The organism is Pseudoalteromonas sp. DSM 26666 (assembly GCF_900116475.1).
GTDB classification, from domain to species: domain Bacteria; phylum Pseudomonadota; class Gammaproteobacteria; order Enterobacterales; family Alteromonadaceae; genus Pseudoalteromonas; species Pseudoalteromonas tetraodonis.
In genome coordinates, this window is the sequence record NZ_FPAR01000003.1 from 57,672 (window position 1) to 173,014 (window position 115,343).

Annotated in this window: 99 protein-coding genes and 1 tRNA gene (2 of these 100 cut by a window edge); 62 read left to right on the forward strand and 38 right to left on the reverse strand. The window is 40.5% G+C overall.

Annotated elements, in window-relative coordinates:
- The 6 genes from pstA to BM380_RS06505 all read left to right on the forward strand — a co-directional run.
- Window positions 1-522: the final stretch of a phosphate ABC transporter permease PstA gene (pstA, locus tag BM380_RS06480; RefSeq protein ID WP_090493639.1), read on the forward strand. The gene continues 1,128 nt to the left of window position 1, outside the view; the window shows 522 of its 1,650 coding nt (coding positions 1,129-1,650); its start codon lies beyond the left edge, outside the window; the stop codon is at window positions 520-522.
- A 19-nt stretch (window positions 523-541) separates the two neighbouring features.
- On the forward strand, window positions 542-1,369 hold the full coding sequence (gene pstB, locus BM380_RS06485; RefSeq protein ID WP_008114812.1) for a phosphate ABC transporter ATP-binding protein PstB: 828 nt from the start codon (window positions 542-544) through the stop codon (window positions 1,367-1,369).
- A gap of 44 nt (window positions 1,370-1,413) precedes the next feature.
- Window positions 1,414-2,115, forward strand: coding sequence for a phosphate signaling complex protein PhoU (phoU, locus tag BM380_RS06490; protein ID WP_008114815.1), 702 nt, complete (start codon window positions 1,414-1,416; stop codon window positions 2,113-2,115).
- A 150-nt stretch (window positions 2,116-2,265) separates the two neighbouring features.
- Window positions 2,266-2,940 carry a TIGR00153 family protein gene (locus BM380_RS06495; protein WP_008114817.1) on the forward strand — a complete coding sequence of 225 codons (675 nt, stop codon included), beginning with the start codon at window positions 2,266-2,268 and terminating at the stop codon, window positions 2,938-2,940.
- A gap of 39 nt (window positions 2,941-2,979) precedes the next feature.
- The gene (locus BM380_RS06500) at window positions 2,980-4,248 is read left to right on the forward strand and encodes an inorganic phosphate transporter (protein WP_008114819.1); all 1,269 of its coding nucleotides are present in this window, start codon (window positions 2,980-2,982) and stop codon (window positions 4,246-4,248) included.
- A gap of 81 nt (window positions 4,249-4,329) precedes the next feature.
- Entirely contained in the window at window positions 4,330-5,247 is a 918-nt protein-coding gene (locus BM380_RS06505) for a hydrogen peroxide-inducible genes activator (RefSeq protein ID WP_013465992.1), read from the forward strand.
- Between the two features lie 47 nt (window positions 5,248-5,294).
- Here BM380_RS06505 and BM380_RS06510 read toward each other — a convergent pair whose 3' ends face one another.
- Window positions 5,295-5,498, reverse strand: a complete 204-nt coding sequence (locus tag BM380_RS06510; RefSeq protein ID WP_090493641.1) for a hypothetical protein — start codon at window positions 5,496-5,498, stop codon at window positions 5,295-5,297.
- 187 nt (window positions 5,499-5,685) lie between these two features.
- Complete coding sequence (locus BM380_RS06515; protein WP_090493643.1) at window positions 5,686-8,217, reverse strand: EAL domain-containing protein; 2,532 nt, start codon at window positions 8,215-8,217, stop codon at window positions 5,686-5,688.
- 242 nt (window positions 8,218-8,459) lie between these two features.
- Between BM380_RS06515 and queA the strand changes: the two genes are divergently transcribed.
- The 6 genes from queA to BM380_RS06545 all read left to right on the forward strand — a co-directional run bounded on the left by queA (window position 8,460) and on the right by BM380_RS06545 (window position 15,877).
- Complete coding sequence (queA, locus tag BM380_RS06520) at window positions 8,460-9,491, forward strand: tRNA preQ1(34) S-adenosylmethionine ribosyltransferase-isomerase QueA (RefSeq protein WP_028835574.1); 1,032 nt, start codon at window positions 8,460-8,462, stop codon at window positions 9,489-9,491.
- A 138-nt stretch (window positions 9,492-9,629) separates the two neighbouring features.
- Window positions 9,630-10,757: a tRNA guanosine(34) transglycosylase Tgt gene (tgt, locus tag BM380_RS06525; protein ID WP_028835575.1), complete on the forward strand. Its 1,128-nt coding sequence runs from the start codon at window positions 9,630-9,632 to the stop codon at window positions 10,755-10,757.
- Window positions 10,758-10,783: 26 nt separating this feature from the next.
- Complete coding sequence (yajC, locus tag BM380_RS06530) at window positions 10,784-11,119, forward strand: preprotein translocase subunit YajC (RefSeq protein WP_010391747.1); 336 nt, start codon at window positions 10,784-10,786, stop codon at window positions 11,117-11,119.
- Window positions 11,120-11,138: 19 nt separating this feature from the next.
- A complete protein-coding gene (gene secD / locus BM380_RS06535; RefSeq protein ID WP_013465988.1) occupies window positions 11,139-12,998 on the forward strand; it encodes a protein translocase subunit SecD in 1,860 nt (619 codons plus the stop codon).
- Window positions 12,999-13,007: 9 nt separating this feature from the next.
- Window positions 13,008-13,955: a protein translocase subunit SecF gene (gene secF, locus BM380_RS06540; RefSeq protein WP_013465987.1), complete on the forward strand. Its 948-nt coding sequence runs from the start codon at window positions 13,008-13,010 to the stop codon at window positions 13,953-13,955.
- A 134-nt stretch (window positions 13,956-14,089) separates the two neighbouring features.
- Window positions 14,090-15,877 (forward strand): GGDEF domain-containing protein, encoded by a 1,788-nt coding sequence (locus tag BM380_RS06545; RefSeq protein ID WP_033103724.1) that lies wholly within the window; start codon window positions 14,090-14,092, stop codon window positions 15,875-15,877.
- A 50-nt stretch (window positions 15,878-15,927) separates the two neighbouring features.
- On the opposite strand, the gene suhB is transcribed toward BM380_RS06545, so the two are convergent.
- Complete coding sequence (suhB, locus tag BM380_RS06550; protein WP_010391751.1) at window positions 15,928-16,731, reverse strand: inositol-1-monophosphatase; 804 nt, start codon at window positions 16,729-16,731, stop codon at window positions 15,928-15,930.
- A gap of 236 nt (window positions 16,732-16,967) precedes the next feature.
- Between suhB and BM380_RS06555 the strand changes: the two genes are divergently transcribed.
- Window positions 16,968-17,384, forward strand: coding sequence for a VOC family protein (locus BM380_RS06555; protein WP_090493645.1), 417 nt, complete (start codon window positions 16,968-16,970; stop codon window positions 17,382-17,384).
- A gap of 46 nt (window positions 17,385-17,430) precedes the next feature.
- Here BM380_RS06555 and BM380_RS06560 read toward each other — a convergent pair whose 3' ends face one another.
- Complete coding sequence (locus BM380_RS06560) at window positions 17,431-18,096, reverse strand: LiaF domain-containing protein (protein ID WP_064664126.1); 666 nt, start codon at window positions 18,094-18,096, stop codon at window positions 17,431-17,433.
- 313 nt (window positions 18,097-18,409) lie between these two features.
- Between BM380_RS06560 and BM380_RS06565 the strand changes: the two genes are divergently transcribed.
- The 11 genes from BM380_RS06565 to BM380_RS06615 all read left to right on the forward strand — a co-directional run bounded on the left by BM380_RS06565 (window position 18,410) and on the right by BM380_RS06615 (window position 33,045).
- The gene (locus tag BM380_RS06565; RefSeq protein WP_033103722.1) at window positions 18,410-18,979 is read left to right on the forward strand and encodes a BON domain-containing protein; all 570 of its coding nucleotides are present in this window, start codon (window positions 18,410-18,412) and stop codon (window positions 18,977-18,979) included.
- Between the two features lie 64 nt (window positions 18,980-19,043).
- Window positions 19,044-19,202, forward strand: coding sequence for a YqaE/Pmp3 family membrane protein (locus tag BM380_RS06570; protein WP_008466367.1), 159 nt, complete (start codon window positions 19,044-19,046; stop codon window positions 19,200-19,202).
- Between the two features lie 277 nt (window positions 19,203-19,479).
- Window positions 19,480-19,556, forward strand: a tRNA-Ile gene (locus tag BM380_RS06575).
- 600 nt (window positions 19,557-20,156) lie between these two features.
- Window positions 20,157-20,336: a methylation-associated defense system helix-turn-helix domain-containing protein MAD1 gene (locus BM380_RS06580; RefSeq protein WP_090493647.1), complete on the forward strand. Its 180-nt coding sequence runs from the start codon at window positions 20,157-20,159 to the stop codon at window positions 20,334-20,336.
- A gap of 74 nt (window positions 20,337-20,410) precedes the next feature.
- Window positions 20,411-23,080: an N-6 DNA methylase gene (locus BM380_RS06585; RefSeq protein WP_090493649.1), complete on the forward strand. Its 2,670-nt coding sequence runs from the start codon at window positions 20,411-20,413 to the stop codon at window positions 23,078-23,080.
- Window positions 23,073-24,335: a restriction endonuclease subunit S gene (locus BM380_RS06590; protein WP_090493650.1), complete on the forward strand. Its 1,263-nt coding sequence runs from the start codon at window positions 23,073-23,075 to the stop codon at window positions 24,333-24,335. Before BM380_RS06585 ends, BM380_RS06590 begins: the two co-directional genes overlap by 8 nt.
- Window positions 24,336-24,395: 60 nt before the next feature.
- Complete coding sequence (locus BM380_RS06595) at window positions 24,396-28,370, forward strand: type I restriction endonuclease subunit R (RefSeq protein WP_090493651.1); 3,975 nt, start codon at window positions 24,396-24,398, stop codon at window positions 28,368-28,370.
- Complete coding sequence (locus BM380_RS06600) at window positions 28,342-29,052, forward strand: M48 family metallopeptidase (RefSeq protein ID WP_217644049.1); 711 nt, start codon at window positions 28,342-28,344, stop codon at window positions 29,050-29,052. The genes BM380_RS06595 and BM380_RS06600 overlap by 29 nt, the downstream gene beginning before the upstream one ends.
- An 818-nt stretch (window positions 29,053-29,870) precedes the next feature.
- Window positions 29,871-30,731, forward strand: a complete 861-nt coding sequence (locus BM380_RS06605; protein ID WP_090493653.1) for a phage integrase N-terminal domain-containing protein — start codon at window positions 29,871-29,873, stop codon at window positions 30,729-30,731.
- Between the two features lie 484 nt (window positions 30,732-31,215).
- Entirely contained in the window at window positions 31,216-31,398 is a 183-nt protein-coding gene (locus BM380_RS06610) for a hypothetical protein (RefSeq protein WP_090493655.1), read from the forward strand.
- 51 nt (window positions 31,399-31,449) lie between these two features.
- A complete protein-coding gene (locus BM380_RS06615; protein ID WP_090493657.1) occupies window positions 31,450-33,045 on the forward strand; it encodes an anti-phage dCTP deaminase in 1,596 nt (531 codons plus the stop codon).
- 1 nt (window position 33,046) lies between these two features.
- On the opposite strand, the gene BM380_RS06620 is transcribed toward BM380_RS06615, so the two are convergent.
- Window positions 33,047-33,331 (reverse strand): helix-turn-helix domain-containing protein, encoded by a 285-nt coding sequence (locus BM380_RS06620; RefSeq protein ID WP_090493659.1) that lies wholly within the window; start codon window positions 33,329-33,331, stop codon window positions 33,047-33,049.
- Between the two features lie 112 nt (window positions 33,332-33,443).
- Between BM380_RS06620 and BM380_RS06625 the strand changes: the two genes are divergently transcribed.
- The 7 genes from BM380_RS06625 to BM380_RS06650 all read left to right on the forward strand — a co-directional run bounded on the left by BM380_RS06625 (window position 33,444) and on the right by BM380_RS06650 (window position 38,905).
- A complete protein-coding gene (locus BM380_RS06625) occupies window positions 33,444-33,653 on the forward strand; it encodes a hypothetical protein (RefSeq protein ID WP_090493660.1) in 210 nt (69 codons plus the stop codon).
- 55 nt (window positions 33,654-33,708) lie between these two features.
- Complete coding sequence (locus BM380_RS06630) at window positions 33,709-34,086, forward strand: hypothetical protein (protein ID WP_090493662.1); 378 nt, start codon at window positions 33,709-33,711, stop codon at window positions 34,084-34,086.
- Window positions 34,087-34,758: 672 nt separating this feature from the next.
- Window positions 34,759-34,986 carry a helix-turn-helix transcriptional regulator gene (locus BM380_RS06635; RefSeq protein WP_090493663.1) on the forward strand — a complete coding sequence of 76 codons (228 nt, stop codon included), beginning with the start codon at window positions 34,759-34,761 and terminating at the stop codon, window positions 34,984-34,986.
- Window positions 34,986-35,852, forward strand: a complete 867-nt coding sequence (locus BM380_RS06640; protein ID WP_090493665.1) for a hypothetical protein — start codon at window positions 34,986-34,988, stop codon at window positions 35,850-35,852. Before BM380_RS06635 ends, BM380_RS06640 begins: the two co-directional genes overlap by 1 nt.
- 241 nt (window positions 35,853-36,093) lie before the next feature.
- Window positions 36,094-36,438, forward strand: coding sequence for a hypothetical protein (locus BM380_RS06645; RefSeq protein WP_090493667.1), 345 nt, complete (start codon window positions 36,094-36,096; stop codon window positions 36,436-36,438).
- A gap of 222 nt (window positions 36,439-36,660) precedes the next feature.
- Entirely contained in the window at window positions 36,661-36,825 is a 165-nt protein-coding gene (locus tag BM380_RS18310; RefSeq protein ID WP_171034671.1) for a hypothetical protein, read from the forward strand.
- A gap of 55 nt (window positions 36,826-36,880) precedes the next feature.
- Entirely contained in the window at window positions 36,881-38,905 is a 2,025-nt protein-coding gene (locus tag BM380_RS06650) for a C39 family peptidase (RefSeq protein ID WP_090493669.1), read from the forward strand.
- A gap of 52 nt (window positions 38,906-38,957) precedes the next feature.
- Here the strand turns inward: BM380_RS06650 and BM380_RS06655 are convergent, their stop codons facing one another.
- On the reverse strand, window positions 38,958-40,274 hold the full coding sequence (locus tag BM380_RS06655) for a tyrosine-type recombinase/integrase (protein WP_090493671.1): 1,317 nt from the start codon (window positions 40,272-40,274) through the stop codon (window positions 38,958-38,960).
- 470 nt (window positions 40,275-40,744) lie between these two features.
- Between BM380_RS06655 and BM380_RS06660 the strand changes: the two genes are divergently transcribed.
- Window positions 40,745-42,622, forward strand: coding sequence for a methyl-accepting chemotaxis protein (locus tag BM380_RS06660; protein WP_090493672.1), 1,878 nt, complete (start codon window positions 40,745-40,747; stop codon window positions 42,620-42,622).
- An 86-nt stretch (window positions 42,623-42,708) separates the two neighbouring features.
- On the opposite strand, the gene BM380_RS06665 is transcribed toward BM380_RS06660, so the two are convergent.
- Window positions 42,709-43,038, reverse strand: a complete 330-nt coding sequence (locus BM380_RS06665; protein WP_013465979.1) for a 5-carboxymethyl-2-hydroxymuconate Delta-isomerase — start codon at window positions 43,036-43,038, stop codon at window positions 42,709-42,711.
- A gap of 162 nt (window positions 43,039-43,200) precedes the next feature.
- A complete protein-coding gene (locus tag BM380_RS06670) occupies window positions 43,201-45,321 on the reverse strand; it encodes a winged helix-turn-helix domain-containing protein (protein WP_090493674.1) in 2,121 nt (706 codons plus the stop codon).
- A gap of 315 nt (window positions 45,322-45,636) precedes the next feature.
- Between BM380_RS06670 and BM380_RS06675 the strand changes: the two genes are divergently transcribed.
- The 7 genes from BM380_RS06675 to BM380_RS06705 all read left to right on the forward strand — a co-directional run bounded on the left by BM380_RS06675 (window position 45,637) and on the right by BM380_RS06705 (window position 53,880).
- A complete protein-coding gene (locus BM380_RS06675; RefSeq protein WP_090493676.1) occupies window positions 45,637-48,657 on the forward strand; it encodes a TonB-dependent receptor domain-containing protein in 3,021 nt (1,006 codons plus the stop codon).
- A 185-nt stretch (window positions 48,658-48,842) separates the two neighbouring features.
- The gene (locus BM380_RS06680; protein WP_013465976.1) at window positions 48,843-49,313 is read left to right on the forward strand and encodes a CreA family protein; all 471 of its coding nucleotides are present in this window, start codon (window positions 48,843-48,845) and stop codon (window positions 49,311-49,313) included.
- Between the two features lie 3 nt (window positions 49,314-49,316).
- Window positions 49,317-50,099 carry a hypothetical protein gene (locus BM380_RS06685; protein WP_090493678.1) on the forward strand — a complete coding sequence of 261 codons (783 nt, stop codon included), beginning with the start codon at window positions 49,317-49,319 and terminating at the stop codon, window positions 50,097-50,099.
- A 2-nt stretch (window positions 50,100-50,101) separates the two neighbouring features.
- Window positions 50,102-50,728, forward strand: a complete 627-nt coding sequence (locus BM380_RS06690; protein WP_028835584.1) for a LysE family translocator — start codon at window positions 50,102-50,104, stop codon at window positions 50,726-50,728.
- A gap of 61 nt (window positions 50,729-50,789) precedes the next feature.
- Window positions 50,790-51,284, forward strand: a complete 495-nt coding sequence (locus tag BM380_RS06695; protein WP_090493680.1) for a gamma-glutamylcyclotransferase family protein — start codon at window positions 50,790-50,792, stop codon at window positions 51,282-51,284.
- 27 nt (window positions 51,285-51,311) lie between these two features.
- Window positions 51,312-52,853 carry a serine hydrolase gene (locus BM380_RS06700; RefSeq protein ID WP_090493682.1) on the forward strand — a complete coding sequence of 514 codons (1,542 nt, stop codon included), beginning with the start codon at window positions 51,312-51,314 and terminating at the stop codon, window positions 52,851-52,853.
- A 103-nt stretch (window positions 52,854-52,956) separates the two neighbouring features.
- Window positions 52,957-53,880, forward strand: coding sequence for a histone deacetylase family protein (locus BM380_RS06705; protein WP_024601706.1), 924 nt, complete (start codon window positions 52,957-52,959; stop codon window positions 53,878-53,880).
- Here the strand turns inward: BM380_RS06705 and BM380_RS06710 are convergent.
- Window positions 53,860-54,159, reverse strand: coding sequence for a DUF4144 family protein (locus BM380_RS06710; protein WP_090493684.1), 300 nt, complete (start codon window positions 54,157-54,159; stop codon window positions 53,860-53,862). The two genes, BM380_RS06705 and BM380_RS06710, sit on opposite strands and share 21 nt — an antisense overlap.
- Window positions 54,160-54,236: 77 nt before the next feature.
- Between BM380_RS06710 and BM380_RS06715 the strand changes: the two genes are divergently transcribed.
- Window positions 54,237-56,765 (forward strand): EAL domain-containing protein, encoded by a 2,529-nt coding sequence (locus BM380_RS06715; RefSeq protein ID WP_175527452.1) that lies wholly within the window; start codon window positions 54,237-54,239, stop codon window positions 56,763-56,765.
- Here the strand turns inward: BM380_RS06715 and BM380_RS06720 are convergent.
- The 13 genes from BM380_RS06720 to rsmD all read right to left on the reverse strand — a co-directional run bounded on the left by BM380_RS06720 (window position 56,738) and on the right by rsmD (window position 72,196).
- Window positions 56,738-57,553, reverse strand: coding sequence for a DUF2797 domain-containing protein (locus BM380_RS06720; RefSeq protein WP_028835589.1), 816 nt, complete (start codon window positions 57,551-57,553; stop codon window positions 56,738-56,740). The two genes, BM380_RS06715 and BM380_RS06720, sit on opposite strands and share 28 nt — an antisense overlap.
- 21 nt (window positions 57,554-57,574) lie before the next feature.
- Entirely contained in the window at window positions 57,575-60,115 is a 2,541-nt protein-coding gene (locus BM380_RS06725) for an EAL domain-containing protein (protein ID WP_090493690.1), read from the reverse strand.
- A 96-nt stretch (window positions 60,116-60,211) separates the two neighbouring features.
- Complete coding sequence (gene purD, locus BM380_RS06730; protein ID WP_090493692.1) at window positions 60,212-61,498, reverse strand: phosphoribosylamine--glycine ligase; 1,287 nt, start codon at window positions 61,496-61,498, stop codon at window positions 60,212-60,214.
- Between the two features lie 14 nt (window positions 61,499-61,512).
- Window positions 61,513-62,331, reverse strand: coding sequence for a class I SAM-dependent methyltransferase (locus BM380_RS06735; protein ID WP_013465965.1), 819 nt, complete (start codon window positions 62,329-62,331; stop codon window positions 61,513-61,515).
- Window positions 62,332-62,440: 109 nt separating this feature from the next.
- The gene (purH, locus tag BM380_RS06740; protein WP_036956702.1) at window positions 62,441-64,027 is read right to left on the reverse strand and encodes a bifunctional phosphoribosylaminoimidazolecarboxamide formyltransferase/IMP cyclohydrolase; all 1,587 of its coding nucleotides are present in this window, start codon (window positions 64,025-64,027) and stop codon (window positions 62,441-62,443) included.
- A 332-nt stretch (window positions 64,028-64,359) separates the two neighbouring features.
- Complete coding sequence (fis, locus tag BM380_RS06745; protein WP_002957804.1) at window positions 64,360-64,650, reverse strand: DNA-binding transcriptional regulator Fis; 291 nt, start codon at window positions 64,648-64,650, stop codon at window positions 64,360-64,362.
- Window positions 64,651-64,669: 19 nt separating this feature from the next.
- Entirely contained in the window at window positions 64,670-65,641 is a 972-nt protein-coding gene (dusB, locus tag BM380_RS06750) for a tRNA dihydrouridine synthase DusB (protein WP_024601713.1), read from the reverse strand.
- A 282-nt stretch (window positions 65,642-65,923) separates the two neighbouring features.
- Entirely contained in the window at window positions 65,924-66,805 is an 882-nt protein-coding gene (gene prmA, locus BM380_RS06755) for a 50S ribosomal protein L11 methyltransferase (protein WP_008114871.1), read from the reverse strand.
- A gap of 71 nt (window positions 66,806-66,876) precedes the next feature.
- On the reverse strand, window positions 66,877-68,721 hold the full coding sequence (gene rpoD, locus BM380_RS06760) for an RNA polymerase sigma factor RpoD (RefSeq protein WP_028835594.1): 1,845 nt from the start codon (window positions 68,719-68,721) through the stop codon (window positions 66,877-66,879).
- A 124-nt stretch (window positions 68,722-68,845) separates the two neighbouring features.
- Window positions 68,846-70,597: a DNA primase gene (gene dnaG / locus BM380_RS06765; protein ID WP_028835595.1), complete on the reverse strand. Its 1,752-nt coding sequence runs from the start codon at window positions 70,595-70,597 to the stop codon at window positions 68,846-68,848.
- Between the two features lie 166 nt (window positions 70,598-70,763).
- Window positions 70,764-71,210: a GatB/YqeY domain-containing protein gene (locus tag BM380_RS06770; protein ID WP_090493694.1), complete on the reverse strand. Its 447-nt coding sequence runs from the start codon at window positions 71,208-71,210 to the stop codon at window positions 70,764-70,766.
- A gap of 19 nt (window positions 71,211-71,229) precedes the next feature.
- Complete coding sequence (gene rpsU / locus BM380_RS06775; RefSeq protein WP_002957797.1) at window positions 71,230-71,445, reverse strand: 30S ribosomal protein S21; 216 nt, start codon at window positions 71,443-71,445, stop codon at window positions 71,230-71,232.
- 145 nt (window positions 71,446-71,590) lie between these two features.
- Window positions 71,591-72,196 carry a 16S rRNA (guanine(966)-N(2))-methyltransferase RsmD gene (rsmD, locus tag BM380_RS06780; protein WP_013465959.1) on the reverse strand — a complete coding sequence of 202 codons (606 nt, stop codon included), beginning with the start codon at window positions 72,194-72,196 and terminating at the stop codon, window positions 71,591-71,593.
- Window positions 72,197-72,400: 204 nt separating this feature from the next.
- Between rsmD and ftsY the strand changes: the two genes are divergently transcribed.
- The 5 genes from ftsY (at window position 72,401) to BM380_RS06805 (ending at window position 79,342) form a co-directional block, all read left to right on the forward strand.
- Window positions 72,401-74,284 carry a signal recognition particle-docking protein FtsY gene (gene ftsY, locus BM380_RS06785; RefSeq protein WP_090493696.1) on the forward strand — a complete coding sequence of 628 codons (1,884 nt, stop codon included), beginning with the start codon at window positions 72,401-72,403 and terminating at the stop codon, window positions 74,282-74,284.
- An 86-nt stretch (window positions 74,285-74,370) separates the two neighbouring features.
- Entirely contained in the window at window positions 74,371-75,048 is a 678-nt protein-coding gene (ftsE, locus tag BM380_RS06790) for a cell division ATP-binding protein FtsE (RefSeq protein ID WP_013465956.1), read from the forward strand.
- Window positions 75,045-76,031 (forward strand): permease-like cell division protein FtsX, encoded by a 987-nt coding sequence (ftsX, locus tag BM380_RS06795; protein ID WP_013465955.1) that lies wholly within the window; start codon window positions 75,045-75,047, stop codon window positions 76,029-76,031. Before ftsE ends, ftsX begins: the two co-directional genes overlap by 4 nt.
- 242 nt (window positions 76,032-76,273) lie before the next feature.
- On the forward strand, window positions 76,274-77,137 hold the full coding sequence (gene rpoH / locus BM380_RS06800) for an RNA polymerase sigma factor RpoH (protein WP_013465954.1): 864 nt from the start codon (window positions 76,274-76,276) through the stop codon (window positions 77,135-77,137).
- 327 nt (window positions 77,138-77,464) lie between these two features.
- Window positions 77,465-79,342, forward strand: coding sequence for a methyl-accepting chemotaxis protein (locus BM380_RS06805; RefSeq protein WP_090493698.1), 1,878 nt, complete (start codon window positions 77,465-77,467; stop codon window positions 79,340-79,342).
- A gap of 58 nt (window positions 79,343-79,400) precedes the next feature.
- Here BM380_RS06805 and BM380_RS06810 read toward each other — a convergent pair whose 3' ends face one another.
- The 4 genes from BM380_RS06810 to gpmM form a co-directional block, all read right to left on the reverse strand.
- Complete coding sequence (locus BM380_RS06810; RefSeq protein ID WP_090493923.1) at window positions 79,401-80,153, reverse strand: divergent polysaccharide deacetylase family protein; 753 nt, start codon at window positions 80,151-80,153, stop codon at window positions 79,401-79,403.
- A 67-nt stretch (window positions 80,154-80,220) separates the two neighbouring features.
- Window positions 80,221-81,486, reverse strand: coding sequence for a S41 family peptidase (locus tag BM380_RS06815; RefSeq protein ID WP_090493701.1), 1,266 nt, complete (start codon window positions 81,484-81,486; stop codon window positions 80,221-80,223).
- Between the two features lie 33 nt (window positions 81,487-81,519).
- Window positions 81,520-82,659 carry a murein hydrolase activator EnvC family protein gene (locus BM380_RS06820; protein WP_058155283.1) on the reverse strand — a complete coding sequence of 380 codons (1,140 nt, stop codon included), beginning with the start codon at window positions 82,657-82,659 and terminating at the stop codon, window positions 81,520-81,522.
- A gap of 3 nt (window positions 82,660-82,662) precedes the next feature.
- Entirely contained in the window at window positions 82,663-84,207 is a 1,545-nt protein-coding gene (gene gpmM / locus BM380_RS06825; RefSeq protein ID WP_090493703.1) for a 2,3-bisphosphoglycerate-independent phosphoglycerate mutase, read from the reverse strand.
- 468 nt (window positions 84,208-84,675) lie between these two features.
- Between gpmM and BM380_RS06830 the strand changes: the two genes are divergently transcribed.
- From BM380_RS06830 to gpsA, 4 genes are read left to right on the forward strand one after another with little or no spacing between them, the layout of a single operon-like run.
- Window positions 84,676-85,107 carry a rhodanese-like domain-containing protein gene (locus BM380_RS06830; protein WP_090493704.1) on the forward strand — a complete coding sequence of 144 codons (432 nt, stop codon included), beginning with the start codon at window positions 84,676-84,678 and terminating at the stop codon, window positions 85,105-85,107.
- A gap of 32 nt (window positions 85,108-85,139) precedes the next feature.
- Window positions 85,140-85,397, forward strand: coding sequence for a glutaredoxin 3 (gene grxC, locus BM380_RS06835; protein WP_016899746.1), 258 nt, complete (start codon window positions 85,140-85,142; stop codon window positions 85,395-85,397).
- Window positions 85,398-85,435: 38 nt separating this feature from the next.
- A complete protein-coding gene (gene secB, locus BM380_RS06840) occupies window positions 85,436-85,924 on the forward strand; it encodes a protein-export chaperone SecB (RefSeq protein ID WP_013465945.1) in 489 nt (162 codons plus the stop codon).
- A gap of 3 nt (window positions 85,925-85,927) precedes the next feature.
- Complete coding sequence (gene gpsA / locus BM380_RS06845) at window positions 85,928-86,935, forward strand: NAD(P)H-dependent glycerol-3-phosphate dehydrogenase (RefSeq protein ID WP_013465944.1); 1,008 nt, start codon at window positions 85,928-85,930, stop codon at window positions 86,933-86,935.
- A 66-nt stretch (window positions 86,936-87,001) separates the two neighbouring features.
- Here gpsA and trmL read toward each other — a convergent pair whose 3' ends face one another.
- Complete coding sequence (trmL, locus tag BM380_RS06850; RefSeq protein ID WP_013465943.1) at window positions 87,002-87,466, reverse strand: tRNA (uridine(34)/cytosine(34)/5-carboxymethylaminomethyluridine(34)-2'-O)-methyltransferase TrmL; 465 nt, start codon at window positions 87,464-87,466, stop codon at window positions 87,002-87,004.
- Window positions 87,467-87,623: 157 nt separating this feature from the next.
- Between trmL and BM380_RS06855 the strand changes: the two genes are divergently transcribed.
- The gene (locus BM380_RS06855) at window positions 87,624-88,454 is read left to right on the forward strand and encodes a cation diffusion facilitator family transporter (protein ID WP_076916062.1); all 831 of its coding nucleotides are present in this window, start codon (window positions 87,624-87,626) and stop codon (window positions 88,452-88,454) included.
- On the opposite strand, the gene BM380_RS06860 is transcribed toward BM380_RS06855, so the two are convergent.
- From BM380_RS06860 to BM380_RS06870, 3 genes are read right to left on the reverse strand one after another with little or no spacing between them, the layout of a single operon-like run.
- Window positions 88,451-89,395: an alpha/beta fold hydrolase gene (locus tag BM380_RS06860; protein WP_008114910.1), complete on the reverse strand. Its 945-nt coding sequence runs from the start codon at window positions 89,393-89,395 to the stop codon at window positions 88,451-88,453. The genes BM380_RS06855 and BM380_RS06860 overlap by 4 nt on opposite strands.
- Window positions 89,385-90,812: an ATP-binding protein gene (locus BM380_RS06865; RefSeq protein WP_033103688.1), complete on the reverse strand. Its 1,428-nt coding sequence runs from the start codon at window positions 90,810-90,812 to the stop codon at window positions 89,385-89,387. Before BM380_RS06865 ends, BM380_RS06860 begins: the two co-directional genes overlap by 11 nt.
- Window positions 90,790-91,479, reverse strand: coding sequence for a response regulator (locus BM380_RS06870; RefSeq protein WP_090493706.1), 690 nt, complete (start codon window positions 91,477-91,479; stop codon window positions 90,790-90,792). Before BM380_RS06870 ends, BM380_RS06865 begins: the two co-directional genes overlap by 23 nt.
- Window positions 91,480-91,646: 167 nt before the next feature.
- On the opposite strand from BM380_RS06870, the gene BM380_RS06875 reads away from it, so the two are divergent.
- Window positions 91,647-92,135, forward strand: coding sequence for a Spy/CpxP family protein refolding chaperone (locus BM380_RS06875; RefSeq protein WP_016899751.1), 489 nt, complete (start codon window positions 91,647-91,649; stop codon window positions 92,133-92,135).
- Window positions 92,136-92,194: 59 nt separating this feature from the next.
- Here BM380_RS06875 and yacG read toward each other — a convergent pair whose 3' ends face one another.
- From yacG to nadC, 8 genes are all read right to left on the reverse strand, one after another.
- Window positions 92,195-92,425, reverse strand: coding sequence for a DNA gyrase inhibitor YacG (yacG, locus tag BM380_RS06880; protein ID WP_008114915.1), 231 nt, complete (start codon window positions 92,423-92,425; stop codon window positions 92,195-92,197).
- Between the two features lie 64 nt (window positions 92,426-92,489).
- Complete coding sequence (gene pilB, locus BM380_RS06885) at window positions 92,490-94,166, reverse strand: type IV-A pilus assembly ATPase PilB (protein WP_064664023.1); 1,677 nt, start codon at window positions 94,164-94,166, stop codon at window positions 92,490-92,492.
- Between the two features lie 135 nt (window positions 94,167-94,301).
- Entirely contained in the window at window positions 94,302-94,931 is a 630-nt protein-coding gene (gene coaE, locus BM380_RS06890; RefSeq protein WP_090493708.1) for a dephospho-CoA kinase, read from the reverse strand.
- 2 nt (window positions 94,932-94,933) lie between these two features.
- A complete protein-coding gene (locus BM380_RS06895; RefSeq protein ID WP_090493710.1) occupies window positions 94,934-95,845 on the reverse strand; it encodes a prepilin peptidase in 912 nt (303 codons plus the stop codon).
- A 224-nt stretch (window positions 95,846-96,069) separates the two neighbouring features.
- Window positions 96,070-97,299 (reverse strand): type II secretion system F family protein, encoded by a 1,230-nt coding sequence (locus BM380_RS06900; protein WP_090493713.1) that lies wholly within the window; start codon window positions 97,297-97,299, stop codon window positions 96,070-96,072.
- Window positions 97,300-97,387: 88 nt separating this feature from the next.
- A complete protein-coding gene (locus BM380_RS06905) occupies window positions 97,388-98,731 on the reverse strand; it encodes an O-antigen ligase family protein (RefSeq protein WP_090493715.1) in 1,344 nt (447 codons plus the stop codon).
- A 62-nt stretch (window positions 98,732-98,793) separates the two neighbouring features.
- Window positions 98,794-99,210: a pilin gene (locus BM380_RS06910; protein WP_090493717.1), complete on the reverse strand. Its 417-nt coding sequence runs from the start codon at window positions 99,208-99,210 to the stop codon at window positions 98,794-98,796.
- A gap of 513 nt (window positions 99,211-99,723) precedes the next feature.
- Window positions 99,724-100,569: a carboxylating nicotinate-nucleotide diphosphorylase gene (nadC, locus tag BM380_RS06915; RefSeq protein WP_090493719.1), complete on the reverse strand. Its 846-nt coding sequence runs from the start codon at window positions 100,567-100,569 to the stop codon at window positions 99,724-99,726.
- A gap of 191 nt (window positions 100,570-100,760) precedes the next feature.
- Here nadC and ampD point away from each other — a divergent pair, with 191 nt between their 5' ends.
- The 11 genes from ampD to BM380_RS06975 all read left to right on the forward strand — a co-directional run.
- On the forward strand, window positions 100,761-101,306 hold the full coding sequence (gene ampD / locus BM380_RS06920; protein ID WP_090493721.1) for a 1,6-anhydro-N-acetylmuramyl-L-alanine amidase AmpD: 546 nt from the start codon (window positions 100,761-100,763) through the stop codon (window positions 101,304-101,306).
- Window positions 101,307-101,327: 21 nt separating this feature from the next.
- On the forward strand, window positions 101,328-102,179 hold the full coding sequence (gene ampE / locus BM380_RS06925) for a beta-lactamase regulator AmpE (RefSeq protein WP_090493723.1): 852 nt from the start codon (window positions 101,328-101,330) through the stop codon (window positions 102,177-102,179).
- A gap of 538 nt (window positions 102,180-102,717) precedes the next feature.
- Window positions 102,718-103,467 (forward strand): pyruvate dehydrogenase complex transcriptional repressor PdhR, encoded by a 750-nt coding sequence (gene pdhR, locus BM380_RS06935; RefSeq protein ID WP_008114937.1) that lies wholly within the window; start codon window positions 102,718-102,720, stop codon window positions 103,465-103,467.
- 84 nt (window positions 103,468-103,551) lie between these two features.
- A complete protein-coding gene (aceE, locus tag BM380_RS06940) occupies window positions 103,552-106,218 on the forward strand; it encodes a pyruvate dehydrogenase (acetyl-transferring), homodimeric type (RefSeq protein ID WP_090493725.1) in 2,667 nt (888 codons plus the stop codon).
- A 10-nt stretch (window positions 106,219-106,228) separates the two neighbouring features.
- Entirely contained in the window at window positions 106,229-108,154 is a 1,926-nt protein-coding gene (gene aceF / locus BM380_RS06945; protein ID WP_090493727.1) for a pyruvate dehydrogenase complex dihydrolipoyllysine-residue acetyltransferase, read from the forward strand.
- A 163-nt stretch (window positions 108,155-108,317) separates the two neighbouring features.
- Window positions 108,318-109,745, forward strand: a complete 1,428-nt coding sequence (gene lpdA, locus BM380_RS06950) for a dihydrolipoyl dehydrogenase (RefSeq protein WP_013465928.1) — start codon at window positions 108,318-108,320, stop codon at window positions 109,743-109,745.
- Window positions 109,746-110,051: 306 nt separating this feature from the next.
- Window positions 110,052-110,738 carry a tRNA-uridine aminocarboxypropyltransferase gene (locus tag BM380_RS06955; protein WP_036956682.1) on the forward strand — a complete coding sequence of 229 codons (687 nt, stop codon included), beginning with the start codon at window positions 110,052-110,054 and terminating at the stop codon, window positions 110,736-110,738.
- A gap of 842 nt (window positions 110,739-111,580) precedes the next feature.
- On the forward strand, window positions 111,581-112,585 hold the full coding sequence (locus BM380_RS06960) for a Fe(3+) ABC transporter substrate-binding protein (RefSeq protein WP_090493730.1): 1,005 nt from the start codon (window positions 111,581-111,583) through the stop codon (window positions 112,583-112,585).
- Window positions 112,585-114,216, forward strand: coding sequence for an ABC transporter permease (locus BM380_RS06965; RefSeq protein ID WP_090493732.1), 1,632 nt, complete (start codon window positions 112,585-112,587; stop codon window positions 114,214-114,216). Before BM380_RS06960 ends, BM380_RS06965 begins: the two co-directional genes overlap by 1 nt.
- Window positions 114,217-115,269: an ABC transporter ATP-binding protein gene (locus BM380_RS06970; protein WP_090493735.1), complete on the forward strand. Its 1,053-nt coding sequence runs from the start codon at window positions 114,217-114,219 to the stop codon at window positions 115,267-115,269.
- A gap of 39 nt (window positions 115,270-115,308) precedes the next feature.
- Window positions 115,309-115,343 carry the 5' end (the start) of a Dyp-type peroxidase gene (locus tag BM380_RS06975; RefSeq protein ID WP_013465923.1) on the forward strand. The gene runs 865 nt beyond the window's last position, so the window shows 35 of its 900 coding nt (coding positions 1-35); its start codon is at window positions 115,309-115,311; the stop codon falls past the right edge of the window.

A 115,343-nucleotide genomic window follows, 5' to 3' on the forward strand; every position in this document is an offset into this window, starting at 1 on the left:
GAGTCATCGCCTACGCCTGTATTTGGTACACCCGGTGTGATGTGGTCGGCACTCACCTTAGCTATATTAACTCTGCCTGTGGTAATTGTGTCAACCGAGGAAGGTTTATCTCGTATTCCAAGCACAGTACGTGATGGTTCATTAGCACTGGGCGCGACTAAGGTAGAAACGTTATGGCGAATCATTATTCCTATGGCCAGCCCTGCTATTATGACGGGGTTAATTTTAGCGGTTGCTCGTGCTGCGGGTGAAGTTGCACCGCTTATGCTGGTGGGTGTGGTAAAAATGGCACCAACGTTGCCGCTTGATGGTAACTTCCCTTACATACACTTAGATAGAAAGTTCATGCACTTAGGTTTTCATATTTACGATGTTGGCTTTCAAAGCCCTAACGTTGAAGCGGCGCGTCCGCTGGTATATGCAACGGCCTTTTTGTTAGTGTCGGTTATTATTACCCTTAACATCACCGCCATTGGTATACGCAACCATTTACGTGAAAAATTCAGATCGCTTGAGCATTAATTTAGTATAGGTAACAAACATGATTACAGTCGCTCCAAAAGTAAACCAAGCAAAGCCAAGCTTGAAGTTAGATTTAAATAATTTAACAGACGAACAAAAAGCGCTAGAAATTAAAGATCTCGACCTTTACTACGGTGATAAACAAGCACTGAGTAAAGTAAATATGAACATTCCGAAAGGCCAAGTAACGGCATTTATCGGTCCGTCGGGTTGTGGTAAGTCAACTTTGCTGCGTTGTATTAACCGTATGAATGACTTGGTTGATATTTGTCGCATAGAAGGCGAAATAATGCTGCACGGGCAAAATATTTACGACAAAAGCGTAGATGTTGCTGCGCTTCGTCGTAATGTTGGCATGGTGTTTCAGCGTCCAAACCCGTTTCCTAAATCAATCTACGAGAATGTGGTTTACGGTCTTCGCCTGCAAGGGATCAAAGAAAAGCGTAAGCTTGATGAAGTGGTCGAACAATCATTGCGTGGTGCGGCTCTTTGGGATGAAGTAAAAGACAGACTTCACGATAGCGCATTTGGTTTATCGGGCGGTCAGCAGCAGCGTTTAGTTATTGCTCGCTCAATTGCGATAGAACCAGAAGTATTATTACTTGATGAACCAACATCAGCACTCGATCCGATTTCAACTTTAGTGATTGAAGAACTAATTAATGATTTAAAGAATAAATTTACTGTGGTTATTGTTACTCATAACATGCAACAAGCAGCGCGGGTATCTGATCAAACCGCGTTTATGTATATGGGTGAGCTCATTGAGTATTCAGATACCAATACGTTATTTACCACACCAACGAAGAAAAAAACTGAAGATTATATTACCGGACGCTACGGCTAGTCGGGTTAAAACGCTAAAACAATGAATTATTAAAGAAGGTCATTATGGAACACAACATTAATAAACATATTTCTGGTCGTTTTAACCAAGAGTTAGAAGATGTGCGAAACCATGTACTGAGTATGGGTGGTTTGGTTGAGCAACAACTTAATAGCGCGCTTGATGCAGTTAGCAAAAACGATGCGGTATTGGCACAAAAAGTACGTGAAAACGACTACAAAGTTAATGCAATGGAAGTCAGTATTGATGAAGATTGCACCCGTATTATTGCTAAGCGCCAACCGGCAGCCAGTGATTTACGTTTAGTAATTGCAATAGCAAAAACCATTGCTGATTTAGAGCGAATTGGTGATGAAGCTAAGCGAATTGCTAAAGTTGCACTAGACTCATTTACTAAGGATCAACAAGATTTATTAGTAAATATTGAAAATATGGGTCGCCAAGTATCTAAAATGCTGCATGACGTTTTAGATGCATTTGCACGTATGGATGTGCAACGTGCATTTGAAGTGCATAAAGAGGATGCTAAAGTAGATAGAGAGTATGAAGCTATCACCCGTCAAATAATGACGTACATGATGGAAGATCCGCGCTCAATTCCAAAAATCATGGATTTAGTATGGTCTGTTCGCTCATTAGAGCGTATCGGTGATCGTTGTCAAAACATCGCTGAATATGTCATTTATTTTGTAAACGGTAAAGATATTCGTCATACATCTCAAGAAGATATTGAAAAATCACTGTAGTGATACGAATAACTAGAAAATAAGAAAGGCAGTAATACACTGCCTTTTTTATTTTTTGTAAATAATTGAATGAGAAAAAGCGTTCACAATCTAGCTTAATGCTGTAAAATTCACGCTGAACAGCATATTGAATTGATTAAAGGGTCAGTTATGCCAACAAATTTTTTAGGTGTTTTTGCAAAATCACCTATAAAACCAATAGAAGAACACATCAGAAAAGCGCATCAAGCAAGCGAAAGTTTGATACCTTTTTTTAATCATGTTTTTAAAGAAGAATGGCAACAAGCTGAAGAGCTACGTTTAACTATTCGTAATTTAGAACGTGAAGCCGATGAAATGAAAAGAACTATACGCTTACAACTACCTGGCGGATTATTCATGCCGGTAGAGCGTACAGACCTTCTCGAATTAGTAACCCAACAAGACAAAATTGCTAATAAGGCAAAAGACATTGCTGGGCGTGTAATTGGTCGTGAGATGATCATACCAAAAGAGATTCAAGAAGACTTTTTGGCGTATGTAACTCGTTGTGTTGATGCAACAAAACAAGCATCTAAAGCGATTAATGAATTAGAAGAATTGTTAGAAACGGGCTTTAAAGGCAGAGAAGTTACTCTGGTTGAAAAAATGCTCGTAGAATTGGATGCCATAGAACAAGACACGGATGAAATGCAAATTAGAATACGCCGCCAACTACGTAAAGTAGAAAGTGAGCTAAATCCAGTAGATGTAATGTTTTTATACAAAATCATTGAATGGGTTGGCGAGCTTGCAGATATTGCAGAGCGCGTAGGATCACGTCTTGAGCTGATGTTAGCTCGTTAATTTAAAATCAGTTCAAACACGAAAGATTAAGGTTACACAATGGATATCATTGCATCTTACGGCACGGTATTAATTTTAATTGCCGCAGCAGTCGGCTTTTTTATGGCTTATGGTATTGGCGCAAATGACGTTGCCAACGCGATGGGTACATCAGTAGGTTCAAAAGCACTTACCATTAAACAAGCGATTTTTATCGCGATGATTTTTGAGTTTGCAGGTGCTTATTTAGCCGGTGGTGAAGTAACATCAACAATTCGTAAAGGGATTATTGATGCGGCCCCATTTGCCGACATTCCTGAATTGATGATTTTAGGTATGATCGCCTCTTTATTTGCCGCGGGCAGTTGGTTATTAATGGCCTCGTTTTTAGGCTGGCCGGTATCGACGACTCATTCAATCATTGGCGCTATTATTGGCTTTGCTCTGGTTGCAGTAGGCACAGAGGCTATTCAATGGGGTAAGGTTGCCGGTATCGTAGGTAGCTGGATTGTAACGCCGGCGATATCAGGTTTTATAGCGTACTTAATATTTATGAGTGCGCAAAAGCTGATATTTGATACAGACGCTCCACTTAAAAATGCCAAGCGCTTTGTACCAATATACATGGGTTTAGCTGGCTTTATTATGGCACTTGTGACCATTAAAAAAGGCTTAAAGCACATTGGTATTAATTTAGGTACCTTTGAAGGTTTTGCTATTTCTATAGGTATAGCGGTACTAGTTGCTGTTATTGGTAAAATTGCGATTTCTCGTTTAAATATCGATCCTAAAGCGGATAGAGAAATGCAGTTTAACAATGTAGAAAAAGTGTTTGCAGTACTTATGGTGCTAACAGCCTGTTGTATGGCATTTGCTCATGGTTCTAATGATGTTGCTAATGCAATTGGACCACTAGCTGCAGTTGTAAACATTGTTGAAAATAATGGTGAAATCGCGAAGAAAGCGGCTATTGCTTGGTGGATATTACCACTGGGTGGTTTAGGTATTGTTGCCGGTCTTGCTATTTTAGGCAAAAAAGTAATTAAAACCATTGGTGAAGGAATTACACATTTAACACCAAGCCGTGGTTTTGCTGCTGAATTAGCCGCTGCATCTACCGTTGTTATTGCATCGGGCACAGGCTTACCTATCTCAACCACACAAACCCTAGTGGGTGCCGTGTTGGGTGTAGGTATGGCACGTGGTATTGCCGCACTTAATATGGGTGTAATAAGAAATATTGTAGTTTCTTGGGTAATTACATTGCCAGTTGGTGCTGCCCTTGCTATTGTTATTTTCTACGTACTAAGAACCGCTTTTGGGGTTTAATAAAAAGTACTTAAAAGACTTTTAGCTTGAAAAGATCTCAACGCCCTTGGTGTTGGGGTCTTTTTATTTGTGGAAAGAAAAATGACCAATCTCCCTAGTATAAAGCAGCTACAGTATTTATTAGCTGTGCATCAGCATCAACATTTTGGCCGCGCAGCAAGTGCCTGCTTTATTGGCCAGTCAACGCTGAGCACCGCAATTCAAAACTTAGAAGAGACCTTAGGGTGTCAGCTTATAGAACGAGAAAATCGCAGTCTTATGTTTACCACCATTGGTGAAGAGGTTGTTGAGCGTTCAAGAAAAATCATTAACGACACTATTAGCTTAAAAGAGCTTACTAAAAGCTTTTTAACGCCGCTTAGCGGCACATTAACGGTAGGTGTTATTCCCACGATTGCGAGCTTTATTGCAGCGCCTCTTTATCACTTTTGTCAGCAAACGTTTGCTGACTTAGAGTTAGTTTTAGTGGAGGATACCAGCGACAAGCTACTTGATAAGTTAGAGCATGGGCAAATTGACTTGGCACTATTAGCGCTGCCCTACGAAACCGATAAATTTCATACTCAAGTACTTGCACAAGATCATTTTAGCTTAGTGCACCATAAAGACTACACACCAGCTAAAGGCATTGAAGACTTCAATTTACTACCAGAAGCGAGTGTATTTTTACTTGAGCGAGAGCACTGTATGACAGGGCATGCGCTCAGTGCGTGCCATTTAAACCGCTCTAGCTGTATAAATCCCTTTGAGGCAGCTAGCTTACATACTTTATTGAGTATGGTTGAGTATAAACTTGGCGTGACTTTTTTACCGCAAATGGCGATTAACGCGGGTATTTTAGAAAACAAAAACATGCTTGCTACGCCATCACAAGGTGATGCCTATCGTGATATTGGTGTACTGTGGCGCAAAACAACGGGGCGGATTCGTGACTTTAAATTGTTTAGCCAACAGTTAGAGGTCTTTTTGAAAAAGCAGTGCAGTGTTGATTTTAAGTAACGTAAAAAAAAGCGTATTAGAGATAATACGCTCAATAACACAGGGAATTAAAGTGGCTGCTTGTGCTGGCCATTGTAGCTCTCTAGAGGCGGTAAAAACAATAAGTAAACCCACACAACAACATTGAAGTAAGGCACCAGTCCAAGCACTGTAAAGGTTTTTACAGGGTAGCCTTTAATCTGAGCATACTTGTAACATTGAAGCGCAATAGCAAAGTGTATAAACAATAATAACGTGATTAGTTGCGTCATAAACATCCTCCTTATGACCAAATGTCCATCTTTAAGAGTATAGACATCTAGACGATAAGAAATAAAGATGTCATGTAAAATCAAGGTAATCACTTAATTTTCATGACATTGTGCTGCCGATAAGCAAAGTATAGGTTAGATGGGCAATTTTGGTAGTAATAAATTGCTTAAATTTGTTTATTAATGTTTATAGTGATGTGAGGGTATCTTGATAAAAAATAGGGTTGTTCTTTATTTTTTCTAATTCAATCAGTACCTTGTTGATAGGGACAGGGCGAGCAATAAAATAGCCTTGCCCGTAGTCTACGCCTATTTCTTTGAGTGCAAAAAATACTTCAGCGGTTTCCACATATTCAGCCACAGAGCGCTTATCTAGTGACCGACTGATGTCGTTTATAGCTTTTACTAGCGCTAAATCAATGGAGTCGTTAAGCATATCGCGGACAAATGAGCCGTCAATTTTCACATGTTGGGCTGGTAATTGTTTAAGATAATTAAAGGTACTAAATCCGGTACCAAAGTCATCAATCGAAAAGTGGCAGCCTAAATTATTTAACCGTTCAATCATTTTACGAGTGGCAGCCAAATTATTAATGCTAGCCGATTCGGTTATTTCAAAAATAATTTTTGACGGAGGCACTTGATATTTTTCGAGGCTCGACTCTATTAACGGCAGTAAACGCTCATCTAAAAATGATTGTGCCGATAAATTTATTGCAACCTGAAGAAGCTCTGGGTGCGCAGCAACACTCGCAATACTGTTACGAATAACACATTGATCCATTAAAAAGGTGTCGTTAAGCATTTCCAATGAGGGAATAAATTGATTTGGGTAAATAAGTTCGTCGTCGAGCTTTAATCTCAGTAGTACTTCAAAGTAAGCAACCTGATTAGTTTTAAAATCCCAAATGGGTTGATAATGAAGTTCTATACTGTCTTGTTGTAGAGCTTGGCGTACACCATGACCCCATTCTAAGCCCGTTTGCAGCGCATTGTTTTCACCATCTTGTTTTGAATAACAATGTACTAAGTTACGGCCTAAATTTTTAGCAATATATAACGCAATATCTGATTGCTTTAAACATTCATTAGGGTCGCAGTTATCAGCAGTAATTTGTGTTAAGCCAATAGAGCAGCTAATTGAATACACTTGATCTTCTGACTTAAATTGATTGCCCTCAATGGCACTACAAATCCCCTCTGCGATTAAATGTGCATCTAATAAATTGGTGTTTTTAAGGATCACCGCAAACTCATCGCCACCCACACGGCAGATCAGGTGCTCATTACTAATATTGGCAATAAACAGTTGTGCCACTTCTTTTAAAACAATATCGCCTTGTTGGTGGCCTTTACTGTCGTTGATTATTTTAAAGTGATCAAGATCGATATAAATAAGCGCATGCTCAATATTTGCATAGGTATTTTCGCTTTGGCAAATATAGTTAAGTTGTTGGTCGAAGTAATAACGATTATGTAGGCCGGTTAACGTGTCATGCAATGCTAAATGGCGTAATTGAAGCTCAGCTTGCTTACGCTCATGAATATTATCGAGTGTGGCGGTAATGGTCGCGTTATTACTGCTATTTTTTATTAGCTGGAGGCGGCATTCAACCCACACCGAATTGCCGTTTTTTTGTTGCAGTTTAACTTCTATTTTTTGTTTATTTGCGCCACCTTGTAAAATGTCATCAATAGTGGATTGTAATGACTGTTTATACTCTTTGGTACAAAATGCAGTTAATGGCTGTTTCAAGGTCGATTTAACCCCAAAACCACTCAAAGACTCCCATGCAGGGTTTATAAAGCGAATATTGCCTTGCTGGTCTAGCTCAAGCACCACGGTATTTAGGTGCAATAAAATACGTTGATGTGCTGAAAACAGGTCGCGATACTTTACTTCACTAATACTTAGCTGCTGTACCTTATTAGCAAACTCAGCATAGCTGACCATAAAGTCTTCACGACGAGCTGCGTGGTCACAGACTTTATTTAAAAATGAGGGGTCGTAAGGGGCGCGAATAAAGTCGGTAACGCCTGAAAGTAATAACTGCTCGGCGTAATCGGCATCGTTTTTGTCAATAATAGTAACAATGGCTTGCTGAGGGTTATGCTGCAGAATTTTTTCGACTAATTGATTTGAGCTTTCTGCTTGTGCCGCTGTGGCATCCAGTAGCACGATAGCAAAAGGCTGCTGATTATAAGCACTTAGCGCCGCTTTCTCAGTTGTAACATGGGTAATAGCAAAGTTTAGCTTTAATTGTTCACTCATATCATTTGCCCTGCTGGCAAAGGGTTCTAATAACAACAGGTTTAAGCGACTACTTTTTTCTAAATGGCTCGACAACACATTTGCGAGTATTTGCGGCAGAATATCTTGGCGCTCAAAAGGCAGTACCGCATCTATGCCATAGCTACGTGCGGTAGTTTCGGCGATTCGCTCACAATAAATCGGCGGAATTAGCAAAATAGGCGTGTTTTTAGGCGTGTTTAGTAATCCAGAGCGGATCATACGGGAAAACCGCCAACCATCAATTTTACCTACATCTAAGCCGGTTATGATTATATTTACGCTTTGATTTTTTAATATTTTTAGGGCGTCTTGGCTGTCTGATGCTTCAATGAACTCAAACACATTAAGCCTCTCTAACGTGGCACGAATAGTCTGGCGCTCATCATTACTTGCATTCAATATTAGCAATTTAAGCTGTTTTGCCACGTAGGTACCACTCCGAGAGATGCAGATCATAAAACAGTAAGAGTAATGATATTTAGCGATAAGAACAAGCGTATTTAACCGCTATTTTAAATGTAGTTCATTGGTGGCTAATTAGGGAGAATATAGGGGATATCTTGAGCTTCATTAGTAATAGAAATTAGGGAGAATATAGGGGTTATCTTGAGCTTCATTAGTAATAGTAATACACTTGGCGCGATTTTAAATGATGTGGAATTCTAACAATGCGCGTAGCTGATTTTAGCTTTGACTTACCTGATGAATTAATTGCTCGTTTTCCTAAAGCAGATAGAACGAGTAGCCGTTTATTGAGCCTAAACGGGCCAACTGGTGAGATTGAGCATAAAATATTTAGTGACATACTTGAACTTGTAAACGAAAACGATTTACTGGTTTTTAATAATACCAAGGTTATACCTGCGCGTATGTTTGGTCAAAAAGAGTCTGGTGGTAAAGTTGAGGTACTCGTTGAACGCGTATTAGACGAACACCGCGTACTTGCGCATATTCGTGCGAGTAAATCCCCAAAGCCAGGTAATGTACTCATTTTAGAGGACAAAGCAAAAGCTATTATGGTGGCACGCCATGATACCTTATTTGAGCTTGAGTTTGACCGCAGTGAAAATGTGCTCGACATTTTAAATGATGTGGGCCACATGCCGCTTCCTCCTTATATTGACCGCCCAGATAACGAAGCCGACCGTGAGCGTTACCAAACGGTATATGGCGAAAAGCCAGGCGCTGTTGCTGCACCTACGGCAGGTCTTCATTTTGACGATAAACTCATGGCTGCGCTCAAAGATAAAGGCGTGCAAATGGCGTTTGTAACCTTGCACGTTGGTGCTGGCACCTTTCAGCCTGTAAGAGTTGAGAGTGTTGATGAGCACATCATGCACTCTGAATATATTGAAGTGCCACAAGATGTGGTTGATGCGGTTGCAAGCACCAAAGCCAAAGGCGGGCGAGTAATTGCTATAGGTACAACTTCAGTACGCTCACTTGAGTCTGCAGCAAAAATACATGGCGGCAAGCTAGATACTTACTTTGGCGATACCGATATCTTTATTTTTCCGGGTTATCAATTTAACGTTGTTGATGCCATGGTAACTAACTTCCATTTACCCGAATCAACTCTGATCATGTTAGTTAGTGCCTTTGCAGGGCAAGACAACATTATGGGCGCTTACAATACGGCGATTGAACAACAGTATCGCTTTTTTAGCTATGGCGATGCGATGTTTTTGACCCGTAAATAATTTACAGCGTCATCGGTTTTTATTTACTCCTAGGTATAGTGAATTTCTCACTGCTAATAGTAATAGGGTGGTAAAAAGGGTAGAATCGAGCGGTTAAATTATAGCTTGTTGGACTGTTTTTCCGACACAGAGGATATTATGAAATTTGAATTAGACTGCACTGATGGTAAAGCGCGCCGCGGCCGCTTGATTTTTGACCGAGGTGTAATAGAAACACCGGCGTTTATGCCTGTAGGTACTTACGGCACGGTTAAGGGTATGACACCTGATGAAGTAAAAGCAACGGGTGCACAAATTTGTTTGGGCAATACATTTCACTTAATGTTGCGCCCTGGTACTGAAATCATTAAACAGCATGGTGATTTACACGACTTTATGAATTGGGACTTCCCAATTTTAACTGATTCAGGCGGTTTCCAAGTATTTAGCCTTGGTGCAATGCGTAAAATCACTGAAGAAGGCGTGATGTTCCAATCGCCTGTAAATGGTGACCAAATTATGATGTCGCCAGAAAAATCAATGGAAGTGCAGCGTGATCTTGGCTCAGATATCGTGATGATATTTGACGAATGTACGCCATATCCTGCCACCGAAAAAGAAGCCAAAGACTCTATGGAGCTTTCTCTTCGTTGGGCTAAGCGTTCAAAAGAAGGGCATGGCGACAACCCATCAGCATTGTTTGGTATTATTCAAGGCGGTATGTATCCTGAGCTTCGTGCACAATCACAAGCGGGCCTTGAAGAGATTGGTTTTGATGGTTATGCACTCGGTGGTTTATCGGTGGGTGAGCCTAAACATGAAATGATTAATATTCTTGATCATTGTGCTTATAAAATGCCAGAAAACAAACCGCGTTACCTAATGGGTGTTGGCAAGCCAGAAGACTTAGTTGAATCGGTTCGCCGTGGTATAGATATGTTTGACTGTGTAATGCCAACGCGCAATGCACGTAACGGTCACTTATTTATTACTACTGGCATCATAAAAATCCGTAACGCAGTGCATAAAACAGATACTGGCCCACTTGATCCAGAGTGTGATTGCCATACCTGTAAGAATTATTCGCGTGCTTATTTGCATCATTTAGACAAATGTAACGAAATTCTTGGCGCACGACTAAACACTATCCATAACTTACGATACTATCAACGTGTTATGGAAGGTTTGCGTAATGCTATTAGCGAAGGTCAACTAGAGACATTTGTACACGATTTTTACGCTCGCCGAGGCCAAGAAGTGCCAGAGCTAGCTGATACAACAAATTAAAATTTAAAAATTAAAGAGGAAGTATTATGAGTTTATTTATTTCAAACGCACATGCAAGCGCTGGCGCACCTGCAGCAGGCGGCGGTATGGAAATGCTAATTATGTTAGCGATTTTTGGTTTGGTTTTTTACTTTTTAATTTACCGCCCGCAAGCAAAGCGCGTAAAAGAGCATAAAAGCTTAATGAGCGCGATGGCAAAAGGCGATGAAGTGCTAACCCAAGGTGGTTTAGTGGGTAAAATCGTAAAAATTGCTGAAGATAAAGACTTCATCGTGATCTCATTAAATGAGCAAGCAGAAGTAACTGTACAAAAATCAGCAGTATCTGCTGTACTGCCTAAAGGCACAATGAAGTCGCTATAAAAATAATAAGGACGGCCCCGTGTTAAACAAGTTTCCAATTTGGAAGTATTTACTTGTTTTAGCTGTGTTAGCCATTGGCCTTTTATATGCTTCACCAAACTTGTATGGCCGCGATCCGGCCATACAAGTTTCTGGCGCTAAAGGCACCGATGTCGACCTCAGTGTTGTAGACAAAGTAAACGCAATCCTCAAAAAAGATAACGTCAGCGCTAAATCGACGAAACTCGAAGACGGGCAAATTCTTGTTCGTTTTAAAAACGTTGAAGACCAACTAAAAGCGCAAGACTTATTGCGTAACTCACTTAGTGACGATTATATCTCAGCGATTAATATGGCACCGGCACAACCGGCTTGGTTAAAGTCGCTTGGCGGTAATCCTATGAAGTTAGGCCTAGATTTAAGTGGTGGTGTACATTTCACCATGGAAATCGATATGGTCACTGCGGTTGATAATCAGCTTGAGCAAATGGAGCAAGATTTTCGTAGCGACCTGCGCGAAGAAAAACTACGTTATCGTAGTGTGCGCCGTGTAGCAGGCTCAGAGCGTATGCGTGTAGAAATGCGTAACGAAGAAGACAAAGAAGCCGCAGAGCGCTTTTTAGAAAGCCGTTACCCATTAAACGTTTACATTGATGATAGCAGTAACGATAACGCATTCTTTGCCACTATGAGTGAGCTAAAGCTAAAAGAAATTCGTGACTATGCCATCAAGCAAAACGAAACGATTATTCGTAACCGTATCAACCAAATTGGCGTTGCAGAGCCAAACGTACAGCGCCAAGGTGCTGAACGTATTATTGTGCAATTACCAGGGATTCAAGATACCGCTCGGGCTAAAGAGATTTTAGGTGCTACGGCCACGCTTGAGTTTCGTGAAGTTGACGAAAATGCTGACATAAGCGCCGCTGCTCAAGGTCGTATCCCACCGGGTACTGAAATGATCATGAGCCGTGATGGTTATCCTGTGGTACTAAAAAAGCGCATTATTCTTGAAGGTAGCCATATTACTGGCGCGCAGTCAGGTGCAGATGAGTACCAGCGTCCACAAGTAAGCATTAAACTCGATAGTAAAGGTGGGGCAAAAATGAATGCCTTCACCAAACGTGCTATTGGTAAACGTATGGCTACCGTATTTATTGAGTACAAGCCATCGGGTAAAAAAGATAGCGAAGGTAAAGCACTGCCACCGATTAAAGTGGAAGAAGTGATTAACGTAGCAACCATTCAAGCGCGTCTTGACCGTTCATTCCGTATTACTGGTATTGATAACCCCGCTGAAGCACATAACTTAAGTTTACTACTTCGCGCGGGTGCACTGGTTGCGCCTATTCAAATAGTAGAAGAACGTACGGTTGGGCCAAGCCTAGGTCAAGAAAACATTGAAGCAGGTATGACCGCTGTAGCCTTAGGTTTTGCGTTTGTACTGGCCTTTATGCTTATTTACTACAAAGGTTTTGGTCTTGTTGCGAATATCGCACTGGCTGCCAACTTAGTACTTATTATTGGTGTAATGTCGTTAATTCCAGGTGCAACGCTTACCCTGCCGGGTATCGCAGGTATTGTACTAACCGTGGGTATGGCTGTTGATGCGAACGTACTTATATTTGAGCGTATTCGTGAAGAGCTCGCTGATGGCCGCAGCCCTCAACAAGCGGTTCATTTTGGTTACGATAGTGCCTTTAGTACTATTTTTGATGCCAATATCACCACATTAATTGCGGCGATTATCTTGTTTGCTGTTGGTACCGGTCCTGTTGCAGGCTTTGCGGTAACCCTAGCAATTGGTATTTTAACCTCTATGTTTACAGCAATTGTAGGTACCCGTGCGGTGATCAACCTATTTATTGGTGGTAAACGTGTTGATAAACTTTCAATTTAAGGAGCAGACATGCAAATTTTAAGATTGGGCGGAAAAACCCTTCGTTTCATGTCTCTTCGAAAAGTGGCAATGGGCTTTTCTACGTTATTAATCATAGCGTCGCTGGCGTCACTTTTTGTTAAAGGCTTAAATTTCGGTTTAGATTTTACCGGCGGTACAGCAGTTGAGGTAGGTTTTTCACAACCTGCCGATCTGAAAAAAGTACGTAATGTACTGGCTGAAAACGACTTTGCTGATGCATCGGTACAGCTTTTTGGCTCAAGCCAAGAAATACTGGTCCGTTTAGCCCCTCGCGGTGATGATGTAAAAGCAGAAGTAATTGGTAACCAAGTAATTGCTGCCCTTAAACAAGCTGATGATAGCGTAGTAATGCGCCGTATTGAGTTTGTAGGCCCAAGCGTAGGTGAAGACTTAAAAGAGCAGGGTGGCCTTGCCATGTTAACTGCGCTTATATGTATCTTAATTTACGTAGCATTTCGCTTTGAATGGCGCTTTGCTGTGGGTGCGGTGGGGGCACTATTACACGATGTAATCATTACGATTGGTTTATTCTCGGTGCTTGGTTTAGAGTTTGACCTAACTATTTTGGCTGCAATACTCGCCGTGATAGGTTACTCACTAAACGATACCATTGTTGTATCAGACCGTATCCGTGAAAACTTCCGTAAAGTACGTATTGACGACACCATTGAAATTATTGACCTGTCACTTACGCAAACACTTAATCGTACTTTAGTTACATCAATTACCACTATTTTAGTATTGATTGCACTCTTTGTATGGGGCGGCCAAACTATTCATGGCTTTGCTACCGCACTATTATTTGGTGTATTTATTGGTACTTATTCTTCAGTTTACGTTGCCAGCTCGGTGGCTATTGCCATGGGCGTAAGTAAAGAAGATTTAATACCAGAGGTGATTGAAAAAGAAGGTGCCGATTTAGACTCAATGCCTTAATTGAGATTAAATTATCCTTTTTAAAAAAAACCGCTCCTTGTGAGCGGTTTTTTATTGCTTAGCGTGTAAGACATATAATTGTCATACGAGCTTGATATTTTATCACTCTTATTTAATTTTGATCAGAGCTAGTAGTGACTGAGCAACGTAAAGCCTTAGAGTCAATTTTACAACAAGGGGCAATAACAACCTTGTTTCAACCTATTTTTGATATAACTAAGCAATCTATTATTGGGTATGAAGCGCTGAGTCGAGGCCCTAAAAATAGCCCATTAGCGATGCCAAATAAGCTATTCGAAACGGCTCATAAATATCAATTGATCTCAGAGCTTGAGCTTTTATGCCGTTCTCGCGCCATAGAAAACTTTGTAAAACTAAATCTACAAGGGAAGTTATTTTTAAATGTCAGCCCAAAAATTCTACTCGATCCGAGCCACCCTAAAGGCGAAACCTTACATTTAATTGAACAGTTTGGTCTTGCGGCTAATCGTGTGGTGATTGAAGTCACCGAACAAGAAAAAGTAGATGATGGCTTTTTACTGTTAAAAACCATTGCTCATTATCGAGAGCTAGGCTTCACTATTGCTATTGACGATCTTGGTGCAGGTTATTCCGGTCTAAAGCAATGGTCGCAGTTATGCCCAGATATTGTAAAAATTGATCGTTACTTTATTGATCATTGCGATCAAAGCGAAGTTAAAAAAGAATTTCTAAAATCAATTGTGGTGTTAGCGCGGGCAACAAATACAGCGGTGATTGCTGAGGGAATTGAGCGTACTGAAGAACTCGATTTAGTTAAAAGTATAGGCATAAGTCATGTTCAGGGATTTTTGTTAGAAAGGCCCAGCCAACAACCAAGCTATGACTATAACTGTAAGCAGTTACAAGCATTTACATCGACTCAAGCAGGTTCAAAGTTTGAACAATCAATGGCTATCGGGGTGCTTGCTGTTGCTCAGCCTGCCATTAGCAGTCACACGCGTTGTAAAGAAGCTCATGCGCTTTTTGAGCAAGACAAGCGCATAATTAGCTTACCCGTTTTAAATAGCAATCAGCAGCCAATAGGGCTGTTACACAAAGATCAGCTAACAGAAGTGTTTGCCGCGCCATACGGGCATGCACTTTATGATAAATGTGAAGTCACTGAGTTAATGGATAAACAGCCTTTGGTGGTTGATGAAAATCAAATGCTTGATATTGTCTCTCAGCAAATAACAGAGCAAGACTTTGATATTCGTCGCCATATTGTTATCACAAGTAATAATAAATATTTAGGTTTGGCACCGCTCAGGGACATATTAAAGCACATTACCGCTGAAAAAATCCGCCACGCCCAACATGCTAACCCTCTAACCATGTTACCGGGTAATGTGGCAATTAGTGAAGTAATAGAGCAGCGTCTGCAACATAAACAGCCATTTTCACTAGCTTATATCGATTTAAATCATTTTAAACAATTTAACGATCTGTATGGTTATGCCAGTGGGGACAGCGTGATAAAACTTCTGGCCGATGTGACTGTAAAAGCGTGTGCGCACAGCGCTAACTTTGTCGGGCATATTGGTGGCGATGACTTTATGGTGGTGTTTGAAAAAAAAGATGCGGTGGAGGTTTGTAATACCATTATCACGCAATTTGAATTGCAGTCACGCGTATTTTTTACGCCAGAGCATATTGCTGGAAAAGGGTATTGGGCAACTAATCGAGAGGGCGAAAAGCAGTTTGTACCTCTACTTACATTATCGATAGGTTTAGTTGAGCCGGATCTGCAGCAGTGTAAAAATAGCCATCAAGTAGCGGCATTAGCCACAGATGCTAAAAAAGAAGCAAAACGTTATCGTCACAGCTACTTATTTATTTGTAATCGAAGAAGGCCTGCACCCGCTGTTGTGCGTTTATCCAATAGTAAAAAAAGTGGCTAACAAAAAGCAAAAAAGGAGCCTCGGCTCCTTTTTTTAGTGCGGTATTACGATTAACGTAATAACGACTCAGATAATACTGGGCGCATTTCACGAACAATCGCTTGTGTTAGCTTAGGTGCACCACAAATAACGTTACCGCTCACGTTGTAGTTATTACCGCCAGCAAAATCAACAACCATGCCGCCAGCTTCTTTAACTAATAGCTCGCCTGCTGCTGTATCCCACGGTTTTAAACCAATTTCAAAGAAACCATCAACACGACCCGCTGCAACATACGCCATATCAAGTGCTGCAGAGCCTGCACGACGAATATCAGCGGTATGTACGAATAATGCTTTAAACGCTTCAGAATAGGCATCTAAGTGGTGTTTTTGTTTGAAAGGGAAACCTGTTGCAAGAACAGAACCGGCAAGTTCAACCGTTTTAGATACACGTAAACGTTTGCTGTTTAACTGTGCGCCTTGACCACGAGAAGCGGTGAAAAGTTCGCCTCGAATTGGATCGTAAATTACGGCTTGGTCTAAACGACCTTTAACTTTAAGTGCAATTGATACTGCGAAATGAGGGATACCCTTGATGAAGTTAGTTGTGCCATCAAGTGGGTCAACAATCCATTGGTAATCAGCATCCTTACCTTTGTGTTCGCCTAACTCTTCACCAACGATGCAGTGATCAGGGTAAGAACGTAAAATAGTGTCACGAATTACGGCTTCGGCTTCTTTATCAATGTTCGTAACTAAATCATTAGTGCCTTTTTGTTGCACTTCAACTTTTGATAAGTCTTCACTTGCACGAAGAATAAGCTTGCCTGCGTTACGCGCAGCGCGAACCGCAATGTTTAACATTGGATGCATGGTATTACCTTTGGGTTGTAAAAGAACGTTTATATATTTAAGCCGGCGTATTTTAGCGGTTTTTGCCATAAAGTAAACCATAAAGCCTAAATACTTGTGAGTGTTTTTTGTACAGGCATGATCTTTCAATATATTTATCGGAATAAAAACAGACAATAAATTTGTAAATTAGCGCTTTACCTAAAGTTAACTTGAGGTTTTATGATGTTCTATATTCAATTAATAGGAAGAAAGTTATGAAATTAGAACACGTAAATTTAGTTGTTAGTGACATAAACGCCATGCTTAAGTTTTACCAAGCAGCGTTTCCCTATTGGTCAATTAGAAGTGAGGGGGAAGGAACTTGGTATGGTAAAGCAAGGCGCTGGGTACATTTTGGTGATAACGATCAATATATTGCTATAAGCGATCACGGTGAAGGGAAAAACCGCGACCTATCAGGACATCAAATTGGTTTGGCACACTTTGCCTATGTAACCAATAACTTAAATGCAGTAATAGCGCGCCTAAAACATGCGGGCTTTGCAATAAGTAAAGAAGGTGCTGTAAATCCATTTAGAAAAAACATTTATTATATTGACCCTGCAGGGTTTGAAGTTGAGTTTGTAGAGTACATGAGTGATGTACCTAGTGAGCGAAATAACGACTTATAATATGAATGAAGCCAACGATTATGGCTTCATTCAATGTTTAGCATATTTAATAATGTTTACCATTTATGCCAAGTTGAGTTTTTAGATCATTTGCAAAGCTAATAAATTTTTCTTTAATAGTGCGCTTAACTTTAACTTCCACAGAGCCTAAAACAGTTTTTCCTTCAATGTGAATCGTTGGCCCTTGGCGCTTATTAAGTGACACTGTTTTATTTTCAAAACTGCCTAAAATACAAAACATTTTAGAAACTACATTAACGTGCTCTGGTACATATATTTCTTCGCTGCCAAAGTAACAATTAACGTGAATAGTGACATGTTGGTGGGTAAAAATAGCATCCGTAAAATCAAGATTGATTGACCCCATGTAGTTTTCTATATAAATGTTTTGAGGAACTACCCATTGGCCGCTTCGTTCACTTGAACCAAGAATGCTTCTTAATGTAAGTGGCTCTTCATCAGTCTCATGCTGCGCGCTATAATTAGGTGCAAACTGAGAGTGCTTTTGCGCCTTATATTGCTGGTCAGTATTTAAGGTTAAATCTTCAACGAGATCCATAAGTGCTTTATTGTCACTCGCTGCCATCGCGTCGTCTAAGCGCCTTTCAAATGCTTCAACAGAAATAACACCATGGCTGTAATTATAAATGAGCTGATCAATCACTTGCTCACGAACTTGCTCAATAGGGCGGTCTTCAATCTTAACAGACATTTAAATTATCCTTTTATGGTTGCTAGTTATTTCAAAGCAAGCCTTATACCAAATATTAAATTGTTTAAATTCAGTGGTTTATGATTTTGGGTTTTTGATTCTTTATTATATTAACGACAGATTAACCAAATATACAATTATTTAGTAAGTTTCGCTATTCGAGAAACTTTTACGCAATAGTCTGTAAATGTTTACTTAGTAGGTTTAAGCCAATATCTACTATTTTAAATTAAGCTATTGAAATTAAAGGTTAAAAAATGTTGGCCCGATGCTCGCATTAGCTTAAGTGTCTTTAATCAAAAGGAGAACGATTATGAAAACATTTAATAAGTCTATGATTGCAGCCCTAGTATTAGGAACAACCGCAATGGGCGCTCAGGCAAGCAGTTGGGAAAACGAAAGCAAAGATGCTTGGATTGATGGGAAAGCAGAAACAGTATTGCTTATGAACACCAATCTAAATAACTTTGATATCAACACGGACGTAAAAAACGGCAAGGTAATGCTAACAGGTAAAGTAAACAGCGAAGTAGATAAAGAGCTTGCTGAAGAACTCGTGCTAAGCCTAGATGGTGTAACTGACGTTGAAAACAGTCTAACTGTGGTAAAAAACACCGACATGAAGAAGCATGATTCTAAAATGATGGGTAACGACACTGAAAGTGATTTAACCGATGCTAAAATCACTACAGTGATCACAACACGTTACTTATTTGATTCTGAAGTAGGTGGTACAGACATTGATGTTGATACCGATAATGGTGTGGTAACTCTTAAAGGTACAGTTGAGTCTGATGCTGAAAAGCAATTAGCGATGGAAATTGCTAAAAACGCTGAAGATGTTCGCAAGGTAGTTGATGAATTAACTGTTATTGCAGAATAATACACTATACTAAAGCCCAGCCCTGCTGGGCTTTTTGCTTTGCTAACATTATAAGGATTAAATTATGGATATCATTAGAATTATTTTTTCTATTTTATTACCACCACTGGGTGTGTTTTTACAGGTAGGACTAGGGATGCATTTTTGGTTAAATATTTTGCTAACTTTGCTCGGCTATTTCCCAGGATTAATTCATGCGATTTATATTATCGCCAAAAAATAATGTAGCAGCATAGCAGGACATTTAATACTGAGTTGCTAAGTGCTCCCAAAGGTATGTGTATTAGTTACTCAGGCTGCTATTAATAAATGGACTTGTTTTACAAAACTCATCACTAACAAAACCTCAAAGCCTACTATTTGAGCAGTTAGCCCCTTGATTGCTAAAATAAAGCTTTTTGCTAGTGACAAGCCCCTAAAAACTTTTTATACTGCAACCCGCTTTAGTCGCTCTGTGGCTAAACGCTTCAAAAATTAACTGCTTACAGTTATACAGAGATGGCCCCTTAGCTCAGTTGGTTAGAGCACACGACTCATAATCGTTAGGTCCCCAGTTCAAGTCTGGGAGGGGCCACCACTTTTACACGCTTTCCAAGTAAATACCTACTAACAGAAATTACCTGTGCTACCTCTGTGCTACTTTTTAGTATAGCAACTTTTTTTATTAACTATCTAATACAACCTCATTTCATCATCAGGGGGACTCTATAAAGAACTACATAGGACTCTATTTAGATGAAATCAACAAGCTTTCCGTTAACAAAGCTTTAGTAATAGTTCTAAGAGTTATTATACTTGCTTACAATTACGCAATAAGAGTGGTACGTTCAATCGGTTTTACCGATCTTGCTATATCAACAAATTCTGCTTTTTTAGCCCTGTTTATAAAGCTCATCGATTTCATATAAACTCCTTTCGCTATTAGGTTGATAAGCTTTAGGCGCTTGCTGCCTAAAGGCACGCCATACCTCATGGCCAACATGGACTACGCAGAGAAAAGCCAGTCAAGCTAGAAATCTCCCGAAGGGTTGCGAAGCAAGGGGGCCCCGCTTGCGGGGTTCCGATTTATGGCTTTACAGGATTTGAACGAAGTGGTTTAAGGTTATTTAACCATTGTCTACCCCTCAATTTTCCCATATTCTCTCATTCATATACTTATATAGGTAACCGTATTGAAATGTCAGACCAAATTTTGACCTTGAAAGAAGTAGCTGCTTATTTAAAGTTGGCCGAAAAAACGGCTTATCGCTTGGCTAGTGAAGGCCAATTACCTGGCTTTAAGGTCGGTGGTTCGTGGCGTTTTAAGCGTGGGGATATAGAAGTTTGGATTGAAGAGAAAAAGAAACGAAATACTTAACTTTTTATACATCGATCCCTTTTTACCTGATAACAAAAGCTTGCTTGGGCATACCGAGCGGCAACGGAAATTTTATGCAAAAACTAACTCTAGCAAAGCTATCTAATAAACTATTTAAAGCCTGTGACATCCTAAGAGGAAAAATGGATGCCTCTGAGTATAAGGAATACATTTTCGGGATCCTGTTCCTTAAACGTATGTCTGACCAATTCCACAAAGACTATCAAGCCAAATACAGCAAGCTAAAGGAAGAAGGGCATGACGATGATGATATTGAACCTCTGCTAGAGGACGAAGAGCAGTTTGATTTTTATGTTCCAGAAAGAGCTCGTTGGGAAAATATTAAACACATTAAAGAAAATGTTGGATCTGGCTTAAAGAAGGCACTTGAAGAATTAGAAGAGCGGAATACTGCAAAAGGTTTAGAGGGGGTTCTAAAACATATCAATTTCAACAAACAAGCGGGTAAGAAGCCAATTCCTGATGCCCGCTTAGTTGAATTTATTGAACACTTTAACGAAATTCCTTTGTCGAACGATGACTTCGAGTTTCCAGACCTACTTGGTGCAGCTTATGAGTACCTGATTAAATATTTCGCCGATAGCGCAGGTAAAAAAGGTGGTGAGTTCTATACACCAGCTGAAGTTGTTCGTTTATTAGTTGAAATACTTGAACCTCAAGAGGGTATGGAGATCTATGACCCAACTTGTGGTTCTGGCGGTATGCTCATCCAAAGCCGTAATTACGTCGAGGAAACTGGGGGTAACGTCAAAAACATCCACCTGTTCGGCCAAGAAGACAATGGTGGTACTTGGTCTATCTGTAAGATGAATATGATCTTACATGGTTCAGGTGGTGCAGATATTGAAAATGGAGATACGTTAGCAAATCCTCTTCACAGAACGAAAGACGGTGAGCTTCGCTCATTTGACCGTGTGATTGCGAACCCTCCGTTCTCTCAAAATTACAAAAAAGCGGAAATGAAATTTAAAGACCGCTTTAGCACCTTTATGCCTGAATCTGGCAAGAAAGCTGACTTGATGTTTGTGCAGCATATGGTGGCAACCCTCAAAGCGAACGGTAAAGCTGCCGTGGTGATGCCTCATGGCGTATTGTTCCGTGGTGCAGAAGAGCGTACATGCCGCGCAGATTTTATCGAGCGAGGCATTCTGGAAGCGGTGATAGGCCTACCACAAGGTTTGTTCTATGGTACGGGCATTCCTGCCTGTGTGTTGGTGTTGAACAAGGCTGGGCGTGAAAACCGTGATTTAGTGCTGTTTATTAATGCTGACCGTGAATATCGGGAAGGCAAAAACCAAAACAGCCTGCGCCCTGAAGATATTGAAAAAATCACCAGCGTCTATAAAGCGTTGCTGGAAGATGATAAGCACCTTGGTGTTGAAAAATATGCGCGTTTGGTTCACAAAGACGAACTGGCGCGTGAAGACTACAACTTCAATATTCGCCGCTATGTAGATAACAGCCCTGCACCTGAGCCTCAAAACGTTAAAGCACACTTAAACGGTGGTATTCCAACCCAGGAAATTGATTCGCTACAAAGCACTTGGATTGATTACCCAGGCTTGAAAGAAAGCCTGTTTATTCCACATTATAACGACGAATTTCAAGATTTTGCCGATGAGTTTGAAGCGTTGCCATCACTCAAACCGCATATTGAGAACTTCCCAGCAGTACTGAAAAAACATGCGGATTTCCAAGCCGCGTTGGATGATTGGAAAGAGGACTTCGCGGGGTTTGAAGCTCTGGGCGATCAAAAGCTGGGTGATAAAGGAGTATTTGCACTGCGCCGCGAATCCCTGAATACCATTGAAAAGCACCTAATGCCTATCAATCTTTTGAACCAATATAAGGTACGTGGTGCGTTGGCGGATTGGTTTAAAACCTTGGAAGCGGATTTTAAATCTGTTGCTGCGAGCGGTTGGAATGCCGAGCTCATTCCCGATGAAGTGCTATTCGCCAGCCAGTGCGCAGATGTGGTGGAAGAGCTGGAGACTAAACAGGCGCGTATCAGCGAGCTGCAAGCCTTTGTTGATGCAGCCGATGAAGAAGACTACGAACCTACCGATGAAAACCCTGCGCTGGCGTCTAAGTATGTTAAACAGCTTAAAGACGATCTGAAAGAACACAAAGTGACGATCAAAACTAGTCTGGCAGTGCTGAAAGCCCAAATAAAAGATGCGTTTATACAGCTGAAAAACAGTGCTGAACTTCCCAAAGGTACCAAGCAAGGGGATTTTGCAAAAGGACTGACGGGCAAAGACCTAAATTTTGCTGTTCATAGCGAAATACTTACACTCGCTGATGAACTCGGCGTTCAGTTAGATAACTTTGAACTGATTCAAGAGCACGCGCGACGAGGCACTCAAGCTGTGGCTGAAGCAACTGCAATTGAAACCAAGTTGGCAGCACACAAAGAGTTGGAGGATGAGCTAAAGCAACTGAGCGCTGAAATCAAGGAAACAGAAAAACGCCGTGATGAGCTGCTTGAGATAGCACGTAATGATATTACAGATGAAGAGGCTAAAGTGCTGATTCTAGAACGATTCAAAACTGCGCTGGATCGCCAATACCAAAGCTATGTGCGTGCATTGTTGCTTGACCGTATCGCTGCAGTCGAGAACCTACACCGCAAATACCAAGTTACTGCCAAAAGCATCATTGCCAAGCGAGAGCAGGAAGCGAACAAGTTGGCTGGCTTTATGAAGGAGCTGGGCTATGAGTGATTGGTATGAAACCCGTTTAGGTGACATTGCCGATATTTGTATTGGAGGAACGCCCTCTCGTGCGGAAGCTAGTTATTGGGCTTCAACGGGAGAGGAGGGCTTTCCATGGGTATCTATATCTGATTTGAAAAGCAGAATTGTTTCTAACACCGCAGAGTCTATAACTGCTCTGGGAGCAAGAAATTCGAATGTAAAATTAGTTCCTTGTGGGACTATCATGATGAGCTTCAAGCTTTCTTTAGGTCGTATTGCGTTTGCTGGACGAGATATCTACACAAATGAAGCAATCGCTAGCTTTGAAGTGGATACAGATAAAATTGATAAAACGTTTTTGTTCTATCAGCTTCCAGAAGTTGTAAAGCTAGCTATCACTGATACAGCTATTAAAGGAGCGACTCTGAATAAAGCCAAGCTCAATGAGCTTGTAATTCCACATCCAGAGTTAGTTGTTCAAAGGAAAATTGCTGAAATATTGTCAACCATCGACAACCAAATCGACGCCACTCAAGCCCTTATAGATAAATACACTGCTATCAAACAAGGCATGATGGCAGATTTGTTTAGCCGAGGTATCGACCCAGAAACCAAAGCCCTTCGCCCAACGTTTGAAGAAGCGCCGGAGCTTTATCATGAGACGACGCTGGGAATGTTACCTAAGGGGTGGAATGTTAGCGACCTTGGCTCGATATCCCTGAGAGTCACAGATGGTTCACATCAGGCAATATATACCGTTGAGAATGGTGATATTCCATTCTTGTTTGTTTCTTGTGTCCGAGGGGGCAAGATTCTGTGGGACAAGTGCTCGTATATTTCTAAAGAAGACTATCACTTAATATCGAAAGGCAGAGAGCCAAGAAAAGGAGATATTTTGTATACCGCAGTAGGCTCCTATGGACACGCTGCTTTAGTTTCGAAAGATAGTGAATTCTCTTTTCAACGGCACATAGCGTATATCAAGCCGAATAATCAATTTATTGATAGCGGCTTTTTATGTGAATTTCTTAACTCGGAACAGACCAAATCATGGGCAGATAGGGTTGCTCTCGGCAATGCGCAAAAGACTGTAACGTTAGGGGAACTATCAAAGTTTCCGGTTGTGGTGCCAGAAAAAATTGAGCAAGAGAAAATAGTGGGCAGCTTACAGGCGGTTAATGAGGCTCTGGAGTCTGAATATGTAGATTTAAGTAAGCTTCAGCAGACGAAGCGAGGCCTGATGCAAGACCTTTTAACAGGCAAAGTCCACGTATCTGTATAACAAAAAATAAAAAATGGCAGCAGGTAAACGCCTGCCTGCCAGTTACAAGGATAGCAAACAATGTCAGAGTACCAATTGGTTGAAAAGCCCCTGCTAAACCAGCTTAAAAACATGGGTTGGGATGCGACGGATTTAGGGCAAGGTGTACCTACCGATCCAACTACCAGCTTTCGCAGTTCTTTTCGTGAAGTCATTTTAAAAGACATTTTTAAAACCGCAGTGCATCGCATCAACACTACCGATGGAGGTAAACCATGGCTGACGGATAGCCAACTAGATGTATTACTGGACAATGTCACCGACTTTGGTACTCAGAAATTGCTGGCGGCCAATGAGGAGTTTATTGACCGTCTGCACAAGTGGCAGATTGACCATAACGAGTTGACTGGCGAAGAAGACCCTGTTGTTAAGCTGATTGATTTTGAGAACTGGGAAAATAACACCTTTACAGCTATCAATCAGTTCCGAGTTGATACCCCTGGATTGGGCAAGGAGCATATTCGTCCTGATATTGTATTGTTCATTAATGGCTTGCCGCTGGTAGTGATTGAAAGCAAATTATACTCTCAGCACTGTAGTGATCCAATGGCCGCAGGTATAGATCAACTGCGCCGTTATGCAGACTTACGCGAACCGGAACACAGTAAATATAGAGAAGGTGAGCCAGCTCTATTTTTTACTAATCAGTTGATGATCAGTACCCACGGTGATGATTGTAAAGTGGGCACCATTACCTCAAATGATGATTACTATTTTAACTGGAAAACCATCTACCCAGATACAGAGCCCTATATAGCACCGGAAATCGGCATCCACCGCAGTCAAGAACGGCTAGTTCAAGGCATGCTTCACCCTCAAAGATTGCTTGATATCACCCGTTGTTTTACCCTGTTTATGGATACCGACAGCGGCCCGCGTGTAAAGGTGATTTGCCGATACCAACAATTTCGCGCGGTTCAAAAAATCATTGAGCGTATGGAGCAGGGCGAAACGGGGATTCAGCGCTCAGGCGTGGTTTGGCACACCCAGGGAAGCGGGAAAAGCCTGACCATGGTGTTTTTGGTACGTAAGCTTCGTCGCCATCCAGAGCTGAAAAGTTACAAGGTTTTGATGGTTAACGATCGGAGTGACCTTGAAGAACAACTGACCAATACCGCAGCGTTAATAGGCGATACTGTGGTGGAGATCAAGAGTACTAAAGACGTAAGGGAGAAACTGGCTAACGACACTTCAAATACCAATATGGTAATGCTGCATAAGTTTCGCGAGCAAGACAGCAGCTTCCTACCGGAATCCGTGCGTAAGCTGTTATTTAAGAATCTCGCAAAAGCAAAAGAAGCTGGCGATGTTGAGCGTATTGAAGAGCTGGAAGCAGACTTTGACGCTGAAATTGTCATGCATCGCCCTTTTGGCGTGATAAATAGCACTGAAAAAGTACTTATCTTGGTCGATGAAGCCCACCGAACCCAGCGCGGCGGAAAAGATCGAGCAAGTCTTTCGGACAACCTGTTTGATGCTTTTCCCAAATCAACCCGAGTGGCATTCACGGGAACACCGCTTATTGCTGAGCACCACACTTATCCAACCTGGAAGCGTTTTGGCGTAAGCCAAGAAAAGGCATATATCGATAAATATAAACTTCAGGATGCCGTTGATGATGGCGCTACTTTAAAAATCCTCTACGAAGGTAAAACCGCTGACAGTGCGATATACGATAAATCGGGGTTTGATACTAAATTTGAAGATCTCTTTGCAGACAGAACGGAAGAAGAGCTAAGAGAGATCCGCAAAAAATACGGTGCGGAAGGAGATCTTCTTGAAGCAGAAAAGCGCATTGAGGAAATAGCTGAGGATTTAGTAAAGCACTACATAAGGCAGATTTTGCCAGCAGGCTTTAAAGCCCAGGTGGTGTGCTCTTCCAAGCAAGCGGCTATTCATTATCAAACCTACATTGAAAAAGCGTTGGCGAAAGAAATCGAGCGATATAAAAAGCAGCCAGAGCAATGTATTGATAAAGCCTGGCTTGAACGCCTCGAATTTTTGAAAACGGCGGTAGTGATATCAAGTGATGATACCAATGAAGCTGCGTCTTTCACTTATGCCAGAAAGCAAGCCAAAAAGCTAAAAGCAGTCGAGAGTTTCAAGAAGAAGTTTGATCACAGTAAACCCAATACGGGCGTTGCTTTTCTAATTGTCTGCGACATGCTGCTGACGGGTTTCGATGCGCCAATTGAGCAGGTGATGTACCTCGATAAAAAGTTGAAGGAACATAACTTATTGCAGACCATTGCCCGCGTGAACCGTACTGCGAAGGAGAAAAAACGCGGCTATATTGTCGACTATATAGGGCTTGCTAATCATCTTAGAGAAGCGCTGTTGATGTACTCACAGGATGACCAAGACGATATTTTGGAAAGCTTGCAAAACATAAATAGTGAAGTACCGGTTTTAGAAAGTCGTTATCGCCGATTGCTTCAGTTGTTTAATGAACTCAAGGTTCACAACATCGAAGCATTTGTGAATCAGAAGCTAAGTGTGGATGAACATTATCAAGTTCAGCTTCAGGCTATTGCTGTTTTAGAAGACCCTCGCCAGCGTGACAGCTTCAACGTGTTTTTGAAGAAGTTTCTTCAGAGCATGGACATCATCATGCCGAACTCATTGGCTGACCCTTACAAAACGCCTATGTACCAATTTGTGCATATCCAGGCGAAAGCGCGCCAACGTTATCAAGATAGTAGTATGAGTTTTCATGGCGTAGGTGAGAAAATTCGCAGCCTAGTTAGTGAACATCTCATTAGCTTAGGGATCAACCCCAAAGTCGATCCTGTTGACCTATTTAGTCCTGAGTTTATGAATAACGTCGGGAAGGAAAAAAGTAAACGCGCTAAAGCCAGTGACATGGAGCACGCGATTCGAAAGCATTGCAAAGTTAATGCTGAAGATGATCCTGCGTTTTACAAGCAAATGAGTGAAAAGCTCGAAGAGGTTATCAAAAAGCACTCAGGAAACTGGGACAAGATGATCACTGAGTTAAGCGCCCTTCGCGAACAAATTAGCGTAGGTCGTGGACCAAACGCTAGAGTGGTTGATCCATTTTTTGACTTGATCACCAGTATTGCTTTCCCCGATGGTCAGCAGGTTAAGCACATCGATAAAGTGAGGGCATCTGCTGACGCCGTTATGGAGGAACTAGGAGAGCATATTGGGAGTTTGGACTTCTGGGAGCGTGAAGATCTGGTATCTCAATTGCGAGGAAGAATAAAAAAGCATTTTATTCTAAGTAAAGTCCCAGAGCTTAAAGATGCAAGAGAGCAACTTACTATTGAAGTAGTAGCGCTAGCGCGTAGGCGGGAAAAACTACTTCTATCTGATCATGAATTGACTATCAGAATTGAGAGACTTATAGAATCCATTAAAGATTTCAATTTTACAGGTACTACAGAAGATGATCGCAGGATACTGGATATGCTGAAATATTCAGTTTGTGGTAGTGAGCTTTATTTAGCGAGTGAGATTGAGCAGTATGAGCAGTTCATTCGGGTAGCTTCTGTGACGGTAAGAACAGACATTGATGTTCCAAATGCGCCAGCAGCACTATCATCGGAGAGCACGATGTCTTATGAAGTGAAAACCGAATATGACCTAATGTCATCGCTCTCTCAGAATGCGCTTTCAGATATTGTTTCAGCTCTCCAAGAAGAGTTAAGAGTTGAAGGGCTTGAGACAACGCTTATTGCCTTAAAGCAGACCAGAAGAGGTAGCCAAGATTTTGACGTTGTAGCGTTTATTCAAATGGCTGCACTAACCGGCATAATTGGCAATGTTGCTACTTATATTGCCGTAGCTGCATTTAAAAAGCTCTTTAAAAAAATCTCAGAGCTTCCATTAATGCTTTCAGGAACTATGGAAGTGCACAGAGCAGAAAGTGAACGAATTGAACCAACGTTCGGTATTTATAGTGTTGTGTCTGAGGAAGAGTTAGAAAAAGCAATAAAAGAGCGCGATGCGTCAAGAAGTAAGAAGCTTCATTAATATGAAGTATAAAGATATCAAATTCAGCTTGAAGCAAAGTAAGCGAAAAACCACCAGTATTTTCATTGAAAGAGATGGCTGCGTTACTGTATTAGCGCCAGAGACTTATAGCCTGACAAAAATAGAGGGGATTCTTGAAGAAAAACGTAGCTGGATTTATCGAAACTTAGCTGAGTGGGAGGACCTTAATCGTACTAAAATTGAGCGAGAATTTGTAAGTGGTGAAGGCTTTCCGTATTTAGGATGCAATTATCGATTGAAATTAGTGGATGAGCAGCAAGAGAGTCTGTTATTGAAAAGTGGATGCTTTTTAATGAGAAGAGACAAGTCTCAATATGGTGCTGACTTATTTAAGGACTTCTATAAGAAGAAAGGTGTGGAACGTCTGCGTAATCGTGTAGTGTATTTTGCACCTAAGTTGGGTGTAAAGTACGGAGCGATCCGAGTTCTGGAACTTCAACACCGGTGGGCGTCATGTACGCCTGTTGGAGATTTGAATTTTCATTGGAAATGCATGATGGCCCCCTTAGCAGTTATTGATTACATTGTTGTGCATGAGTTAGCTCATCTTAGACATCCAAATCATAGCCCCGCATTTTGGAATGAGGTAGACAAGGTACTTCCCAATTATTCTAAACACGTTTCTTGGCTGCGACATAATGGTGCGGGAATGGACTTGTAGGTTTAATTTCAATTTTTTAAAAGCAGCACACACCAATTCTTAAGAAAAACAGCCCAATATAATGGGCTGCGCGTGTAGGAACTACACGACTATCCTCGAAGACTACAGACGATAAATCCTAACGTCTGGTGGATTACACGCCTCCAGGGTCGTACCCTGATGCACCATAGCTCTGTTTCATGCACCCAGGTGTGGGCCGTTACTATCGATAACGAATCGCGGTGTGCGCTGCCAATTACAAAGATAAACCACTTTCAAAAATAATGTCTGGAAAAACCCTGGTAAGATTGCCGGGGTTTTATTTGAAGGCGGATTGGCTACTAGTCGTACCTACTCGAAGAGGTAGGGACGACTCACAGAGTCGCCTATCTCAAGGCCTTTGCTCATGATGCCTTGAGACCTATTATCAAACCGCAAAATCGAAAGGCCAGAAGAGGGAATGGCATCCACTTGAAGAAATAGCTACTTGCAATCTAAGATCAATATGCTACTTTAAATATGAACTAGCTCAATTTGAGCAAACAAGAAAACGGGCGTTTTCCAACTGCCCTCGACACGTCAAGAGGAGCTACATCCGTAGCTGTCAGGCTCAACAGAGCCAGATTAATAACTACCAAAACCACTATAGTCTGCGCCTTGAATCAACAGACTCAGCGCCGCTTTGCTTGTTTGCTTTTGATCAGCCAGCCCATGTGTCTTATGACAACTTTTTTAGTTATGCACTAACTAAGTGGCTTTAAAACTTACCTTTATTGGCTTACGCCCCCTGATCTTCGGTTTTGGTTTTCTATCTTCCACTTAAATTTTGAGGAGTTGATATGAGCCAGTTGGGATATTCACTAAATCAGTTAAACATTAATAACAAAGAGCGTAGCCATGCTACACGTCAAAATAGAAAGAGCATTTTTAATCTTGTTGCTAAACAGCTTCATGGTTTTGGCTTTAAGTTAAAAGATGCGAAAGGGTTAAAACCTAAACACGTAAATGCTTTAGTAAAGCATTGGCAAGATCAAAAGCTGGCAAACAAGACTATCAAAAATCGAATGTCGGCCATTAGATGGTGGGCAGATAAAGTAGGTAAACGTAATGTAGTCGGTCGTACTAATGATGAATACGGTATTGATAAGGTACGCAATAGTCCTTTGGGGAAATCCAAGGAGCTTGATATGCAGAAGCACGCACAGATTAATTGCCCATATGTAAAGTTTTCACTGCGCCTACAACAAGAATTCGGGCTACGCCGAGAAGAAGCGATAAAGTTCAATATCAGCTATGCAGATCAAGGCAATTATATCCGCTTAAAAGGCTCATGGACTAAAGGTGGTAAACCCCGCTCCTTGCCTATCCTGAAAGAGTCACAGCGCTCTCTGCTTGATGAAGTTCGCTCTTTTACACGCTCATCATTAATTCGCGCGACAGACCGCTACGTGGATCAAATGCGCCGCTATGAGCGCGAAACTAATAAGGTAGGCCTCAGCAAAAATCATGGCTTACGCCATCACTATGCCCGTCAACGTTATATAGAACTAACTGGTTGGCAATGCCCCGCTAATGGTGGGCCACGACGTATGCATTTAATAGGCAAAGAGCGGGAGCTAGATTACAAGGCACGAATGATAATTAGCCGTGAGCTTGGACATGAGCGGTTTAGCATTACTTATACATATTTGGGGAGCTGATCATTAAACGTGTGAAGTATCACAGCACATGATTTTTGAGGCTATAAAATTAGGCATGCCTAATTATTTTGATGATTTAGCTTAAGGATGCTGCAACACGCTAGACGTTATCGCAAACATCTCTGAAGTCTATATGAGGTAACAAAACTTTCAAGGTCGTTTATCGAGTTTACACAAGTAAGCTCGATTCTATATTTTGAGCTTGAAAAATTAATTTTTTCTAAACTTCTAGGGCTAAGGTTAGGGGAAATCATCTCTTTCAAAATTGAGAAAGGTTGTTTCTAAAAAACACTTCTGAGATATCTTTATGATAAAGCTGCTAATTATTATGTAGGCAACTTTTTTTAACTTAAAGTTTACTTTTATAGCAAAGTGCTGCTATTTTAATTATGAAATTATTATTTTTACTTGTACAAAATTAAGCTTGTACTAATACGGATATTGATTAAAATACGCTTCAATTTTTTACTTAGTGGAGAGGGTAATGTTAACTTTAGTCGCTGAAAACAATAAAAAGATCACCAAAGATAATTCTTCTGATATATCAACTCGTAACATCAGAGAAGAAAATATTGTCGCTTTTACAAAACAAGCCTCTAAAGATAATAGGTCTCGACAGCAAGCTATAGAAGCTGTAAGAAAAAGAGCTGAACTTCTACACTGGTAAAATAATTAATAAAGTTATACAGTTTCTTAACAAACATAAGGAACTGTATATATGTCGAAAGTCTCAACACAAACAAAAATTTCAATAGTTGATAACGTAGATAGCCACACCCCTCCAAAAAATTCTATCCAAACAATATCTGGTAGACAGTCTAAAGATTTAGTAATTGCATTTTGTGGTGCAATCGGTGCAGGGATTAAAACCACTAAGAAAGCTTCAAAAAACGAGTTAGAAGAACTTGGATATAGAGTAATAGACTTACGACTAAGTAATTTGATGGATCAATTTATAGACAAAGATCCATCATTATTAGATACAGCTGGATTGGTCGATGATGATCAAGCTTTCAATCGGTATGTCAAATATCAAAATTTAGGTGATAAGCTAAGAGAAAAGTTTACTGGTCAAATAATGGCTGAAGCAGCTATTAATGAAATATCTCTAAAAAGAGAGCAAGAGTTACAAAAGCTTATCAAAGATGAAAAATCGCGTGAAGAGGCAACTAGGCAGGTTGAGTCAATAAAAACTGCCTATTTAATTGATCAATTAAAGCATCCAGCAGAAGTTGAGCTATTTAGACTTATATATCAGAATAATTTTTATCTAATAGGAGTGATCCGTTCAGAAGAAGAAAGGAAAAGAAACTTAAGGGATGAAGGAATAAATAAAGAAAATATCGACAGCTTGATTCATCGAGATAGGAAAGCAGAAGAAAAGCATGGGCAACAGACAGAGAAAACAATTCTAGATTCAGATATATTTATTCGTAATTGCCAAAGTCATGTTGCTATGCTCAAGTTTTCAATAAAACGGTTTTTAAACTTAATTCACGGCGTTAATGGGATTACACCAACAGTTCACGAGAAGGGAATGTTTGCTGCATTTTCTGCTTCACTTCAGTCAGCTTGTTTATCAAGGCAAGTTGGTGCAGCAATTATGGACAATGAAGGGAGTATTATTTCGACAGGTAGGAATGATGTCCCTAAGCCATTTGGAGGGCTCTATAATACTGAAGATGAGAAACAGGATTATAGGTGCTTCCATAAAGGAGGGAAATGCTACAATGATTACCATAAAAATAAAATAAAAGATAAGATAGAGAGCTTACTTGCTAGTGAAAATGTGCCTAATTCAAAAGTAGTGGCCGAAAAGTTATACAAAAAAGCTGGTATCTCTTCTTTATTGGAGTTTTCAAGGTCTATACATGCAGAGATGGATGCTATTACTTCAATTGCTAGAAACGGAAATAGCGAAACACAGGGAACTACACTTTATACAACTACATACCCTTGTCATAATTGCGCTAGGCATATAGTTGCTGCAGGTATCAGTAAAGCTATTTATATAGAGCCTTATGAAAAAAGTTTAGCGTTGGATTTGCATGATGATGCCATCACAGATCAATCTGATTCTGAAAAAGTACGATTTGAACCTTTTGAAGGTGTTTCTCCCAGACGGTACCCAAAATTTTTCTTTTCAATGGCTGATCGTAAATCACCTCATGGTGAAGCCGTAAAGTTGACAAGCAAATATAATCATCATGTTGATATTCAGTTTTTAGATAGTTACTCGACATTTGAAAGTAAAATATTGAATGACTTCCAAAGTAAATTAAGCTCATTAGAAAAAGTAGAGCCGAATAATTAGTTTATTCATTAAATGAATGTACTGTTTTTTTTGCTTCTAAAATGAACTGGGCTAATTCATTCTCAATACAATACAAATAAGCAGTGGGCACTTCTAAAATATCAGCAAGTGCTTTCACTGTTTTGAAGTCAGGAGCATGTACGCCTTTTTCGTATTGGTTCATTCTTGCCGATGCAGCAAATTCATCCATTCCAGCTAAAATCCCTAACTGTTTTTGTGATAGTTCTTTGGCTTTTCTTGCCTCTTTTAAGCGTTTTGGAAATGGTGATTCGTCATTAGTTTTCATTATTTATTGTTCTTAGCTTGAAAACTAAGAGTTTCTTAGCTTTAATTAAATCTAGATACTAAGGAATCCTTAGCTTTTGCTTTTGTAACGAATTTAGTTTGGAGGAATGAATATGCTTGAAACGTTTGTGTGTGTATTGGTCGGGGCTATCTACTTGCTGGTAAGTATATTTACAAGCGATGAGCAGTCGTCGAACGAAAACGAGCAACTAGATCAATTGAATGATGGTATGGGCAATATTATCGCTGATGGTGAATTTATGTCGCGTGAAGAAGCTGAAGATGCTCAATCACGTGGTGAGCTTTACGACACCTATTACTAATCACTTAAAGAATAGGGGAGCAAAATTAGGCATGCCTAATTTTAAGGAGCAATTTATGCTACTTTTAGATCTATACAAAAATGTTGAGCTAAGGCCATTCATCCCAGTAGTCGTTGAGTTTCAAAGCCGCTTGGCTGGTATCGAAGCTGAATGTGAACCATTAGGGCTATCATTTGAGAAAGAAGTGCAATCAGAGCAAGAAATGTTTTTTGCTTTGATTTCTCAAAAAGCGCTGGCTTTCGATGTAACAAATGAAATGGGCGAGGTTTGGGATATTAAATTAGAGCCTTTCAGTCATTTTAAATCTCGAAGCAAAAAAATTACTTTCCCCTTCATGGGTTGTAATGAGCAGAAGCAACAAAATATTAGTGAGTGGATTATTGCTTTGTGTAATTGGGAGGGATCTTTTCTATACTCAAGTGCAAGGCATTAGCAGAGATTGCAGTTATGACAATATACGAATGGTTTCAAATGTGGATTTTAATGGTGTTAGCGATTCGCGCTACTCGACGTTACGACAAGCTGAAAAATGATCTTTTTGCAGCAATTAAAGAAGGCAGGATTTAAACATGGCTTCTTTGTTAGTTGGTTGCGCTTTGATTCTAAGTCTTGTGATCTTCTTCGCTGTTTTGTTTTATCTTAAAAATAATAGTTAGTGCACCTACCCAAAGATGCACAGTTAATTACTATTAATTATTCACTTTACAATACACCTAAAGAAGAAATGGTTTGAGAAATATGCTCAATTTTAGAGCTAACAAGGTGACTGGGGAAAACTAAAAATATCAGCATTAGCCAGTATCTTCGAGTTAAATTTATTTGTAGCTTATAAACATTATCTTCTTTGTTCAGTTCTATAATCTTACAGTAATACTTATTTTTTTCTTTGTTCTTAATTGGCACTTCGTCGGCTCCTTAGTTTTAACCGACTTCTTAACTTAATAATATTTTTTCGGAATACAACAGTTTTTTCTTCTAATACTGTTTTTATATACATGCTGTATATAAAAAAGGGTATTGCATGTTGGGGTAGCTTTTTTGAGAAATTAGTAACTTTATTCCCATAATAGTAAGGCATTCCATAAATTAGTAACCGGAGTGCTTTATGCCAAAAATCAAACCTCAATTTTATACAGCAGATGAAGTTGCTATAGCTTTATGCTGCTCTAAGCAGACCTTATACAACAAGCTAAGTGAGAACAGGCAAGCAAAAGCGCGTCACTCACTGCCTCCTTATATCAAGCAAGGTGGTAAAACACTCTTTCCTATATCAGAGTTCCACCACTGGATTGAAACGCAGCCTTTAATTCGCTGCGAGGAGGTTCATTACTAATGGCCCTTTCTCATAACAGCATAGAAATAATCACCAACTGTCCTATCGAAGAGCGAACTTTTGGTTCATACCCCGCCTTTTTGATTGATCCATGTATTTTGCCCCTTAAAAAGCTTGAGCAATCCACTGTCAAAGGCTTTGGCAAATATAAAACTGTAATGTTGAGCAGTCCTCAAATTTTGCCGCATGGTCACTATGCAAGGTTGATCATTGCTCACCTAACAACACAAATCAGTAGAAGGCCAGAGCTTCCCTCATACGTCATAGCCAAATCTGTAAGTGAGCTATTTCAGCAAATAACAGGACAAGACAGTATATCAGGTGGCACATACGCTAATTTTTTACTCTCTCTCGAAAGAGTATTTGATACGACATTTACAGTTGTCCCGACTAATAAATCAAAAGATAGAATGCGAAGAAGGGGATTTTTCGCTGAGGCGGATAATTTGATCAACGATGAGTATGGTATTGGCTATTTCAATGCTAAATATAAACAGGTTCTCTATACCCCCTCGAACAGCTTTAAGGCGCTGATAGCTGATGATAAAAGCATTATTCCCATTGATTTAAGGTTCCTTCAACTTGCTCGAGCTAAAGACATTGTTCTCGCCCATGATCTCTACTTGTATCTCATACGACGAGGTTATGGACGTGAAAAAATTGTTTTTGTCCCTTGGGGGACCCTCCACAAAGATGTTTTTCCCTACCTAGACAGGCTTGCTCTGAGTAGGTTCAAGCGGCGATTTTTGTGCGCTTTAGACTTCATTCTTGAATGCCATCCTCACTCAGGCATCCGTTTAGATAAAAAGGATAAAGGTATAGTCATTCCACCTAACAACTATCTACTTCGCGGTAGAGGAGGCTAGTGTATAGCTGCTTACAAATTATGTATAAGTAGTTGCTAGTAATGTCACTGGCGGACAAAAGTTTGTCACTGGCGAACAGTTTTATGTCACTGAGAACCAAATGTTTGTCACTGGCGTGCAAAAGTTTGTCACTGAAGGACAGTAGTACCAGTGCAGCCCTTTATTATCAAGGCCTCTAGCTCTCAGCTTAATACCTTAAATTCTCAATATCCAAAAATCTTATTATTAAGGACACTTAACTGTGAATAACAAAGCATATAAGTACGAAAAGTACATGAAGAAGCTGCCTTACATTAAAGACCTTCAGTTATACAAGGCTGTGGGGATGACTCTTTATCTTATCATTGATAAAAAAAGAACTTTAAAGTTTGCACTCTCTTCTGCAAGCATAAAGCATAATTTTAAGCCAAAAAAGCGAATTGAAGACCTTGTTCGAATCGCTCTCCCTGATGACTTCTTCGACAAAAGGCAAAGAGCTAATGCACCAAAAGAAAAGCGGGAAGAGGCTGCCGTGAGGCACCAAATGTTCAAAGAAATGGACATTTTGGCACAGCTCCATCTAAAAGGTATATTTGGTCAAAGTTAGCAGTGGATAAATTATTGAATTGTATTTTACTTAAAATATAAGTACGAAAAGATAGTCTGAAGCTTGTACATGTTGTATTGAGCTGCTATTTTTTATTTGAAAGTAAAATTTTTTACTTTCTTCTAGTTGGCGATTACAAAAAAAATAATCCGCAGATATTGATAGAAAATACTTTGTCTGTATAATATTCGACCCAATTGAATCACAGAATAGGTTCTTAATATGACTTTTGAGAAGTTAGCAAAACTTGCAGGAAGCAAAGAGGCTGATAAAGAGATAGCCCGTGGTTTTAATAGCCGTCAAAACAAACGCGATAAAGCTTACTCAGAAAAAGCTCGTAATCAGACCCCTACAGATAAATTTTTTTCTCGTAGTTATAACCTTTAATCATCTCTGTGGATGAGAAGGCAGCTGCTAGGCTGCCTTTTTTGATGGAACAAAAATGCAGTCAGACTTCCTTCTATGTGAATTTGCCAAAGAAACTTTAAGTAATTTGGTAAAAGAGAGATTCGGTTCTGAATTTCCCGACATCAACTCTAAGTATCAAATAAAGTATTTATACCGTTATCTTTCAGACTTTAATGCTCAAACGATATTGCTTGAGCCAGATTATGTCGATCGGGACTTTTTAGAGGATTATTCAAGGTATTATGTAAAGTGCTTTAATCAGTATGGTGATCGATGTGCTAGGCTGCATTTTTTTTCTAAAGAAATAAACCACCCTGAGTTCCAATCTTATCTTCGTGAATATAATGAAGAAGAGCATGAACAATTACAGAAGGCTTACCTTGGGTTCATAGTCGTAAAACCATTACCCAAAACTTTTATTGGTAAATCTTGTTTAAGACTGTATGAAAGCTTTGTTGGTAGTGACAATAAAAAAGCTCTGAACCATAGATACAAAGTTAATTTATTTGGCCTAAATTTACATGTAGATACAGTAGCATTCCAAGAACAAGATAAAGTCGTATCAGCATGTGCAACTACTTCAATTTGGACTGCACTTCAAGCATTAGATAAGAATGACTTAAGAACAGTACCATCATCAAGCGAAATAACACTATCAGCAATCAACCACGTTGCCGATTCTCACAACAGTTTTCCTAATAATGGTTTAACTAATAAGCAAATCCTTCGTTCTTTAGATATACAAAAGCTAAGAAATCATAAGTTTAATATTGATACCTCAAAAGCTGAATCTGATAATTTTTTTAATATAGTTAAAAGTTATTTAAATAGTGACCTTCCTATTATTCTTGGTGTTGATGTGTACTGGAAAGAGGAGCAGGCTCAACTTGTAAGTGAGGGGCGAGGCCATGCAGTCACAGTTTTAGGATACAAGGAACATAACGATAAAAACTATCTATATATTCACGATGATAGGATTGGTCCTTTTGCAAGAGTACGAATAGTTAATGCTCCAAATCAAATTGCTTCAATAACAAAGAGTAAAGCTGAGTCGCCAATTGAATGGGGCCTTATTTTAGAAGAAAAAGATGATAATGGTAATTGGCAAGATGCAGATCAAGTTCTTATTCCAGATAGTTTGATAGTCCCAAACTATAGAAAAATTAGAATTCCATCCGAATATATTTCAAATACTTGTAATTCTCTAATTGAAGAGTACTTGGTTTACTATAAAAAACAAAAAAAAGATTGCCCTGAGGTCACTCATGAAATAGAGCTGGTTAGCTCAGCAGACTACAAAAGCAGTCTAATTCAACAGCCGGAAGTTGCCAATAAAGAAGCAATCTTGTGTAAGCCTCTAGCAAAATATATTTGGTGTGCCAAGTTCAAGAGCGGAAGCTTACATTTGTTTGATATATTATTCGACTCAACTGAAATCCCTCAGGGGGATGCCGTAGCTGGCATTTCCATATATAACCAAGCAGGTTTTGATGCTATTTCACGACCACTTAAAAATATCCTTGAGCATCAACCGTTACATGAGGATTACTCAGGCAAAGATTTCCTTGTCCCATTAATTCGTTCGTTTAAAGAAGAAAAAGATAACTACTTTGCTTACCTAGATAAGCAATTCGGTAAACCTAGGGCTCCAATACGAATTAATAGAGAGGAAATATCAGGCGGTCAATTACATAACCAAGCAGGGCTTAGTTATTATGGAAAGCAAGAAAAGTGCTTAGCTGATGATTTCGCTGAGCTGCTTAATACCTCTGATGAGGAATTTAGAATTTGGGTAATATCTATTGATGGTGCTTTATTGCTGGGTAAGGAAGTTGAAAGGCGAGGGCACCCAACTTTAACAGGATTTAAGTCTGCGCGTATCGGTGGTGAGCTGCATTATAAAGGTGGTAAATGGGTTATTAATTCAAAGTCTGGTAGGTATAGCTCAGGCTATGATAACGGCAATGAATTATTAGCAAATGCGAGGAATAAGTTTTTAGAAATATATTCGAGGCTTAATCCTGAAAATATTGAGATTGATGAATATCACCCAAAGTAAGTAACAGCCTTAGATGTCAGGTTTGGTAAAATCGCCAAACCTGACATTCAATTCAAACAAGCAAAGCGCTCATCAGTTCAACTTTTTGTTCCTTAGTTAAGCTTGCTAACAGACTTTTCATTTCACTCATTTGATCATCAGGCTTTTCTGCAATCAAACCTGCATATTTGGCTATTGTTTCTGTTACTTTTTCTGCGGGCTCTTTAAGCTCCTCAGCTGTTAAAATTAAATAGCCAGCAGTTACATCACTTTTATCTGTAATATGGTTTAGAAGACGTTTCAGGAGGTATCCGGATACTCCGCTACTCTCAGCCATTGATGTAAATGTGCGGCGCAAATCATGCGAAGTGATTTTTACACCTGCAATTTGGCATACATGTTTCAACGTCTTTTTAGGATCAGTGAGGTAGCCCTTTTTACTGTTTGTCCCAAACACATAGTCAGATACTTTGTATTCTTTTCGTCGACTAAATATCTCAGCTAATCGATCCGTTATAGGAAACTCAACATCCAAGCCATTTTTTGTATCTTCTAAAATGAATATCCTATCTTCAAGGTGTACTTGTGACCAAGGAAGTTGCAGTAACTCTGATCTTCTTAGGCCTGAAAAGGTTAAAAATTCTAGGTAATCACAAAAAGCAACGCGGCTATTTTGACGATACTTGGCAGCTTCATTTCTAACTTCATATAGTGCGTCTATGAATGGTTTTAGTTGTGAACGACGCAGTCTTGTTGTTTTACGCTTTACATTATTCCAGCTTCGTTTTTCAGAAAGTGCATCTACAGGATTTTCTGGAAATAATGAACGACCTTCTGAAGATTTGTATTCAGCTTTAGCAAAGTTAAATAAAGCACGTATTAGGCGCATGGTATAATTTGCCTGAGCAGGGCTTCTTGAGGTGATTTCTCGTTGGCGTTTTAAAATCATTGTTTGATTAATATCGGCTAAGCGCTTGTTATGCCAGTCCGGTAGATAGCAGTCCATTTTTTGCTTATAACCTCTTTCAGTTATAGGCTTAAGATCTCTAGATTCGATGTACGAATCAAAAGCTTCTTTCAGAGTAATCGAAGCCGCTCTAAACTGGCGCTTAAGGTCATTAGGATTAATACCCTCAGCGATATCTGCCATTACCTTTCTAGCCATTCGCCTTGCATCATCGAGTGCAATTGATGGAAAGTAACCAAGGGTGACATTAATAGGGGTGTCTCTCCCTGGTATCTTTTTATAAACTCTAAATGATTTTTTACCAGCTACGCTCACATCTAAAATGAGTCCTGACAATAGGCTGTCATAATAGCGAGTGCGTTTACCGTTTGATTCAATCTTTTCAAGCGACAATTCTGTGAAGCGAAATTTTGTGTCAGACATATGGTGCTACCTCTGTGCTACTTTGAACGTAAAATTTAACGTTCTGAAATACATAATGATTTATGCATCAGAGGTATGGGTTATTCAATAACCCCATGATATGGCTATGAAAATTAGTAAATAGTTATATCAAAAAGTAACTCGCAGTAAGTCCTTGTTTTGCAACTCATAATCGTTAGGTCCCCAGTTCGAGTCTGGGAGGGGCCACCACTTTTACACGCTTTCCAAGTAAATAGAAACTCACCTTCCTAGTTTATAAAACTTTATTTCTATTACTTCTGTTGTGTTTTTATCAGCGCACTGATTTTTTTATTAATTTTATTGAATACATTGCAATAAACACAGTTGAATCTACTATTAAAGTGTTATGGGATTTTATTATAAAAATCTTTATTTTGTGACCTTTAATGTCGCTACTGTTAATTGTGTGCAGTATATAAAATACCGCTTTGTTACCCCTTAGGTGCTCTATGTTATTAAAACGAAAAGTATACCTCAGCCTTATTTTGGCTGTTGTTGCTCCTTTAGCAATATCTACTCTAATATTTTCAAATAGTATTCGCTCAAATACAGAAGACAAACTAGCCAAAGTAGATTTACCAACAGCGCTTAGTGAAGTGAAAAGCCAAATCGAATTAGAGTTATCGACTCCTATTATTGTTGGCAAAGAAATAGCGCAAAACTTATTTGTGCAACAATGGATGAATAATAATGAAGATGCGCAAAGCCGAGGTAAATTCATTGATTACCTCAAACATATAAAAAATAAAAACCAAGCCAGTAACGCATACATTATTTCTAAAAACTCCCGCAATTATTACACCGATGAAGGTATTTCTAGGCAAATAGACAGTAGTGATACTTGGTTTGATGCTTTTTTAGCATCGGATAGACCATTTGAAGTAGCGCTCGACATAGATAAAGGTAGCTCTGAGGTGATGGTATTTATTAATTATGCCATTGAGCTTGATGGGCAAAGACAAGGAATTGCCGGAATAGGCCGTTCGCTCGATTCTATGGTGGATCTCATAAGTGAATATAGGATAGGTGAGGGCGGCATTGTTTATTTGGTCTCTGGTAGTGGCGAGATTATGCTGCATGGTAATAAAACTAAAATAGGGCAATCTGTTGACTTGGCGCCGATTAAAAATGGGGCAATTCAAAGTAAAGTAATTGATAGTGATGACTATGTTGTATCAAGTACGCCTGTAAACTCATTAGGTTGGCATCTAGTTGCTGAAATTCCCCAAGAGCAATTATATGGCGCAATTAATAGTGCTATTAATACTAATATCATTTTTGGTGTAATTATTGCGCTTGTTGGTTTAGCGTCAGCACGCGTGTTGGTAGGGCAAATATTTAGGCCAATCGAAAACATTACTGCAGCAGTGAATGCGTTAACAGAAAAAGATGGCGATTTAACAGCGCGACTCCCTACTGATGATAATAATGAAATTTCAGACTTAGCGGTTAAGTTTAATCTGTTTTTAGAGCAGTTACATTATATGTTCAAACAGGTTTCTGAGTCGGCAATTCATGTTAAAGGTATTTCCCAAGATGTGCTTGAGCAAGTGCAAGGTGCGGCAAATTTAGCTGAAGTGCAATCATCGAGTACGCAAACGGTGGCGGCAGCCGTTAATGAGATGGAGGTTACGGTTCAGGATATTTCTGGTAGTGCCAGTAATGCGGCAGATATTGCTACTAAAACCGAAGAAACGACGCACAAAGGGGTTGAGTTTGTGCAAAGCACGATTAAACAAATGGAACAACTAGAAGCGTCAATGGCCAATTCTGTGGCCTCGGTGTTAGAGCTTTCGACAGAGATTAAATCAATTTCTCATGTATTGGATGTAATTAAAGGGATTTCCGAGCAAACTAATTTATTGGCGTTAAATGCGGCTATTGAGGCTGCTAGAGCGGGTGAGCAGGGCCGTGGCTTTGCGGTAGTTGCTGACGAAGTAAGAACGCTTGCGCAACGTACCGCGGAGTCTACGGAGCAAATTAATGAGATGATTGATTCGTTAAATGCTAAAGCGTCAAGCACGGTATCAGCGATTGAATTGGGCAGCAAAAACACCCTAGAAAATGCCGAGCGCTTAAAAGAAACCGGCCATACATTAAATGGTATTTCACAGGAAATTGTACTACTAAGCGAGTTAAACAACTCAGTGGCTACTGCAACGCGAGAGCAAACACTAGCAACCTCAGAAATTAGCCAAAATATTGTGATGATTTCCGATTCGGCAGAGCAAACCAAAGAAAATATGAAAAAGTCAGAGCAGCTTTGTAACGGTTTAAATAAAGAATCGAATATTTTAAGGGATTTACTGGGTAAGTTTACGCTTTAAACACGATTTAATTAAAAAATCAGTTGAGCGAGGAAACCATCATAGTTATAGAGTTCTCGCCTATAACTATGATGTTGTAATGGCGGTTAGTTTTTACGGTAAATCTCGTGATCCATTTCGTAAATATTTACGCTTAAACTGTCAGAGGCTCTGCAATACGTTTGCAAGCAGGCTAGTAATTGCTCACTTAGTAGTTGCTTTTGCTCAATAGAACGCCCAGCCATAATATGCACCGCAATATGAATAAACCCTTCTTTACCCACACCTAACTGATAATGCTGATAAGCAATAGCGCGAGTCTTTATTGTTTCTAAATCAAATAAGCCACTTTCAAACGTTGTTGTATGGATTTTTTCCACAAGAACTTGAGGTAGTAAAGGCAGATCTTCTGAGTGTTCAATAATAATGTGTGGCATTTAACGTATCCTCTTTAGATTGGTTTATTTAATTATACCAAACGGGTTTGTACACGCTAACCCCATAATGCTTAATTTTTAAAAATGTGGCTTGAACATATTTTTAGCAATAAACTCATTTAAGCAATTACAAGACCTGTAGCGTGTTTAATTTTAGATTTATTATGGCAAATATTTTTGGTTTATACGTTTTATGTCAATTTGTGGTGACTTATACGAAGAGTACACAAGCCAGTTGGTATTTGTAATAAAGGTTAAGCCAGAGGTGCGACTAAATGCGCGTTCGGGAAGGCGTATTACGTCATGATGGCTGTTGGTTGAGAAGTCGTAATAACTCAAACGGTAATCACCTTGTTTTACATTAAAATAGTAAATACGCGATTGCGCTAAGGTGTCGCCTTCAAAAAAATACCACGAATTATGATTTGATAAATTAATTTCGCTAACAAGTGGTTGCTCAGTTTGGCTATCTGGGTCTTTTATCCATAGTTGATTAGTTGCTTGGTTTGCAAAAATTAAAGCGCCTTGCTTGTTTTCATAAGCGTATAGTGTTGGTGAATCTATGGCCTGTGCGAGTTTATTGCCCTTTAAGTCGAAGCGATAAACGTGTTGATCATTCGCTACCAATAGGCTTTTACTATCTGCAGCCCAACTCGGTTTTCCATGGTAACTAAAGCCTGTGGGTAATGACTGACTTGATTGGGTGTTAAAGTCATAAAGGTATAGCGCATGCTCACCAAGATGAGAAGCAACAAAGGCAATGTAATTACCATCAGGTGACCACACTGGATTGTAAATATTTGCACTGAGATTAGTAAGCTGTTTTCGTGAGGTGCCGTCTTGATTTGCAGTCCATAATTCCATTGAGCCCGATTCGTTAGATACAAAAACTAACTTTTTTCTGGCTTTACTGTAATCAGGAAAGCGCGTATTAAAGTCGCTTGATAATACCGGAAAAGGGGAACTTGCAACCGCATTACTGGTTTCTACACGCATTAATGCAGAGTCGATATTCCATTGATGAAAATACAAACTGCCATCATGTGCATATTCTGGGTAACTTAAGCCATCAATGTGCGCATTGATCATTTGTTGTGTTTTGAGGTTATAAAAATAACCTTGGCGCTTGCCTTTTTTAACACCCGAAAAGACGAGTTGTGGCTTATTGGGATGCCAATCAACGCCTCTCATATCAACAAAACCTGAAGTTAATTGCTTAGCATGAGCTGTTTTTATGTCGATTAAAAATAGTTCTTCAAAACCCGTTGGTAAATTACGCGATACCACCAGCTGTGTCGCATCTGGTGAAAACACAACCGACTCATCGGTATATTGGCATGCTGACGTACAAGGGACTTGAGTAACTGAGTATGGCGATGAGGTTAAATCGACAAGGTTAAGCTGGGTAAAATCATTATTTTTTTCATCTTCACTAATATAAACCAGCTTAGTGCCTGTGGCATTAATGTCTATATCGGTACTGGTTTTACTTCCGCACAGCCCTATAACAGTGATATTGCCCGAGGCGATATTTTGCTGAATTACTTCACAGCCTTGAGCAGCTTTACGGCGGTAATAATAAATAAACGTTAAATCAGGACTAAATACCGCTCTGCCCTCAATGAATGGGGTGTCGGTAAGAGCTATTGCAGCTTGTTCGGATAAATGTAAATCACGTAAGTATAAATTGGCTTTATGACCAGGGCGGCGCCACGAATACGCTAAAAAATGACTGTCATTAGAAATAGCCGGAAACAACTCTCTTCCTGGGCTGGTGGTAATTGTTTCAATGTAATCGTACAAACGCGCTGCTTGTTGCGATTGAGCAAGTGGCTGCTTTGCGTTTTCAAAAAGGGCGCTATAACCCCAATAGCTACCTAATAGTATAACGATAGCAAGTACGCTAGCGTAAATATACCCAGAGCGAAGCGGCGTATTGTTAATGCTATTAACAGGCTCTGGCGTTGTTGGTTTTTGTACTAACCGGTAACCCGTTTTACGCAGTGTTTCTATATAGGTATTGTCGGGGTCGAGTTCTTTAAAGCTTTTACGAAGATGCCATATGGCATTTGTCAGTGCTTTTTCGCCCACATATTGATTACCACTCCACACATTCTCTATTAGTTGCTCACGCGTTACTGCGTTTGGATAACACTCTACCAAGTAAACAAGTAGTTCTATAAATTTAGGTTGTAATACACAGGTTTTATCGGCACAAAACAGCTTATTTTCAAACACCGATATTTGGCATTTTCCAATTGAAAATGTCTGTTGAGTATTCATAGTTTGTGTATTTAAACCTCTTGATTAATTACGTTACTAGGCAGTGTTTAATGCAAAATAAAGCGATAGTTGGTTAACATTCGATTTTACATCATTCTAACACGAAAACCTTAAGTGTATGATTATAAATAAATAGATATTAAATAGATATAAAATAGGGATATAAACGAGACACCTCTCATTGTGCTTTTATTCACGATTACTTACAACATGTTATTAGTAAAATAAACCAATTGGTACAAAACAAATTTAATAACTAAAAAGTTAATCAAAAACGATTTGTACTAATGGAATAATAAATAATAAGGGAAGTTTGTGAGTAATATATCAACAAAAAAATGCGCTTTAGCATTGGCTATAACAGCCAGTTTATCTGGGCATGCAATAGCAAATGACGAGGCTATTGCTCGTCAATCAACGGCTAAAGCAAGCGAAGAAGTAGTACAAGAAGCACCAGAAAAAATAACCGTAACGGGTTCGCGTTTAAAGCGTGATAGTTTTTCGGTAACAACCCCGCTGGTAACCATGGATAGAGCGTCGATTCAGGATACAGGCCTAGGCAACCTTTCAGATGTATTAATCGATAACATGCCTGCACTGAGCGAAAGTATTGGTAACACAACCAGCCAATCAAGTATTTCGGGGACCGGTTTATCAACGGTGCAGCTTCGCGACTTAGGCGCTAACAGAACGCTAACGCTTATTGATGGCCGCCGTGTGGTATCAAATAGTTATGGTGGTAACTATGTGAGTTTAAATACTATTCCAAGTGGCATGGTGGAGCGCGTTGAAATTATAAGTGGTGGTGCGTCGGCCACTTATGGAGCTGATGCGGTAGCTGGTGTAGTGAATATTATTACCCAGTCAAAAAAAGAAGGCTTTGAATTTCAAGCCCGTGGCGGTGAAACAACAGATGGTGGCGGTCGTGAGTTTACGCTTGATTTAAACTACGGAACGTCATTTGCTGATGATCGCGGTTATGTATTTGTCAGCTCAAACTGGGATCGTGATTTTGGCATGACCTTTTACGACCGTGACCGCGCCAAAATAGAAGTCGCGCATAGTTACGATGATGAGTTGATGTGTAATCAAATGTACACTGCCGATGGTTATCAGTGTATGAGTGGTATTACACAAGCTGATTGGGCAAGCAAAAGCGATGGTACCTTAGGCGGTGTATTTTTAGAAAGCAACCGAAACGATACCCAGTTTTGGTACGACGGGCAAACGCTGCGTGATGACTGGAAAGGCAATGAAGAAATTTATGGTATAAATTCGTCACAATACGTCATGCTTGATGTACCTAGTGATAACTTTTCGACCGCAATAAAAGTAGATTATGATGTAACAGACGACATTATGAGCTACTTCCAAATTCAATACAGCAAAAGTGGCTCGTTCAACGATAAGTCACCTGAAGATGAATACGAAGGGGCTTACGTACCTCGCTACGACCCAGTGACTGGCGATCCTATCGATGATATTGCCCCTGGTTACATTCCTATTGATAACCCATACGTGCCACAAGAAATTATTGACAGCAACCCATACAAAGACCGCATTTACTGGGATCGCCGTTTTGGTGAAGTAGGCAATATCAGCACTGATAACGACCGTACGACCATCCGAACTTGGGCAGGCCTACAGGGCATGATGTTTGATGATACATGGGATTGGGATATCTCTGCTGGATACGGGCAATTCAAACAACATCAAATCCGTAGTAACGAGTTAAATACGGTACGTGTCAATCAAGCACTGCAAGCTGAAAAGCTAGCCGATGGCACTATTCAATGTAAAGACGCCGAAGCGCGAGCGCAAGGATGTGTCCCGCTTAATCTATTTGGTGAAGGGTCTATTACCCCTGAAATGGCTGACTGGATCCGTACAAACCCAATTATTGATACTGAGATTCAACAGTACACGGTAGTGGGTTATATCACCGGCGACCTATACGAATTACCAGCAGGTAATGTGTCTGCAGTATTTGGTGCAGAGTACCGTAAAGACTCACAAAGCCTAGATACCAGTGATGATATGAAAGCGGGCGGTATTACGTTTAATGTTGTGCCTTCTTTTTACGGTGAAGTAGAAGTGTATGAGGCATTTGCTGAACTTGCGGTGCCACTACTTAAAGATGCGCCATTTGCTAAAAGTTTGTCGGCAGAAACGTCGCTGCGTTTAGCAAATTACAGCATTGATAATATCAGCACTGTTGCCAGCTATAAGCTAGGCCTTTTATGGCAACCAATTGATGGATACATGCTACGTGCCAACTATGCACGAGCACAGCGTGCGCCGACTATCACGGAATTATTATCACCCCCTCGCGGCGATTTTGATTCATTTGATGATATTTGTGATGGTCTAACAGCAACATCAACAAACCCAGGACACGATAACTGTCGTTTAGAGCCAACCTTGGCACAAAAGCTAGCTGATGATCCTAACTTTGAATTTGAAAGTGAAGACAATAACTACTCGCCAAATACAGGTAATCCAAACTTAAAAGAAGAAACAGCCGATACCTATACCTTTGGTATTACTGTATCTCCTGAGTTTTTAGATGGCTTTAACTTAGCGGTGGATTACTACGATATTGCCATTGTTGATGCAATTGATGAAATAAGTAACGAAAACATCATGCGCGAATGTTATGACTCAGAGGCTGCGTGGGGCAGTGATAACGAATACTGTAACGATATTACCCGTAACGACGAAGGTAACATTGTAAAAATTCTACAGCGTGAATATAACTTGGATGAGTTAACTGCGCGCGGTTACGATGTCGTTGCAACTTACAAATATGACATAGGCAGCTATGGCAACTTGTCATTTAAGCTTGATTACAATCACATTATTGAAAACTCGCAAACCTATGAAGGGTTAGATGGTAACAGTGTTACTTCACAGTATGCAGGTTATGGGCGCTCAAAAGATAAAGCCGCTATGTCGATTGTATGGAAAATGGATGATTTACGTATCCGCTGGCGTACAAATTACGTAGGCGCGTTTAAAGCAAGCCAAGAAGATGAGAAAGACTACCTTGAGTATGTTGCTGCAAACGATGAGCGCTGTGCTGCGGGCGATGCCGGTTGTATTGCAAACCCAGAGCCACTTGCGTATCAAGATTATGGCTCATTTTTAAAGCATAGTTTATCAGCGTCTTACACTCTGGCACTGACTGATAAAAGTGACTTACGTGTATTTGGCGGTATTAACAATGTATTTGACGACAAAGGGGCATTTTACCCAAGTGGTCGTGGTAACTTTTATAGTGGCTACGGCGGCGGTGCCGGTCGTTATGTTTATCTAGGTGCACAATATAGCTTTTAATAACCTTTAGCTGTATTTGTTTGCAAAGGCACTCCCTCGGGCGTGCCTTTTTTATTGTGTATCTTGCTGCGAAATACCCTTTAAACCATTACAGTATTGAGTTGGTGGATAAAATTTGTTTTATCGCGGTGAAAGCGTTTAGTATAAGGCGTAACTTAATTTTTAATATGAACGAAGGACTTGCTATGAAGTATCTCAAAATGGGTGGTTTAATTGTATGCTTAGCAGGGCTTGCAGGGTGTTCTGATGATGTTGCCTCAGTGAGTCTTGGGCTATTTACCACTAAAGATGTGGTGGTTAATTCACAGCAAGACCCGCTAGTGACCGGTGTAACCTGTCATATTAGCCATATTGAGGCGAATTTAGATTTTTCAGACCCCTCAGATATGTCGATTGCCTGTCGTCAAACTGGGCCAATAACGCCAGACCAATTACAGTCTATCGACCGCAGTAAATCCGGTGAAGTCGTGTTTAAATCATCTAAGAGTATTTTGTTTAAGTCATTAAAAGTGCGCCGTATTTATGATGCTAAAACCCATACATTATTATATTTATCATACTCAACGAAAGAGTCTACGGGCAGTCATCATCATGCGCTCTCTACGGTGCCTTTATACAATACACAAGCATGGCAATGGGCGAAGGGGCAAGAGTAGTTTATGTTAACTCTATTTAAATCAAAGCCCTTATTGGCAGAACAAGAACAACAATGGCTGGTTGATACCTTTATATGGGCAGCAGAAAACTTTGATTTGGATTTTTTTACCAAACACAGCCAAGTTATTTTGCCAACGGTTGAGTTTTTTCCTGACTCGGTTTCAGGTATTGAGGAAATGGCCAGCAAAGTGTTTGCGCGTGTTAAGCAATACGCTGGTATGAATGAATGGCCAGTAACCTTGGTTGCACCGCAACAATTACAACCACAGGTGTTTCCACATTTTGAATTTAGTCAGCGTTTACGTGGCGATGATTGCCATTTAATAGTACCAGCCAGTCATACTATTAATGTGTCGTTTAATCCCAATCAAATTAATCAACCGCAAGACTTAGTGGCGAGTTTTGCCGGTACGCTTGCCACCATATTAATTCATCACGTAGGGGTTTTGCCCCCAGGTGGTAAAGAGTACTTACCACAAGCTACTGATGCTTTAGCGTGTTTTTTAGGCTTTGGGGTAATGATGAGCAATACCGTGTACCAGTTTAAAGGTGGCTGTGGCTCATGTTATAACCCGTATGCAAATCGCGAAGCGGCGCTCAGTGAAACGCATACCGTATTTATGCATGCGTTAGTGAGCTACTTTAAGCAAGATAAACACTCTAAAAAACATTTAAAACCGCATTTACGAGGCCAATTTAAAAAAGCGCAAAAAGAAATAAAAGCCTTGGTTAATCAATCGGCTAATCCATTATTATTGGCTTTTTCGCCAGAGCAAGCCAGTTAAGTATGAACTATATCGATGAATTTTTATTAATTGCGGTGGCTCATTTTTTTGCGGTAGCAAGCCCTGGGCCCGACTTTGCGGTAGTCCTTAAACAAAGTGTACAACACGGCAGGCGTAATGCCTTATGGACAAGTGCAGGTGTTGGTGCGGCTATTTTATTACACATAGCCTATTGTGTATTGGGAGTTGCGCTGGTGTTAACTCAATCACCTGCGTTGTTTATGGCGCTTAAATATATAGCGGGCGCGTATTTAGCGTATTTAGGCGTGCAGGCACTGCGCGCTGCTAAACCTACAAATACCTCATCAGAACCGACTGCAAAACCCAGCCTTGCAGCTGAGTCATCATGGCGTGCGTTTCGACGTGGCTTTTTTACCAATGCACTTAACCCTAAGGCAACTTTATTTTTTATGTCGTTGTTTACCCTGGTGATTAGCCCAACTACGCCGGTAATAGTACAAATGGGATATGGCGTTTATATGGCGCTTGCTACGTGGGCTTGGTTTTCTATTTTATCGCTATTGTTATCAAAAGCGCGTGTACGTGATTTTTTTCAGCAAAGTGGTTATTGGTTCGACCGCGGCATTGGCATTATTTTAATCGCACTGGCTGTGCGAGTTGTTATTTAACTAGGGTCTGTTGACCTTTGTAGATTTAACCTTGAAAGGTCAATAGACCCTAAGGAATAGTATGGCGTTATATAATTTTTCGTTTGGCTCTAATATGTCATCTAATCGTTTATTGGCACGTTTACCTAATGCAAAACGTGTGGGTACGGCACTTTTAAAGGGCTATAAGTTAACCTTTAATATGGCCTTTTCAGATGGTTCAGGTAAATGCACTATTGTGCCCACCAATGAACCCGATGCTGTGGTATATGGGGTAGTGTATCAGCTTAATGAAGCCGAAAAAGAGATCTTAGATAAAATTGAAGGCCCTAATTACGACTGTGTTGATTTAACCGTGAGCCTTCTAGATGACGATGACATTAATGTACACTGCTACATAGCAAACACACATGACGACACACTGCTACCTTATGATTGGTACGTGCAGCATGTATACCGCGGCGCACTTGAGGCGGGCGTACCCGAACACTACAGTCAACGCATTTTAGCTTACCCGAGTAAGCAAGATACTAATAAAGCGCGCGCCGAAATAGAATTTGCGGTTCATCGAGACTAAACAAAAATAATAACCTAAGGTAACACTATGAAACTAAAAAAATTAGCCACAGCCGCATTATTGGCTGGCTGGACGTTTACGAGCTCTGCAGCAGTTGATACCGATAAAATTTCAGAGGTGATCAACGCCTCAATGACACGTTTTGATGTACCCGGAATGGCCGTTGCCATTGTTGAAAATGACAAAGTTGTATTCGCTAAAGGCTTTGGTGTTGCCAACCTTGATACGAATAGCAAGGTGAATAAAGACACTTTATTTGGCATTGCTTCAAATACCAAGGCATTTACCAGTGCAGCATTGGCTAAGCTGGTGGATGAAGGCAAGTTAAGCTGGGATGACCGCGTAATTGACCATCTTCCTGAGTTTAGATTGTACGACCCTTACGTTACTCGTGAAATGCGCATACGCGATTTACTTAGTCATCGTAGCGGTTTAGGGCTTGGTCAAGGCGATTTAATGATTTGGCCAAGTACAGATAAATCGGTAGCCGATATTTTATCTGGGCTGAAATATTTAAAACCTGCGAGCAGTTTTCGTAGCCAATATGCTTACAACAACCTAATGTTTGTTACCGCTGGTGAAGTTGTTGCGCGTATATCGGGGATGAGCTGGAACGACTACATTGAAAAAAATATTCTACAGCCGCTAAATATGACTAACTCGCGCGCTGGCTTTTCGCGTATCGCAAAAAACAACAAAAACTGGGCGATTGGACACATCCCAATGGATGGCAAATTGCATCCTTTTTTTGTTAATTACCTTGAAGACTTTCGAGGGGCAGGCGCCATTGCATCAAGCGTAAATGATATGAGCCAATGGCTCCGTACTCAACTTACGGGTGGCAAAATGCCTAATGGTGAGCAGTTATTTAGTGAAAAGCAGCAAGCACAAATGTGGCATCCACATATTACGTCACTGGCATCTAAAAGTGCCTATGAAGCGTATCATCAACAATTTAGAGGTTACGGATTAGGTTGGAGTATAGAAGATTACCACGGCGTTAAAAAGCTGGCACATGGTGGCGGCATTTTAGGTATGGTATCGCAGGTGACTTTATTACCAGAAAAAAACGTGGGGATTGTGATATTAAGCAACCAACAAGCATTTTCTGCATTATCGGCAGTGACTCATGAAGTACTTGAAGATGTACTCGAGCTTGAAGATAAAGATTGGGTTGAAGAGTTAGCTAAAAAGCATTTTGCAGGTAAAGAAAAAGCCTATGCTAACGCCGCTCCAAAAGCGCCAACAGACACTCAACCGCAATTGCCTAATATAAACTACACCGGTACATTACATGATGATTGGTATGGCGATGTAATAGTTGAAGAACTAGATGGTAAATTACGCATTGATTTTACCCATACAAAACGCCTTAAAGGTGAGCTGAAGCATTACACAGGTAATACTTTTATTGTGAAGTGGGATGAAAAGTTATTAGAGGCAGATGCCTTTATTCGCTTTTCAATGAGCGCCGATAACCGCGTGGAATCGGCGAAAATGAATGCAGTTTCAACGCAGGTAACCGATTTTAGCTTTGATTTTAGAAATCTCGACTTAAAAGCTAAATAATCATAACTTTGGTTAAAGAGTTGTTTAGTATCAACCAAAGTCGCAAAGCCACCACAAGGTGGCTTTGTTATACTCGTTAAGCAACTTATTTTTGGAGTTAGCTATGCGCACTGCGATTATTTCTCATCCTCACTGTCGTAAACATAAAATGATTGAAGATCATCCAGAATGCCCTGAGCGTTTAGATGCAATTAATGACCGTTTACTTGCTAGTGGACTGGATGTGGCTATAGAGCAAAAACAAGCGCCTAAAGCATTGCGCGAGCACTATTTATTGGCGCACAGTGAGCAGCATATTAAGCATGTAGAAGACATGATCCCCACCGAGGGGCTCAGCGATTTAGATGGAGATACGTGGTTATGCCCCGACTCTTTAAAGGCCATTGAGCGTGCAGTCGGAGCAGGGTTACTCGCTGTTGATGAGATTTTAGAGGGTAAGTTAGACGCTGCGTTTTGTTCAGTACGCCCGCCAGGACATCACGCTAACCGAGATAGCTCTTCTGGTTTTTGTGTGTTTAATAACCTTGCGATTGCGGTTAAATATGCACAAAGCAAAGGGGTAAAACGCATTGCCATTGTTGATTTTGACGTACACCATGGCAATGGTACTCAAGATATTTTTATGGATGATGAAAATGTGTTGCTGTGCTCGTTATTTCAATATCCATTTTATCCTAATACCGCCATTAAAAATAATGCCACACTGGTAAATTCACCTTTACCGATAGCTAGTGATGGTGCTGATTTAAAAGCACTTTATGAGCAACAATGGCTACCAAAATTAACAGAATTTAAGCCTGAGCTACTTTTTATAAGCGCGGGATTTGACGCACATTTAGAAGATGACATGGCCAGTCTTAAGTTTGTTGAAAGTGATTATATATGGCTTACTGAGCAGTTAGCGCAATTTAGCCAACAGCATCATTGTTTAGGTATTATTTCTTATTTAGAGGGAGGATACTCACTGTCGGCCCTCGGGCGCAGCGCGATTGCACACGTTAAAGCGCTAGTTGATTTCGGCGAGTAACCTGAATGCCTGATCTGGAGTTAGCTGCTCTATTTTACTTAAGCAGCATTGCCCTTCTTTTGCTAAATATTCTTTTACTAGCTCTGCTAATTGGCTTGCACTGAGCGCCGTGAGCGAATGGCCGCTTAAGCTTTGATAGCCACTAACCTTATCTAAAATAATGACTTTTTGCTGTTCACTTGCTTCCATAGTGTAAATAAAGTCTTGTAAATCATTGGCGTGCTCTATTAGCTCAATTTCATTATTATAAATAATAATTTGTGGGTAACTGATGCTCATCTATTGTCCTAAATCAAATTGTTTTTTTACTGAATAATTTATAATCATTAATTGGTTTAATTTTGGAAGTAGAAGCAATGCCTCACACTAGCCGCTATCAAAAAGTATGCGATGTTTTTACCAATAAGGTGATCGCCTGCGCTAAGGATACCCCTTTAATTGAAGCGGTGAAACTAATGCGAGCGCACAATGTTAGCGCTATTTTTGTAAAACAACAGCAACAAATAATAGGCGTATGGACTGAAACCGATTGTTTAACACTTAACTTTTCTAATCACTCACTTAGGCAGTTAGCGATTGAAAGCGTTATGTCGAGCCCTGTACTAAGTGTGCCCAGCCAACAATTATTAACCGAGACGGCCATGGTGTTTAATAAGCAGGGTGTAAGGCATTTGTTAGTCACTGATACAAATGACATTCCCAGCGGCGTGATCAGCATTACAGATATTGTAAACAATCAAGGGCTAGAGCATTACTTACAATTTAGACCTATTAATGATCAATATAATAAAAACATACGGATAGTACCGAGTTCATTGGCAATCAATGACGCGGTGAGCATGATGCGTGAATATGCAGAGAAAGTGATTTTGGTGTTTAATGAGGATGAAAATGCCCATGGCATTATTACCCAGCGCGACTTACTAAAGCTCATCACCGAGCAGCACAATCATCTGGTTTGTTGGGATTTAGCCAGTCGCCCCCTTTATCAGATAAGCCCCCAAGACAGCCTTTTTGATGCTTACAGGTTGATGTCTGAAAGTAACATTCGACATTTAGTAGTAAGCGAAAATAATCAAATTAACGGTGTATTATCGCTTGAAAACTTAATTAATGAAATTGAAACGGCGTATTGTTGTGAGCTTGAAAAAGTACTTCAGCAGCGTGATATTGCATTGCAGCATTCGCAGCGTAACTTATTTTTAGCCAATAAAATTATCGACTCCTCCCTAGATGGCATCATGATCACCGACTCGAATGGAGTGATTATGCAAGTAAACCCTGCATTTACTCATCTAACCGGTTACAAAGAATATGAGGTGATAGGTAAGCGACCCAATATGTTGAGTTCAGGGCGTCATGATAAAAACTTTTATATAAAAATGTGGGATTCGCTTGCCAAAACAGGGGTATGGCAGGGGGAAATTCATAATCGTAAAAAATCTGGCGATATTTATATTGAGTGGCTCAGTATTATAGAAATAAAAGAGCCAAGTCATAGTGAGGTGATTTACGCCGCTATTTTTAGTGACATAACTGAGCGAAAAAGCGCAGAAGAAAAAGTGGTGCAGTTAGCGTATTTTGATGAGCTAACTGGCTTACCTAACCGGCGTTTATTTAACGATAGACTTTCTATGGCACTGGCCTCAGCGCACAGAGATAAACAGATGCTAGCGGTAATGTTTATTGACCTTGACCGTTTTAAAGAGGTGAATGACAGCTTAGGCCATAATGCCGGTGATACCTTATTAAAATTAGTCTCTGAGCGCATTATTAACACCCTCAATGAGGGAGATACGCTGGCGCGATTAGGGGGCGATGAGTTTATTGTATTGTGCGAAATATACAATGTAGAAGGTGCTATCACCCTTGCTGAGAGTATTTTAAATCACTTAAATACACCGTTTAAGCTTGAAGGATTTGAGGTTGGTGTTACCGCGTCTATAGGGGCGGCTGTTTACCCTGATGATGGCTTAGACAGTGAAACATTATTAAAGCATGCTGATATTGCCATGTACCGCTCAAAAGATGTCGGTCGCAATTCGTTTCAGTTGTTTCAACCCTCAATGAATGCACGATCTTTAGAGCGCTTAGCGATGATGAGTCGCTTTCAACATGCGCTAGAAAATAATGAGTTTGAGCTTTATTTTCAGCCTAAGCAATGTTTAAAAACAGGGTTGATTATGGGAGCTGAAGCACTACTGCGTTGGCATGACCCTGATTTAGGCACTATTTCACCAGCGCAGTTTATTCCGCTTGCTGAAGAGCTAGGTTTAGTGGTGCGTTTAGATTTATGGGTTATAAACCAAGCAGGTAAAGAGTTAACCCTTTGGCAAGCGCAGGGGATTGATGCCGGACGTTTAGCGATTAATGTCTCTGCGTGTCATTTAAGCCAAGGTAAGTTGGCTGATAATATTAAAGCGATGCTTACTCGTTACCAATTACCTGGCAGCTTACTTGAAATTGAGCTGACCGAAAGCAGCTTTATTAGCTCGTTTTCACAGGCAAAAGAGCAACTACAACAGCTCAAAGCGCTGGGCGTGCATATTGCGCTGGATGATTTTGGTACGGGGTATTCTGCACTCAGTTATTTAACCAAATTACCGTTTAACACATTAAAAATTGATGCGAGCTTTATTGCTAAGATTCCTGATGAGTATGGCAATAGCCAAATTGTGGCGGCCATTATAGCCATGGCGACAAGTTTAGGATTGGATGTGGTTGCTGAGGGCGTTGAGCATGCCTCGCAAGAGGCACACTTAGTCGAAATAGGCTGCAATGTTATTCAGGGCTATTATTATTGCCATCCATTAACGCAGCAGCAGTGGATAGCATTTTATAACCAAGCAGCAAAAGGTTATTCTGAGTCTACACTCACTTCATAAGAGGTGAACTTACGAATATTAATAACGCCGTTATCAAAAATTAAATATTGGCCTTTAATGCCTTGTAAAATACCGCTAACAACGGGGTTTTTATCGAAGTTAAATGAGCTGATTTTGCTTGGGTATTCGCTTACAGGAAAATCAAGATTCACAACGTCTTGATCAAGCTGTTCAATAGCGGTTGCGCCAAATAACTCACTCAGCTCGGTTAGTTTTTCGCTAATTTGTGGAATAAGCTCAGCAGCCGCTGCTTTTAAATCAAGAACGTCGTTTTGTCCTTTGAGCATATTGCGCCAATTGGTTTTATCAGCAATAAACTGCGCGAGCGCCACTTCCACTAAGCCCGACTGTAAACGAGTTTGTACTTTAAAAATAGGTAATGCTTGGGTTGCCCCTTGGTCAATCCAACGGGTAGGTATTTGGGTGTGGCGAGTAATGCCTACTTTTAACCCTGATGTATTAGCTAGATACACATAATGCGGGATCATGCAGTTTTCTTCGCCCCACTGTGGCTCGCGGCATGTGCCTTGATCGTAATGGCAGGTTTCAGGTTTCATGATACACATGTCGCAACTTGCAAGCTTGCGCATACATACAAAGCAATGCCCTTGAGAATAGCTTTTTTTAGTTTTTTTACCACAGTTAGAACACAAAATTGTGCCACTAAAAGTGAGAGTCAATTGTTTACCTATTAAAGCATTTAAATCAACCAGTTCATCACCTACAGGTAAATGATATTGAACGGGTTCTGTTAAGCTCGACTTTAATTTACGCAGTGTACCTTGCATCTTTACTTGGCCCCAAAGATGTTAAAAAGGGGAGCTTAACATTTTTAGGCGGTATTGGCTGTTCAAGAAGTCTAAATAATTATCATAAGAGAGTGCTTTTGCGTACAAATAGCCTTGGGTACGGTCAGCTTTCATAGTGTTGAGCAGCTGGTGAACTTCTTGAGTTTCTACTCCCTCAATCGTGATAGTAAGGCCCAAGTTATGTGCCATATCTATGGCTGTTTGCACAATGACCTGATGAGCCCGGTTATCGGTTAAATCAAACACAAACGACTTATCTACTTTAAGTTCACTAAAGTGATAGTTAACTAAGTAGCTAAGCGATGAATAACCAGTACCAAAATCGTCTAACACCACCTTAACGCCCAGTGTGGCAAGTTCACCAACTAAGGTGACTAACGCATCTTGATTTTCGACAAACGCTGATTCAGTCAGCTCAAACTTCAATAAATGAGGGGCAACCTGATACTTTATTAAAAGGTTTTCTACTTTTTCGGTTAAATTGGCAATGGCTAGGTTTTTTGCACTTAAATTAACGCTAATACTATGTTCAGTTATGCCCTCATTTGCCAGTTTTGCAATGTCTTTGCAGGCTTGCTCTATCACCCAAAGTGTTAATTCATTAATAATACCGGTGTGTTCGGCAAGTAGAATTAATTTTTCTATGGAAATGTTTTTAAACTCAGTATTAGGCCAGCGTAGTAGAGCTTCGGCACCATTGACACTGTTATCTTTTAAACTAATTTGTGGTTGATAAAACAGAGCGAGCTGATCCGTTCTTATCGCTTGTTGAAGCTTAGCAGCAAGCGCAACGTCCATAGCTAAACTGTTGCTCGCAGATGATGAGCTTACCTTACTTAGACTATGTTTAGCGTTATGTAATGCCAAGTAGCCTCGCTTCAACCAAAATTCAAAGTCATCACGTTTACCAAAGGCACTAATCCCCACGCTGTAATTGAGTTGTAAGTCTAGCCCTTTGATTTGATAAGTTTTTGGTAACTTATTTACTACCCTTTTTAATAACTCTTCGAGCGTGTGTGGGCTTTGGTTTTTAGTCGAGATACAGGCAAAAACACCGCTACCTAAATCAGCAATTTTAGCGGGTTGATTAATGCCACTACTTAAGTTAAAAAATTCTCTCTCAAAGCTCAATTGGCATTCTAATTCGTGCGCAACATGCTTAATTAATTCATATCCTTGGGAGGGCGTAATAATGGTATTTAGCGAGTTAAAATGACGTATTTTAACCAAACATAAAGTGGTGGAACGTTGCTGGGCTTTGAGTGCCATAAAGGCATACTTTAACTTTGCGCTATTGAGCAGTTTTGTTTGCTGGGTATGCGTGGCATGATATAAAGCGCGCTCACGCTGATAACGAACCCGATCGGCAAGTGCCATGGCCATGAGGACAATTTCACATAAGATGGCCATTAAAAAAGCATGACGTATTGAAAAGCTATAAGTGATAACGCCTGTAAGCTCTAAAGGCTGAATGGCTGCACCAATAATCAATGGCACCCATGAAAATACGTAAAACTTAGCCCATCTAAAGCCACTTTTTAATTTGTTATAAATTAAAATAAAGCAGACGATATAAAGTAATCCCAAAATTACAAAAAATATGGGGGCAGCTATATTTTCAGGAATAAAAAAGCTTAATGTACCGAGCACTAGCATTAGCCAGAGTAAACCAACACTTAATTTATAACGCCAGCAACGGTCTTTATGATATCGCAAAAACATGGTGCAAAAAGCGAGAGTGAAAAACGCAATAGTGTAATTAACGACAATTATTTTTTCGTGAATAAACAACTGCCATTCTAGCGGCCATAAATAAAAACCAAACCCCAGCACGGTGCCCATTAATGCTATAGCACTAATAATGTAGCCAATATAAACTAAGTACACGCGGTCTTTAATGCCAAAATAGAGTAATAGGTTATATAGTGAGGCCATTAACAATACACCCGCGAAAATTCCCCAAATGCCTGTTTGTGAGCGAACTAAGTCAACAAATACATTATGGCGATACAAGTGAATTGGGGTTTTACTGATCCCCACAGTATCTATTTTTATAATTAGTCGTTGTGTAGATTGGCCATCGAGGTTAAAGCGAATGTGGGGCACGCTGTACTTAAATAAAGTAAGACGTGGCTCTTTATCGCCAAGCTTATAAGTGTCGAGTAGTTGGTTGTTACTATTGAGCCGATATATGGTGAGATGATCTACCATCGGGTTATCAAAGTGGGCAACCACATCTTCTTGTTGGCTGCTTTTGTTTTCTAAATCGAGGCGTAACCAATAATTTTGCTGTTCAAAGCTCCAAGGTATATCGTTAAATTCTTGCTGTGTAAATAGCGCCTGCTTGGTCATTACTTCTGCAAAACTTTGTGTTTTGCTTTTATCTATGTAATAAGCATGATCGAGGTAAACAGGGGTTATTTTATCTATGGTATAGCGTGATGGCATCACAAAGTTTGTTGCCAATGTGCTGATAATAAAAAAGATAAAAATAAGTATTACAACTGCTACCGCATGGTAGCGCAAGGTTTTAAATTCCAATATTAATCTATGTCCAGATTACTTTTTTTATAGTGTAGCAGTAAAAAGCGCAGATAATCTGCGCTTTTATAAAATTTACTCGTTAGTTATCAATCGTTATGATTGTTCACGAGCAATTGCGCGATAAGCAATGTCAGTACGGTATTCCATGCCATCCCAGTTGATTTCATCAACCAGTTTATAGGCACGCTGCTGCGCTTGTGTAACTGTATTACCCAGTGCAGTAGCACACAGTACACGACCACCGGCAGTCACTATGTTATCGCCGTCTTGCTTAGTCCCTGCATGGAAGACTTTTTCGCCTTCAGGGTAAGTTACTTTCAAGCCACTGATAGCATCGCCTTTCGGGTAACTATCAGGGTAGCCTTTAGCGGCTAAAACAACACCTACTGCAGCGCGTGAATCAAACTCAATGGTGGTTTTATCAAGCTCTACACGGTTAGCAGCTTCAATCAATTCAACTAAGTCCGATTGTAAGCGTAGCATCATAGGTTGTGTTTCAGGGTCGCCAAAACGACAGTTATATTCAATAACTTTTGGTGTGCCTGTCTCATCTATCATCAAGCCTGCATACAAAAAGCCAGTGTACGGATGGCCTTCGCTAGCCATACCTTCTACCGTTGGGTAGATCACTTCGTTCATAATGCGCTGATGAATTTCATCGGTTACTACAGGCGCTGGTGAGTATGCACCCATACCGCCAGTGTTAGGACCTTGATCGCCATTGTAAGCGCGTTTATGGTCTTGGCTGGTTGCAAACGGCAGTACGTTTTTACCATCAACCATGACTATAAACGACGCTTCTTCACCTTCTAAAAACTCTTCAATTACTACACGGCTACCGGCGTCACCAAAGGCATTACCCGCAAGCATATCGCGAATAGCCTCTTCAGCCTCGCGTTCGTCCATAGCAACAATCACGCCTTTACCAGCCGCTAAACCATCGGCTTTAATAACAATCGGTGCGCCTTTTTCTTTTAAATAGGCAAGCGCAGGGTCGATTTGTTCAAACGTTTGGTAATCAGCGGTTGGAATAGCATGGCGTGCTAAAAAGTCTTTAGTGAACGATTTAGAACCTTCAAGCTGTGCCGCTCCCGCGGTTGGGCCGAAAATAGCTAAGCCGTGTTCACGGAACTTATCAACAACCCCTAATACTAGCGGTACTTCAGGGCCAACAATGGTTAGCTCAACATTATTTTGTTGTGCAAAGCTTAGCAGTCCATCAAGGTCTTCAACGTTAATTGCTACGTTCTCAAGTTTTGGCTCAAGAGCTGTGCCCGCATTACCTGGAGCAACATAAACAGTGTTAACTTTTGTATTTTGAGCGGCCTTAAACGCAAGTGCGTGTTCGCGGCCGCCGCTGCCAATGACTAATACATTCATGGCGAATATCCTATTTAAAGCGGTTTTTTAAATTTCAGCGTCATACGGTCGCTTTCACCTATGGCTTTATATTTAGCGGCATCTTGCTCGCCAAGTCTAAGGCTCGGTGGAAGGGTCCATACCCCTTTAGGGTGATCGGCTGTATCAAGAGGGTTTGCATTAATATCGCTTTTTGCTTCAAGTTCAAAACCAGCTTGTTCAGCAAGTGCAATAACCACACTTTGCTTCATATAACCTGATGATTTTTGCATCTCATCATCTTGCTCTTCTGGTAGGCGGTGTTCAACCACACCTAAAGTGCCGCCTGGTTTAAGTGCTTTGTAAAAAGACTTAAACGCATTGCTTGCAGCTTCTTTATCTTTGCTCATGTACCAGTTATGGACATTACGAAAAGTCAGTACCATATCGGCGCTAGCCGCAGGAGCAATATCTAAATGTGTAGATGGGGCAAACTCAGTGAGTTTAACGTGACTAAAGCGGGCATCTTCAGCGATTTTAGCCTTAAAGCCAGCAAGAGAACGTTGGTAATAACCAACCGATGAATCAGCAGGGAAGTGCGCAGCATAATAGGTGCCTTGCTCTTTCAGCGCTGGCGCTAAAATTTCACTGTACCAACCACCACCTGGGGCAATTTCTACCACGGTCATAGATGGTTTAAAGCCAAAAAATTCGAGTGTTTCTACAGGGTTGCGGTATTGATCGCGCTCACTGCTACGCTCGCTTGCTTTAACTGCATTTGTTAATGCTGAGTCGTGGCCATGGTTATGTGCCAACGCCATTGTTGAGCTTAATGACAGTGTGGCAACCAGTAGAGATTTTAGTGCAAATTTCATCGTCTAATCCTTCACATTATAATTGTTAGTCATGGTTATAGAATAAGCAGAATACGTGAATTTGGTGCAAACAAAAAGAGCTAACTGAACCCGTTAGCTCTTTATGCGATTAATGACGGAAGTGGCGCATACCGGTAAACACCATTGCCATTCCAGCTTCGTCAGCGGCCGCAATCACTTCTTCATCGCGCATTGAACCACCTGGTTGGATAACAGCAGTAATGCCAGCCTCTGCAGCTGCATCAATACCATCGCGGAATGGGAAGAATGCATCTGATGCCATCACTGAGCCTTTTACTTCAAGGCTTTCATCAGCGGCTTTAATACCGGCAATTTTAGCTGAGTAAACGCGGCTCATTTGGCCTGCACCTACACCTATAGTCATACCGTCGCGGGCATAAACAATGGCGTTTGATTTAACAAATTTAGCCACTTTCCAGCAGAATAATAAATCTTTAAGCTCTTGCTCAGAAGGTTGGCGCTTAGACACAACCGTTAAGTCGCCTTGCGTTACCATGCCTAAATCACGGTCTTGAATAAGTACACCGCCATTTACACGCTTAATGTCGTGACCTGTGCCTTTAGCAGAGAATTCACCACACTCTAATAAGCGAACGTTTTGCTTAGCCGAGACTATTTGAGCCGCTTCAGGACTTACGCTTGGTGCAATAATAACTTCAACAAATTGACGTTCAACAATCGCTTGTGCAGTCTTAGCATCAAGTTCTTGGTTAAAAGCAATAATGCCGCCAAATGCTGACGTTGGGTCAGTTTTAAAGGCGCGCTCGTACGCTTCTAAGATATTATTACCAATTGAAACACCACATGGGTTAGCGTGTTTAACAATTACACACGCAGGTACATCAAATTCTTTTACGCACTCAAGTGCAGCATCGGTGTCGGCAATATTGTTAAACGATAATGCTTTACCTTGCAGTTGAGTCGCTGTTGCCACTGACGCTTCAGTGATGTCGTTTTCAACATAAAACGCGGCATCTTGATGCGAATTTTCACCGTAGCGCATATCTTGCTTTTTAGTGAATTGCATATTGATAGTACGCGGGAACTTAGTATCGATAGCGGCTTCTTCTGTGTAATCAGGAACCATTTTACCGAAGTAGTTAGCAATCATGCCATCGTATTGCGCTGTATGCTCATACGCTGCAATAGCTAAGTCAAAGCGTGTTTTGTAGGTTGTTGAGCCGTTGTTATTTTGCATTTCGCTAATAACACGGTCGTAGTCGCTTGCGTTAACAACGATCGTCACATCTTTGTGATTTTTAGCTGCCGCACGTACCATGGTTGGGCCACCAATATCGATGTTTTCAATAGCATCTTCAAGGCTGCAGTTTTCTTGAGCGACAGTATTCGCAAAGGGGTATAAGTTAACTACAACGATGTCGATAGCAGAGATATTGTTATCTGCCATTACGTCTTCATCTTGGCCACGACGAGCAAGAATGCCGCCATGAATTTTTGGATGTAGGGTTTTTACGCGACCATCCATGATCTCAGGGTGACCGGTGTGATCTGATACTTCAGTTACTTTAATTGCATTGTCAGCAAGTAGTTTACACGTGCCGCCAGTTGAAAGTATTTCAACACCTTGTGCTTCTAGTGCACGGGCAAATTCAACAATACCGGTTTTGTCTGACACACTCAAAAGTGCGCGACGTATAGGACGATGTGTATCCATTGTAGTTTGATTTCCTCAGTTAATGAGCTAGCTTAGAAGCGCGTATTTTAACTGATTACGACTCAAAAAACGACTTATAACGACCCATAAAGCGTGAGCATTTTGCAATTTCGTTAATAAATTTTACAAATAAAAAAAGCACCCTAAGGTGCTTTTTACTCAAAATACTTTATACCAGCTGTATTGGATTAGTAAGCAATTATAACGACAGAGAAATAAGTCAATGACAAGGCAAAAATTTTGCTGTGTAGTTATTCTACATAAAAAATTTTTAACGCAGTTAGGGGCTTATTTAGCTCGTTAGAATGATTACGGTTTCAATATAGCTGGTATTAGTTCATACCGTATTTTTTAAGCTTTTTACGTAAAGTACCACGGTTGATACCTAGTAAAATTGCCGCACGAGTTTGATTGCCACGTGTGTAAGTCATTACTTCTTCAAGCAATGGCGCTTCTAGCTCAGAAAGAACAAGGTCGTAAACGTCTTGCACATCTTGACCGTTAAGCTGCTTTAAGTAGTGGTGAACAGCTTTTTTCACTGCATCACGCAATGGCTGCGGTTTCTCGTGTGACTGAACATGAGGGTTAGTGATAAATGGAGAAGTCACGTTTTGTTCGAACATTATAAAGTCTCTTTCTTTCTTAGTTAGCTGCTAGTGTTTTAAAGTATTGCTCTAATGCGACGACCTGTGCCTCTGAATTGTCGAGCGCATTAAATACTCGCCTAAACTGACCGTCACTGTCATGGGTTTGCAAATACCAAGATACATGTTTGCGAGCGATTCGTGCTCCCATTGGCTCACCGTAAAACACATGGAGGTTAGTTAAATGCTCCATTAAAATACTGCGCACCTCTGCTATAGCAGGTGGCTGCATATGTTCACCAGTTCGCAAATAGTGGTCTATCTCCCTAAATATCCAAGGGCGACCTTGGGCGGCTCGACCAATCATAATGGCATCTGCACCCGTATAGTCCAAAACCTGCTTTGCTTTTTCAGGTGATGTAATATCACCATTAGCAACGACAGGTATCGACACTGAACGTTTTATATCCCTAATTGTGGCGTACTCAGCATCACCTTTATACATACATGCGCGCGTGCGCCCATGTACAGCCAGTGATGCAATGCCATAACGTTCAGCTATTCTTGCAATCTCTACACCATTACGGTTGTCCTGATCCCATCCGGTACGGATTTTAAGTGTCACAGGTATATCAACCGCGTTTACTACGGCATCAATAATCTCTTCCACGAGTTCTGGAAACTGTAATAAGGCTGAGCCTGCAAGTTTCTTGTTCACTTTTTTTGCTGGGCACCCCATATTGATATCTATGATCTGTGCACCGTTTGCAACATTGAATTGTGCGGCCTGTGCCATAAGCTCAGGGTCTGCTCCTGCAATTTGCACCGCACGTATACCCGACTCACCAGAATGATCCATTCGGTTCATCGACTTTTCGGTTTTCCAAACCTTCGGATTAGACGACAGCATTTCAGACACAGCAAGGCCAGCGCCTAAACGACGACATAGCTGTCTAAATGGTCTGTCCGTTATGCCCGCCATAGGCGCGACAATGACATTATTCTCAAGTTGGTATGAACCGATACGCACGATATTCAATAGGCCTCTTTTCAAGGGGCGCTAAGTTTACGGCTTTTTACGCAAAAATCAAAGGCTATAAATTGAACAAAAGTGACTTTTTTTTGCTCTTTTCGTATTGACATTTGATAACCGTATGACGAAGCGGTTTATTTGTGTGAATTTTGAACGGCTGTTACTTTTATAATAAAAAATCTTTATTTTTTATTATGTAAAAAAATAGTAAAGCCTGTTAAATACAGGCTTTAGATACGACTTTTGAGTTAATACTCTAAATTTTTTAATAACGCACTATTACGCTTTTTTAATGCCACTTACTCGGGTCCAATCGCCTTCAATGGCAATTTCATCGAGCTCAATAAAGGGCGCGTATATGTCAGCAACCGATTGTGCTTGTTCTTCTAAAATTCCCGACATCGCAATTTTACCGCCTGGCTTTAATAAGCCTAAAATAACACTATGAAGCTCACGCAGTGGTTGCGCTAAAATATTTGCCACTACAATGTCAGCAGTAAACTCAGGTTGATTTTCTGGCAGGTAAACTTCAAGCTTGTCAGCAACACCATTGCGATTAGCGTTATCTAGGCTTGCTTCAAGCGCTTGTGGGTCAATGTCTATCCCTATCATGCGCTCAGCACCCAATTTTATTGCTGCAATGCCTAATATGCCTGAGCCACAGCCAAAATCGACCACGGTTTTACCAGTTAAGTCTTGGCTTTCTAACCATTTTAAACACAGTGCTGTAGTGGCGTGTGTGCCAGTACCAAAAGCAAGACCAGGATCAAGTAGTACATTGACTGCGTCTGGGTCTGGAATGTCGCGCCAGCTTGGACAAATCCAGAGTTTTTCGCCAAATTGAATAGGGTGAAAGTTATCCATCCACTCACGTTCCCAGTCTTTATCTTCGAGTTGCTCAATTTTGTAAACTAAATTGTCTTTTAGCTCATCGTGGCGTTTTAATAATGCAACCACTGCGTTCATATCGTGATTAGCTTCGAACAAGCCAATTACTGTGGTGTCAGCCCAAAATACAACAGTGCCAATTTTAGGCTCATAGATAGGCGTATCTTTAGCATCAATAAAAGTAACAGAAGCACTGCCTGCTTCCATTAATAGGTCACTGACTGCATCAGCAGTTGCAGCATTGGCATTGATACGGATTTGGATCCAAGCCATGTTTATTTCCTTGAAATAGAAAAAAGGCCGCTACAGCGGCCTTTTAAGTTAACTCATAATGTAACGCTAGATTATTTAGCGTCTAAAAAGCTTTTCAGTAAATCAGAGCGAGAAGGGTGACGTAATTTACGCAGTGCCTTCGCCTCAATTTGACGAATACGTTCACGTGTTACGTCAAACTGTTTACCTACTTCTTCTAACGTGTGGTCGGTATTCATATCAATACCAAAACGCATACGTAGTACTTTCGCTTCACGGGCTGTTAAGCCAGCGAGCACGTCGTTAGTTGCGCCACGAAGAGACTCCATTGTTGCCGAATCGATTGGCGAATCAATAGTGGTATCTTCGATGAAGTCACCTAAGTGAGAATCTTCATCATCACCAATAGGTGTTTCCATTGAAATTGGCTCTTTTGCAATCTTAAGTACCTTACGGATTTTATCCTCAGGCATCATCATGCGTTCAGCTAATTCTTCTGGATTTGGCTCACGACCCATTTCTTGTAACATTTGACGTGAAATACGGTTCAATTTATTGATCGTTTCAATCATATGTACTGGAATACGGATTGTTCTTGCTTGGTCAGCAATAGAGCGCGTAATTGCTTGACGGATCCACCACGTAGCATAAGTTGAAAACTTATAACCACGACGGTATTCAAACTTATCAACCGCTTTCATCAGACCAATGTTACCTTCTTGGATTAAATCTAAGAACTGTAAACCACGGTTGGTGTATTTTTTAGCGATTGAAATTACAAGACGTAAGTTTGCTTCTACCATCTCTTTTTTAGCACGGCGCGCTTTCGCTTCACCAATACTCATGCGACGGTTTATATCTTTAATACGTTCAATGCTTAAGCCTGTGCTTTCTTCCATTGAAGTAAGTTTGCTAATACAGCGAAGTATTTCAGGCTTCACTTCTTCAAGTTTAGCTGAATGCTTTTCGTTTGCTGCAATTTCAATATCAAGCCATGCTGTGTCAGTTTCGTTGTTTGCAAAATGCTTAACAAAGGTTTTCTTTGGCAGCTTTGAAACTTGAACTGCATGCTTCATAATAAGACGTTCTTGAACGCGAACTCTGTCCATCATTTCACGCATGTTATTAACCATGCGATCAAACTGTTTAGGCACGAGTTTAAAGGTTCTGAACAGCTCACCGATTTCTAAAATAGCGGCTTGAGACTCTGGATGAGAGCGACCTTTCTTATCGAATGTTTCACGTGCTTTGGTGTATAAATCACGTAAATTTTCGAAATGGATGCGCGCTTCTTCAGGATCTGGACCTGTATCTACTTCTTCTTCGTCTTCATCATCGCTGTCATCGTCATCATCGTCGCTATCATCAAGCTGTTTTTCACTTAATTCAGAACCAATGTTGGTGGCAGCAATAGGTGGTGCTTCTTCTGCATCAGGATCGAAAAAGCCAGAGATAATATCGCTAAGACGCATCTCTTCTGCTTCAAACTTATCCCACTGTTCAAGTAGGTAAGTGATCGCTTCAGGGTATTCAGCAACCGAAATTTGAACTTGGTTAATGCCTTCTTCAATACGCTTAGCGATAACAATTTCGCCTTCACGGGTAAGAAGTTCAACAGTACCCATTTCACGCATATACATGCGAACAGGGTCAGTTGTACGGCCAATTTCTTTTTCTACAGTAGCAAGGGCTGCAGCGGCAGCTTCCGCTGCGTCTTCGTCTGTCGTGGTTTCTTGCATCATTAATTCATCGGCATCAGGCGCGTTTTCGCTAACCTTGATACCCATGTCATTAATCATGCTAATGATATCTTCTACTTGATCTGAGTCGATAATATCTTGTGGAAGGTGATCATTAACTTCTGCAAAAGTTAAGTAACCTTGCTCTTTACCTTTTTGAATCAGAAGTTTTAATTGTGACTGAGGAGTTGGATCCATAGAGATTGTTTCTTCCACTCTGATAAGTTGATACAACAGGCGCCATCATGGAGTTTGCTCAAAGGCTAACCAGAATAATGTGACGCAGTGAATAGCACAGTATAACAGCCTAAATCAAATCTGACTAGCTGTTCGTTGCTTTTAACGCTGTCATTAGTAAATGACATTCTAGTCGTTCGTCGCTATTTAGGCCCTGTGTCTTGTCTTTTATTAATAGGGTCTCTAGTCGATAATTTAAACACTGATCTTCAATAAATTTGAAAGTATTTTGAAAAACAGTCTCTAAACGCTCTTCATTTATTTGATGTTGCCATGTCGCTAACTTAGTTAATGGCTCGTAGTCATCGGTGCCCCGAAATGATTCAAGAATTTGTGCGGTGGTAATGCCATCTTTTTGTAATGCTTGATGTTGTAGTCGCAATAATAAGCCAATACCCGCAATATTCATTTGAGCTAAATCGGGTAAATAGGGCACACTTTTAGCCAAGTTAGGGTGCTGAATTAAAATCCCTATTGCTTGGCGCATGGGTGTAATTTTAAATTTTCGTTCAATTGCTTGCTGCTGTTTTGGCGTTTTTAAGTGATTATTGAGTTGCTCACGGGTACGGCCAATCAATCGCCCAAGTTGCTCTAGGATATTTTCTTGGTAAAACTCACTTGGGATCTTTTCAATCAGGGGCAGTGCCGCACTGAGTAACTTAGCCTTACCGGAATCTAGTGTTAAATCAATCTCTTTACTTAGTTTATTAAACAGCACTTTAGTGAAGTCATCTGCGTTTTCAAGGCGTTGCTCAAAAGCTGCTTTACCTTCTTGTTGTACGAGTGAATCAGGGTCTTCACCATCGGGTAAAAATACAAAATGCAGTGCTTTGCCATCGTTTAAGTAAGGCAGCGCATTTTCGAGTGCGCGCCACGCAGCATCTTTACCTGCACGGTCACCATCGTAACAACAAATAACTTTATCTGTGGTTCTAAATAAAGTGTGCATGTGCTCGCTGGTTGTCGCTGTGCCAAGGGCTGCTACGGCATATTCAATACCTTGTTCTGCCAGCGCTACTACGTCCATGTAACCTTCTACAATTAGTACATGGTCAAGCTTCTTGTGTGCTTGTTTAGCTTCATACAGGCCATAGAGTTCAAAGCCCTTATGAAATATGCGCGTCTCCGGAGAGTTTAAATATTTAGGCCCTTGATCGGCTTGCATTACCCGCCCACCAAAAGCAATAACGCGGCCGCGTTTATCACGAATTGGAAACATTAAGCGATCACGAAAAAAGTCGAACTGTTTGCCTGGGGTTTTCTCAGATGCGAGTTTAAGCTCAACTAATTGTTCTTTTTGTTCTTGGTTTCGCCCAAGTTGTTGGCAGAGCCCTTCCCATTCGCTGGGCGCATAACCTATCATAAACTTTTTAACGGTTGCACCGCTTAAGCCGCGACCTTTAACGTAATCGATTACCGCTTCAGAGTTACTGTGATGTTTTAACTGATGTTGATAAAAGCGTGCTGCATGCAGCATTAAATCGTAGTCTGAACGTTTTTGTGCCGCTGTGCGCTCTGGTCCATTACTGCTCCCTTGTTCGCGAGGAACATCAAGGTTAAGTAAACTGGCTAGTTCTTCAATTGCATCAACAAACTCGAGTTTGTCATACTCCATTACAAAAGAAATAGCATTGCCGTTAGCGCCACAGCCAAAACAATGATAAAACTGTTTATCTTGCGATACGGTAAATGAAGGCGACTTCTCATTATGAAAAGGACAGCAAGCTTGATAGTCTTTGCCCGCTTTTTTCAACCCTACCTTTGAGTCAATCAGGTCGACAATATCGGTTCGTGCCAATAAATCATCGATAAAGTTGCGTGGGATCTTTCCAGCCATTGTTTAAAGTACAGCCCTAAGATAAATAGAAAAGTGATGAAAACGAATTATAATACGCAAAGATTTGAACACAAATACATAATTTTTTGAAGTACTAAATATCTAAACGAAGAAACCGAGCTCAAGGCTCGGTTTACTTCAATCATACTAAATGTATGTGGGGGTATTAGGCAGTTAATCGTTGCTTAATTAAACCTGAGATTTTGCCCATATCGGCACGACCTTCGGCTTTGCTTTTGATTATACCCATTACTTTACCCATGTCTTGCATACCTGCTGCGTTAGTATCAGCAATAGCCGCGTCAATGAGAGCAACAATTTCTTTTTCACTCAATTGTTGAGGTAAAAAAGCTTCAAGTGCTGTAATTTCATTGGCTTCAATATCAGCTAAATCATCACGCCCAGCATCTTTGTACTGAGTGTAAGAGTCGCGACGTTGTTTAACAAGCTTCACTATAACGGAGGTAATACCTGCGTCGTCTAGTGTTATTTGCTCGTCAATTTCACGTTGCTTGATTGCAGCAAGCACCATACGAATAGGGTTAAGACGTTGTTTGTCTTTGGCTCTCATCGCATCTTTTTGCGCATCTTTTAGCGTTATTAAAAGGCTCATTTATACAAGACCTAATATATTAGTATAATTTAACGCGACGAGCGTTATCACGAGAAAGTTTTTTCATGTGACGTTTAACAGCAGCTGCTTTTTTACGCTTACGCTCAGCTGTTGGTTTTTCATAGTGCTCGCGACGACGAACTTCTGAAAGGATACCTGCTTTTTCACATGAACGCTTGAAGCGACGAAGTGCTACGTCAAACGGTTCGTTCTCTCTTACTTTAATTACTGGCATTAAAAATTCACCTACCTAAATTATGAGCGTTGCTCAAGTTGATCAAACATTGATCAAGTGGTTCAAAAATGGTGCGGTATTGTAATCCGAAGCAACACCACATGTAAAGGATAATATTAACAGAAACACAGCAGCTAAAACAGTGTTAATTTATATGGCGTTGGTACAGCCTACAAAAAACTTGCCCTGCCTTTTTTTCTTTAATTAACAACCAGTTATTTGGTGCTTTAAACGAGGTTAGCTCAGTTTCTACTTCAACATATATCAATGCTTCTGGGTCAAGCCATTGATTATTTTCCAATAAATCACAGCATGATTGAGCTAAATTTTTGCGAAATGGTGGGTCAATAAAAACCAAATTAAATGTGTCACTGGTGTTTTTTCTCTCTAAAAACGTCAGTGTATTGGTATTAACGACTTGCGCGTTTTGTGCATCAAGCGTCGCAATGTTTTGCTCTAATTGTTTTGCTGCTTGTGAATCAAGCTCTATGAATGTGGTGTGTTTTGCAAAACGCGACAATGCTTCAAATCCCAATCCACCGGAACCGGCAAAGCAATCGAGAGTGTGCGCATCGCGGGTATCGTGCATCAACCAATTAAACACCGTTTCTTTAATTCGGTCGGTTGTAGGACGCAGACCTTGAACATCTTTTACTGGCAGTTTTCGACCGCGAAATTGGCCGCTAATGATTCTAATAACCCCATCAGCTGATTTATGAGTGGTGTTATTTTGTGTGGTTTTTTTTCTCATTTAACTCACTAAAAATTGGTATCTATGATCTAGCTCAGATAATATTGCAATCATATCACGGCGTGTCATTTTTCAACTGCGCTAAAAGTGTTACTATTATGCACCCTCGAGGATAACGTGTTGCTAAAAGCAATTATTTAGGCTTAAAAGCACGCTATCATTATCGTTAGTTTATCAGATTTTTATAAGTGGTTATTAGCAAGTATGGCAAAAAAAAGTAAATTCATGTCGTGGCTCGGTTTTGGCAAGTCAGATAAAAAACAAGCAGAAGCTGATAAACAACAAGCATTAGCAAAAGAGCAGGCAGAAAAAGCCGAACAAGAGCGTTTAGCTGCAGAGCAAGCTGAGGCAGAGCGCTTACAAGCTGAAGCAGAAGCCGAGCGTATAGAACAAGCCCGAATTGCAGCTGAACAAGAACGTTTAGCTGCAGAGCAAGCTGCGGCAGAGCGTTTACAAGCTGAAGCAGAAGCCGAGCGTTTAGAGCAAGATAAACAGGCGCAAGCACAGCGCGCAGCGGCAGAAGAAAAACAAGCGATTGAACACGCTAATGCAGAGCTATTAGCTAAACAGCAGGCAGATGCAGAGCAACAAAGACAAGAGCAAGCCAAACGTTTAGCAGAACAAGAAGCGCAAATGCAGTTAGAGCAAGAGCGCATTGCAGCAGAAAAAGCTGAGAACGAGCGTTTAGAACAACAGCGTATTGCAGCAGAGCAAGCTGAGAACGAACGTTTAGAACAACAGCGTATTGCAGCAGAGCAAGCTGAGAACGAGCGTTTAGAGCAACAGCGCATTGCAGCAGAACAAGCTGAGAACGAACGTTTAGAACAACAGCGTATTGCAGCAGAAAAAGCTGAGAACGAGCGTTTAGAACAACAGCGCATTGTAGCAGAACAAGCTGAGAACGAGCGTTTAGAACAACAGCGCATTGCAGCAGAGCAAGCTGAAAATGAGCGTTTAGAACAACAGCGCATTGCAGCAGAGCAAGCTGAGAACGAGCGTTTAGAACAACAGCGTATTGCAGCAGAGCAAGCTGAGAACGAGCGTTTAGAACAACAGCGTATTGCAGCAGAGCAAGCTGAGAACGAGCGTTTAGAGCAAGAGCGACTGACCGCAGAGCTTGCAAAGGAAGAAGCTATAAAAGCGGAAAAACCTAAAAAAGAAGGTTTTTTCTCTCGCCTCAAAAAAGGCTTACTGAAAACACGCGTTAATATTGGTTCTGGCTTTGCCTCAATTTTCAGCGGTAAAAAAATTGACGATGAGTTATTTGAAGAATTAGAGACTCAGTTACTCACTGCCGATCTTGGTGTTGATACCACAATGAAGCTAATCGATAGCCTGACCGACGCCGCTGATCGCAAGCAGCTTAAAGATGGTGATGCGCTTTATGAATTAATGAAGCAAGAAATGGCAACTATGCTGAAAACAGCAGAGCAGCCTTTAGAAATACCAGCAGACAAAAAACCTTTCGTTATCCTTATGGTAGGTGTAAACGGCGTAGGTAAAACCACCACCATTGGTAAAATGGCGAAACAATTTCAAAACCAAGGTAAATCGGTAATGCTTGCTGCCGGTGATACATTTAGAGCCGCAGCAGTAGAGCAGCTTCAAGTTTGGGGTGAGCGTAATAGTATTCCTGTTATAGCTCAGCACACTGGTGCTGATAGCGCCTCAGTGGTATTTGATGCCTTTCAAGCCGCTAAAGCGCGTAATGTTGATGTGTTAATTGCCGATACAGCAGGGCGCTTGCAAAATAAAGATAACTTAATGCAAGAGCTTGAAAAAATAGCCCGTGTGATGAAAAAAGTAGACCCAGATGCACCGCATGAAGTGATGCTGACAATTGATGCTGGCACAGGCCAAAATGCTATTAGCCAAGTAAACTTATTTAACCAATGTGTAGGTCTAACGGGTATCACACTATCAAAGCTTGATGGCACCGCTAAAGGCGGGGTTATTTTTGCCGTTGCTGATAAGTTTAATATTCCTATTCGTTACATTGGTGTAGGTGAAAGTATTGATGATTTACGCACCTTCAAGAGCGATGACTTTATTGACGCGCTATTTAGCCAAGATGAGGACGACGTTTAATTTACCAAAAGGGAGCCTGCTCCCTTTTTAATTGCAAGGAATACCAATTGCGTTAGGACGTTTAATGAGGTTGGCATAATAAAAAAATGATAAATTTTCAGCAAGTAAGTAAAACCTATGCCGGTGGGCATCGCGCGCTTGAAAAAGTGAGTTTTCATATAAAACCAGGCGAACTGGCTTTTTTAACGGGCCACAGTGGTGCCGGTAAAAGTACACTTTTAAAGCTTATTAGCTTGATGGAACGCCCTTCTGCGGGCAATGTGTTTATCAATGGCGTGGATTTAAATAAGTTAAATTCACGACAAATTCCGTATGCACGCCGCGACATTGGTATTATTTTTCAAAATCATCGTCTATTAGAACGATACACGGTGTTCGATAACGTTGCTTTGCCCTTAATTATTGAAGGGACTCACCACAAGCAAATTGCCAAGCGTGTGCATGGTGCGCTCGATAAAGTGGGCTTGTTAGATAAAGTACGCTGTCATCCCTCCACACTCTCTGGCGGTGAGCAGCAACGTGTAGGGATTGCACGAGCCATTGTTAATTCTCCTCCTATACTATTAGCTGATGAACCTACCGGTAACCTTGATCCTGAGTTATCGATGGAAATATTACGCCTGTTCGAAGATTTTAATAAGCATGGCACCACGGTTTTAATTGCCACCCATGACTTGGGGTTAGTATCACGAATGAAGTATCGTAGCTTAACGCTTCATGATGGGCGGATGAGCCAAGATCCACTGGCTGAGGGTGTATTATGAGTTTACTGTTCAAAAGCCGTCAAAATAGTAATGATAAACAAAAAAAATCCGTATTCTCTGGCGGTTACTTTTTCATTATTAATATTTTTCGCCAAGGTGTGTACAGCCTAGGAGAAATGTGGCGCACGCCATTAGCCTCTATGATGACTATTGCTGTTCTGGGTTTGAGTTTAACCTTGCCCGCAACGTTATACTTAGTGGTTAAAAATGTGCAGCAAGTGAGCAGTGGTTTTGAGCAAGCCAGCGAAATATCCTTGTTTGTCAAAGAGGATATGAGCGAGCAAGAAACACAAACTTTAGTTAAACGCTTAGCGCTATATCCTGAAATACAAAGTGTGACTTTTATTTCTCGCACTGAGGCTTTGGATGAATTCAAAGAAATGTCTGGGTTTGGTCAGGCTTTAGAATACCTAGATAGTAACCCATTACCGAATGTGGTTTTAGTTACACCAACCCAGCGACATAGCCAACCTAATGCGGCTAAGCAATTACTAAAAAAACTTGAAAGCGAGCGAGAGGTCGACTTTGGTAAGCTTGATATTGCTTGGCTTGAACGTCTGAATGCATTGCTGAGCTTATTAAAGGAAAGTGTGATCACCATAGCGCTACTATTACTGACCTCAGTGACACTGATAATTGGCAATACAATTCGTTTATCCATTATGGATAAAAAAGAAGAAATACAAGTAATGAAACTTGTAGGGGCAACTAATACCTTTATTCATGCCCCCTTTTTATGGACTGGCATTTGGTATGGCGTGATTGGCGGATTGTTTGCTTTTATTTGCGTAGCATTAATGATGTGGTGGCTATCTGCTGCGGTAAGCAGTGTTGCAGGGGTATATCAAACCAGCTTTACGCTAATAGGGCTTAGCCTTAATGAATTTGGCGCGTTAGTATTGTTGGCCACTAGCTTAGGCTTTATTGGTTCTTACTTATCGGTTAACCGTTACATCTCAGAAATAGAACCCGATAAGGTTTAGGGCCCTAATATAATTCTTAAAACTGTCATGTTTTAAGTTTAAAATTATAAAAAAGCCAAAGCAAAAAGATTAATCTTTGCTTTGGCTAAATCAATTCATAGGTTATTCAGTCGCCTAGTGTAGACTGACTTAACACTAAAAAAACCACTTGATTTATGATTCAAAAAAGTTTTAAATTCAAGTTAGCACTCTTACTAAAAGAGTGCTAAGATGGTTTCAAATGTTTATCACCGAGGTGAAAAATGAGTAAAGATTTATACGCAATGGCACTTACAGTTGGGCAACAAAGCGCAAGTATGGATGGCTATCTTCAAGCTGTTAGTACTATTCCTATGCTTAAAGTTGAGCAAGAGCAGGAACTTGCAAAAAAACTTCAGGAAGAAGGCGATCTTAGTGCTGCAAAGCAACTCATTATGTCGCACCTGCGCTTTGTAGCGCACATAGCAAAAAGCTACTCGGGTTACGGGTTACCACAAGCTGATTTAATTCAAGAAGGTAACATCGGACTGATGAAAGCAGTAAAACGTTTTGACCCATCAGTGGGTGTACGTTTGGTTTCATTTGCGGTTCATTGGATTAAAGCCGAAATTCATGAGTTTGTGCTTAAAAACTGGCGTATCGTAAAAGTTGCGACAACCAAAGCGCAACGTAAACTGTTTTTTAATCTTCGTAAAAACAAAAAACGTTTAGGCTGGTTTAACCAAGCCGAAGTTAGCACAGTAGCGAGCGAGCTAGGTGTGAGTGAAAAAGAAGTGCGTGAAATGGAGTCGCGTATGAGCGGCCAAGACATGGGCTTTGACTTAACGGGCGACGATAACGACGATGCGCCAACGAGTACTTACTCACCAGTGCAATACTTAACGGATGGTTCTGCTGACCTAGCTGACGACATTGAACAGCAACAATGGCAAGAGCAGTCGCATACGCGATTATTTAGCGCTTTGAAAACCCTTGATGAGCGTTCTCAAGATATCGTTAGCGCACGCTGGTTGTCAGATGATAAAGCAACACTGCAAGAGTTGGCTGAAAAATACAGCGTATCAGCAGAGCGTGTTCGCCAGCTGGAAAAAACAGCAATGAAAAAATTACAAAGTGCGATGAGTTAATCGCACTTAAAAAGTTATAAAGCCCTGCATGAAAATGCGGGGCTTTTTTTTAGTTAAAAAAAGAGGTTAACAAAAAGTATCGTTTTTCTTATTTTGCTTACCTCTAGTCACATCTGTATATCTTTTAATTAAACATACCCTAGTTAAAGTTAATGAATAAGTTTGGTTTTAATTTAAATACATGATTTTAATTTGTTTTTAATTTGGGTATATGAAAATATTCGCGCACCTGAGCGACTTGTCGTTCAAACCGTAGCCTAAATTAAATTATTAATTGCTGTGCTTATTGCCTTTCAATTTCATTTAACGCGAGTATTTACACTCAATATGAACTCATATTCACTAAAGAAAAAGATCTTGCTATCGGTGGTTCTTGCCCTAGCCGTAATTATTATATTGCTATCGTGGAATAGCTACACCTCTCAAAAAGCGTTACTGTTAAAAAGCAGTATTAATAATGTAAGCCAATCTGGCAAACAGCAAGCAGTTCGTATTGAAGGTTGGTTAGCCGATCGTCAGCGAGTTATTGAATCGGTTGCGACTAAGCTTGAAGGCAATACAGTTAAGGCATTACAGCAAGCAAAGATGTCAGGTGACTTTAAACTAACTTATTTTGGTAGTAATGATGGAAAAATGATCGACTCTGATCCGAGTATAAATCGAGTCGGTTACGACCCTCGTGTACGTTCTTGGTATCAAGAGGCTAAGAGTGCGAATGTGGGTGGCGCTATTATTACTCAACCTTTTTTGGATGCATCATCTAATCAGATTGCAGTGTCTATTGCTAAAACTACTTTAAATGGTGTGGTAGCAGGTAGCTTATCAATTGAGAGATTGGTAGATAGTATAAATACTATGCCTTTACCGGCAAATGGCTATGCCATCATGATGCATCAAGATGGCACTGTGATTGCCTATAAAGACACTAAAAAAGTAATGGCAAATATTACGCATATTGACTCGAAAATAAATCACCAATTCATTTTATCTAATAGTCAAAACGGTGAATTTACTCCCCTTTATTTTAAAGATGAAGGCCGAGAGAAGCTTGTTTGGGGTGAAAATATAAATAATACCGATTGGCAGTTGCTATTTGTACTGGATAAAGAAACCTTAGAGGCACCGTTAATTAGTTTATTAGTAACTCAACTCGTATTAGTCAGTGTGGCACTTTTATTGAGCGTGTTGGCTATTTCATGGTTATTAAGTGTGTTGCTTGCGCCGTTAAGCCGAGTATCACAAGCGCTATCAACAATTGCTGATGGTAACGGTGATTTGACCCAGCGTATTAGTGTTGATACACAAGATGAAGTTGGGGTACTAGCTGATAGTTTTAATCGCTTTGTAAGCAGCCAGCATGAGCTTATAAGCCATATTCGCCAGTTAGCTACTGATTTAGATTTTGATGCAGAGAAAAGCTTAATTACCAATCAAAACAGTGTCAGTGAGTTGCAGCGTCAGCAACAAGAAGTGGCGATGGTTGCCACTGCGGTCACAGAGATGGCAAGTGCAACCCATGAGATTGCTGCTAATGCCGAAAATACCGCGACGGCATCACAGCAGTCAGCGCAAAGTAGTCGTGAAGGTAAACTGTTAGTTGATAAAACCAGAAATACGATTAATTCACTTGCGGGTGAAATAGACCAAACAACCACCGTCATTGGCGAACTAAGCTTACATGCTCAGGCTATATCGAGTATTTTGACTACCATTCAAGAAATTGCTGAGCAAACAAATCTCTTAGCACTCAATGCCGCAATAGAGGCTGCCCGTGCTGGTGAACAAGGGCGTGGCTTTGCAGTGGTTGCCGATGAGGTGCGTGTACTATCAAGAAGAACGCAAAACTCCACAGCAGAAATTTACACCACCATAGAAACCTTACAAAATACGACCAAAAAAGCAGTGAGCTTGATGGACAGCAGTAAGGGGTATGCTAACAATAGTGTGGATGATGTTAATGCAGCAGCTCATGCACTAGAGGAAATCACCTTAGCAGTGAATGAAATTTCTGATATGGCGGGTCAAATAGCGGTTGCAGCAGAAGAGCAAACGCAAGTGACTAATGAAATTACTCGAAATACGGTCGCCATTAAAGATGTAACCGATGAAATTACTACCTCAGCAACTGCGCATTTAAGCCAAGCTGAAGTATTAAAAGACAGAGCTACAGATTTAAATGCCAAAGTAGCGACGTTTATTTTATAAATATAATGCGTTTAAGTGAGTTAAATTAACTGATGGGTTAGGGGGTTTACTTACCCCATCAGTTTAATGAAATAGCTTCTTGCTGAGCTATTTGTACATATTTACGTTCGACCAGTTGCGATACTGGCACCAGTTCAAATCCTTGCTCACTTAATTGCGGCAAAGCGTGGCGTAAAAAATCGATGGTTTCGGGATAGGGATGCGCTATTGCAATGGCAAATTGATACTTAGTTGCTTTTGATTTTAGCTCTTCTAATCTTAATTGTAGTTGCTCTGTGGTCGTTATATTGTCTAAAAATACATGTCGGCTAATGTTTTCCACTCCCAAAAAGTTGGCTGCATTCTGAGCTTGGCTTAATTCAGTTGTACGGCTATCAAGAAAATACAGCTGGCGTTTTTTGAGTACTTCCATGGTCCATTTCATTGCTTGGCTTTGTTGAGTCAGCGCAGAGCCCATATGGTTATTAACTCCTTTAACTTGCGGTAAACTCGCCAGCGCATTCCCGAGCGTTTGTTGAAGTTGTGCTTTATCCATATTTAAAGTGAGCGCACCAGGCCCGAGTTTTTTACCATTTAAAGCCTGCATAGGAACATGCAACAGGAGCTCTTTATTTGACTGACTAGCAAGGGTTGCAAATATTTGAGAATAGGGGGTGTGGGGCAATATTGAATAGGACAACTGCCCAGGTAAACTCAGGAATTCTAAATCACGTTGATGATAACCTATGTCATCGATCACTATGGCTATTTGCTTGGCTTTAACAGTACTCGATGTTGCAAATAAGGCTAAAAACAGCCCAGCTAACACCATTAAATTTATAGTTTTCACGTTTTATAATTTTTATTATCTTTGTCGTGTTTAAAATAATTTACCGAATTTAGTGCATGTTGAGTAGCTGTTTTGCCTTGGTTAACTGGATATCGGCTAAATCTTCAGTGCTAAAAACGGTGTTTTGTTCTAATTGTTCATTTTTTATTATAACGGCTTTATTTGTTTGTGGAAGCGTTGTTTGATTAATCGCCACATTCGGGGTCACGCCAATACCTTCAATCGATTCACCTGATGGCGTAAAGTAGCGTGCGGTAGTTAGTTTTAAGGCGGTATCACCATCGCCTAATGGAATGAGTGATTGTACCGACCCTTTGCCAAATGACTGACTCCCCACTATTTTTGCACGCATATTTTCTTTTAGTGCTGCAGCCAGTATTTCTGCTGCAGAGGCTGAGTTTTCGTTAATCAGTACAACAATAGGTGCGCCTTTTAAAATATCGCCGCGTTTAGCGTAAAACGACTGATTAGAATCATAAAAACGTCCTTTGGTTGTTACTATTAGACCATCTTGTAAAAAGAGATCTGCCACAGCAACCGCGCTTTTTAAAGTCCCGCCAGGGTTATCTCGTAAATCAATAATCAGGCCTTTTAATGCGTGGCCGTAATGGTTTTGCATAGCAGCTATTTGTAAGGCAACTTCATGCAAGGTGTGGTTTGAAAAGGTATTTATAGCAATATAACCGCTACCAGCATCAAGTAGTTGCTTAGTTACACTGGCCAGTTTTATTTGTTTTCTGCTGAGGTTAAATATGAGCGGTGTTAGATTGTTATTTCGGATAATACTTAGTTGTACTTTATTGTTGGGGCTGTCTTTAATTTGCTGTGCGACTATATCAATAGGACTATTTTTAACCTGCTGATTATTAACTGCTGTAATAATATCGCCAGCTCGCAGGCCGACTTGTTTAGCAGGCGAATTATTAATTACTTTAACAATCGTGGTGCGCTGCTCAATATTTTTGACCTCAATGCCTAAGCCAGTATAGCGACCATTGGTATTATCAAATAACGCATTTAGCTCATTTTTATCTAAATATTTAGAGTAGGGATCGAGTTTAGAGTATAAGCGTTCAAATTGAGAGGTGTTGTATTCAATGTATTCACTGTTATGCAGTGCTAAATCATCAACGTAGTAGGTATGAATATTAAACAGTATTTCATTTATTTTTTGGCTTTCTAAATCTTTGACCGAACTGGCATGAGCATTATTTATAAAGCCAAAAAGTGCCAATAAAAAAAATACCTGCAAACAAAACCAAAACATTGGTTTTGTTTGCGATACTTTTTTTTGGCAAATGTGAGTGTTTATCATAACTGCCTCTACTAGGATGCAGTTATTTTAAGATTAAATACGTCTGCACCATTTTATGGGATTAACAGCACGCCCTTTGTGGCGTATTTCAAAGTATAGACCAGAATCGGCTTGTCCACCGCTTTGCCCAACTAAAGCAACACTTTCACCCTCTCTGACCATATCACCTACATCTTTGAGTAAGGTTTGTGCATGCCCGTATAAGCTCATAAAGCCTTCTCCGTGGTCCACAACAATCACCCAGCCGTAACCTTTTAACCAATCTGCAAATACCACCTGACCGTTATGAATGCTATTTACTGAAGTGCCCTCTGCAGCAGAAATTAACACGCCTTTCCAGTTAATTCCGCCGTGCTTACGTTGGCCAAACTTGTGCGTTAGTTTGCCTTTACTCGGCCAGCTTAATCTTCCTTTATTTTTATTTAGGCCCAATAGCTCAATTTTTGTGGTTTTTTCTTCTTCAAGTTCTTTAATAGTTGCGATCAGCGTTTGTTCGTTCTCTTCTAAGTAACTAATTGAATTTTTTGTTTTATTTAACTGCTTTTTTAGATTTTTTAGGCTGGCTTGGCGCTCATTTTTAGCGTCAAGAAGCGCTGCTTGTCGCCTTTTTTGTTCATCAAATAAAGCAACTAACTTTTCTTTTGTTTTTTCAAGCTCAGCTTGGTTTTTCGCAATTTCTATTTGCAGCGCTTTAAGTTCATCAAGCTGCTTTATGCGGGCTTTATTTAAGTAGTTGTAATAGCTAAGCGTACGTTCAAATTTAGCGGTATCTTCTTGGTTAAGCAGCATTTTTGAATAGTCATCACTACCTGCCATATAAGCACTTTTTAACTGTGCTGCTAACACACGCTGAAATTGGGCTTGTTGTTTTTCAAGCTTTACCGCGCGTTGTTGTTGCTCTGCTTGCTGTTGTTGTGTTTTTTTAACGGATTGCTCAGCCATATTGAGTGCTTTAGCGTTTTTCGCTATAGCGAGTTCATGTGCTTTTAGCTTTTGCTGCTGTTTAGCTATTTCTTTTTGCTGTTGTTGATATTCAGCTTGGCTTTGCTCTAAAGCCACTTGCACTTGGGATAGGTCTTTTTTAGTACGATCTTCATTAGCCACGGCAACGCCAGTGACTAATGAATGCAGTACACAGATACACGCAATGACGCGGTATGCGCTTTTTTTCATAGGTTATTTCAACACCATAATTGGCGACCCTGTCATTTCTGCAGGTTGCTCTAACCCCATTAAATGCAGCATGGTTGGGGCAACATCGCTCAAGGCTTTACCTGAATGGGCTTGTGCGTCGCGACCTACATAAATAAACGGCACTGGCTCACTGGTATGCGCTGTATGCGCTTGGCCTGTTTTAAGGTTTGCCATTTGCTCTGCATTGCCATGATCGGCCGTAATAAGTGCTTCGCCGCCATATTCTTTTAATGCATCTACTACACGGCCAATACAGTTATCTACTGCCTCACAGGCTTTAACTGCAGCATCAAATACACCTGAGTGACCGACCATGTCGCCATTAGGGTAGTTACAAATAATGGCATCGTATTTTCCACTTTTTATTGCCTCAACCAGCTTATCGGTCAGCATTTTTGAGTTCATTTCTGGCTGCAAATCATAAGTTGCAACCTGAGGTGATGGAATAAGTTCACGGGTTTCGCCGTCAAACTCATCTTCTCGTCCGCCACTGAAGAAAAAGGTAACGTGAGCATATTTTTCAGTTTCAGAAATACGCAGTTGAGTTTTGCCTTGTTTTTCAAACCATTCGCCAAGTACGTTATTAAGCGGCGTAGGGCCAAAAGCAACAGGCGCATCTATATCGGCTGCGTATTCAGTCATCATTACAAAGGCACTCAGCTCAGGCGATTTTTTCTTATTAAAACCCTCAAAGCCAGGTTCTACAAAGGCGCGAGTTATTTCGCGTGCGCGGTCTGCTCTAAAGTTGGCAAATATAATGGTGTCGCCATCATTTACTTTTACAGATTCGCTGCCTTTAGGAGTGATCGTGCTGGCTGCTACAAATTCGTCATTTTCATCGCGCTCATAGGCGGCATTTAGTGCACTTACGCCTTCTTCATAATCAAAATCGCCTTCACCGAGAGTCATTAAATTATACGCTTTTTCAACACGGTTCCAGCGGTTGTCTCTGTCCATGGCATAGTAACGGCCAATTAGTGAGGCTAAACGGCCACATTGAAGTTCGCTAAATAAGGCTTCAATACGTTCAATTGATGCTTTAGCACTTCTAGGCGGCGTGTCGCGGCCATCTAAAAAGGCATGAAAGTACACCTCTTTGGCGCCGCGTTTTGCAGCCAGTTGTATACTGGCAACAATATGATCTTCGTGGCTATGCACGCCACCAGGGCTTAACAGTCCCATAATGTGTACGGCTTTGTTGGCATGAACGGCTTTATCGATGTTTTCAACAAGTGCAGGGGTTGTATCAAACTCGCCATCATCAATGGCTTTTGTGATACGGGTAAAATCTTGATACACAATACGGCCAGCGCCTAAATTAACATGGCCCACTTCAGAATTACCCATTTGCCCATCAGGAAGACCGACATCTAAACCCGATGCTGAAATTAATGTATGAGGACGTGTGGCCCAAAGCTCATCTAATACAGGGGTGTTAGCAGCTAAAATAGCATTACTTTGCTCATCTTCTCTGTATCCCCAGCCATCTAAAATCATTAATACCAGTGGTTTTTTATGCTCTGTCATAGTCACTCCTGAAAAATTAGCGTTGCTAAAATACACGCTAACATTAATGCCAACATGCCAAGCCTTAGCATACCGCGTTTTATAGCTAGGATCAGCAATGAAAAGAAGATATTAAAAATTTTCAATTAGGATTGGCCAAATTGAAAACTTTAAAGGGCTAGGTTATTTTTCAGTGAAAAATAGCGATATATTGTGGCCTTAAGCAGATTATATCTAGCTTATAACCTTGCTTAAACTCGCATTTTTAGCTGATTTGGGTATACTTGCGCGGCTAATCCCTATTTTATTCAAGTATTGAATAGGCTTGTGGGGTAAGTTAAGCCTATCTTGTAGGTTAAAATTCAGAGTAGCCTAACAGCGCTCTAAATTGATTTGCTGATGAGTGACTGCTCATTGTGCAAGTGCAATTGGTAGAATTAAAATATCTAAAACACCCGTTTTAGTATGTAACTTTATAGTGGAAGTCGAATGGATCAATATATTGAATTTGTCTCAAACCATCCAATTCTAAGCCTAGCTTGGGTTGCGATTGCGTTTCTTATTATTAGTGGCGCAATAAAAAGTAAATTTTCAGCAATTCGTCAAATCAATCCTCAGCAGTTAACGTTACTTATTAACCGCGAAGACGGCCAGGTTGTTGATATGCGTGGGCAAAAAGAGTTTAAAACCGGCCATATTGCCGGTGCTGTGCACTTAAACCCAGAAAAAGCTAAAGAATCTGATTTCTCAACCCTTGAAAAGTATAAGAGCAAACCCACTATAGTGGTATGTGCTGCAGGCATGACTGCCTCAGGTGTTGCAACCGCAATGCATAAAGCAGGCTATGAACAGGTTTATGTTTTATCTGGCGGTATGGGTGCGTGGCAATCAGCAAGTCTGCCAACAACAAGCGGTCGCTAATATCTCTTAGCTAAACCGATTAAGGATTAATTATGAGTAACGTTGTTTTATACACCAAAGGATATTGTCCTTTTTGTCATCGCGCATTAGCGCTGTTAGACAGCAAAGGTGTAAAATACACAAATATTGATATTGGCGTTCAGCCAGAGCTTCGCGATGAAATGATCGCCAAAGCCGGTGGCGCAAGCACGGTTCCACAAATTTTTATCAACGATGAACACATCGGTGGCTGTGACGACATGATGGCACTAGAAGCGCAAGGTCACCTTGATGCTAAGCTCAGTGCTTAATTTAATTAATTATAATAAATAACAGGTTAGGAATAACAATGAACGAACAAAATCAAAACGCAGCAGCAGAAGCTGATGCAGGTGCACAGTTTACTATTCAACGTATTTATACTAAAGATGTATCGTTTGAAACGCCAAATTCGCCAGCTATTTTTCAAAAAGAGTGGGCTCCAGAAGTAAAATTAGATTTAGATACGCGCTCTAACAAGCTTGATGAAGGTGTTTACGAAGTTGTGCTTGCACTAACTGTAACGGCATCTATCGGTGAAGAAACTGCGTTTTTATGTGAAATTCAACAAGCAGGTATCTTTACTATTGCTGACGTTGAAGAAATGCAATTAGCGCACATGCTAGGTGCATTTTGCCCTAACGTGTTATTCCCATATGCACGTGAAGCGGTATCTAACTTAGTAAATCGTGGTACGTTCCCACAACTTAATCTTGCGCCAGTTAACTTTGACGCATTATTTGCACAGTACATGCAGCAACGCACAGCGCAAGCTGAGCAGGCTACAGCAGACGCTTAATTTATGAATACAGCCACATCAGCTGTTACTGTTTTAGGGGCGGGGTCGTATGGCACCGCCCTTGCTATTTGTTTAGCCCGAAATGGTCACAAGGTGACTTTATGGGGACGCAATAGCCAAGACGTTGCGACGCTTGCAGCTGAGCGAAAAAATCAACGTTACTTACCTGATATTCCTTTTCCTGACACCTTAATCCTTGAAGCAGATTTACAGCGTGCAACGCAAAGTAGCGATATTGTTTTGGTTGTTGTGCCAAGCCACGCATTTGCTGACACATTAAAGCAAATCAAACCTGCTTTGCGCCCAAATGCAAAAATAGCATGGGCCACCAAAGGGCTAGAGCCAAATACTGGGCGTTTGTTACAAGAAGTGGCAGTGCAAGAGCTAGGTGAAGAGGTGCCATTAGCGGTGCTTTCAGGGCCAACCTTTGCCAAAGAAATGGCGATGGGATCACCAACTGCAATTTCGGTGTCATCAACATCATCGGCATTTGCTAAACAAATAGCCGATTTATTGCATTGCGGGCGCTCGTTTAGGGTGTATAACAATGATGATTTTATTGGTATACAGCTCGGTGGTGCGGTTAAAAACGTGATTGCCATTGGTGCGGGAATTTCTGATGGAGTGGGGTTTGGTGCAAATGCTCGTACCGCGCTTATTACTCGTGGTTTAGCAGAGTTGTCGCGTTTAGGGTGTGCACTGGGTGCAAAACCTGAAACCTTTATGGGCATGGCTGGGTTAGGTGATTTAATTCTGACCTGTACCGATAACCAATCGCGCAATCGCCGTTTTGGTTTAGCCTTAGGCAAAGGTGAGAGTGTTGATGATGCCATTGCATCAATCGGCCAAGTGGTTGAAGGCTTTAGAAATACCAAAGAAGTGTACTTACTAGCTCAACGCGCTGGTGTTGAAATGCCAATTACCGAGCAAATATACAAAGTACTCTATGAAAATAAAGACATGAAAGCAGCTGCTATGGCGTTATTAGGTCGTGAACAAAAGTCAGAATAAATGCTTCACTATTCTTTAAAAATTAAAAAACCGACATAATGTCGGTTTTTTATTATTGGTAAATAATTACTGCGCGTTTACAAAGCCAAGCTGGCGCCAAGATTCATACACAAACACAGCTACTGCATTAGACAGATTCATACTGCGACTATCGGCTTGCATAGGTATACGCACGCGTTGCTCGTTTGGCAGTGCTTGAATCATGTCATCAGGTAAGCCTCGGGTTTCTGGTCCGAATACTAAGCAATCACCCGCTTCATACTGTGCTTGGTGATGAAATTGGCTACCTTTAGTGGTGCAAGCATACACTTTTTTAGGTTGGCACTTTTCTAAGTAAGCATCAAATGAGGCATGGCGTTGTACATGGCTAAATTCGTGATAGTCAAGTCCAGCGCGTTTTACACGTTTGTCATCCCACTCAAACCCTAACGGTTCAATTAAATGCAATGAATAGCCAGTATTGGCACATAAACGAATGATATTCCCGGTGTTAGGCGGAATTTCAGGTTGGTATAAAACAATATCCAGCACAATAAGCCCTATAAAATCTTTAATTTGACTGACTCAGTATACACGAACAATGAATAAAAAATGATATACTACAAACATTAAATACATCTTACACTTGGACAGATACGTGCATAATCGCAGTTATGAATTTTGGGTCAAAGCTTCAAGCATAGTGACCATGGTCATGGTGAGCCTAATGATTGCGACCAAAGCATGGGCTTGGCTGGCGTCGGGTTCGGCGTCGATGCTTGGCTCACTCACTGATTCATTAATGGATATTACCGCGACGCTAATGAGCTTTTTAGTTTTATCGTATGCACTGCGTCCTGCGGATGATGACCACCGGTTTGGTCACGGTAAAGCGGAGGCGCTTGCAGGGTTAGGCCAAGCTGCATTTATTGCGGGCTCGGGCTGTTTATTAATGTTTCACGGTATCGAGCGATTAATAAACCCAGTAGAGCTTTCGCACTCATTATTAGGTGTATGGGTGAGTATTTTTGCCATTGCTTGTACTTTGGTAATTGTATTTGTGCAAAATAAAGTCGTGAAGCACACAGAATCAATCGCTATAAAAGCCGACTCCGTTCACTACAAGGGCGATTTAATTTTAAATGCGGCGGTATTGCTTGCTATTTTACTCGCCTATTATGGCGTACTGTATGCCGACCCATTGTTTGCTATCGGTGTGGCAGGTTATTTATTGTATAACAGTTGGGATATAGCAACCGAAAGTGCCTCGCATTTAATGGACAAAGAGCTACCCGATGAAGAAAAGCAAAGTATTTTTGAAATAGCGCGTAACCATAATGATGTTTATGGGGTGCACGGTATTCGCACTCGACAGGGCGGTAAAGTTAAGTTTATTCAACTGCATTTAGAGCTTGATGACAATTTACCGCTTATTCGTGCCCATAAAGTGGCAGATGAAGTGGAGCTGATGATCACTCAGCAATTTGAATCTGAAGTTGATATTTTGATTCACCTAGATCCGCTGTCGCTTAGTAGTTAACCTATTGAATCACAAAATTTATAAAGACTTGTTAGCAATGGTTGGCGAATTTCGTCCCGCTCAAAAAATAGCTCGTGCTTAGCCCCTTTAAACTGCTTTATTAGGGTGTTTTTATGTCGGCTTGCAAGCTTATGCTGAGCTTGGTTATCAACCACTTCGTCATTTTCTGCGCTGGCTATAAATAACGGGGTTGTTATGGATAGTTTATCGAGCGCTTTAATAAATGAAAAAACAGTATGCAGCCAGCCATAGGTAACACCGCCTAATTGTAATAGTGGCGTTTGCTGATAAGTTGCCCTAAATTGATCATAGCGTATTTGGCTACTGGTTAAAGTGTTAAGCGCAAACTCTTCAGGTGTATAATCGCTTTGTCCTAACGCATAACACCCTGAGAACCCTAATAATGACGCACTGGCGGCGATAAACTGTGCTACGGGTTTTGGTATTCCTTTAGTATGAATATCAAACATGGGCGCAGATAAAAACGCCCCACTAAAGTCATGTGAGTAACGTGCTAAGTAATCAAACGCAATAGCGCCGCCCATTGAATGGCTAAGCAGTAGTTTTTTACCTTGCCAATGCTGCTTTACCACCTCAAGATTGAATTGATTGAGATCGTGACTGTAATCTTCAAATTGTTTGACATAGCCTTTATGAGGGTTTTTTAATAACCGATAAGAGCGCCCTTGGCCTTGGTGATCAACAATAAAAACAGCAAAATTATTACAATAAAGCTCCCAAAGCAGCTCTTTGTATTTATCGAGTCCTTCAATGCGCCCAGAACTAATAACAATGGCAGTGTGAGCCTGTTTAGGCTTAGCGTAAGCATAAAATAATTTACCGGCAGCCGTGCTTAAATAGGCTTTTTTGAGTGTATTAGTATAAAACTCATTAATGGCAGGCAGGTTATTTTCAAGCTCGCTTTCATTGCTATAAAACATGGTCTCTCTTTTGTATTGGTAAGCTTATCTCAACGCATAGCCCGCCAGCGTCCTTATTTGATAAAGCTAAATTTCCGCCGTGGGCAATCACCGCATTTTTTGCAATGGCTAAACCCAGCCCAGTGCCGCCGCTGACTCGGTCGCGGGCGTCTGATTGCCTAAAAAATGGCTCACATAGTTTATCAAGTTGCGCTGCGGGAACGCCAGGGCCGTCATCACATATTTGTATAGTGATGATATCACTGTGTTTTAAGGTGATGCTAATAGTATGTTGTGCGTATTTAATTGCATTACGTAAAATATTTTCTAGAGCACTGGCAATCAGCATTTCGTCGCACTCTATATTTACCTCAGCATCACCTTGAATATGCAGCGTTTTATTGTGCTGTTTTGCTTCAAACTGAGCATCGTTAATCACATGGTCAACAATAACTTGTAACGACTGCGCTTGCAGTGATAAAGGTTGGCTATTGGCTTCTAAGCGCGATACCTGCAATACATCGGCTATCATTTTATCAAGTTGATTTGCTTCTTTTTCAATACGCAATAAATACGATTGGCTGGCCTCACTCGCTTGCATTTGCGCCAGCCCTGTGGCCATTTTTAAGCGTGTTAGTGGGGAGCGCAATTCATGGGATATATCGGCAAGTAAACGCTTTTGAGCGCTAAGTAGTTGCTCTAATTGATCTGCCATACGGTTAAAATCGCGTCCTAAAACTCCAAGCTCATCTTTTCGTTGACTATTTATTGCCGCGCGCGCACTTAAATCGCCATTTGAGAGCCTAATTGCAGCTTGTTTTAAGCTATTTATAGGGGCAATTAAGTTACGACTAAATAAAAAGCTTAATGTAAGTGAGGCGATAATGGCGATAGAAATTTTTAACCAAACCGGCAACAATCTTAAGCGAATAAAGAGCGGTCGCTGTTGATTTATATCGATTTCATATAACTCAAATTCGCCTTCAGGTACTCGAATGCGCACAGGGCCAAAAGCTTGGTAGTATTCAGTAAAAATAACTTGTGGAGGCATCCCCTTGCTAAAGTTAAGTAAGCTTAAATCAATATTGTTCTCAACATCTTTACTGATCAAAACCTCATCGCTGTTTTGTGAATTTAAATAAAGTAATTTACGTTTAGTTAAACGCGGATGAGTAATAATGTCATTAATAGATCGCTTGTGTTTATGTGCGCTGCGCTCGATAGCTCGTGCTAGGTATTCTAGGTTTTTCTGCATTGGTCCTTGCAGTGGGTCATGGCTAATAGCATTGATCAGCGAAATATTACTTAAGAAAAATAGCGCAGTAAAAGTGCCAATGATCGTTAGCCAAAACCAAGCAAAGACTTTAAAAAACAAATAATGTCGAGGGTGTCTTAACCAGCTAAAACGCGTTAATTTACTCTCCTTGGATAAAGACATAACCCGTCCCTCGAATAGTTTTAATTTTTTCACCCGCGATATGCTCGGCTATTTTTTTTCGAATATTACTCACATGCATATCAATAGAGCGATCAAATGACGCTAAACGCCGTCCTAGTACCTCTTCGCTTATTTGCTCTTTGCTTATAACATCAGGGGCGTGTTTTACTAATAAAGCCAATATTTCGTATTCGGTACCCGTAAGCGTGAGTATGGTGTTATTTACACTGGCTTCACGCGTGGCAAAGTTAATAGTAATACCGTTTAAAGAGAGCTTTTTATTATTGTTATTGCTTACACTATTAATGTGTTCAATACGGCGAGTAATGGCTTTAACGCGGGCAAGGAGTTCGCGGTGGTTAAACGGTTTTGGGATGTAGTCATCAGCGCCGAGCTCTAAACCAAAAATACGGTCAAAGTCTTCACCTTTAGCGGTCAACATAATTACCGGCGTTAATTTACTTTGCCTCAGTTGTTTGAGTACTTCAAAGCCATCTATAGAGGGCAACATAACATCAAGTAATATAAGCGCGTAATCGTTTTGTAAAGCAAGCTCTAAGCCTTGTTGGCCATCATGTGCGGTTTGTATGCTAAAGCCTTGTGCGCTCAGATACTCGCTTAATAGCTCACATAAACCGGTGTCATCATCAATCATTAATAGTTTCATACATTAAGCCTTACGCGCTGTTTTATGATTTTATTTTACGCGTTTAATGTACTAAAAGTTAGTCTTTACATAACCTTTACACTGCTTTGCGTTACTTTGCATTGAGCCGGTTATAGTGAACACACTGGCTAGCAGCCAACAACCAACTCAATATTAAGGTGATGATTATGACTAAGATAAACACGCTATCAAAATTAGTACTTATATGTGGCTTAACAGCAGCAACGCTCAGTGCGGGCAGCGCACTTGCAAAAGGTGATGGCCATAAACAAGGCCACTCTCAAGCACGCTTTTTACTCTCTGAGCGAGCAGCAGATAAACTGGCGCTTACTGAAGATCAACAAACACAACTAAAAGCGATTTTTGAAACACAAAAAACACAGCTCCAAGCACTAAGAGGGGCTAATAAAGAAGCCCGTAAAGCAATACGTGAAGCGTATAAAGAAAAAAAAGAGGTGTTATTATCAGCATCTACATTTGATGAAAACGCAGCCAAAGAGCTACTTGGCGAGCGCCAAGTAAAAGCTGAGCAAATGGGATTAATTAAACTTAAAACGCAACATCAAATTTGGCAGGTCTTAAATGCTGAGCAACGTGAACAGCTTGAAAAAATGCAACAACGTAAAGATAAAAAGCATCGCAAACAAAGAGCATAACGCTTTCAAGTAAAGCAAAAAGCCAGCTTTTAGCTGGCTTTTGTTTTTAAGTCGTTTTATTACTTAAAAAAGTCATCTTCGTTTTTTGCCATCATTGCTTCAATATCTTCAATCATGTCTTGGCTGAACTCATCTGCAGATGTAATCGGCGCTGAAATTTTATTATTTTCAAACGACCATTCACCTAAATCAATAAGTTGGCAACGTTTTGAACAAAAAGGGCGATTCGGACTTTGTTCTGACCATTCTACTTTTGCTTTACAGGTTGGGCAGTTAACCACTGTTGGCATAATTTACTCTCACATTAATATAGGCTTTGCGACTCAATTTATAATAAACAGCTAAGCTTTCTATTTAAAAACTAGTGACACGATTAATCTCAGCAAGTGAGGTCACACCCTCTGCGGCTTTACGAATACCCGATAAACGCAAATTGTTATATCCTGCTTTAAGTGATACCTCAGCAATTTCTAATGAGTTACCGCCGCGCATTATAATTTGGGCAATTTCAGGCGTAATTTTCATTACTTCGTAAATACCAACACGGCCTTTGTAGCCATCGGTACAGTTTTCACAGCCTTTAGGTGCGTATAAAACCATGTCTTGAATTTGTTGTTCACTAAAGCCTTGGCGTATAAGCTCTTCGCGAGGTAACTGCTCTGGTGTTTTACATTTAGAGCATAATCTTCGGGCTAAACGCTGAGCTATAATTAAACTAATAGAACTGGCCACATTATACGCGGGTACACCCATATTTAACAAACGAGTAATCGTTTCTGGCGCTGAATTGGTATGCAGTGTTGAGAGCACCAAGTGACCTGTTTGCGCCGCTTTAATTGATATTTCTGCAGTTTCTAAATCACGTATTTCACCCACCATCACCACATCGGGATCTTGACGTAAAAACGCCCGCAGTGCATTAGCAAAAGTCATATCTGCTTTAGTATTTATTTGTACTTGGTTAACCCCTTCGAGGTTAATTTCTACCGGATCTTCAGCGGTACTAATATTCCGCTCCGGCTGATTGAGTATATTTAAGCCCGTATACAAAGAAACCGTTTTACCTGAACCGGTTGGGCCGGTAACCAAAATCATTCCTTGCGGTTGCTCTAGTGCATCGAGGTATAGTTTTTTCTGTTCGGGTTCATAGCCTAATACATCAATACCTAGCATGGCACTGGATGAATCAAGAATACGCATTACAATTTTTTCGCCCCACAAAGTTGGCATGGTACTAACACGAAAATCAATACTTTTACGCTCTGTTACCTTAAGCTTTATACGGCCATCTTGTGGCTTACGCTTTTCTGCAATATCCAGTCGCGACATTACTTTTATTCGCGCCGATAGCTTACTGGCCAATGTATTTGGCGGGCTGGCTACTTCGTGCAAAATACCATCAATGCGAAAGCGAATACGGTATTTGTGTTCATAAGGTTCAAAGTGTAAATCTGAGGCGCCTTTTTTTATTGCATCCATTAAAATTTTATTAATGTAGACAATTATTGGGGCGTCGTCTTTGTCATCGTCTTTAGGAGTGTGTTCTTTGTGCTGCTCAGAATCGAGTTCAGCAAACTCTTTAAATTCGTCTTCACTTAAATTTAAACTGCCAGTGGCATCGAGTAATTGCTCAATTTTGTTATCGAGCTGGACGTAGTCAACCACAACTACTTCGCACGATAAACCCGTGCTAAATTCAAAGTTTTCGAAGGCACCATAATCGGTAGGATCTGAGGCGGCAATATACACTTTTCTGCCTTTTTGTACCAAAGGCAAAATATGGTGTTTGCGGATCAGTTTTTCTTTAACCAGCTCAGCTGATATTTGTGCAACATTAAAATCTTTTAAATCAAAAAAAGGCACTCTAAATAAATCAATGCATTGCTCAGCTAAATCTTTACTGTCTATTTTTCCACATTTAGAGATAAGCTCTGCAGTTGACGCAAAATCTTGCTGCCGTGTTTTTACGGTATCAGTATCAACCCGGCCGAGGGTAATAAATTTTCTTAATAACGGTGAGTTAATATTCATTGCGCACCTGATTTTATCCTTCTTTAGTCAGCAATTTATCAGAAAAAAAGAAAGGAATACATTAATCGTACCAATGCAGCAGATAATTTACTGATAAAAATATCAGTTTATTGCGCTGCGATTGGGTTAATTTATTTATATTGTAGACTTAGCTTGCTGTAAATAATAATTATGCAGTTTAAGTAAGCCTTGTTTTACATCGCTTAGGTCGCGGTTATTATTTAAAATATCATCCGCTTTTTGTTGTTTATGCTCTCGAGACATTTGTGCGTCAATAATTTGCTCTGCTTGTTCAATGCTTATATTGTCGCGCTGTGTAGTACGTGCAATTTGCACCTCTTTGGGAACATCTATTAGCAAAGTACGATGACAGTAGCCATCAAGCCCATTTTCAAATAATAGTGGGGCAACTAACACCACGTAGTCGCTTTGCGCGTTTTTTAAATCAATAATAAGCTGAGTGCGTATTAATGGGTGCAGCAGGGCATTGAGCCATGTTTTTTGCTCAGGGTTACTAAAAATGCGCGCTCTTAGCTCGCTGCGATTTAAAGCGCCATGTTCATCGAGTATATCATTGCCAAAATGCGCAATAATCGCTTTTAGGCCATCAGTGCCAGGTTCAACCACTTGGCGAGCCACTAAATCTGCATCCACAATAGTAATGCCTAGCTCTGCCAACATATCGCTAACTGCGGTTTTACCACAGCCAATCCCGCCAGTTAGTCCCAATACCCAGTTATTTTTATGATGTTGTGTATTGCTCATAGTTAGTAGCCAATAAAATTAAAATAGCTGTTTTGCAGTTGCGTTCCCCATAGCATAGTGATCCAGCCGGCTATTGCTAAGTAAGGGCCAAAAGGAATGGGCGTTGCTTTGTCTTTACCTTGAATACTCAGTAGAGCAATGCCAATTACAGCGCCAACTACGCTTGAGAGCAAAATAATGGTCAATAACGATTGCCAACCCAGTATGGCTCCAAATACGGCAAGTAATTTAAAGTCGCCATAGCCCATGCCTTCTTTACCGGTTATTAATTTAAACAACCAAAACACACTCCATAAGCTTAAATAGCCACATGCTGCGCCAATAATGGCATCGCTAGGGGCAATGGTATAACCCATAACTGAGGCGATTAACGCTAACCATAAAAGTGGCAAAGTAAGCTGGTCCGGCAGTAGCATGTGATCAATATCAATAAAAGTCAGTGCTACCAACGCCCAAGTAACTACAATGTACAATAAAGCCTGCTCTGTTGCGCCAAAGGTGTAGGCAACCACTAAACTTAAAATAGCGGTAATGGCCTCAACGAGAGGGTAACGTACTGATATTGGGTTGTTACAGATTGCGCATTTACCTTTTAATAATAACCAGCTAATTATAGGGATATTTTGCCACGGTTTAATCGCCGCTTTGCACTTTGGGCAGCATGAATTGGGTTTAACTAAGTTAAACGTGTCAGTAGTGTATTCAGAGGTCTGTTTAGCCTTTGGGCAGGTTAGTTCATCGGCTAATAATAAGCGGCATTCAGTTTGCCATTCTTTTTGCATCATCAGCGGTAAGCGATAAATCACCACATTTAAAAAGCTACCAATACATAAACTCACCAGTCCAATAGTGGTTAAGTAAAACCATAAATGGTTTTGCATCGCGGCGGTGATATCAATAAAAAGACTTTGCATTTATTTTACCTAAAACTAAATTCTGTGTTGATAATACAGTGGTTTTATATAAGTGCAAAGTTAGGTTCAAGGTTCAAGCAACGGGCTACGAGTTGCGGGGAATCACCGCGTTTTAATTGTTCTGTAGGCGGGGCTTTATACCGCGCACTTTAGTTGCGGGCAACGGGCTTCGGGTAACGGGCCTAGAAACTCGAAGCTCGAAGCTCGAAGCTCGAAGCTCGAAGCTAAATAACTGAACCTAGTTGGAATATAGGTAAGTACATGGCGACAATTAAGCCACCGACTAATACACCGAGCACTGCCATTATTAACGGCTCAAGTAAGCTAGATAGGCCATCTACGGCGTCATCTACTTCTTGCTCGTAGATAGTGGCAACTTTTGCCAGCATGCCATCAAGCGATCCTGACTCTTCACCAATGGCGACCATTTGTATCACCATATCGGGGAATATTTTAGAGTTGCGCATCGCCCAGTTCATTTGATTACCTGAACTCACCTCGGCTTTTATTTCTAAAATAGCATAACGGTAAACTGCGTTACCTGAGGCTCCAGCTGCAGAATCAAGCGCATCTACCAGCGGTACACCCGCAGCAAAGGTGGTCGATAAAGTACGCGCATAGCGCGCCACGGCGGCTTTATTTAAAATCATGCCTATGACAGGTAGTTTGAGTATGGCGCGGTCAGTGGCATCTCTGAGTGCTAAACTCCTTAGTGACGCTTCTTTAAATATATAGCCAAATGCCATTACAGCGATAAGCATCATCCACCAATAGGCTTGCATAAATTCAGAAATGGCGATTACAAATAAAGTAAAAGCAGGGAGCTCTGCACCAAAGCCGGAAAAAATATCTTGAAATTGCGGCACTACAAAAATCAATAAGATGGAAGTTACAATTCCAGCAATTACTAATACTGACATTGGATAAAACATGGCTTTTTTGATTTTTGATTTAAGCGCTTCTGATTTTTCTTTATAAAGAGCAACGCGGTCAAATATTTTATCTAGTGCACCCGATTGCTCGCCTGAGGCCACTAAATCGCAATATAAATCATCAAAATAACGCGGGTATTTTCTAAGTGCGTTAGAAAGCGGCAACCCAGCTTTTACTTCATCGCCAATAGCACTCATGAGCTTACTCACGCTTTTATTGGTGGAGCCTGAAGCTATCATCTCTATGGATTGAATTAGCGGCACACCCGCCATCAACATAGTGGCTATTTGTCGGGTCACTAAAGCAATATCTTTAGGGGTTATTTTTTGTACGCTTTTTATACCAAACAGGGGTTTGGCTTTACGCTTTACTTTTGAGGGGGTAATACCTTGTTTGCGTAGCTGGGCTTTAACTAAAGCGATACTTGAGCCTGAAAGTTCACCTTCAAGTTTTTTCCCACGGGCGCTTACACCTACCCATTGAAAGGTATCAAGGCCTTTCTCTTCTTGTTTTTTTGCCATTAGAGAGCACCCAATTCTAATCAGGTTAAAGGTTTGTAGTTGTAAGCATAACTTAAACTAATGACTCTTGGTAGAAAATATGTTTCTATTAGAAACGTTGGCCAACAGACCAAAATCGGGGCCCATAAATATAGCCTTTATCAGGATCTATATTGTTATAAATATTCAGAGCTTTTTGCAAATAGAAAAAATATGCAACTATAAATAAGCTTACCAGGATAAATTTTAAATATTTATTAATATAGATAGGGGTTTGATTCTGAATATTCACTCTGCCTAACAATAGCCCCCACACAATAAATAATAATGTTTGTGAAACAGGCATTACGTGTACACCTGAAAACAGCGAATAGGTCATACCTATAATAAACGAATAAAAAATACTCTCGGTAATTATATCATTTTTGTGTTTTTTAAGATGTGTGATTGCTTTTTTCAATGTTGTGAGTATCACCGCTATACTACTGACAAATGCAACACTACCCCACTCATTTAAAATTTCAACTAACGAGTTGTGTGGGTGGCTAAATGGCGCTACATTTCCAAGTGACATTTCAAATACTCCAGGACCATTGCCTATTAGCAAGTGTTTTAAAGTTAAGCTTGATAGAGTATTACACCATAAATCAATGCGACCAGATGAGTTTGTTCGGAGTATTTCAGCTCCACTTTGGTTTAGTGAATCGAGTGCATAAAAACTAATATAACTTATAACTAGGCAGATTAATCCAATAAGTATTTGCTTTTTCATTGTGGTTTTTAGTGCAAGAGCAAACATAGAGAAGATTAAGAAAGAGAGTAAAGCGCCGCGAGCTTGACCAATAAAGATTAGTAATAAGTTCAAAAATAAAATAATGAATACGATGCGTTGGATGCTCTTAAATTTTAGAAGTAATACTAAAAAGGGAAGGATAAAGACCTGTACTTGGTTAAAAAATCTAATGTTGATGAAGCCAGAATATATTATGTATGGGTTTAAAGGTTGCTGTTCAGAAAGTGTAAATACTATATTGAGCAGACATATCAAAACCAAGCTTGTGTGAGTTATTAATAATGTATAAATGATAAATAAAATAGATCTCTTATCATTTATGGTACTGATGTAGCACATAGCTATAATAAGTAGGCTTATATGAAATGTATAAAAAGAACTAAAGCTTCGTTCCATATTTAATAATGATGATAAGTATCCAAAAAAAAGAAAGATTAAAAAAAACACACAATTTTTTTTATTTAATGAAGATTTAAAAGTAGATTTTTTGTTTGTAAAAAAAAACGTGGTCACTAGTAGGCTTATGCTAATTAAGAAAGCTACTTGGATTATTCGTTGGTGGTTATGATAATCGTAGGACACTATAGGTACTATAGGTACAAGTGTGAGCAGAAAAAATAAATTAATGGGCAGCGTTCTTATTATATTTTCTGTCATCATAGATGTTAACTTTTAAGTATTAAAAAGCGCCAATTCAGGCGCTTTTTAAAAGCAGTAACTTGCTAAGATTGTGGACAGCTTTTGGGTGCTAAGGTTTTGTCACCTGTAATACCTGTAGTCGCACAAGACCAACCACCAGTTGATGTGCGAGTCCATTTTATTTTTGCGCCTTGAACTTGAGTTGGGGCATTTACAATTGAGCACTCTATGCCGGTTGCATCAGTTTGTATAGTACAGTTTTTCGTCGAACCAGATAAGCCTACAAGATCATTTGTAGGAGTCTCGCCATTGTTAGAAGCAACTTCAAACCCCGTTCTACCTGCTGATATCTCAGCTAAACCAGCTGTTAGTTTAGATGAAGCTTGATAATCAGAATAAGCAGGCAGTGCTACTGCTGCTAAAATACCGATGATTGCTACTACAATCATTAATTCAATTAGGGTGAAACCCTTTTGGTTTTGTTGTGTCATTGTTTGCATGTTTCCTCTCCTAAAGGATAATGTTGTGGTAAGCCAAACGGGTATAAGTTTATAAACTGTAACTTATGTTGTTTACTTAACCTGTTACTACAAAAATAAAATCATTTTGCCAAATTTAGTGCTGTGTCTAAGCGGTAAAATATTGGCCGCAAAGATATCGCACTGCATGACGGTTATTCGTTAATTTGTCCCTTACTCGAGCATAAATCTAACTATTAAAAGTTAGTTATAGCCCGCGTAAGTTACAAGCTAATTATAAAAATAAACCTTATCGCTTATTTTTACTCTGTCCCTTATAAATACCTTTTCACTCTTTATAACTAATTAAATATTTAAAACTAGTCAATATGAACGAGTCTAACACTGTTTATTGCGCTTTTGTATGTAAAAACTTTATAAAAAACGCATTAATTTAATAACTTGTTACAAATAATCCTTTTGAATTATTTAATGCCCTTTTTTAAAAGCTGTCAATCAATTAGCGCAAGAATATATAAATAGTTTTTAAATTATTTATTCAAATCGCATCGATAAATCGATTGATTGTAAATTTTTTGTAAGCGCACCACTTGAGATAAAGTCTACGCCTGCTTGCGAGTAGGCTTTTAGTGTTTCTAGGGTCATATTGCCCGACACTTCAAGTTTAGCGCGCTTATTTGTAATGCTAACTGCTTGGCGTATTTGCTCTGGATTAAAATTATCTAACATAATAATGTCGGCACCTGCGTTAATGGCTTGCTCTAGCTCATCAAACGATTCAACTTCAACCTCTATAGGTTTATCGGCATGATTTAGCTTAGCTTGAGCTACTGCGTTATTAATTCCTCCACAGGCTGCTATGTGGTTTTCTTTAATTAAAAACGCATCAAACAAACCAATTCGATGGTTTGCACCGCCGCCACATTTAACTGCATACTTTTGTAGCGCTCTAAGTCCTGGAATAGTTTTACGGGTATCGAGTAGTTGCGTGCTAGTTCCACTTAACTCTTTTACATAGTGCGCTGTAGTTGTGGCCGTACCAGAAAGCGTTTGTACAAAGTTAAGTGCGGTGCGCTCGGCTGTTAAAATAGCGCGAGCAGAACCTGATGCGGTAAATAAAGTGCTATTGGCACTGACAAAGTCGCCGTCGTTCACGCATATATTTACAACCACGCTTGGGTCGACTTGTTTAAACACTTCAATGATTAGGTCTTTACCACAAAAGATGCAGTCTTCACGGGTGATCACTTTCGCATGGGCTTGCTCAGCTTGAGGAATAAGCTGTGCGGTAATATCGCCTTGTTCAGCGCTTTGGTAATTTAGATCTTCATCAAGTGCTAAGGTAACAAGTTGACTAATTAGGGTATGCGAAATAGACATGAAAAAGCTCATAATAGATAATAAATTAACTAAATTTTACTCTGTTTAATTACTAAATAGAAGCAGCTAACAACTAAACTAATCAGCCAGCGCTTAATTTACACGTTAATCATATTTTATCGTTTAGTATTACGCTATCTTTATAGGGTTAAATCTATTAGCATCTTGATATACATCAATTTTGGTTAGTTATGAAAATAGATTCTTTAGGCGTTATAAATAATATTAGCCAGCGGGCGTGTAGCCACTTTGACGAGCGACCTGCTCAGTGCGATATTTCGCTGTTGGTTATTCATAATATTTCATTGCCCGCAGGGCAGTTTAACACTCCGTATGTTGATGATTTATTTATGGGGTGTATTGATTGTAATGCACATTCTAGCTTTAGTGACCTAGAGGGGCTTAAGGTGTCAGCGCATTGTTTTATTAAGCGCTGCGGCGAAGTTATACAGTATGTGCCTTTTGAAAAACGTGCATGGCATGCGGGGCGCTCCTGCTTTGCTGGGCAACAAAATTGTAATGATTTTAGTATAGGTATAGAGCTTGAAGGCACAGATACCATTAACTATACCGATGCGCAATATCGAAGTTTAGCTGCATTGGCGCAGGCTATTATGCAGTGCTATCCAAAAATAACAGCCAGTAATATAGTTGGGCATTGCGATATAGCCCCTGGGCGAAAAACCGACCCTGGAGCGAGTTTTAACTGGCGTAAGTTTTTTAACCTAATTGAATAACTAAGTTAAGCGAGTAACAACATGATTTTGGTTTCAATAATAATTGCACTGATACTTGAGCGTTTAGGTGCTCGCTCTGCGCATTGGCAAATGAGTTATTACGCTAATGGCTACTTAACTCGCTCTGTTAATTTATTGACCAATAAAGGTTTATTTGGCACTGCAACAGGGTTTTTAATTTGGTTATTACTGCCTGTGATTGCCGTAGGGTGTGTGTATTTTTTATCTGACTTTGCACTTTGGCAGCTTGTTTTTAATGTGGCGGTGTTACTCGTTTGTTTTGGTTGTGCTAAGCAACGCGCTTTGTATAAGTCGTATTTAAATGCACTGACCCGAGGGGATCAAACCGCTGCGTCTTTGTATGCTTTGCAATTAGGGCAAAAACGCACCCAAGAGCAACAAGGCGGCGAAACCTTAGGGCAAACGCTGGCTTGGGTTAACTTTCGATTTTATTGTGCGGTTATATTTTGGTTTGTGGTATTGGGCGTTGCTGGTGCTGTTTTTTATGCATTAGTACGTACCTTTGCCGACTTAGTCAGTGACAACCGCGATGAAGTCATTGCTAAGCATTTTAAACTCCTCCACCGTTTATTGTTTTGGCTTGATTGGCTCCCTGCGCGTATTACCAGTTTTGGCTATTTAGTGATTGGTAACTTTAATAAAGGGACTAGCTGTTGGTTACATTACGTGTTTGACTTTTCAAGTCCTAATCGCAAGGTGATTACTTATACGGCGCTAGCGGCTGAACAAGTTGAAGAGCGCTACTATGGTTGCACCTTTGAGGCCACCTGCATGATCAAACTGGTTAAGCGAAATGTACTTTTTTATTTAGTATTAATTGCCTTAATGACTTTATTTGGTGGTTTAAGTTAAAGAGCAGGGGTTAGGTTCTAGGTATTAGTTGGCGGGCTACGAGCAATGAGCAACGGGGAACGGGGAACGGGGAACGGGCTTAAAACCTTTGATCTTTAACCTAGACTCTAAATATGCGGGAGATAAACTCTCGATTACAATAAAATAAGGGTATGTTTGTATGAGGCGCTACGTTTTATCCTACTGCCGAACCCCGAACCCCGAACCCCGAACCCCGAACCCCGAACCCCGAACCCCGAACCCCGAACCCCGAACCCCGAACCCCGAACCCCGAAAATCTAAATTAGCTGGTCTGACCATTTGTTTTTCATATTATTAACCTTTCTTTATCCTCTGCATTCTGTGTATTATTTGAACTTTGTTTAAATTACGTTACGCTGGCCTTAGGGCTTTAAAACTGCTGTAAATTGACAGTAATTACGGTTTTTGATAACGTATGGCAAAATTTGGTATGACCAATTTACCTTTTGGTTAGGTCATTCAGTTAAAAGCCTTATTTAATGGGCTGCTAGCACTTATACAACGCGGACGTTGATTGATGTCTTTAAAAATTAAAGCGGCAAAATTATCTGATGTTATTTTACAACAACTTGAGAACATGATTCTTGAGGGGTCGTTAGCACCAGGAGAAAAGTTACCACCGGAGCGTGAACTCGCTAAGCAATTTGAAGTGTCGCGTCCGTCGTTGCGTGAAGCCATTCAAAAGCTTGAGGCAAAAGGGCTCGTAACCCGTCGTCAAGGTGGTGGAACGTATGTAAAAAATCAATTGGAGGAGGGGCTGACTGATCCGTTGTTTGATTTGATCAGTAAACACCCCGAATCGCAATTTGATTTATTAGAATTTCGTCATGCGCTAGAGGGAATTGCGGCTTATTACGCAGCACTTCGCGGAACAAGTAACGATTTTGCAAAAGTAAAACAGAGCTTTGATCAGATTGCATTAGCTAAAGATGAATTAAAGCAAAAAGCCAAAGCGATTAATGACTTTCATTTTTGCATCGCTGAGGCGTCTCATAACGTAGTGTTACTACATTTAGTAAGAGGGATGCAAAGCTTACTTGAGCAGAATGTTTTACAAAATTTAACGGTGTTACTTAAAAAGTCAGATATAAGCAGCCAATTAGCCGAGCATAGACGCTTATTAATGGATGCAGTGATTGACGGTAATCCTGAACAAGCTCGCTTAGCGAGTAATGCGCATTTAGCCTATATTGAAGAAGCATTGCTTGAAGCGGGTAAAGAGCACTCGCGAATTGAACGTAGTTTGAGACGCACCAAACAAAATTAAGCAAGTACATTCACTGTTAACTTGAGTTAACAGTGAAGTATTCAATACATAAAATTAGTATTTTAAACATAAGGAAACCTCCATATGTCTGAAGTCAATAAAATTGACGTAGACGCGCTAGAAACACAAGAGTGGTTACAAGCTCTTGAATCAGTTGTGCGCGAAGAAGGTGTTGAACGAGCTCAGTTTTTACTTGAGCAAGTGTTAGAGCAAGCCCGCTTAGACGGTGTTGATATGCCAACTGGCATTAACACAAACTACGTTAATACGATCCCGGTTGATCAAGAACCTGCCTACCCTGGTGATGTAAATCTTGAGCGCCGTATTCGTTCAATTATTCGTTGGAACGCGATTATGATTGTATTGCGTGCATCGAAAAAAGATCTCGACTTAGGCGGCCATATGGCGTCTTACCAATCGTCTGCTGCATTTTATGAAGTATGTTTTAACCATTTCTTTAAAGCGCCAAATGATGTTGATGGTGGTGATTTAGTTTATTACCAAGGTCATATTTCTCCGGGTATTTATGCGCGTGCATTTGTTGAAGGGCGTTTAAGTGCCGAACAGCTTGATAATTTCCGTCAGGAAGTAGATGGTAAAGGCTTACCTTCTTACCCTCACCCTAAATTAATGCCAGAGTTTTGGCAGTTCCCAACGGTATCTATGGGCTTAGGTCCAATTTCTTCAATTTACCAAGCACGTTTCTTAAAATACTTAGATGGCCGTGGCTTAAAAGACACTAAAAACCAACGTGTATACGCGTTTTTAGGTGACGGTGAAATGGATGAGCCAGAATCACGTGGTGCTATCTCTTTCGCTGCACGTGAAAAGCTGGACAACTTATGTTACTTAGTTAACTGTAATTTACAGCGCCTAGACGGCCCAGTAATGGGTAACGGTAAAATCATTCAAGAGCTAGAAGGGCTATTTAAAGGCGCTGGCTGGAATGTTATTAAACTTGTTTGGGGCAGCGGTTGGGATATTCTCCTTGCTAAAGACACCACAGGTAAATTACTGCAACTAATGAACGAAACTGTTGATGGCGATTACCAAACATATAAAGCAAAAGATGGCGCGTACGTACGTGAACATTTCTTTGGTCGTTACCCTGAAACTGCAGCACTTGTTGCTGATATGACGGATGACGAAATTTTTGCGCTTAAGCGTGGTGGTCACGAATCTTCAAAACTTTATGCCGCATTTAAAAAGGCAGAAGAGACGAAAGGTCGTCCAACAGTGATCCTAGCTAAAACTGTAAAAGGTTACGGCATGGGTGAAGCAGCTGAAGGTAAAAACATTGCGCACCAAGTTAAGAAAATGGATATGTCGCATGTGGCTCACTTACGCTCACGCTTAGGCTTAGATGACTTAGTATCGGAAGAGCAATTAAAAGAGCTACCTTACTTAGAGCTTGAAAAAGATTCTCCAGAGTACAAGTATCTACATGCTCGTCGTGATGCATTACAAGGTTACACACCAACACGTATTGCTAAGTTCTCTGAAAAGTTACAGTTGCCAGAAGTTGACGCATTCAAGCCATTACTTGAAGAACAAAAGCGTGATATTTCTACCACTATGGGCTTTGTACGTGCTCTTAATATTTTATTAAAAGATAAAGGCATTGGTAAAAACATTGTGCCTATTATTGCCGATGAAGCACGTACCTTTGGTATGGAAGGTTTATTCCGTCAAATCGGTATTTACAACCCACATGGCCAAAATTACACCCCTCAAGACCGTGATATTGTTTCTTACTACAAAGAAGCAACCTCAGGTCAAGTACTACAAGAAGGGATTAACGAGCTAGGTGCAATGTCGTCATGGGTTGCTGCTGCAACATCTTACAGCACCAACGACTTACCGATGATCCCATTCTACATTTACTACTCTATGTTTGGTTTCCAACGTGTTGGTGACATGGCGTGGATGGCAGGAGATCAACAAGCACGTGGTTTCTTATTAGGTGCTACGGCGGGTCGTACAACGCTAAATGGCGAAGGCTTACAGCACGAAGATGGCCACAGCCACATTCTTGCAAACACGGTACCTAACTGTATTTCTTACGATCCTACTTATGCATTTGAAGTAGCGGTTATTGTGCAAGACGGTATTCGTCGTATGTACGGTGAAGATCAAGAAAACATTTACTACTACCTAACGTTAATGAACGAAAACTACCATCAGCCAGCAATGCCAGAAGGCGCTGAAGAAGGTATTCGTAAAGGTATTTACAAGCTTGAAAGCTACGAAGGCAAAAAAGCCAACGTACAGCTATTAAGCTCAGGTACTATCATGACTGAAGTGCGTAAAGCGGCGGCAATTTTAAGCGAAGAGTTTGGTATTGCGTCTGATGTTTACTCTGTAACTTCATTTAATGAACTTACCCGTGATGGACAAGATGTTGAACGTTTCAACATGCTTAACCCAGAAAGCGAGCAAAAAACAGCTTACATTACAAGCGTATTAAACGATTCAGTCACTGTTGCTGCAACGGATTACATGAAAAACTACGCAGAGCAAGCACGTTCATTTATCCCAAGCAGTAACTACAAAGTATTGGGTACAGATGGTTACGGTCGTTCAGACAGCCGTGAAAACCTACGTCGTCACTTTGAAGTTAACGCAAGCTACGTGGTAGTTGCGACATTATCTGAACTTGCTAAACGTGGTGAAGTTGAAAAGTCAGTGGTTGTTGAAGCAATTAAAAAGTTCAACATCGACACGAACAAACTAAATCCACTGTACGCATAAGAGGTTTGCAATGAGTATTGAAATTAAAGTACCTGATATCGGTGGCGATGAAGTAGAAGTAACCGAAATACTAGTGAGCGTTGGCGATAAAGTTGAAGTTGACCAATCACTATTAAGTGTTGAAGGCGATAAAGCTGCGATGGAAGTACCTGCTGAACAAGCGGGTACGGTAAAAGAAATTAAAGTAAATGTGGGCGATACAGTAACCACAGGCAGTTTAGTGTTCATCTTTGAAGGTGAAGCGCAAAACCCTGCTGCTGACTCTAAAGAAGCTGAAAAAACCGAGGAAGCAGCACCGGCTGCGTCATCGGGCTCGTCAACCAAAGAAGTGACTGTGCCAGATATTGGCGATGACGAAGTTGAAGTGACTGAAGTGATGGTTGCGGTTGGCGATAGCGTAGAAGAAGAGCAATCTATCTTAAACGTTGAAGGCGATAAAGCCGCCATGGAAGTACCTGCACCCTTTGCTGGCACTGTAAAAGAAATTAAAGTAAATACTGGTGACAAAGTGAAAACGGGCTCATTAGTGTTTGTTTTTGAAGTCGCTGGTGGTGGTAACGAAACTGCACCTGCAAGTGATTCAAAAACGCAAGAGAAGCCTGCTGAAAAAGCTGCTTCATCTAAAGCGTCAGAATCAAGCACAAAAGAAGTTAGCGTACCGGATATTGGTGATGACGAAGTTGAAGTAACAGAAGTCATGGTTGCGGTTGGCGATAGCGTAGAAGAAGAGCAATCTATCTTAAACGTTGAGGGCGATAAAGCTGCTATGGAAGTACCGGCGCCGTTTGCTGGTACTGTAAAAGAAATTAAAGTGGCAACAGGCGATAAAGTTAAAACGGGTTCCCTGATTTTTGTATTTGAAGTGGCGGGTAGTGCACCAAGTGACGCGCCTGCAAAACAAGACGAGCCAAAGGCTGAATCTAAGCCAGCGGCTCAAGCAGAGTCAAAACCAACTGCTGCGCCTGAAAAAGCAAGTGCTGAGAGCTTTGAAAACAACAGCGCTTATGCTCATGCATCGCCAGTGGTTCGTCGTTTAGCACGTGAGTTTGGTATTAACCTTGCGAACGTAAAAGGCACAGGTCGTAAAAACCGTGTTGTTAAAGAAGACGTGCAAAACTATGTTAAGCAACTGGTTAAGCAAGTTGAATCTGGTCAAGTACCTGCAGCTAAAGGCAATGCCGGTGGCGGTGAGCTTGGATTAATTCCGTGGCCAAAAGTTGATTTTGCTAAGTTTGGTGAAATTGAAGAGAAAAAACTCTCTCGTATTCAAAAGCTATCAGGTAAAAACTTACACCGTAACTGGGTACAAATTCCACATGTTACCCAGTTTGATGAAGCGGATATCACTAGCCTTGAGCAGTTCCGTAAAGAGCAAAACGCGCTTAACGAGAAGAAAAAGCTGGGTGTTAAAATTACGCCACTCGTGTTTGTAATGAAAGCAGCAGCTAAAGCGCTTGCTGAGTTTCCGACATTTAACTCATCACTTTCTGAGGATGGCGAAAGCTTAATCCTTAAAAAGTACATCAATATTGGTGTAGCGGTTGATACGCCTAATGGCTTGGTTGTGCCAGTATTTAAAGATGTTGATAAAAAAGGCATTATTGAACTCTCTCGTGAACTAATGGAAGTATCTGTTAAAGCACGTGATGGCAAGTTAAGTTCATCAGATATGCAAGGTGGTTGTTTTACTATTTCAAGCCTAGGTGGTATTGGTGGTACGGCATTTACGCCGATTGTGAATGCACCAGAGGTGGCAATTTTAGGTGTGTCTAAATCTGAAATGAAGCCTAAGTGGAATGGTAAAGAGTTTGAGCCTAAGCTAATGGTTCCACTTTCAATGTCTTACGACCATAGAGTGATTGACGGTGCACTTGCTGCACGCTTTACTGTTACTCTTGCAAGTTACATGAGTGATATACGCCAGTTAGTGATGTGATCACTACAGAGTGAGTAAAATCAAATCCCAGCCAGTTGTTTTTAGCTGGGATTTTTATCATTTGCAATGATACAATATTTGCACAAATGCCCTTTTCTGCCTTGCAGAAACATGGCAGTTAAATTTTGGGGCTGTGTCCCGTTCAAACAATAAAGGTAATAGCATGAGCAACGAATTAAAAACTCAAGTTGTTGTACTAGGCGGTGGTCCTGGTGGTTACTCTGCGGCTTTTCGCGCTGCTGACTTGGGCTTAGAAGTTACATTAGTAGAATCTCGCGAGACATTAGGCGGTGTATGTCTTAATGTTGGTTGTATTCCTTCTAAAGCACTTTTACACGTAGCTAAAGTGATTGATGATGCTGCAGAAATGTCATCTCACGGCGTTACTTTTGGCGCACCAAAAATTGACTTAGATGAAGTTCGTTCTTGGAAAGAGTCTGTTGTTGGCCAGCTTACAGGTGGCTTAGACGGCATGGCTAAAATGCGTAAAGTAAAAGTTGTTTCTGGTTACGGTAAATTCACTGGTAGCAACACCTTAGACGTTGAAGGTGCTGACGGTAAAACAACCATTACTTTTGATAACGCAATTATTGCTGCGGGTTCTAAACCTGTAAACTTACCTTTCATCCCAGAAGATGATCGCGTTATTGATTCAACGGGTGCGCTAGAGCTTAAAGATGTTCCTGAAAAACTACTTGTTTTAGGTGGTGGTATTATCGGTCTAGAAATGGGTACGGTTTACCGTGCACTAGGTTCTGCAATTGATGTTGTAGAATTTGCAGACCAACTTGTTCCTGCTGCTGATAAAGACATCATTAAAATTTACCAAAAGCATGTTAAAGACAAGTTTAACGTGATGCTTTCAACTAAAGTAACTGGCGTTGAAGCAAAAGACGACGGTTTATATGTTACTTTTGAAGGCAAAAATGCACCAGCAGAGCCAGTACGTTACGACAAAGTACTTGTTGCTGTAGGTCGTACACCAAATGGTAACATGTTAGACGCTGATAAAGCGGGTGTGAATGTTGATGAGCGTGGTTTTATTAACGTTGATAAGCAATTACGTACTAACGTAGAACATATTTTTGCAATTGGTGACTTAGTGGGTCAGCCTATGCTTGCGCATAAAGCGGTTCATGAAGGTCATGTTGCTGCTGAAGTTATCTCTGGTCAAAAACATTACTTTGATCCTAAGTGTATTCCTTCAATTGCTTACACTGACCCTGAAATTGCATGGGCGGGTGTAACTGAAAAAGAAGCCAAAGAGCAAGGTTTAAGCATTGAAACAGCAGTATTCCCTTGGGCTGCATCGGGTCGTGCAATTGCCTCTTCACGTACTGAAGGTTCTACTAAGCTTATTTTTGATAAAGAGAGCGGCCGTATTATCGGTGGTGCTATGATTGGTATTAACGCAGGCGAAATGCTGGGCGAAATCGGTCTAGGTATTGAAATGGGTGCAGATGGTGAAGACCTAGCGCTAACAATTCATGCTCACCCAACATTGAACGAATCAATCGGCCTTGCAGCTGAAATTTTTGAAGGTTCAATCACTGATTTACCAAACAAAAAAGCAGTTAAAAAGAAGAAGTAATTTAACTTTTTAATTTAGTTTTTAAAAACCCAGCTTTTGCTGGGTTTTTGTTTTTATAGCCGCCAATTCAAAAATAGATAAAACAAAACTAGCTTTTGTTGGTATCGTTTTTTATTTTGAGCTGATAGCTGATAGCTGATAGCTGATAGCTGATAGCTGATAGCTGATAGCTGATAGCTGATAGCTGATAGCTGATAGCTGATAGCTGATAGCTGATAGCTGATAGCTGATAGCTGATAGCTGATATCTATTCCCTTTTATTTTAGCTACAATGCGCAGCCATCAATTTATAGGTAATAAACCACAGTGACTCAAGGTTTCAAAAATTCAGTTTTAGCGTTACGTGCCCAGCAAATAAGTGAATCTCGACGCGAGTTTAATGCCCGGGGCGGTAAGATGGACCGCTGTGAGCAATGCTTAATTGCCAAGTATTACTGTATTTGTGAGGGCGCTGAGTACGCAAGTTGCGACGCTGCGGTTTGTTTACTGATGTATCATAATGAAAGTTTTAAACCGTCTAATACAGGGCGTTTAATTGCTGAAATAGTCCCTGACAATTATGCGTTTCGCTGGGATAGAACCTCCCCAGATCCTGCTTTATTAGCATTATTGAATAATGATAAATATCAGCCTTTTGTGATTTTTCCTGCTGAAGATGTTGAAACAGATAGAGTAGTAACGCAAGTAGAGCCTGTTGCAGGTAAAACGCCTTTATTTATATTTTTAGATGGTACATGGCGTGAAGCTAAAAAAATGATCCGCAAAAGTCCTTATCTAGATAATTTGCCCGTGCTTTCTATTACCGCACAAAAGCTCTCAGATTACCGATTACGTGTAGCACCCCATGCTCACCAGTTAGGTACGGCAGAAGTGGCTATTATGGTATTGGCATTAGCGAATGAGGTTGATGCGAGTACTAAATTAGAACAGCATTTTATCAAATTTCGCGACGCCTATTTACTCGGTAAGCGCAACAAAGGCAGGCCGGAATAAACTGCAAGATGGTGATACGAAAAGGCTGGATTTAATGCTTGTTCATAGTTTGAATGTATATAATCTTGGCTGACCGCTGATTTTCAGGCAAAAGAAAAGCGCGAACCATCTCTAGTCGCGCTTGCGGAATCTTCTAACTTTGTTGCATCCTGCAATTGAACCTAATCAACTCCAATTTTTACGATCCGTGTTATTACAATATTACTTTCTAGTTCTATGTAATATAGGCTATCCGGGCCTGTCTCCATAAATCCCTAAAACATCCTGTAAGGTAAAATCTATTACCAATCCTTATTGCACATCCGAGTGCATTCCTTTTGCTACCATTCCGTTGTGTTGCCCTAAGGCCTGTCCGTTTTATTCCCTATCCTTTAGCAACAACTTTTCCGTGTTGTTATCCATTACGCATCATCCTGATGCTATCCCTTATGCAACATTCCATTGCGATACTCATCCTGAGCCTGTCCTTAAATCCCTGTTATCCTAAAAACCAAACCTTGGTATTCGAGTAGTTAGTCCGTTTCCATTTACTCGGTAAGCGTCGTTGCTTATTTATGGGTTAATTATAGAGAGTGATTTGCAGTAAATGTAGGATAAAACCGCTTATGGTTTAGGTTCTTACAAATGAAATATTTTTAAATTATATAAAATACAATAACTTGCTATGTTTTTGGGGTGTTAAACAGAGTGTTTTTACTCATTAGCTGTCATAAGCGTAAGAGATGTCTTACAAGGGTTTTCTTTTTTGGGCGTATTTATCACGAAGTGATTATATAAAGTGTGCACTTTTTAGTTCATCGCGGTAAAATTAATGATAATAATTATTAGTTAGGTAAGACAATATGAAAAAAACACTCGCGCTTGTTGTTGGGTTAATTGCCTCAGCACCGGCTGTTGCAACCGATGTTGTGAATATTTACTCATTTCGACAACCTTTTTTAATTAAACCTATTTTAGACGATTTTACACAGCAAACGGGCATTAAAACCAATGTGGTGTTTGCTAAAAAAGGCTTAATAGAACGTGTTAAGCGTGAAGGTAAACACAGCAAAGCCGATTTAGTTTTAACCTCAAACTTTAGTGCTTTAATTCAATTAGAAGAGCTAAATCTTACGCAAACCATAGAAAGCGAGCAGGTTAATAATAATGTCCCGGCGGCATTTCGTGATGGCGATGGTCAGTGGGTAGCGCTCACTAAGCGCGTGCGTAATGTTTACTCTTCAAAAGAGCGTTTAGGCGCATTGCCTAACCTTACCTACGAAGCGCTTGCTGAGCCGCAATACAAAGGACAAATTTGTACTCGCTCTGGCAAACACCCATATAACTTAGGCCTTGTGGCTTCTATGATTGCTCATCATGGTGAAGCACAGACGAAAACATGGCTCGAGGGTGTAAAAGCTAATTTAGCGCGTAAACCTCAAGGTAACGATCGAGCGCAAGTTAAAGCGGTTAAAGAAGGTTTATGTAATTTAGCCTTAGGTAATAGTTATTACTTGGGCAAAATGCTGCAAGACGAAGCACAAAAACCATGGGCTGAAGCCGTTCATATTAACTTTCCAAATCAAACTGACCGAGGATCACATATAAATGTATCGGGTGCGGTTATTACTAAGTATGCTAAAAACCCTGAAAATGCCTTGAAACTCATAGAGTATATGACAGACAATAAGGCGCAAAATATGTATGCCTCGCTCAATATGGAGTATCCGGTTAAGCCAGGTGTGAAACTTTCTAGTTTGGTTGCATCATGGGGAAGCTTTAAGGAAGACAGCTTACCGCTTGATGAAATTAGCAAATATCGTCCGTTAGCCCTTAAGCTAATTGATGAGGTGAAGTTCGATCTTTAATGACTTATAAATTTCAGCTGTCAAAATGGCAGCTTATTGCGTGGTCGACGGGGTTATTGCTGTCGACCCCGTTGTTTTTCCTACTATTAGAATCTTTACAAGGCGACTCAGAGGTATTTACCCACCTGTGGAATACCGTACTGTGGGACTATATAAGTAATACCGTATTACTGGTTTTAGGTGTAGGGTTACTTAGCTGCTTTATTGCGTTACCACTGGGTTGGCTCACCGCTTATTGCCGTTTTCCTGGTAAAAAACAATTTGAATGGGCATTGATGCTGCCTCTTGCCATGCCTACTTATATTATTGCTTATGTGTACACCGATTTACTCGACTATGCGGGGCCGGTACAAATAACTCTAAGAGAGTGGTTTGGTTGGCAGTCGCCAAGTGATTACTGGTTTTTTGATATACGCACCTTACCAGGGGCTATTGTTATGATTGCGCTGGTACTCTACCCGTATTTATATTTAATTTTTAAAACTGCACTGCGAGAACAATCTTTTAAGTTAGTCCAAGCCAGTCAGTTAATGGGGCTAAATGCATGGAAAAGCTTTTTTAAAGTCAGCCTTGTATTATCCCGTGGTGCCATTGTAGCGGCACTTGCTTTGATCAGCATGGAAACCATGGCTGATTTTGCCACCGTAAGCTATTTTGCTGTCAGTACATTAACCACTGCCGTATACGATACCTGGTTTGGCTATTATTCATTAACTGCAGCAGCAAAAATTTCAGGGGTGATGTTGTTATTGCTGTTCTTAGCATTGATCACCGAGCGTTTTAGCCGTCGTAACCAAGCGGTATTTGAGCGTCAATCGAGCGTGAACAGCGAGGCGCTTTATATCCTCAAAGGCAAGTCTGCGTGGCTAGCAACGGGGTTTTGTAGCTTTATTTTAATTATTTCGTTTATTATTCCGATGGTTGTATTGCTCAAATATGCAGTTATGTATTTTGATCAAGCGTGGAATAGTGAGTTTTTTAGCTATGCATGGCAAAGTTTAAAAGTGGCGGCTGTAGTCAGTGTGGTGACTATTATACTGAGTGTTTTAGTGGTGTTTTATCAGCGCATTGCTAAACAAAAAAATCCATTAATACCCGGGCGTTTGGCCAGTACGGGCTATGCGTTACCCGGCACAGTATTAGCGATAGCGGTATTGTTGCCACTCACCCTATTAGAAAATACTATCAACCGCACTTTAGCTCCTTATGATTTAGATATTGGTTTATTACTTACTGGCAGCTTACTCACTATTATTTTTGCTTATATAGTGCGGTTTTACGCCGTTGCACACGGAGCTATTGAGTCGAGCTTTTCACGCATTAGTCCCTCCCTTGATATGGCAAGCCAGTCAATGGGAAAAAGCCAAGGGCGCACATTACGCTTTGTGCACTTACCTTTATTACGCCGAGGCTTATTAACCGCCGGTTTATTGGTCTTTATCGAGTGTATGAAAGAGCTACCCGCAGCTTTGTTGTTAAGGCCTTTTGATTTTGAAAGCTTAGCAACTCATGTGTTTCAGTATGTAAGCGATGAACAATTAGAGCTGGCCTCTATATCGGCTTTGTTTATTGTGGTGGTGGGGTTTATTCCGTTATATTTTATTAACCGTTCAATGGAGCAACGTAGCTAAATGAGTAGTTTGATTTTACAAGGCGTGAGCTATGCATATAACGGGACTAAGGTGATAGATAATTTAGATTTAACCTTAGGTAAAGACGAAATAGTGTGTTTACTCGGAGCCAGTGGCTGCGGTAAAACCACCACACTAAAAGCCATTGCAGGATTAATTGAAGCCAAACAAGGGCAGGTATTTATTGATGGTAAGCTAGTCAGTGATGCTAAGACGTTTGTTTCACCTGAGCATCGTAATATTGGCATGATGTTTCAAGACTATGCGTTATTTCCGCATTTAACGGTGGCTAATAATATTGCGTTTGGGCTAAGCGGCATGAGCAAAGCAGATAAACACGCACGCGTAAGTGAAATGCTAAAGCTGGTACACTTGGTAGGCTGCGCCGATAGATTCCCTCATCAACTCTCTGGTGGGCAACAGCAGCGAGTAGCGATTGCACGCGCATTAGCATATAAACCTAGCTTACTGTTACTTGACGAGCCATTTTCTAATATTGATACCCAAGTACGATTTGAGTTAATTGCCGACATTAGACGCATTATTAAGGCGCAGCAAGTATCGGCTGTGTTTGTTACTCACTCAAAAGAAGAGGCGTTTGCTTTTTCAGATACGCTTGCGGTTATGCACCAAGGTAAAATTGCGCAGCAAGGTACGCCAGAACAGCTTTTTGCTAAACCACGTTCAAAGGAGGTTGCAGAGTTTCTGGGTCAGGGCATATACTTAAGCGCAACCGTATTAACCGCTACTGAATATCAAACGCAGTTTGGGGTGGTTGAATCAATACAGCCACAGCAGCATGGCGTGGCGGATAAGGGCGTTATTTATGTGCGTCCGCATCAACTTGAACTTGTTAGTAATAACGATACTCAACAGCAATCTGAGCGGGTTAGTATATTAAGTAGTCGCTTTATTGGCTCTGCTTATGTATACACTGTGGTTATTGATGAGCAAGAAATAGAAGTTGCAGCCCAGTATGGCCAGTCATTTGAAATTAATGAACAGGTTATAATAAAAATAAAACCGCACACGGTGAATTTTTTTGAATCGTAATTAATCGCTGTGTTTTGCTCTAAAAAGTAAGGAATAATAATGGCGCAAGCGCAATCAGGGATTTGTGCTGAAGC

Excerpts from the sequence above, each read along its gene's own strand:
- pstB (WP_008114812.1), top strand. The coding sequence starts at position 542 with ATGATTACAGTCGCTCCAAAAGTAAACCAAGCAAAGCCAAGCTTGAAG.
- phoU (WP_008114815.1), top strand. The coding sequence starts at position 1,414 with ATGGAACACAACATTAATAAACATATTTCTGGTCGTTTTAACCAAGAG.
- BM380_RS06495 (WP_008114817.1), top strand. The coding sequence starts at position 2,266 with ATGCCAACAAATTTTTTAGGTGTTTTTGCAAAATCACCTATAAAACCA.
- BM380_RS06500 (WP_008114819.1), top strand. The coding sequence starts at position 2,980 with ATGGATATCATTGCATCTTACGGCACGGTATTAATTTTAATTGCCGCA.
- BM380_RS06505 (WP_013465992.1), top strand. The coding sequence starts at position 4,330 with ATGACCAATCTCCCTAGTATAAAGCAGCTACAGTATTTATTAGCTGTG.
- BM380_RS06510 (WP_090493641.1), bottom strand. The coding sequence starts at position 5,498 with ATGACGCAACTAATCACGTTATTATTGTTTATACACTTTGCTATTGCG.
- queA (WP_028835574.1), top strand. The coding sequence starts at position 8,460 with ATGCGCGTAGCTGATTTTAGCTTTGACTTACCTGATGAATTAATTGCT.
- tgt (WP_028835575.1), top strand. The coding sequence starts at position 9,630 with ATGAAATTTGAATTAGACTGCACTGATGGTAAAGCGCGCCGCGGCCGC.
- yajC (WP_010391747.1), top strand. The coding sequence starts at position 10,784 with ATGAGTTTATTTATTTCAAACGCACATGCAAGCGCTGGCGCACCTGCA.
- secF (WP_013465987.1), top strand. The coding sequence starts at position 13,008 with ATGCAAATTTTAAGATTGGGCGGAAAAACCCTTCGTTTCATGTCTCTT.
- suhB (WP_010391751.1), bottom strand. The coding sequence starts at position 16,731 with ATGCATCCAATGTTAAACATTGCGGTTCGCGCTGCGCGTAACGCAGGC.
- BM380_RS06555 (WP_090493645.1), top strand. The coding sequence starts at position 16,968 with ATGAAATTAGAACACGTAAATTTAGTTGTTAGTGACATAAACGCCATG.
- BM380_RS06560 (WP_064664126.1), bottom strand. The coding sequence starts at position 18,096 with ATGTCTGTTAAGATTGAAGACCGCCCTATTGAGCAAGTTCGTGAGCAA.
- BM380_RS06565 (WP_033103722.1), top strand. The coding sequence starts at position 18,410 with ATGAAAACATTTAATAAGTCTATGATTGCAGCCCTAGTATTAGGAACA.
- BM380_RS06570 (WP_008466367.1), top strand. The coding sequence starts at position 19,044 with ATGGATATCATTAGAATTATTTTTTCTATTTTATTACCACCACTGGGT.
- BM380_RS06580 (WP_090493647.1), top strand. The coding sequence starts at position 20,157 with ATGTCAGACCAAATTTTGACCTTGAAAGAAGTAGCTGCTTATTTAAAG.
- BM380_RS06585 (WP_090493649.1), top strand. The coding sequence starts at position 20,411 with ATGCAAAAACTAACTCTAGCAAAGCTATCTAATAAACTATTTAAAGCC.
- BM380_RS06590 (WP_090493650.1), top strand. The coding sequence starts at position 23,073 with ATGAGTGATTGGTATGAAACCCGTTTAGGTGACATTGCCGATATTTGT.
- BM380_RS06595 (WP_090493651.1), top strand. The coding sequence starts at position 24,396 with ATGTCAGAGTACCAATTGGTTGAAAAGCCCCTGCTAAACCAGCTTAAA.
- BM380_RS06600 (WP_217644049.1), top strand. The coding sequence starts at position 28,342 with ATGCGTCAAGAAGTAAGAAGCTTCATTAATATGAAGTATAAAGATATC.
- BM380_RS06605 (WP_090493653.1), top strand. The coding sequence starts at position 29,871 with ATGAGCCAGTTGGGATATTCACTAAATCAGTTAAACATTAATAACAAA.
- BM380_RS06610 (WP_090493655.1), top strand. The coding sequence starts at position 31,216 with ATGTTAACTTTAGTCGCTGAAAACAATAAAAAGATCACCAAAGATAAT.
- BM380_RS06615 (WP_090493657.1), top strand. The coding sequence starts at position 31,450 with ATGTCGAAAGTCTCAACACAAACAAAAATTTCAATAGTTGATAACGTA.
- BM380_RS06620 (WP_090493659.1), bottom strand. The coding sequence starts at position 33,331 with ATGAAAACTAATGACGAATCACCATTTCCAAAACGCTTAAAAGAGGCA.
- BM380_RS06625 (WP_090493660.1), top strand. The coding sequence starts at position 33,444 with ATGCTTGAAACGTTTGTGTGTGTATTGGTCGGGGCTATCTACTTGCTG.
- BM380_RS06630 (WP_090493662.1), top strand. The coding sequence starts at position 33,709 with ATGCTACTTTTAGATCTATACAAAAATGTTGAGCTAAGGCCATTCATC.
- BM380_RS06635 (WP_090493663.1), top strand. The coding sequence starts at position 34,759 with ATGCCAAAAATCAAACCTCAATTTTATACAGCAGATGAAGTTGCTATA.
- BM380_RS06640 (WP_090493665.1), top strand. The coding sequence starts at position 34,986 with ATGGCCCTTTCTCATAACAGCATAGAAATAATCACCAACTGTCCTATC.
- BM380_RS18310 (WP_171034671.1), top strand. The coding sequence starts at position 36,661 with ATGACTTTTGAGAAGTTAGCAAAACTTGCAGGAAGCAAAGAGGCTGAT.
- BM380_RS06650 (WP_090493669.1), top strand. The coding sequence starts at position 36,881 with ATGCAGTCAGACTTCCTTCTATGTGAATTTGCCAAAGAAACTTTAAGT.
- BM380_RS06655 (WP_090493671.1), bottom strand. The coding sequence starts at position 40,274 with ATGTCTGACACAAAATTTCGCTTCACAGAATTGTCGCTTGAAAAGATT.
- BM380_RS06660 (WP_090493672.1), top strand. The coding sequence starts at position 40,745 with ATGTTATTAAAACGAAAAGTATACCTCAGCCTTATTTTGGCTGTTGTT.
- BM380_RS06665 (WP_013465979.1), bottom strand. The coding sequence starts at position 43,038 with ATGCCACACATTATTATTGAACACTCAGAAGATCTGCCTTTACTACCT.
- BM380_RS06670 (WP_090493674.1), bottom strand. The coding sequence starts at position 45,321 with ATGAATACTCAACAGACATTTTCAATTGGAAAATGCCAAATATCGGTG.
- BM380_RS06680 (WP_013465976.1), top strand. The coding sequence starts at position 48,843 with ATGAAGTATCTCAAAATGGGTGGTTTAATTGTATGCTTAGCAGGGCTT.
- BM380_RS06685 (WP_090493678.1), top strand. The coding sequence starts at position 49,317 with ATGTTAACTCTATTTAAATCAAAGCCCTTATTGGCAGAACAAGAACAA.
- BM380_RS06690 (WP_028835584.1), top strand. The coding sequence starts at position 50,102 with ATGAACTATATCGATGAATTTTTATTAATTGCGGTGGCTCATTTTTTT.
- BM380_RS06695 (WP_090493680.1), top strand. The coding sequence starts at position 50,790 with ATGGCGTTATATAATTTTTCGTTTGGCTCTAATATGTCATCTAATCGT.
- BM380_RS06700 (WP_090493682.1), top strand. The coding sequence starts at position 51,312 with ATGAAACTAAAAAAATTAGCCACAGCCGCATTATTGGCTGGCTGGACG.
- BM380_RS06705 (WP_024601706.1), top strand. The coding sequence starts at position 52,957 with ATGCGCACTGCGATTATTTCTCATCCTCACTGTCGTAAACATAAAATG.
- BM380_RS06710 (WP_090493684.1), bottom strand. The coding sequence starts at position 54,159 with ATGAGCATCAGTTACCCACAAATTATTATTTATAATAATGAAATTGAG.
- BM380_RS06715 (WP_175527452.1), top strand. The coding sequence starts at position 54,237 with ATGCCTCACACTAGCCGCTATCAAAAAGTATGCGATGTTTTTACCAAT.
- BM380_RS06720 (WP_028835589.1), bottom strand. The coding sequence starts at position 57,553 with ATGCAAGGTACACTGCGTAAATTAAAGTCGAGCTTAACAGAACCCGTT.
- purD (WP_090493692.1), bottom strand. The coding sequence starts at position 61,498 with ATGAATGTATTAGTCATTGGCAGCGGCGGCCGCGAACACGCACTTGCG.
- BM380_RS06735 (WP_013465965.1), bottom strand. The coding sequence starts at position 62,331 with ATGAAATTTGCACTAAAATCTCTACTGGTTGCCACACTGTCATTAAGC.
- purH (WP_036956702.1), bottom strand. The coding sequence starts at position 64,027 with ATGGATACACATCGTCCTATACGTCGCGCACTTTTGAGTGTGTCAGAC.
- fis (WP_002957804.1), bottom strand. The coding sequence starts at position 64,650 with ATGTTCGAACAAAACGTGACTTCTCCATTTATCACTAACCCTCATGTT.
- prmA (WP_008114871.1), bottom strand. The coding sequence starts at position 66,805 with ATGGCTTGGATCCAAATCCGTATCAATGCCAATGCTGCAACTGCTGAT.
- rpoD (WP_028835594.1), bottom strand. The coding sequence starts at position 68,721 with ATGGATCCAACTCCTCAGTCACAATTAAAACTTCTGATTCAAAAAGGT.
- dnaG (WP_028835595.1), bottom strand. The coding sequence starts at position 70,597 with ATGGCTGGAAAGATCCCACGCAACTTTATCGATGATTTATTGGCACGA.
- BM380_RS06770 (WP_090493694.1), bottom strand. The coding sequence starts at position 71,210 with ATGAGCCTTTTAATAACGCTAAAAGATGCGCAAAAAGATGCGATGAGA.
- rpsU (WP_002957797.1), bottom strand. The coding sequence starts at position 71,445 with ATGCCAGTAATTAAAGTAAGAGAGAACGAACCGTTTGACGTAGCACTT.
- rsmD (WP_013465959.1), bottom strand. The coding sequence starts at position 72,196 with ATGAGAAAAAAAACCACACAAAATAACACCACTCATAAATCAGCTGAT.
- ftsY (WP_090493696.1), top strand. The coding sequence starts at position 72,401 with ATGGCAAAAAAAAGTAAATTCATGTCGTGGCTCGGTTTTGGCAAGTCA.
- ftsE (WP_013465956.1), top strand. The coding sequence starts at position 74,371 with ATGATAAATTTTCAGCAAGTAAGTAAAACCTATGCCGGTGGGCATCGC.
- ftsX (WP_013465955.1), top strand. The coding sequence starts at position 75,045 with ATGAGTTTACTGTTCAAAAGCCGTCAAAATAGTAATGATAAACAAAAA.
- rpoH (WP_013465954.1), top strand. The coding sequence starts at position 76,274 with ATGAGTAAAGATTTATACGCAATGGCACTTACAGTTGGGCAACAAAGC.
- BM380_RS06805 (WP_090493698.1), top strand. The coding sequence starts at position 77,465 with ATGAACTCATATTCACTAAAGAAAAAGATCTTGCTATCGGTGGTTCTT.
- BM380_RS06810 (WP_090493923.1), bottom strand. The coding sequence starts at position 80,153 with ATGGTGTTAGCTGGGCTGTTTTTAGCCTTATTTGCAACATCGAGTACT.
- BM380_RS06815 (WP_090493701.1), bottom strand. The coding sequence starts at position 81,486 with ATGATAAACACTCACATTTGCCAAAAAAAAGTATCGCAAACAAAACCA.
- BM380_RS06820 (WP_058155283.1), bottom strand. The coding sequence starts at position 82,659 with ATGAAAAAAAGCGCATACCGCGTCATTGCGTGTATCTGTGTACTGCAT.
- gpmM (WP_090493703.1), bottom strand. The coding sequence starts at position 84,207 with ATGACAGAGCATAAAAAACCACTGGTATTAATGATTTTAGATGGCTGG.
- BM380_RS06830 (WP_090493704.1), top strand. The coding sequence starts at position 84,676 with ATGGATCAATATATTGAATTTGTCTCAAACCATCCAATTCTAAGCCTA.
- grxC (WP_016899746.1), top strand. The coding sequence starts at position 85,140 with ATGAGTAACGTTGTTTTATACACCAAAGGATATTGTCCTTTTTGTCAT.
- secB (WP_013465945.1), top strand. The coding sequence starts at position 85,436 with ATGAACGAACAAAATCAAAACGCAGCAGCAGAAGCTGATGCAGGTGCA.
- gpsA (WP_013465944.1), top strand. The coding sequence starts at position 85,928 with ATGAATACAGCCACATCAGCTGTTACTGTTTTAGGGGCGGGGTCGTAT.
- BM380_RS06855 (WP_076916062.1), top strand. The coding sequence starts at position 87,624 with ATGGTCATGGTGAGCCTAATGATTGCGACCAAAGCATGGGCTTGGCTG.
- BM380_RS06860 (WP_008114910.1), bottom strand. The coding sequence starts at position 89,395 with ATGTTTTATAGCAATGAAAGCGAGCTTGAAAATAACCTGCCTGCCATT.
- BM380_RS06865 (WP_033103688.1), bottom strand. The coding sequence starts at position 90,812 with ATGTCTTTATCCAAGGAGAGTAAATTAACGCGTTTTAGCTGGTTAAGA.
- BM380_RS06870 (WP_090493706.1), bottom strand. The coding sequence starts at position 91,479 with ATGAAACTATTAATGATTGATGATGACACCGGTTTATGTGAGCTATTA.
- BM380_RS06875 (WP_016899751.1), top strand. The coding sequence starts at position 91,647 with ATGACTAAGATAAACACGCTATCAAAATTAGTACTTATATGTGGCTTA.
- yacG (WP_008114915.1), bottom strand. The coding sequence starts at position 92,425 with ATGCCAACAGTGGTTAACTGCCCAACCTGTAAAGCAAAAGTAGAATGG.
- pilB (WP_064664023.1), bottom strand. The coding sequence starts at position 94,166 with ATGAATATTAACTCACCGTTATTAAGAAAATTTATTACCCTCGGCCGG.
- coaE (WP_090493708.1), bottom strand. The coding sequence starts at position 94,931 with ATGAGCAATACACAACATCATAAAAATAACTGGGTATTGGGACTAACT.
- BM380_RS06895 (WP_090493710.1), bottom strand. The coding sequence starts at position 95,845 with ATGCAAAGTCTTTTTATTGATATCACCGCCGCGATGCAAAACCATTTA.
- BM380_RS06900 (WP_090493713.1), bottom strand. The coding sequence starts at position 97,299 with ATGGCAAAAAAACAAGAAGAGAAAGGCCTTGATACCTTTCAATGGGTA.
- BM380_RS06905 (WP_090493715.1), bottom strand. The coding sequence starts at position 98,731 with ATGATGACAGAAAATATAATAAGAACGCTGCCCATTAATTTATTTTTT.
- BM380_RS06910 (WP_090493717.1), bottom strand. The coding sequence starts at position 99,210 with ATGCAAACAATGACACAACAAAACCAAAAGGGTTTCACCCTAATTGAA.
- nadC (WP_090493719.1), bottom strand. The coding sequence starts at position 100,569 with ATGTCTATTTCGCATACCCTAATTAGTCAACTTGTTACCTTAGCACTT.
- ampD (WP_090493721.1), top strand. The coding sequence starts at position 100,761 with ATGAAAATAGATTCTTTAGGCGTTATAAATAATATTAGCCAGCGGGCG.
- ampE (WP_090493723.1), top strand. The coding sequence starts at position 101,328 with ATGATTTTGGTTTCAATAATAATTGCACTGATACTTGAGCGTTTAGGT.
- pdhR (WP_008114937.1), top strand. The coding sequence starts at position 102,718 with ATGTCTTTAAAAATTAAAGCGGCAAAATTATCTGATGTTATTTTACAA.
- aceE (WP_090493725.1), top strand. The coding sequence starts at position 103,552 with ATGTCTGAAGTCAATAAAATTGACGTAGACGCGCTAGAAACACAAGAG.
- aceF (WP_090493727.1), top strand. The coding sequence starts at position 106,229 with ATGAGTATTGAAATTAAAGTACCTGATATCGGTGGCGATGAAGTAGAA.
- lpdA (WP_013465928.1), top strand. The coding sequence starts at position 108,318 with ATGAGCAACGAATTAAAAACTCAAGTTGTTGTACTAGGCGGTGGTCCT.
- BM380_RS06960 (WP_090493730.1), top strand. The coding sequence starts at position 111,581 with ATGAAAAAAACACTCGCGCTTGTTGTTGGGTTAATTGCCTCAGCACCG.
- BM380_RS06965 (WP_090493732.1), top strand. The coding sequence starts at position 112,585 with ATGACTTATAAATTTCAGCTGTCAAAATGGCAGCTTATTGCGTGGTCG.
- BM380_RS06970 (WP_090493735.1), top strand. The coding sequence starts at position 114,217 with ATGAGTAGTTTGATTTTACAAGGCGTGAGCTATGCATATAACGGGACT.